Genomic DNA, 115,343 nt, shown 5'->3' on the forward strand with positions numbered 1-115,343 from the left:
TCACGCTGGTGTCCGAGGTCTCGGTGTCGTCGGTGCCGCCGGAGCGGGCCGGGTCGGCGGTGGGCATCTCGGAGACCAGCTTCGAACTCGGCAATGCGCTCGGCCTGGCGCTGCTCGGTTCGCTCGCGGCGCTGATCTTCCGGTCCGGGGGTGACTACGCGGCGACGCTCGGCGAGACCATTCAGCACGCGGGCGCGAACGCGGCGCTGGTCGAGGCGGCGCGCGAATCCTTCGTCGACGGCATGCACGTCGCGGTGGCCGTCGGCGCGACCGTGCTCACGGCGATGGCGCTGATCGCGCGCTTCGCCGCTCCGCGTCCGAGTTGAGCCGCGCGGCCGGGATCAGTGGCCGAAGACGGAGGTCACTATCTCGGCTGCCCAGCGGTTCATCGGCCGGACGACCGCGCCGTGCACCCAGCGGACCGGACGCACCACCAAGGCGAGCCAGACGACGGCCGAAGCGCCGAACACCGGGCGCAACACGTAGCGGTACAGCGCCCGGCACGGCAGCACGACGAGCACACCGACGACGAGGGTCGCCACGCGCCACCCGTAGCGCGCGGTCGCGCGCACCGCGTTCCAGAGCGGGCGCAGCACCCAACGCCACAACTGCGACAGCGGCCAGACGATGAGCCACTCGAGGGTGCGGTGGCATACCCACGCGACGGCATATGCGATCGGATACACGACCCAGCGCAGCAACCACGCCCCCACGGGACGAATCACCGTGCGCCACAGAAAAATTTCTACCGCGCGCCGCAGCGGTCGCAGCAGGTATTCCAGCAGCAGCGACAGCATCGGTGTGAGCACCGAGCCCCACAGCAGATGCTGCACCACCCAGCCCCACAGGAAATCCTTCGCGACTATCCACGCGGGCCGCAGCACCCAGTGCCAGATCAGCTCGGCTGCCGGAACCAGCAGGTAGCGTGCGACGAAGACGAGCGCCGCTCCGATCGCGCGACCGAGGAAGGCAATGCCCTCCCACAGCAGACGGATCGGAACCAGCACCACGATCGCGATCCCGCGCGCGATCCACTGTGCGATCGAGACCTGTGCGTCCGGCGTCGACACCTCGTTCCCCCTCGTCGAATGCACCGGGCGAAGCCGCGGTGAGAAAGTCTGTGCGCCGGCTACATTCGACCACGCGAACGCCGCCGGGCGCGTGAGTAGAAATGCTCGAGTGGCGCGTCGGCGCGCCTCCCACGAATCGAACGGCGTTCGTGATAATATTAAATGTCATGTTTTCGCATGACATCCCCCTCGCCGATGGCGCTTCAGCACCCGGCATCGAAGCGGTCCAGACTTTCCTCCGCCGCTACGACGACAGTGTTGCCGCCTCCGACTTCGATGCCCTGCCAGGCTATTTCGATCCGCAGATCCTGGTGGTCACGCCCACGACGAGCCGGTGCGTCACCCGCGCGGAATTCATCGCGGGCGCTCGCGCCCGTGCCCGCGGGCTCGCCGCTGCGCGCGCGACGCTGGCCGCCCAGTCCACCATCGCACTCGGCGGGCACTGCTGGCTCAGTTCGGCGCACTGGACGATGAGCATCGGCGACGCGCCCGCCCTCGACCTCTACAGCGATTTCCTGGTCCGGCGCGCCGACGGCGAGCTGAGTATCTCCGCCTACCTCACCCGCCAGGACCTGCCGCAACTCGTGCGGGACCGCTCCGGCGCGCACTGATGCGGCGAACTCGCCGGTGGGCACGGTGATCGACGCCTACAGTCGAAGTCGTGGACCACGCCCCGGCTTCGAACAACGCCAGGCCGATCGCCGAACGGGTGGCGACACGGCTGCTGTATCCCACGTCGCGTCCGCGCGAACAGGCGCTGCGCGCCGCGGTCGACGGAAAGAACGTGCTGGTCACCGGGGCATCGCACGGCATAGGCAAGGCCAGTGCGCGCAAGCTGGCCGGTGCGGGCGCGACCGTCGCGCTCGTCGCCCGCTCCGGCGGCGAACTCGAGCGGCTGGCCGCGGAGATCACCGCCGCGGGCGGCGTCGCGCACAGCTACCCGACCGATCTCACGGACATGGGCGCGGTCGAACGGCTCGGCCACCGCCTACTCGACGAGCACGGCCACCTCGACGTGGTGATCAACAACGCGGGCAAGTCGATCCGCCGCCCGATCGACGAGTCCTACGACCGCTTCCACGATTTCACCCGCACCATCGATGTCAACTACCTCGGTCCGGTGCGCTTGCTGCTCACGCTGCTGCCCGCCATGCGCGCCCGCGGACGAGGCCACCTCGTCAACGTATCCACGTGGGGCGTGCGCATGCCGCCCGCGCCGCGCTGGGCCGCCTACGGAGCGTCCAAATCCGCCTTCGACGTCTGGTTGCGCAGTGTCGCGGCCGAGGTGTCCGGCGACGGTGTCACCGCCACCTCGATCTACCTGCCGCTCGTGCACACCAGGATGAGCGCGCCCACCGACTTCAGCCGGGTCCCCGGCCTGACCGTGGCCGAGGCAGCCGACCTGGTCTGCCACGCGGTGACCGCGAAGCCGCGCGAAATCGCACCGTGGTGGTCGGCCCCCGTGCAGGCGTGGACCGACCTGACCCGCGGCCGCGCCCAGCGTTTCATGGAACGCGCCTTCCGCCGCTGACCGGAACATCCGGGAAACGACCACGACTTCCGCACGACACACCGGGACATAGGATCGACGGATGCGCGAATCCGCTCCGATCGCTCCGGCCGGTCTCACGACGGTGCTCGCGCTCGCCGACTCGCGGCTGCCGATCGGCGGGCACGTGCACTCCGGCGGGGTGGAAGAAGCCGTCGCCTCCGGCCTGGTCCGCGACGTCGCGACGGTGGAGCTGTATCTGCGCCGCCGCGTCCTGACCTCGGCGCTGGTGGCCGCGTCGCTCGCGGCGGCGGTGTGCGCGGGGGAACTGGAGCCGGCGCGGGCGGAGGCGGAAGCCGATGCGCGCACGCCCGCGCCAGCGGCGCGGGCGGCCTCCCGCGCCCAGGGGCGCGGTCTGGCGCGCCTGGCGAAACAGCTGTGGCCGGGACACGATTGGTCGCCGCTCGGCACGACACCGCATCTGTCCACGGTCTTCGGAATGGTCGGCCCGGCCGCCGCGGTGCAGCCCGGGGAGATCGCCGGTGTGGTGGTCTACACGACCCTCACCGGCGCCGCCACCGCGGCCCAGCGTCTGCTGGCCCTCGATCCCGCCGCGATCGCCGCGTGCACGGTCCGGCTGGCCGGCCTGTGCGACCGCGTCGCCGCCGAGGCCGTGACCGGCCTGGCCGCGATGTCCGACCCGCTGCAGGACGTGCTCGCCGAGCGCCACCGGCAGCGGGACATGCCCCTGTTCGCGAGCTGACGCCCCGGAAGAAGGAGACCGCGCCATGCCCCCGCATCTGATCGACGGTGAGCCGCACGACCACGGTCACGACCGGCCGAAACGGGCCCGCACGCCCGGGGAGGCCCTGCGCATCGGCATCGGCGGCCCGGTCGGTTCGGGCAAGACCGCGCTGGTGGCGGCGCTGTGCAGGCAGTTGCGCGACGAGCTGTCGCTGGCGGTGCTGACCAACGACATCTACACCACAGAGGACGCCGACTTCCTGCGCAGGCACGCGGTCCTGCCGGACGAGCGGATCGCCGCCGTGCAGACCGGCGGGTGTCCGCACACCGCCATCCGGGACGACATCACCGCCAACCTCGACGCCATCGATGATTTGGTCGCCGCCAATCCGCCGCTGGATCTGATCCTGGTGGAATCCGGCGGCGACAATCTGACCGCGACCTTCTCCTCGGGCCTGATCGACGTGCAGATCTTCGTGGTGGACGTGGCGGGCGGCGACAAGGTGCCGCGCAAAGGCGGTCCCGGCGTGACGTTCTCGGATCTGCTGGTGGTCAACAAGACGGATCTGGCTGCGCTGGTCGGCGCGGACCTGGGCGTGATGGAGCGCGACGCGGCGCGGGTGCGTGCGAACCGGCCGACGGTGCTCGTCTCGCTCACCGAGGACCCCGCGGCGACGCCCGTGCTGGCCTGGGTGCGCGAGCGATTGCGCGAGGTCGCCGAGCAGGACCGGGCGGGCGCCGGCGAATCCGCCGCCGCGCACTGAGTTCCGCCGGTGCGCACCGAGTTACGCATCGTCGCTCGTCCAGGGGTTCTTCCGGAGATCCACGCGAGCGGCGGGTTGTCGGCCCGCCGCACCGGCCCGCGCACGGTCCACCTCATCGGCACTGCCGCCACGCCGCTGGGCGGCGACGAACTCGACATCGTGATCGTGGTCGCGGCGGGCGCCGAACTGGTGGTGCGCTCGGTCGCGGCCACGCTGGCGCTACCCGGCCGGGCGACGCCGCTGTCGTCCGGGCGCTGGCAGCTGGAGGTCGGCAGCGGGGGAGTGCTGGATTTCGATCCCGAGCCGATGATCGTCGCGGGCGGCGCTCGGCACCAGACGGTCACCACAATCCGCCTGGATGCCGGAGCCCGGCTGCGGATGCGTGAGCGCGTTCAGCTCGGACGCACGGGCGAGGACGGCGGGCAGTGGCGAGGAGATCTGATCGCCGACGTCGACGACATGCCCCTACTGCGCCACCGGCTGGCGCTGGGCGCGGGCACGCCGGCCGATGACGCGCTGTCCGCGCCGCGTGCTTTGGAGAGCGAACTCGTCTACCCGGACGAATGCACGGCGGCGACTGCCGATTTGCGGGAGAGCCGGTTGCCGCTGGCAGCGGGCGGCAGTTTGTTCACCCGCACCGGATCGGTGCTGCGGGTGTCGGGCGTGGAACGCGCCGAGGTGAAGGGCTGATCAACGGCGATCGGAAGTGCCGCCGTGGTGCGCTCGCATCCGGGGCGGCCTGTCGGGACCGCTCCCGTGCCGTATGTGGGATTCGTTCCATTCAGGTGTAATTCGACCGAGGCTTGGAGAAAGAAAGGGTGGGAGCTCGACAGCGTCGTCGGGTTCCCACCCTTTCGGCTCGCCTCGCGGAAACGTCATCCGGTCAGCCGTTGGCCGTGTCCGCGGCCTCCGTTGCCGTCTCGGCCGGGGCCGGGGCGACCGGTTCCGGTGCGCTGAGCGCCCGCGGCGGCGCGCTGAGCGCGTGCACCGCTCCGAGTCCCGCGCCGATGCCCGCGCCGATGGCGGACAGCGGGGCGGCCATCAGCGCCGCACCGTAGGCGGCCCCGATCGGGCCTGCGGCCAGGCCGATCGGCGCGAACGGCAGACCGATGGCCAAGGCGAGACCGCCGCCGACGGCCGCACCGAACAGGGCGAACGGGCTGGCGAACACGAAGCCCGCCGCCGCGCCGATCGCGGCGGCGCCCATGGTCTGACCGGCGACGCGGTCGGATCGCGTGCGCTCCATCCCGATCGAATCGAAGAACGTCGCCATATTCGCTTCGGCCATCGCGGCGGTGTCGTTGATCTGGATCGCCTGCTCCCGGTAGAGCCACTCCGGCGCGTCGACCTGCACGTCGCCGAAGCGCAATTTGCCGGAAGGCGGCGCGATCGGCGGCACGGGGGCCACCGGGACCGGCGCGTGCAGCCCTACCAGCGGAGCCAGATACTGGTGATCGGGCAGTGGACGTGCCCATTGCAACGAACTCAGCACGTCGTCGGGGATCCGCAGACCCTCGTACGGGCGCACGTTCGGCGCCTCGGCCGCGGGCCACTGGGCCGGTTCGGAATCCGTCCTGGTCACCGGAACCGGTAGATCGGGCTCGGCGTTCGCCGTCCCGGTTCCCACCAGCGCCAGCACGAGAGGAACCGTCCCCACGGCGACCAGGGAGCCCAGTTTCGCCCGGTGCGGCCTGGGTGCTCGGTGCTTGCCTGTGCCCATAGATCACCTTTCATCCGAAGGAGACGTCGACGCCTCACATTCGGATCCGCTGGGCGACCTGGATTGGTCGAACGCGCGACGACGGCGCGATCAGCCCGCTTTCGCGTCGGTGTGCGCCTTGTCCACCGCGACCCTGCTGTTGGTGGACGCGCCGAGGGCGGCGGCGAGTTGTTCGGCGTCTTCGTCGTCGCCGTTGCTGATCGCCTCCAGGGCCAATCGGGCGAACACCCACTGCTCGGTGGCGGCCATCTGCCCGCGGCTGCGGCCGAGGAAGGTGACGAACCACTGGATCACGGTGACGATCCGGCTGCGGTAGCCGACCAGGTAGTACAGGTGCAGCGCCAGCCAGGCCAGCCACGCGATGAACCCGCCGAACTCCAGCTTGCCCACCTGGCACACGGCGCTGAACCGCGAGATCGTGGCCATGCTGCCCTTGTTGAAGTACTTGAACGGCTTGCGCTCCTGCGGCGTCTGGCCTTTCAGCCCGGCTTTGATCTGCCGGGCGGCATAGGTCGCGCCCTGGATGGCGCCCTGCGCCTGCCCCGGTACGTTCGGCACCGACATCAGGTCGCCGACCACGAAGACGTTCGGGTGGCCTTTGACGGTCAGGTCCGGCTCGACCACGACCCGGCCCGCGCGGTCGACCTCGGTGCCGTCGGACTGGTCGGCGATCAGCTTGCCCAGCGGGCTGGCCTGCACGCCCGCCGACCACACCTTGCACGCCGACTCGATGCGGCGGACCGTGCCGTCGGAGTCCTTCACCGTGACGCCGAACGCGTCGACATCGATCACCATGGCGTTGAGCTGGATCTCCACGCCCATCTTCTCCAGGCGCCGTTGGGCCTTGCCGCCGAGCTTGGGACCCATGGGGCCGAGCACCGCGCCCGCGCCCTCGATGAGCACGACCCTGGCGTCGCGCGGATCGATGTTGTGGAAGGTGCCCTCCAGCGTGCGGTCGGACAGCTCGGCGATCTGCCCGGCCAGCTCCACGCCGGTCGGGCCCGCGCCGACGATGACGAAGGTGAGCAACCGGTCGCGCTCCTCCTGGGTGGTCGCGAGTTCGGCCTGCTCGAAGGCGCCGAGAATGCGGCCGCGTAGCTCCAGCGCGTCGTCGATGGTCTTCATGCCCGGCGCGTAGGTGGCGAAGCGGTCGTTGCCGAAATAGGACTGCTGCGCGCCGGTCGCGACGATCAGGCTGTCGAACGGGGTGACCGTGTCCTGGTCGAGCAGGCGGGAGGTCACCGTGTTGGCGGTCAGGTCGATGTCGGTGACCTCACCGAGCAGCACCTGCGCGTTCTTCTGCTTGCGCAGCACCAGCCGGGTGGCCGGCGCGATCTCGCCGACCGAAAGGATGCCGGTGGCGACCTGGTAGAGCAGCGGCTGGAACAGATGGGTCGAGGTCTTCGAGATCAGCGTGACGTCGACATCGGCGCGCTTGAGGTGCTTGGTGCCGAACAGGCCGCCGAAGCCCGAGCCGATCACCACCACCCGGTGCCGGCCGTTCTCGACAGTCTGAGTGCTCATCGTCCTGCTCCTCGATGGACCTTGGGGGTCGTCCCCGGCGGCGATTCCTGACAGCTAAACCGTAGCCGCCGCGCCGGGCACCGTCACGGCGAGATCCCCGTTCCTGGCGTGTTGCGGTGCGAAGTCGCACCGCCGCCGGGCCGGGTAGGGGAGGATCGACCCGAGCGAACCGGCCGGGTGGACGAGGTCGGGAGCCTACGATGGTAACTGTCGCTCAGGGAGGATTGCCATGGTCGCCGGTGACCGTGCGATCGGCCGGAAGCCCAGCGTGCAGGCCGAATCGGAGAACATCGCGCTGATCGAGGTACCGCACGGCCATCTGATCGACCGGGCGCTGGGATTGCTGCCGGAACGGCGCCAGGTGCTGGCCACCCCGCCGCTGGGCAGCGGCACCGTCCCGGTGCGCGGCGATGCCGGGCTGCCCTACCTGGGCCGGGCGTTGCACTACATGCGCTGGGGCCCAGCGGAGATGATGGAGCGCTACCGCAGGTACGGACCCGTCTCGCTGAACACCTCGCTGGGCGTCGACCGGGTGCTGGTCGCGGGACCGGAGGCGCTCGAAGAAGTGCTCGGGCACCGGCGCCGCGACTTCGGCCAGGGCTGGGACTATTTCATCGGCCGGTTCTTCCGGCGCGGCCTGCTGCTGCTGGAATTCGACGAGCACAAATTCCACCGCAAGATCATGCAGCAGGCGTTCACCAGAGACCGGCTGGAAGCCCACTTGGCGGCGCTGACACCGGTGGTACGCGACACCATCGCACACTGGGTGCCGCCGGAGCGCGACGCCGAACGCACGGTGCGGCTGTATCCGACGATCAAGGAATTGACCCTCGAGATCGCGGGCGAGACGTTCATGGCCGCCGACGTCGGCCCCCGGCGCAGGCAACTGATCGACGCGTTCGTCGACTGCACGCACGCGGGGCTGGCGATCATCCGGCATCCGGTGCCTGGCGGCAACTGGCGCGCCGGGCTGCGCGGCAGGAGAGTGCTCGAGGACTACTTCACCGCGATGCTTCCGGACAAACGCCGCGTCGAGACGGCTGACTTCTTCTCCGGGTTGTGCCACGCGCGCAGCGAGGACGGCGGAGTCTTCGGGGACGCGGACGTGGTCAACCACATGATCTTCCTGATCATGGCGGCGCACGACACCACCACGACGACCGCGACGGCCGTCGCCTACTACCTGGGCAAGCACCCGGAGTGGCAACAGCGAGTGCGCGCCGAAGTGCTCGACATGGACGCCCGCCTCGGCGACGCCCCGCCCGCCATCGCGGACCTGGAAACGCTGCGCGACCTGGACCTGGTGGTCCGCGAAAGCCTGCGGCTGATGCCGCCGGTTCCCGGACTGTCGCGCCGTGCCGTGCGCGACACCGAGATCGCGGGCCACTACATTCCGGCCGGCGCCCCGGTGGACCTGGCCTACCAGGTGAACCACCTGCTGCCCGAACTGTGGACCCACCCAGAGCGCTTCGATCCGGAGCGATTCGGCGAACAGCGGCGCGAGGACAAATCGCACCGCCTCGCCTGGATGCCGTTCGGGGCGGGCGCGCACAAGTGCATCGGAATGCACTTCGGCACGTTCGAGGTGAAGACGGTGACCGCGGCACTGGTGCGTGAATACGAGTGGCGGATCCCCGAGAAATACCGCATGCCCTGGGGATTCACCACGATCCCCTTCCCCAGGGACGGTGCGCCGATGACGTTGCGCAGGCGCGCGGCCGCCTGAGCGGCCGTGCGGTCAGCGGCCCGCGAGCAGGATCTCCGCGAGCTTGGTGTCGGTCTCGGCGCCTTCGGTGTAGCCGCCCGCGTCACCCAGCGAACTCATGATGGCCAGGGTGTAGCGCTCGCCCGGTCCCGCGAAGCCCACCGAGTTGACCACCCAGCCGCCCTGCTCGGCCGACCAGCCGTTCTTCAGGCCGGGACGCATGCTCGCGCCCGCGCCCCAGACGCCCCAGTGCTGGTTGGAGTCCACCGCGCGCATCCGGTCGACGAGGTAGTTGCGGTCGTCGGGGTGCATGTGGTTGAGGACGTGGTCCATCAGGCGGTCGAGGTCGGCGGCGGTGCACTTCTGGAACGACCAGTCCGGGAACAGCGCGGTGTTGGTCGGCTGCGGGACCAGCGAGGTCATCCCGTTGGCGCGGAAGGCGTTGTTGAACGCCATCCGGTCGATGCCTGCGTACTTCGTCCACAGCAGGTCGGCGGCGCCGTCGTTCGAGGTCGCGAGCATTCCCTCCATCAGGCCGCGGTCCTCGGGCGTCAGGTTGATGGCGCCGACCCGCGCCCGGTTGAGCAGGTCCGCGGCGATCGCGAGCTTGATGGTGGAGGCGGTCCAGACCGCGTTCTCGGCGTTGGCGTTGGCGTAGACGCCGCCCGACACCCGGTCGCGCAGGACGTAGCCGGTGACACCGGGACGGCTGTTGAGGTAGGCGTCGGCCTTCGCGATGCGGCTGCTCAGATCGCAGTCGAAACCGGGCAGGCAGCCTTGGGTGTGCGCGAGCGGCGCCGCGCCCGCGATCGGGAGCGCGGTGGGCAGGCTCGGGGCGATGATCGCCGCGGCGGCGAGGACACAGGCGGAAGCGGCCACGCGGGGAACGGCCCGGGTGGCGGGGGACGGGTAACGCACGAGGGACCACGATCGCACATCACGAGTCCGGACGCACGTCTTGAGCTCGCATCCGGGGTGTGCTATGCCCGTTTCCGCCCCTTGCGCCGCAGCGGATTTCGCTCATCGCCCCCGGCCAGGCGGGTCAGCGGAAGGCCGCGCGCAGTTCCTCGACGGTGCGTCCGTTGAGCCGGTAGCAGTGCTCGAAGGCCTCGGTGTGGCGTTCCCGTGGCCAGGAATGCAGGACGACGGTGCGACCGTAGTGGCGCGAGTTGATCAGCTCCCAGCGGTCACCGATCCGGCGGACCGTGAATCCGCCTCTCGGGACCAGGGGAATCACCATCGCATCCATGAACGCGAACCAGCCTTTCGGTGCAGCTCTCTCGTTCCGCCCCGGTGCAAACTCTCCTCCCCGGTGCAGCACTGTCGCACATCGCCGTGACGGTTCCGGCGTGACACGGCGGAGTAATCCGTTCTGGTGTGGTCCATTTCACTGACCTCAGGATGGGGCGGTGCAGTTGCGCGTCGGTCGCTGCGCGTATAAACGTGCACGAAGTCCGAGGCAGGTGCTGCCGGACACCGGCGATCGAGAGGGCGCAGATGCCGCTGCACATCCACCGTGCCGAGCGCGCCGACGTCCTTGCCCGCGCGCTCGCCGGGGTGCTGGCGTCGCCGCAGGACGACCCGTTCGCCGCCGAGGTGGTCGCGGTGCCGGCGAAAGGCGTGGAGCGCTGGCTGGCCCAGACGCTGTCGGGGGTACTCGGCGCGGGCGGCGCGGCCGACGGCGTGTGCGCGAACATCGCCTTCCCCTCTCCCGCGGCGCTGGTCGCCGAGGCCCTGGCCGCGGCGAGCGGGGTGGCGCAGGCGGAGGATCCGTGGGCGCAGGAACGGGCGGTGTGGACGCTGCTGCGGGTGATCGACGCCTCGCTGTCCGAGCCGTGGTGCGCTGTACTCGCCAGGCATCTCGGCGCGCGGGACGCCGCGGGCGGCGAGCACCGCGCCGGACGGCGTTATGCGACCGCCGCTCAGCTCGCCGCGCTGTTCGACAGTTACGCCGCGCAGCGTCCCGCCCTGATCACCGAGTGGGCTGCGGGCCGGGACACCGACGGCGCGGGCGCCCCGATTCCCGACGACCTGCTCTGGCAGCCGATGCTGTGGCGTAGGCTGCGCGCCGAGATCGGGACGCCGAGCCCGGCCGAACGGCTCGACGCCGCCTGCGCGCGGCTGCGCGCACGGCCCGATCTGGTCGCGCTGCCGCCGCGGCTGTCGCTGTTCGGCGTGACCCGGCTGCCCAGCGACCAGCTCGCGGTGCTGTCGGCGCTGGCCGCTGGGCGCGAGGTTCACGTGTGGCTCGTGCATCCGAGTCCGGTCCTCTGGTCGGCTCTGAGCGAGCTGCCCGCTGCCCGGTCGCGCGCCGAGGATCGCAGCGCCACGGCGGTCGAGCATCCGCTCTCGGCGGGGCTGGCTCGCGACGTCCGGGAGTTGCAGCAGCGGTTGGCCGCGTCCGCCGCCGTCGGCTCCGACACCTACCATCCGCGCGCCGCGTCCGGCGACATCGCGACGGAGGACGATTCGCCCGCGACATTGCTGCGCGCGCTGCAACGCGGTATCCGGGACGACCGGTGGCCGCCCGCGCCGGGTGCGGCCCGCGCCGACGGCACCGTGCAGGTGCACGCGTGCCACGGCCCGGCGCGGCAGGTGGAGGTGCTGCGGGAATGCCTGCTGGGGTTGTTCGCGGCCGACGAGACGTTGCAGCCGCGTGACGTGCTGATCATGTGTCCGGAGGTGGAGGCGTACGCGCCGCTGGTGCGCGCGGCCTTCGGGCAGCGCACGCCGGGATCGCCGGAAGCGCAGAGCGATCCGGAGCACCCGGCGCATCTGCTGCGGGTGCGCCTTGCCGACCGGGGGCGCGGGGTGACCAATCCGCTGCTCGCGGTCATCGCGGTGCTGCTCGAGCTGGCCGACGGACGGGTGACGGTGACCCAGGTGCTCGATCTCGCCGCCGCCGAAACCGTCCGGCGCCGGTGCGGATTCGACGACGAGGACATCGAGCGACTGCGCGAGTGGGCGGCGGAATCCGGGGCCAGATGGGGCATCGGGCAGCGCCAGCGCCAAGCGTTCGGGCTCGCCGATTTCGCGCAGAACACGCTGAACAGCGCGGTGGACCGGATCCTGCTCGGGGTCACGGCGGGGGAGACCGCCGAGGACTGGCTGGATCTTGCGCTGCCTCTGGACGACGTGGACAGCAACGACGTCGATCTGGCCGGGCGTTTCGCGGAGTTCATCGATCGGCTCGCGGTGTGCCTGCGCGACCTGCGCGGCCCCCGGCCCGCGCACGAATGGGCGGCGGTGCTCGGCCGGGCACTGGATCTGCTGACCGACGTGCCCGAGGCGCAGGCGTGGGTGCGCACCGAGGCCAGGCAGGAACTCGCCGCCGCCACCGACCACGCGGGCGATGTGTCGTTGCGGCTGGCCGACGTCGGTGTGCTGCTGCGTTCGCGGCTGGCGGCGCGGCCGACGCGGGCCAACTTCCGCACCGGCGAGCTCACCGTCTGCACGATGGTGCCGATGCGGTCGGTGCCGCACCGCGTGGTGGTGCTGCTCGGGCTCGACGACGAGATGTTCCCGCGCGCGAGCGTCGCGGACGGAGACGATGTGCTCGCCCGCGAACCGCTGCTCGGCGAACGCGATCCGCGCAGCGAGGACCGGCAACTGCTGCTGGACGCGGTGCTCGCGGCCGGGGACACGCTGTTGGTCTTCCACACCGGCGCCGACCCGGTCAGCGGCGCACACCGCCCGCCCGCGATTCCGGTGGCCGAGTTGCTGGACGCGCTGCGGGCCCACGTCGGCGCCGAGGCGATGCGCGCGGTGGTGACGCGGCATCCGCTGCAATCCTTCGATCGCCGCAACTTCCGGGCCGAACATCCGTTCAGCTTCGACACCGTGGCCCTGGCCGGCGCGCACGCGGCCGACGGACCGGTGCGTCCGCGGCCCGCATTCCTGGCCGCGCCGCTGCCCGCCGCGCAGACGGCGGACGTCGCGCTGGCCGATCTGATCTCGTTCGCCGAGCACCCGGTGCGCGCGTTCCTGTGGCAGCGGCTCGGTCTGCGGGTCCCGGAGCACGACGAGGACATCGCCGACCGGCTGCCCATCGAACTCGACGGCCTGGCCAAGTGGGAGCTGGGCGAACGCCTGCTCGCGGCCCGCCTCACCGGCGCCGACCCGGCCGGGCTTCGGGCGGCGGAGTGGCGGCGCGGCACGCTGCCGCCGTTCGGATTCGGCGCCGCCGTGCTCGACGAGGTCGAACACACCGTGGACCGGTTGGTGCGCGCCGCGCAGGCGGACTACACGGGCCCGGCGCGCGCGGTGGACATCGCGGTCGACCTCGGGAACGGGCGGCGGCTCACCGGAACCGTGCCCGAGGTGCGCGGGGACACCCTGGTTCGCACCACCTTCTCCCGGCTGGCCCCCAAACACCGGATCGGGGCGTGGGTCTCGCTGCTGGCGCTGACCGTCACCGAGGACCGCCCATGGCGGGCGGTGAGCACCGGCCGCGGCCAGTTCGGGCGTCCCGCCTGGCGCTGCGAGCTCACCCCACCCGACGCGCCCGCCGCCATGGAGATCCTGCGCCAGCTGGTCGCGTTGCGCGACGCGGGTCTCACCGAACCGCTTCCCGTCGCGCCCACCGCCACCGCGGTCTACGCCGAACGCCGTTTCCGCGGCGCGAACACCGAGGACGCGATCGCGGCGGCGGAACGCGAATTCAACGGAGGGCCCAACGGCCCCGGGCCTTTCGGCGATCACACCGACCGCCATCTGCGCTACATCTGGGGTCCGGCGCCCCGGCTCGACGACCTCATGGCCGCGCCCGCCCCGGCGGGGGAACCCGGCGAGAGCACCCGCTTCGGCGCGCTGGCCCGGCGCATGTGGACGCCGTTGCTGGCCGCGGAAAGCCAGGGTCAGCCGTGATCGAGCGCGAGCAGGCCCGTTCGGAGCGCATCCGGGGTGGGTTCCGGTGCGAACGCGCGCGACACAGCGCCGCGGCGCGTGTCGGTCGCCGGGGCGCGACGGCGCGCGCGGCAGAATATCGGCTCGGACAGTCGCTTCGGGAGCACCGTCCGGCGTGGCCGGACACCCGGGCGACCGCGGAGCGCGGGACCACCGGCCGCACAGGAGGGAGGCACGCATGACCGTGCAGGAAACCTCCTTCCCTGCGGGCGCTTTCGACGCCGACGCGTTCGAACCGTACGGGCCGCTGCCCACCGGCACGACCGTGCTGGAGGCCAGCGCGGGCACCGGCAAGACGCACGCCATCGTCGGTCTGGCCGTGCGCTATGTCGCCGAGGCGGGGATCGAGGTGTCCCAATTGCTGCTGGTGACGTTCAGCCGCGCGGCGACGCAGGAACTGCGGGAGCGCACGCGGGACCGATTCGTCGCCGTCGCAGCCGGATTGGCCGATCCCGGCGCGGCCCGAGCGCACGCCGACGAACTGGTCCGCCATCTCGCGCAGGCCGACGAAGACGAGGTCCGGTCGCGGCGGCGACGGTTGCTGACCGCCCTGTCGGATTTCGACGCGGGCACCATCGCCACCACGCACAGCTTCTGCCAGCGCATGCTCGACGAACTCGGTCTCGCGGGCGAACACGACCCCGGCACCCGGCTGGTGGAAACCGTCGACGACCTGGTCGGCACCGTCGTCGACGATCTGTATCTGCACCGTTACGCGCGATCGCAACCGCCGTTCTCGGTGAAGGAGGCCCGCGCGCTCGCGCTGGCCGCGGTGCGCGACCGGCACGCGGCGCTGGCGCCCGACGGCGAGGCGGGCGAGCGGGTGGCGTTCGCGCAGGCCGTCCGCGCGGAGACCGAGCGCCGCAAGCGGCTGGCCGGGCTGCGCGACTTCGACGACCTGCTGGTGCTGCTGCACGACGTGCTCGCCGACCCGGAGCACGGCCCGCGCGCGTGCCTGCGGATCCGGGCGCGCTACCGCGTCGCGCTGGTGGACGAGTTCCAGGACACCGACCCGCTGCAATGGGACATCCTGCGCAGGTCGTTCCACGGGTATGCCACCTTGGTGCTGGTCGGCGATCCCAAACAGGCGATCTACGCCTTCCGCGGCGCGGAGGTGCTCAGTTACCTGGACGCGGTCGCGCACGCCGACGTCCGCAGAGAACTCACCACCAACTGGCGCAGCGACGCGGGGCTGCTCGCCGCGCTGGACCACCTGCACGGCGCGGCGGCCTTGGGGCACGAGCAGATCCGCGTCTATCCGGTCGCCCCGACCAGGCCGTGGTCGCGGTTGTCCGGACCCGGCGAACTCGTCACGCCGCTGCGGATCCGGTGCCTGCCGCGCACGGGAGCGGGGCCGCTGAACAAGTCCGGCTTCCCCGCCGTCGGCCGCATGCGGGCGAAGGTCGCCGACGATCTCGCCGCCGACATCGTGCGCCTGCTGGAATCCGGTGTTCTGCTGGACGGTAAAGCGGAAATGGTTGCCGCCGAGGGGGATTCGCTCCGAGTGAGCGACCCGGCGCGCAGGCAGATCGGGCCCGGCGACATCGCGGTGCTGGTGCGCACCCGCTCGCAGATCGACGTGGTGCGCGCCGCGCTGGATCGCGTCGGCGTCGCCTCCGTGCTCGCGGGCGGGGTCAGCGTCTTCGCGACCGAAAGCGCCACCGACTGGCTGTGGGTGCTGCGGGCGCTGGAACAGCCGCACCGCGGCGATCGGGTGCGGCTGGCCGCGTGCACACCGCTGCTCGGCGTGACCGCTGCCGAGATCGATAGCGGAGGAGCCGATCTGGTCGGCCGGGTCAGCGCCCAGTTGCGTGAGGCGGCGCGGCTGTTCGGCCGCGCGGGATTCGCGGCCGTGTTCGAGAAGATCGCGGCCGAAACCCGCTTGGCGCCGCGGCTGCTCGCCGTGGAGAACGGGGAGCGTCAGCTCACCGACCTGCGGCACCTCGCGCAGTTGCTCGACCAGGTCGCGCTCACCGAGGGACTGGGGCTGACCGCGCTGACCCGATGGCTGGCCGACCGGGTGCGCGATCCCGCCTCCGGCGCGGTCGCCGACCGCAGCCGCAGGCTCGACCGCGACGCCGCCGCCGTCCAGATCGCCACCGTCCACGCCAGCAAGGGACTCGAATTCCCGGTGGTGTACCTGCCGTTCGCGTGGGACAGCGCGAAGAATCCCTATCCGGCGACGTTGCTGTTCCACGCCGAGGACGGCGCGCGCGTGCTGGACGTGGGCGGCCCGGACGCGCCCGGCTACGCCGAACGCAAGGCGCGCGGCGAAGCCGAGGAGGCGGGCGAGGAACTGCGGCTGCTGTACGTCGCGCTGACCCGCGCCATGTGCCAGGTCGTCGCTTGGTGGGCGCCCGCGATCACCACCGCGGCTTCACCGCTGCACCGCATGGTCTTCGGGCGCTCCGATCGGGGCGCCGCCGTCGCCGCCCGAGCCGCGGTTCCCGCCGATGCCGTTGCCGCGCAATCCCTTTCGTCCTGGGCGCAGGAGGCGGGCGCGGCGATCTCGGTGACGGCGGTGGCCGGGACCGACGGTGTGGCGATCCGGCGGGCGCGCACGGCGCCCGCACCGGGAGCACTGGCCGCCGCACGTTTCGACCGGGTGCTGGACCAGCAGTGGCGGCGCACGTCGTACTCGGCGCTGACCGCCTCCGCGCACGGTCCGGCGGCGCCCGGATCCGACAGCGAGCCGGAGGACGCGCGCGGGCAGGGCGACGAGCCCGAGGGCACCTCCTCGATCGGCGCGGCGGAACCGGAGGCCGCTGGCGCGGCGTCGCTGATGAACGCGTTGCCCTATGGAGCGGAGTTCGGCACGTTGGTGCACGGCGTCCTGGAACGGATCGACACCGGTCGTCGCGATCTGGACGCCGAGGTGCGCGACCGGTGCCGCGATGCGGTGGCCGAGCTGATGGCGGAGCTGGATCCGGAATGCCTGGCCACCGCGCTGCTCGCGGTGCTGCGCACCCCGCTCGACGGTGGCTGTCTGGCCGATGTCGCCGCAGGCGACCGTCTCAGCGAACTCGAGTTCGAGTTGCCGCTGGCGGGCGGGGACCGCGTCGGCGCCACCGCGGCGACGCTGCGGCGCGTGGCGGAGTTGCTGCGCGAGCATCTTCCGGCGGACGACGACATGCTGCCCTACGCCGACCAGCTGGCGGCGCTGGAGGACATCCCGCTGCGCGGATACCTGACCGGCAGCATCGACGCCGTGCTCCGCGTCGCGGGCGGCGCGCATCCGCGCTTCGTCGTCGTGGACTACAAGACCAACCGGCTCGGCACCGGCGATCTCACCGTCGCGCACTACACCCGCGACCGGATGGCGGCGGAGATGCTGCGCTCCCACTATCCGCTGCAAGCGCTGCTGTATTCCGTCGCGCTGCACCGGTATCTGCGCTGGCGGCTGCCCGGCTACGACCCCGCTCGGCATCTCGGCGGGGTCCGGTACCTGTTCGTGCGCGGCATGATCGGACCGCGGACCCCCGCGGGTTGCGGCGTCTTCGACTGGCACCCGCCCGCCGATCTGGTGGTGGCGCTGTCGGCGCTGCTGGCGGGGGAGGCGGGGCGGTGACCTCGATCCAGGTGGCGCAGCGGGGAACCGGCCTGCTGCGCGTCTTCAACGAGGCCGGTGTGCTGTCGGCCGCGGACGTGCACGTGGCGCTGCGGCTGGGCAGGCTGGGCCGGGAATCGTCGGAGCCGGTGCTGTTCGCCGCGGCGCTGGCGGTGCGCGCGGTGCGCTCCGGATCGGTGTGCCTGGAACTGCACCGGATGCGGGAGATCGGCGTCGACGCCGACGAGACGTGGGACGCGGGCATCGATCCGGCGACGCTGCCGTGGCCCGACATCCCCGCCGTGGTCGCCGCGCTGCGGGTGAGCCCGCTGGTGCGCGGGGGACCTGCGGGTCCGTTGCGGCCGCTGCGCCTGGTCGAATCCCAGGGGGCGGGCGATTCCGGTCCGCTGCTCTACCTCGATCGGTACTACCGGCAGGAGCAGACGATCCGGCGGGTGCTCACCGAGCGATCCGCGCACCATCCGGTGGTCGATCCCGCGATCGTGCGCCGCGAACTGGACCGGTTGTTCGACGGGCCGTCGGCGACGGCGCCGGATCGCCAGCGTCTGGCCGCCGCGCTCGCCGCGACGCACTGGACCACCGTGGTCGCCGGTGGACCTGGCACCGGCAAGACCCACACCATCGCCAGGATCATCGCGTTGCTGGCCGCGCATCGCGAGGCGGAGCCGAAGCTGCCCGCGCTGCGCATCGCGCTGGCCGCGCCCACCGGGAAAGCGGCGGCACGCCTGCAGGAAGCCGTTCGCGAGCAAGCGGTTGCGCTGCGATTGCCGGAACTCACCGCCGCCACCCTGCACCGGTTGCTCGGCTGGCAGCGCGGTCGCAGCACCCGGTTCAAGTACCACGAGTTCAACCGGCTGCCCTACGACGTGATCGTGGTCGACGAGACCTCGATGGTCTCCTTGACCATGATGAGCAGGCTGCTGGCGGCGCTGCGCCCGGACACCCGCCTGGTGCTGGTGGGCGACCCGGACCAGCTCGCCTCGGTCGACGCGGGCGCGGTGCTCGCCGACCTGGTCGCCGGGCCCGTCGCCGCCACTCCGAATCCGGTGCTCGACGAGATCCTCGGCCCGGAGGCGACCGGCGAGCACGCCGAGGCGTTGACCGTGCTGGAGCGCACCCGCCTGCGGGGCGGCATCGTCCGGTTGACACGGGGCCGCAGGTTCGGCGGACGGATCGCCGAGCTGGCCGTCGCGGTGCGGGCGGGCGACGCCGACGCCGCGCTCGAGCTGTTGCGCGCGGGCGGTGACGAAGTGTCGCTGGGCGCGCCCGACGAGCTGACCGCGGTCCGCGCCGACGTGGTGGGGGCCGCGACCGCGGTCACCGCCGCCGCGCTCGACGGCGACGCGGCGGGCGCGCTGCACGCGCTGGAATCGCATCGCCTGCTGTGCGCGCACCGCCAGGGGCCGTTCGGTGTCGAGCGCTGGGACCGGATGGCCGCGGAATGGGCCGCCGTCGCGGGGGCGGGCCCCGATTCCCACCACGCGCCGTGGTACCCGGGACAACCGCTGCTGGTCACCGCGAACGATCACGAGGCGCGCATCTACAACGGCGACACCGGCGTCGTCGTGCGGATGCCCGACGGTTCGCTGCGCGCGGCGCTGCAACGCGGCAGCGAACCGTACCTGGTGCATCCGACGCAGTTCCCCGCCGTGGTGACCGTCTTCGCCATGACCATCCACCGCAGCCAGGGCAGCCAGTACGACACCGTCTCGGTCGTCCTGCCCGAGCCCGAATCCACCTTGCTCACCAGGGAATTGCTGTACACCGCGATCACCAGGGCGCGCCGCCACGTCCGCATCATCGGCACCGAGGAGTCCATCCGCGCCGGTATCGCGCGGCGGGTGCTGCGCGCCAGCGGGCTGTCGCGCCGGGAAGGACCGCGATGACCCTGCGCGGCGCCCGCCGCGTCTACCCTGGCGGTCCGCGCCGCCGCGCAGCCCCGGCCGCGTACGACGGGTCGTGTGCGCGGCCGAAAGCATCGGTCCGATGGGGACCCGCACGGTTCACCGACGACGTCGGGATCCGAGCGTGTCATGGTCGCGGTGCGGCGGTACGGCTGATGACACGGGGAATGTCGAGGGCAGCCAATTTGTCGGGGTTCCGGATGCCGTAGCCGTTGACGATCTTGTCGTCGGCGATTTCGAACACCAGCACCGCCTCCAGGTTGTCGCCGATATAACAGGCGAGTGCGGGCTGGCTGTTGCAGTTCACCGCATGAATCCGGACGTCAGGGTGTCGCCGCGCGTACCGGAAGACCGCCATGAGCACGGCGCCCACTCGCTCTGCGCCGACGAGGACCAGGTCTCGCAGCGCGGTCACCTTGCCGCCGCTGTCGGTGGTCCAGGTGATGTCCGGTGCGAGGATCGCCAGCAGGCCCTCCATGTCACCCGTGGTCGCGGCGGACATGAATCGTTCGGTGACCGCCGCGGTTCTCGTGGTGTCGACGGGACCGAACCGCTTGCGCCGCGCCTGGACGTGATTGCGGGCACGACGGGCCATCTGATGCACGGCGTCGACGGATTGACCCGTCGCCGCGACGATCTCGGCGTAGTCGAAGCCGAATACATCACGCAGAACGAATACCGCCCGCTCCGCGGGGGTGAGCGTTTCCAGCACCACCAGCATCCCCATCGATACCGACTCGGTGAGTACGACATCGGCGGAGGCGTCGCCGTCGGCGAGCAGTAGCGGTTCGGGCAACCACGGGCCGACGTACTCCTCGCGGCGACCGGCACTGACCCGCAACGCGTTGAGGGCCTGCCGGGTGACCAGTTGCGCCAGATACGACTTGGTGTCGCGGACAGTTGCCAGATCCACGTTCCTCCACCGCAGGTAGCTGTCCTGCAGCACATCGTCGGACTCGGTCGCGGAGCCGAGGATCTCGTACACGATGGTGAACAGCAGGGGTCGCAGATGCAGGAAACGCTCGGTGTGCTCGTCGACTCCGGTCACGGGTGCGACACCGCCTCCGGCTCGGTTCCCCGGATGTCCTTCCGCCTGCCGAGGCCCATGAAGGATGGGATGGCGCCCGGCTTGCGGGCCTCCTTGCGAATGGTTCCCACCGGACCCGCCAGACCCACCTTCTCCTTGATCAAGCCCGCCACACGCCCGCTGATGTGCAGATTCACCGGAGTGTCGTCGCGACGGCTGAACTGCATCGCACCGGCGCGGCTGCCCAACCCCACAGTGCTGGCCACGAAAGCCACATCCAGCACGGCGGGCTCGGCGCCCGCGATGCGGGCCAGCACGTTGTCCGCGGCTTGGGCGCCCAGAGGTTGTGCGGCGTAGCAGCTCATCCGCAGCGGGCGGCCCGAGGGGGCGGCCGCGTCACCCGCGGCGACGATTCGGTCGTCATCGATGCTGGTCAACGTCTCGTCGGTCAGCAGGCGGCCCAGCGCGTCGGTGCGCAGGCCACTACGTGAAGCCAGATCGGGCACACCGAACCCGGCGGCCCAGATCGTGACCGCGCTGGGCAGCGTACTGCCATCGGACAGCACCACGGCATCGCGCCGCACCTCGGCTACCCTCGCGTTCTCCAGCACATCGACTCCGTTCCCGGCCAGCCACTTCCCGACCGACCGCCGAGCCGGGTCCGAGAAGCTCGCCGCCAACCTACCTCCGCACACCAATGTGACGGTATGGCCTTGCTCGACCAGTTCGGCGGCCGTCTCGATTCCGGTGAGCCCAGCGCCGACGACGACGATCGGCTGATCCGCGGGCACTTTCCCGATCGCTTCGCGCAGCCGCTGCGCGTGCTCCCATTCGGCGATGGGATAGCCGTACTCCGCCGCACCGGGAATCGATGCCGGCATCGCCGCGGTACTACCGACCGCGTAAACGAGGTAGTCGTAGTCCAATTCACGACCGGAGCCCAGCTCCACGGTGCGGGTGGCCGTATCGATACGGAGAGCGCGGTCGACGACCAGCCGCACGCCCGCGCCGAGCAGTGTGTCGTAGCCGATGGCGGCCGCGTGGGTGCCGGCCACGAACTGATGCAGCCGCATCCGCTCGATGAACTCCGGCCGCGGGTTGACCAGCGTGATCTCGACGTCAGGACGCAGCCGCAGCCGATTGGCAGCTACGGAACCGGCGTATCCGCCGCCGAGAACGACAACCTTGGTGATGGCGTTGAAATCAGTCATGCCATCGAGACACGCGCCGGCGCTCAGATCCGACATGAAGTGGCGCAAGTCACATTCATCCACCTCGGCTTCGCTCGTCCGGCCCGGTACAGGCGAACGCGGCCAGCAGGGCAGCTCCTGAACCGGGCAGCCCTGCGATGTGCTGATGCCGGCTACCGCTCGAGTACAGCGTGCGCGCCCGGGCGGCGTTCCGAAGCGAAGCCGGCGCCCGGTTCGCGAAGTTCTCAGCGCAGAACCGATTCGAACAAAGGCCAGCTGTTGTGCAGGTCCTGCTGCCAGTAGCCCCAGGAGTGGGTGCCGCTGGCGCGCAGATCGAAGGTGGCGGGGACGCCGAGTTCCTGGAAGCGGTCGCGCAGGGCACGGGTGCAGCGGTCCGAGACGGCTTCGAGCATGCCGCCGATGGCCAGCTGGTCCACCAGCTTGGTGGCGTTGCCGTCGATCCCCGTGCTGTGCGGCTGGTCCAGCGGGCCGGCCTGCCCGTTGCCTGCGGCCACGTAGATCGTCGTGCCCCGCAGCCGATCGGCGTGCACGTAAGGATCGTTGGCCGTCCAGGCCGGATCACCCGGCGGTCCCCACATGTTCGACACCGTGCCGCCCTCGGCGGTCACGATCGTGGCCACCATGGCCTGCCCGGCGGGATCGCTGGTGCGCACGCAGCCGCTGTAGGAGCCGATGGCCTTGTACAAACCCGGTGCGGCCATGGCCAGCTGGAAGACCGAAGTGCCCGTCATCGAGACTCCGGCGATGGCGTTGGCGCCGCTTCCACCGAAGGTGGCGTCGATCTGCGAGGGCAGCTCACGGGTGAGGAACGTGGTCCAGCGCTGGCGGCCCAGGACCGGATCGTCGGCGCGCCAGTCGGTGAAATAGCTGCCCGCGCCACCGACCGGCACCACCACGGTCACCTGCTGGTCGGCGAAGAACCGGTCGATGTCGGTCCGGTCGGTCCAGCCGTCGCCGCCGGTGCCGCCGTCGATGCCGTTGAGCAGGTACAGCACCGGAGCGGGGCGGGACGGGTCCGGGCGGGGCAGCACGACGACCGACACCGGTGCGGCCATCGCGGGGGAGAAGACGGTCAATTCGACGGCGCGCCCGTGCGCACGGGTCATCGGGGCAGGCTCGGCGCTCGCGGGGCTGCCGGAGCACATCAGCATCGACAGCGCCAAGATGCCTGCGCGCCAGGCGGTTCCGCGCGAGCTGCGGCACGGTCGACGGGACGCCATGCGCTCGACGCTAGGTTTCGCCGCACCGGGACCGCAATGGCCGCACGCCCGATTTGGGAAATCCGGCAAATGGCCGCCGCAGGGAATTGGTATCGCACACAGAATCGCCGGAAAATCCGGCGACCTGTCCACCCGATGTTGTTGACTGCGAATTCGAGCCCTCCTACCCGGGGCCAGGAGTCGACATGCCCGCATATTCGCATCGAACAGGCGCGGTGATCGCCGCGGTCCTCATTTTGTCCTACGCGTTGATCGGCGCACAGCCGGTCCGTGCCGATCCACCGCAATCGGTCGCGGCGGCGGACGGCTCACGCATAGTGGAAACCCGGCTCGAATCCGACCGGCAATCCGAACTCGAGGTGTATTCGGCCGCGATGAACAGCACCACCCGGATTCATGTGCTGCGCGCGGCCGATCCGGACCTGCCCGCGCCGACCTTCTATCTGCTCAACGGCGCCGACGGCGGATCGGAGGGGAATTGGCTCGACGGCGCCGATCTGGTCGATTTCTTCCGTGACAAGCAGGTGAACGTGGTCATCCCGTTCGGCGGCGCGGGCAGCTATTTCACCGACTGGCGCAGCGACGACCCCGTCCTCGGCAGGCAGCGCTGGTCCACCTTCCTGACCAAGGAGCTGCCGCCGCTGATCGACGCCACGTTCAACGGCACCGGGACGAACGCCATCGCGGGCATCTCGATGGCGGGCACCTCGGTGTTCCAGCTGGCCATGGCGGCACCGGGTTTGTACAAGGCCATCGGTTCCTACAGCGGTTGCGTGCGCACCAGCGATCCCGCCGGTCAGGCGGTGGTTCAGGCGGTGGTCACCCAGCAGCGCGGCACGGTGTCGAACATGTGGGGGCCGCCGACCGACCCCGCGTGGCGCGCCAACGATCCCTACCTGCACGCCGAACGGCTGCGCGGCACCGCCATCTACGTCTCCACGGGAACCGGGCTGCCCGGACCGATCGACAACCTCGACGGCGCGCGTGGCGACTTCACGCAACTGCTCTACCAACTGGTGATCGGGGCGCCGCTGGAGGCGGTGGCGAACCTGTGCACGCACCAGTTGCAGGACCGGCTGCGCCAGTTGGGTGTCGCGGCGACCTTCGATTTCCGGCCGAACGGCACCCACTCCTGGGGCTATTGGCATCAGGATCTGCACAATTCGTGGCCGATGATGGAAGCGGCGCTGCGATGACCCGCAAAGAGGCCGCGGTGGCGCTCGGATCGTTCGGGGCCTGCCTGATCTCGGTGTTCATGCAGATGATCGACGTGACGATCGTCAACACCGCCCTGCCGGTCGTCACCGCCGAGTTGCGGGCGTCGCGGTCGGAGCAGCTGTGGGTGGTCGCCGGATACTCGCTGGCCTTCGCCTGCGTGCTGCTCACCGCCGCTCGCGTCGGCGCGATCGTCGGACGCAGGCGGATGTTCCTGTGGTCGGCGGTGGCCTTCACGGCGGCCTCGGTGTGGTGCGGGATGTCCACCGCCGCTACGGAACTGGTGCTCGCGCGGATCGTTCAGGGTGTGGCTGGCGCGGGCATGGCGGCACAGACCATCGCCATCATCACCGCGAGTTTCCGCCGCGAGCACCATCAGTACGCCTTCGCCGTGTACGGCGCCACAGCGGGTTTCGCCGGGATGCTCGGCCCGATCCTGGGCGGCGCGCTGATCACCGTGGACCCGTTCGGGCTCGGCTGGCACGCGATCTTCCTGATGAATCTGCCGCTGGGCGTGGTGGCGATCGCGCTGGCCGCGAGCTACCTGCGGCCGGGCCCGGCGACGGATCGGGAACCACTGGATCCGCGCGGCGCCGTGGTGGCCACCGCGGCGCTGTTCGGTCTGCTGTTCGCCTTGTCCGACAGCCAGCAGGCGGGCTGGCGCCCGGTGCACGGGGTGTACATCGCCGCCGCGGTGGTGCTGGGCGCGGTGTTCGTGGCACACGAGCGCGCGACGCGCCGCCGCGGCGGTCGGGCGCTGGTGCGGCTCGACCTGTTCGCCGACCGGGGCTTCGCCGTCGGATCGGCCCTGGTCGCGATCTTCTTCGGGCTGTTCACCGCGTTCGTGTTCACCGTATCGATCCTGTTGCAGGACGTGCTGCGGTTCTCCGCGCTGCGCACCGGCGTCGCGATGACGCCGTTCGCGCTCGGCGCGGGCGCGGGTGCGGTGCTGTCGCCGTTGCTGGTTCGGCGCTGGGGAAATCTGGCGCTGTCGGCAGGGATCGCGCTGTTCGGCGGATGCGTCGCGGTGGGAGTGGGCTACCTGTATGTGGGTGACGGCGCTGTCAACCTCCCGCTGGTACTTGGGCCGACGTTTCTCGCGGGGTTCGGCGTCGGCGTGTTCGGCGTGCCGCTGCAGCCGCTGATGCTGGCGGAGTTGGACGATCGGGCCATGGGCGAGGCCTCTGGCGTGCTCCCCACCATCGAGCAGATCGGCAATTCGGTCGGACTGGCGGTGCTCAGCGCGCTGTTCTTCCGCGCGCACACGCTCTCGGGCAGCATGGTCATGCTCGCGGCCATCGCCGCCGCGGCTTTCGGCCTCGCCGTGCTCACGCGGGCCTTGCCGGACCGCGCGCGGGCGGCTACGAGTCCGTTCAGCTGGTCGATCGCGGGCTGACCCCAGCTACGCGATTCCGCCCGGCGCCCCACCCGATCATCGCCCGATCGCGAAGTTCTCCTTCTCAGTGGTGCGTGGGCGCCGGCACTGCCGCCGAAGACGGCGCGATGCCCGCGCGCAGCGTCCATGGCTCGGCCGAACACAAAACCTCCGCCGAGGCTAGGCGCGCTCGGAGCCGTGGACGGCTTCGGTGCGGGTCTCCGGTTCGCTAGAGGTCCCGTCCGGCCCGCCGCGCTGGACGACGCGCCGCAGCCAGGAAGGCGCCCACCAGCAGGCGTCGCCGAGCAGGCGCATGGTGGCGGGCACCAGCAGCATGCGCAGGATCGTCGCGTCGATGAACAGCGCCGCGACCATGCCGTAGGCGATGTACTGCATCATGACCAGATCCGACCAGGCGAACGCCCCGGTGACCACCAGCAGGATCAGGGCGGCGGCGGTGATGATCCAGCCCGTGCGCGCGATGCCGGTGCGCACCGCCTCGGTGGTCGTCGCGCCCGCCGCCCGTGCCTCCACGATGCGGGCGAGCAGGAATATCTCGTAGTCGGTCGACAGCCCGTAGATCACGGCGACGATCAGCACCAGCACCAGCGCCATGATCGGCTGCGGGGTGAATTCCAGCAGGTCAGCGCCGTGGCCCTGGACGAAGATCCAGGTCAGGATGCCGAGTGTGGAGCCGAGCCCGAGCAGATTCAGCAGCGCGGCCTTGAGCGGCAGCACCAGGGAGCCGAAGGCGAGCACCATCAGCACGGTGGTGACGAGGAAGACCAGCGCGATCATCAGCGGCATCCGGCGCAGCAGCGCGTCGACGCTGTCGCGCTGGACCGCGGGCTGCCCGCCCACCAGCACGGTCGTTCCCTTCGGCACCGGCATGGAACGCAGATAGTCGATGGTCGCGTTCGCCTCGTGCGCGTCCCGCAGCACGGTCGAGGTGGTGAAGACGCTCGGATGCGCCGGTCCCTGCACCGCGCGCGGGAACGGCGCGATGAGTCCGGGAGCCAGGCCCGCCCGCGCGACCACCCCGTCGATATCGGCGGTGTTGTGGGTGATCAGCACGAGGTCGACCGGATTGATCTGCCGCAGCGGGAAGACCTGGTCGAAGTGCTGCTGCGCCGTGCGGGCCGGATGCCGCGGCGGCAGGAAACGCTCGGAGATACCGCCGAACGCGACGTCGCGCACCGGGGCGATGAGCAGCACCAGGATGGCCACCACCGGAACCGCCACGGCCAGCGGTCTTTTCATGACCCACCCGGCGACGCGGCCCCACGGATTGTCCGCCTCGCGGTCGCTCGCCCGCCGCGCGTGGAAGCGATTGAAACCCAGACGATCCACGCGGGGGCCGAGCACGGCCAGCATGGCGGGCAGCAAGGTGATCGAGATCAGCGCCGCGAGCGCCACCGTTACCATCGCGCCGAGGGCGAACGAGCGCAGAAAACCTTGTGGGAACAGCAGAATGGCGCCTGCGGCGACCACCACGATGGTCGCGGAGAACACCACGGTGCGCCCGGCGGTCGCGACCGTGCGCCGCACCGCCTGCGGCAGCTCGCGCCCGTCGGCCAGCTCCTCACGGAACCGGCTCACGATGAACAGGCCGTAGTCGATGGCCAAGCCGAGGCCGACCATCGAGACCACCGGCGAGACGAAGGAGTTCACCTCCATGACGGTGGTCATGGCGCGAATGACTCCCCACGCCCCCAGCACGGTGAGCCCGCCGACGATCAGCGGCAGCGCGGCCGCCACGACGCCGCCGAACAGGAAGAACAGCAGCACCGCCACGGCGGGCACGGCGAACAGCTCCATGCGGCGCTGGTCGTGGGCCATGGTGTCGTTGAGGGCGGCCGCGACCGGTTGCCCGCCCGCGACCTCCATCTCGATGCCAGGTATCCGGAACTGATCGGCGACCTTTCGATAGTTGCGCATGATCTCGGTGTCATCGCTGCCGCGTATGGCGACGGAGGCGAACGCGTACTCGCGGTCCTGGGAACCGAAGACATCCGGCAGGTGCAGCCCGGTGTCGGTGGGCCAGTAGGTCGCGTTGATCTTGGTGATCCGGTCAGGGAAGCGTTGCGGCAGGCTGTTCAAGTGGCCCACGACGGTGGCGGCGAAGGCGGGATCGTCGATCGTCCTGCCTGCCGGGGCGCGATACAGCAACAGCACATCGGCGATGTGATCGTGGCCGAACGCCTCGTCTTTGAGCCGGGCCGCCCGCGCCGATTCCGAGGTCGGATCGTTCCACCCGCTGACGCTGAGATGTTCGTCCAGCCCGAGGCCGTACCCGCCGAGCGCGAGCAGTGCGGCGACGACGACCCCGATGACGGTGAATCGCCGCCGGACGAGCATATCGGTCCAGTGCGTGAACTCGGCGAACAATGCCGCCTCCTAACCGATGACATCGTATTTCGGCGAGGGCCGGGAACAGGTGAAACCTAGCAATATCAACGCATTTCACCGGCTTGCGATCCAGAATTTCGAGATGCCACAACTCGATTCACCGGCCGGTTGTGAAGTCTCCCTGAGCCCGCGCCTGCCGGTGTGGCGGCCGTTACGCTGGGCCGGACGCCAGCTGCGCACAATCTAATTCGCCGATCGCCGGAAAAGAATGGCGGTCGAACTGGATCCGACCCGGAGGATGTGCATGTCGGATATTGCAATTGTCGGCATCGGCTGCAGGTTTGCGGGGGGAATCGACTCGCCCGACACCTTTTGGGAATTCGTCCTGGACAAACGGGACGGCGTGGTCGATATGCCGGCCGATCGCTGGGACTACCGCCGTTACTACGATCCGGAACCGAGGACGCCGGGGCGCAGCTACACCAAGCGCGCGGCGTTCATGACGATCGACCCGTGGGAATTCGACCCGGACTTCTTCGGCATCTCCGCCCGCGAGGCGACCGTGCTGGATCCGCAGCAGCGCCTGATGCTCGAGGTGACCTGGGAGGCGCTCGACGACGCCGGGATCGCGCGGCGCGCGGCGGGCGGATCGATCGGCGTCTACGTCGGCGGGTTCGTGGTGGACCAGTCGGTGATCGGCGTGGTCGGCCCGGCCCTGTTCCACACCGACATGCACACTCCGGCGAGCGCGTCCTACACCATGCTGTCCAACCGGATCGCCTACGCGCTCAACCTCGTCGGCCCCGCGCTCACGGTCGACACCGCGTGCTCGTCGTCGCTGGTCGCGTTTCATCTGGCCTGTCAGGCGCTGGAGAACGGCGACTGCGAGGTGGCGCTCGCGGGCGGGGTGAACGTGATGCTGCAACCGGAGACCTTCGTCCTGATGTGCAAGGGCGGCTTCCTGGCCGCGGACGGCCGCTGCAAGTCCTTCGACGCCTCGGCCGACGGCTACGGGCGCGGCGAGGGCGCGGGCATGGTGGCGCTGAAGAAGCTCGACGACGCCGTCCGCGACGGCGACCGGATCTACGCGGTGGTGAAGGCGACCGGCTCCAATCAGGACGGCCGCACCACCGCGATCACCGTCCCCAACGCCGATTCCCAGGAGGCGCTGGCCCGTTCGGTGTGCAACCGTGCCGGGCTCGCGCCGGAGGCGATCACCTATGTCGAGGCGCACGGCACCGGCACGCTGGTCGGGGATCCGGTCGAGTTGCGCGCGCTCGGCCGGGTGTTCGGCGCGCCGGCAGGGCGCACCCGTTCGCTGGGCGTCGGCTCCGTGAAGTCGACCCTCGGGCACACCGAGGCCGCGGCGGGTATCGCGAGCGTGATCAAGGCGGCGCTGGCCATCCGGCATCGCACCATCCCGCCGCAGGGTTGGCTGGACACACCGAACCCCGACATCCCGTTCGACGAGTTGGGCTTGCACGTGCAGCTCGAGGCGGAGGCGCTGCCGGACGACGCCGAGCCGATGACCGTCGCGGTCAACGGTTTCGGCTACGGCGGCACCAACGCCCACGCCATCCTGCAGGAGTTCCGGCAGGGCTCTACCCCGCCTGTCGCGCCGGCGAGGCATTTCGGCGTCCTGCCGATCTCGGCGCGCAGCACCGGCGCGGCGCGTGCGCTGGCCGGCCGGTTCGGGGATCTGATCGCCGCGGGCGCCGATCCGGAACGGCTGGCGGAGGCCGCCTGGACCCGCATGGCGCACCACCAGTACCGCACGGGCGTGCTCCTCGGCGACACCGCCGAGCTGGTGCGCGATCTGCGCTCGTTCGCCGCGGGCGAGGGCCGCGACGCCGCGCGCACGATCGTGGCGCGGACGGCCGAACCGGTGTTCGTGTTCTCTGGCATGGGCCCGCAGTGGTGGGGGATGGCGCGCGAATCGCTGAGCGGCGAGGGTGTTTTCGCCGACACCGCGAAGGCGGTCGACGCGGAGTTCCGTTCGGTCGCCGGGTGGTCGATCATCGAGGAGCTGCTGCGGCCCGAGCAGGAGTCACGGGTCACCAGCACCGAGGTGGCGCAGCCGGCCAACTTCCTCGTGCAGGTGGCGCTGGTGCGGGAGCTGGCCGAGTACGGCATCCGGCCCGCGGCCGTGGTCGGGCACAGCGTCGGCGAGGTGTCGGCGGCCTACGTGAGCGGCATGCTGTCGCTGCGCGACGCGGTGCTGGTGGCCTATCACCGGGCCCGGTTGCAGGCGACGACCGCCGGTTCGGGCGGCATGCTCGCGGTCGGGATGTCGCCGGAGCGGGCCCGCGAGCTCGTCGGCGACGACCAGCGGGTGGATGTCGCCGCGATCAACAGCGCGAGCTCGCTGACCTTGTCCGGTGATGCCGACCGCCTCGATGCGCTCGCCGAGAAGCTCACCGAGGACGGCGTTTTCGCGCGCAGGCTGCGCGTGGAGGTGCCGTACCACAGCCGGTTGATGGACCCCATCCTGGACGAGCTGCGCACGGCGCTGGCCGGGCTGACGCCTGCGGCGCCGACCGTGCCGCTGTACTCCTCGGTCACCGGCGAACCGGTGCTCGGCCCGGAGTGGGACGCCGAGTACTGGTGCGCGAACGTGCGCCAGCCCGTCCTGTTCGCCGACGCGGTCACGAAGCTGATCGGCGCGGACCACCGGGTCTTCCTGGAGGTCGGCCCGCACCCGGTGCTCTCGGGCAATATCCGCGAAGCGCTGCTCGGCGCGGACGTCAACGGCACGACGGTGCCGACGCTGGATCGCAAGCAGCCGGATTCGGTGAGCATCCGCCGCACCCTCATCGGCCTCTACGGCGCGGGCGTGCTCGACCTGGACGAGCTGTTCCCGGCGCGGCATCCCGCCACCCCGCACGTGCCGCTGCCGCGCTATCCGTGGCAGCGGACCCGGCTGCACGCGGCGCTGCCGCTGTTCGAGCAGGCCCGGCTCGGCACACCGGGCGCCTACGCCATGCTCGGCGATCCCGACGTGGAGGGCCGTCCGGACTGGCTGCTGCAGGTCGGCACCGAGCTGCTGCCGTGGCTGGCCGACCACGTCGTCAACGGCGTCAAGATCATGCCGGGCGCGGCGTACCTGGATGCCGCGCTGAGCGCGACGGCGTCCCGGCTCGGCGTGGAACGGGTCGCGCTGGAACAGGTGCGGTTCGTGGCCCCGCTGATCATGGGCGCGCCGGACGTGCCGCTGGTGGCGCTCACCGTCGAGGAGGCCAGCGGCCGGTTCCTGATCCGATCGCGCTCGGCGACCGGGACGGCCTGGACGGTGCACGCGTTCGGCCGCACGCTGACCGGCAGCCACAAGCCGACCAAGGTCACGGTGCCCACCCTGGACGTCGGTCTCGACGTCGACCCGGACATGTTCTACAGCGGCCTGGCCGCGGCGGGACTGCAGTACGGACCGGCTTTCCGCCGCGTCACCTCCGTGCGCGTCGGCGCGGACGCGGTGGTGGCCACCGTCGACGGCGCCATCGCCGCGGACTCCGGACATCTGGCCCACCCCGCGGTGGTCGATGCCGCGATGCAGTCCGCGGCCCTGCTGTTCGCCGACGCCAGGATCGACGAGGGCACGCTGGTGCCGGTCGGTGTCGCGGCGGTGCGGCTGGTCGCGCCGCTGCCCGAGCGGATCACCGTGGTCGCGCGGCGCGACCCACGGGCCAGGCTGCGCGCCGACGTGGACCTGCTCGACGACGAGCACAACCTCGTGATGCGTTTGAGCGGCCTGCAGATCGGCGCGCTGGCGCCGGGCCAGGATCCGCTGCACCGGATGGTCGACTTCTACTACACCGAGACGCTGGAACCGCGCGACGCCATCGATCCCGCCGCCCTGCCGCAGGATTCGGTGTCCACGGTGATCATCGCGCTGGGCAGCAGCTGCACGCGGGCGGGGCAACTGGCCGCCGCGCTCCCGGGCTCCCGGCTCTACGTGGCAGGCGTGGCGGGCCGCGAACTCGCCGCCGATCTGGCCGCGACACTGTCGGCCGCCAAGGCGGAGGGCGCCGACCGGCTGCACGTCTGCGTGGTCGCGGGCGGGGTCGAGGACGATGTGGCCGATCTGTGGACCCTGGAGCGGATCGCGGTGGCCCTCGACGAGTTCGTGCACCCGGAGACCACCGAACAGGGGCCGCAGAGCGTCTTCGGGGACGGGTGGTGCCATGCCACCCTGGTGACCGAACAGGCGTTCGCCCTGCCGGACAGCCCGGTCCCGCCGAACTCGAATCACGCCGCGCTGGCCGGTGCGCGCCGGGTGCTGCTGAACGAGCAGTCGGCGTTGCGCTGGCGGTTGATCGACGTCGAACCCGACACCGCGATCGGCGATCTGATCGGGGAGCTGGCGGTGCCCGGCGCCTTCTGGAACGACAACCTCGACGAGGTGGTGCTGCGCGCGGGCAAGCGCTGGGTCCCGATGGTGACCAAGCCGTTGCAGGAGCGCCTCGACGCCCTCGACACCGCCGAGCCGCTGACCGACCCGGAAGCCAACTTCGCACTGGAGATGCCCCGCACGCGCCTGCTGTCGGCGTTGGCGTGGCGGCAGTGCCCGCGGCCCGAACCGGGACCGGGCCAGATCGAGGTGCGGATGAAGATCATCGGCCTCAACTACAAGGACCCGCTCAAGGTCATCGGACTGCTCGGCGAGCGCGAACTGGCGCCGACCTATTTCGGCACCGTGCCCGGAATGGAGGGCGTCGGCGAGGTGGTGCGGGTCGGCGCCGCGATCACCGACGTCACCGTGGGGGATCTGGTCGCCGTCGCCGCCAAGGGCATGATGCAGCGCTACGTCGTCGTCGACCGGCAACTGGCCATCCCGCTGCCCGCCGACGCCGATCCGGCCTACTGCACCAGCACCATCGCCTTCGGCACCGCCGAGTACGCGCTGCTGGATCTGGCCCGGCTGGAACCGGGCGAGACGGTGCTGATCCACGGCGCGGCCGGCGGTGTCGGCACGGCCGCGATCCAGGTGGCCAAGGATCGCGGGGCGCGCATCATCGGCACCGCCAGCACCGACGAGCGCCGCGCCCACGTGCTCGCCCTCGGCGCCGATCACGCGATCGACTCGCGCTCGCTCAACTTCGTCGACGACGTGCTGGAGCTGACCGGAGGCAAGGGCGTCGAGGTGGTGCTCAGCAGCGCGCCGGGGGAGATCCTGCGCCAGAACTTCAACGCCGTCGCCGAATTCGGGCGCATCGTGGAGGTCGGCAAGGCCGACATCTACACCGGCGGCCTGTTGGAGATGGCGAACTTCGACAAGAACCTGGCGTACTTCTCGATGGATCTGGACCGCTTGGTCGCCGTCGACGCGCAGCGGCTGGCCCGTTTGCTGCAGCGGGTCTACGAGAAGGTGCTCGCGGGCACCTACCAGCCGCTGCCCTACAGGCTGTTCGAGACCGACGAGGTGGGCAGGGCCTTCGAGGAGACCATCCGCTCCACCGGCTTGGCCAGGATCGCGCTGCGCATGGATTCACCCACCCCTGCGGTGCGGCCGTACCTGCCGGAGATCGAGATCGACAGCGCCGCGACCTATCTCGTCACCGGCGGTTTCGGTGGGTTCGGGATGGCCATCGGGCGCTGGCTGGTGCTGCGCGGGGCGCGGCGGCTGGTTCTGCTCGGCCGCGGCGGCGCGAGCACGGAGGAGGCCCGCCGTCAGCTGGAGGCGTGGCGAACGGTAGGCGTGGAGGTGGTCGAGGAACGGGCCGACGTCACCGATCCGGAGGCGGTCGCCGCGATCGTCGCGCGGTCGCACAGCGCAGAGCACCCGCTGCGCGGAGTGTTCCACGCGGCGGGCGCGGTGGCCGACAATCGGCTGGCCGCCATGCAATTCGACGAGCTGGCACGGGTGTATCGCCCGAAGGTGCACGGTGCGAGGGTGCTGCATCGGGCCGTAGCCGACGCGGGCATCCGGTTGGACATGTTCGTGCTGTGCTCCTCGGGCGGCTCGATGTACGGCATCTACGGTCAGTACAACTACTGCGCGGCCAACGTGGCGGTGGAGTCGCTGGCCGAGGAATGGTCCCGGGCCGGCGAGCGTGCGCTGTGCGTCGGCTGGGGGCACCTGTCCGGCGCGACGGGCGGCATGGCCGCCGACGAGACGGCCCTGAAGTACCTCGATCTGGTCGGCTTCGACCCCATCGACATGGCCGACGCCACCGCCTATCTGGAGCAGACGCTGCGCTTGGGCGTGGCCCGCGCGGCGATCATCCCCACCGACTGGGCCAAGCTGACCGGCACCTTCCCACAGCTGACCCGCACCGGGCGCACGACCGCGCTCGCGCAGGCCTCCGCGAAGGACACCTCCGAACTGGCCCGGCTGCGGGCGGAGGTGGCCGCGATCGAAGAGGGCAAGCGCGGAGCCTTCGTCGCCCGCAAGATGGCCGAGGAACTCGCCGTCGTCATGGGCGTGCCGGTCGAGTCCATCGACATGACCGTTCCGGTGCCCGAACTCGGGCTGGATTCGCTGATGGCGGTGGAATTGGGGGCGCGGGTCACCAAGACGCTCGGCATCGACCTGATGTCGCTGCAGATGGGCCGGTCGTTCAGCCTCGAGCAGGCGGGTCCGAAGGTGGCGGAGCTGATTCTCGCCGCGGAGTCCGGTCAGGCACAGCCGGTCGCGGATCCGGCCCCGGCGTCTGCGTCGAACGGCGCAGCGCCCGAACCGGCTCGGGCGCTGCTGGCGGCCGGGGCCAAGCCGTGACCGGCCGCCGTCGTCGAAACGAGGAGTTCCCGTGGTCCGTTTCGGGCTGATCGATGAATGGGAGCCGGGGCCGGGCCGGCTGGTCAGCTGGGTGGCGTCACCGGAGTCGGTGGCGCGCGCCCGGCGGGCGCCGGTGCACCCGGCCCCGCCCTCGCACCAGCAGGAGCAGTATCTGCGCCTCGCCGATCGGCACGCCGACGCGGATTTCCGGTACTCGGGCCTGTGCCTGGTGACCGCGGAGATCCCGGCCGGCGGGCTGGACCGTGCCGCGATGACGCGGGCGGTCAACGCGTTCCTGCTGCGCCACGACACCTTCCGGACCTGGTTCCGGGTCGACGCCGCCGGTGCGATCGAACGGCACCTCGTGCCCGCCGGCGACGTCGATTTCGTGCCCGTCGACTACGGGCACGTGGACGAGGCCAGGGCCATCCGCGACCATGTGCAGAAGACCACGCCGGGGCCCTTCGACTGGGACTGCTTCACCTTCGGGGCGATCGAACGCGAGGACTCCACGACGGTCTACCTGGCGGTCGATCATCTGCACACCGACGGATTCGGCCAGTACCTGTCCGGGTTCGACCTCGCGCTGTTGTACCTGCGCGAGGTGTGGGAAGACGTCGGCATGCTGCAACCCGCGGCCAGCTATCTCGACTACTGCACCGCCGAGCGAGAGTACACCGGCCGGATGACGCTCGCCTCGCCCGGCGTGCAGAAGTGGCTGGAGCTGATTCGCGGAAACGACGGCGAACTGCCCTCTTTTCCTTTGAATCTGGGCAGGCGCACCGATGTCTACAACCGCAGCGCGCACCGCACGGTCACGCTGTTCGACGAGCACACCGCGCTGCGGTTCGAGCGGGTCTGCCGCGACAACGGCGCGGAGTTCGTCGGCGGCATCTTCGCCGCGGCGGCGCTGGCCGAGCGCGAGCTCGTCGACAGCGACTACTACTTCGGCATGACGCCCGTCAGCACCCGTAGCTCCGCGGCCGAACGAGCGTCCGTCGGCTGGTATGTGACGTTGCTTCCGGTGGCCTTCCCGCTCGGGTCTGCCACCTCTTTCGGCCGAGCCGCGGCCCTCGCGCAGCACGCTTACGAGAATGGCCTTCGCCTGGCCCCCACCTCGTTCCAGCGCGTGGTGGAACTGCTGCCCGCCGACTCCGATCTGGATCTGAAACCGGGCTGGTCCACGCCGATGATCTCCTACGTCGACGCCAGAGAACTGCTCGGCAACGAGTTCTTCGACCTGGCGTCGTGCGGGTTGTACGCCAATCGGGCCGCCTCCGAGCAGGTGCTGATCTGGATCAACCGGCTCGCGTCGGAGACCACGCTGAGCGTCATCTACCCGGACACGCCGGTGGCGCACGATTCCGTCGAGCGCTATGTGGCCACGCTGCGAGCGGTGTTCGCGGCGGCGGCCGGGAAGACACGGTGAGGAGGACCTGTGCACACGGCATTCCGGGATCCGGGGATCCCCGACGGAGAGAAATCCGTCTACACCGTCACCGTCGCCGACCGGCCGCCGAAGCTGAACCTGATCAGCGTGGTGTCGCACGACGGCGACGGCTACCGCTCGATGCTCGAGGTCGGTCTCGGGCACGCGAACTTCGCGATGACCGTCGAGCAGCGGTTCCAGCGCTCGGGGGACCGGTTGTCGGCCGAGCGCTACCGCGCCGAAACCCGCTCGGGCGCCGCGGTGGTCAGCCGGGAGGAAGCCAACTTCATCGGCACCACCCACCTTCAGTTCGGCGGCGGTATCGCGCCCTTCCCGGCCAACGTGATGCCGCTCGCCGGTGGCCTGACATTGCTGCGCGGCCTCGACTTCGCCGAGGGCGCCGAGGAGTGCGTCGATCTGTGGCTGGCCTTCTCTGTCCACGTCCCGCTCGGGGCGAAAGTGGAGCAGCGCACCGTCGTCGACGTACCGGCCGGGCGCATCACCAGCTGGCAGGTACGGCTACGGCCGCGGTTGTCCGGGTTGAACACGATGGTGGAGAAGGTGATCGGCGGATTCCTGCCGCCCGCGGTGGCCCACTTCGACGCGGACCCGCCGCACCGGCTGGCGCGGCTCAGCTTCCCGACCGGGCCGATGCCGTGGGATCCACGCGGGCTGATGGAACTGGTCGCGTAGCACCGCGGGGTCCGGAAGGCGGTGCACATGTCGGGCGATGCGGGAGGTGCGGCGGGGCGCGATGAACATGCCGCCCGGCCCGCACTGCGCGCGGGCCGGGCGGCTTCCTCGGTCAGCTGATCTGCGTGCCCGACCAGCCGAAGCTGAAGCTGTGGCCCTTCGAGGTGCACAACAGGGCGCCCCGGCCGCCTCCGGTGCAACTGGCGCCACCGTTGGTGAGGGTGCCCTCGATCGGCGGGCTGTCCGCGCGGCCGTGCGGGCCGGTGAGACCGAAGGTCGGATGGGCGGGCAGGAACGGCAGGTCGATCGCCAGATCGTAGACCGTGAATCCGAACAGGTTGGTGCCGTAGCGGCCCCGCAGGAGTTTTCGCCGCAACAGCCAGGCAGTGCCGGTGAGGGACCGAAAAGGCGCGGCGACGGGATCGGTTTGCTGCGGAGGCACCGTCCCACCGGCTTGTCCGCCGAGTGAACCTCGGGGTGATCCACATCACTGCCTGACGCTGTCAGGAATCCGGCAGCTGTCTCGTTCAGGGAACACGGGAACCAGACAGGAGCGAACCATGAAGCACCGCATCGTCGTCCTCGGGGCAGGCTACGCCGGAGCCTTCTCCGCCGGCTACCTGGCGCGTCGGCTCCACTCCGACGACTTCGAGATCACCGTGGTCAACGCCGAACCGGATTTCGTCGAACGGCTGCGCCTGCATCAGCTCGCCGCCGGGCATGATCTCCCGCACCGGCCGCTGGCGGAGGTGTTCGCAGGCACCGGCATCCGGTTACGGGTGGCGCGGGTGACCGGCGTCGACGTCGAGCACCGGACTGTCACGGTCGCCGACGGCGATGGCGTCGACCGGCTCGGCTACGACACCCTCCTCTACGCGCTCGGCAGCACCGTCGCCGATCACGGTGTTCCTGGCGTCGACGAACACGCCTTCCACGTGGCGGCGCGGCCGTCCGCGCTGCGGCTGCGCGCACGACTGGACGAGCTGCGCGGGGACGGCGAAGTGCTGGTGGTGGGCGGCAACCTGACCGCGATCGAAGCCGCCACCGAGATCGCCGAAGCCCGCCCCGGGCTCCGGGTCGCCGTCGCCACCAGCGGCGAACTGGGCGGCTGGCTGGGCGCCGAGGCCCGCCGCCACCTGCTGCGCGCCTTCGATCGGTTCGGTATCACGGTCCACGAGCACACCACCATCGAGCGCGTCGAGCAGGCGGCGGCGGTCGCGTCCGACGGCACTGCCCTCGCCTCCGACGCGACCGTGTGGGCCGCGGGGTTCGCCGTCCACCCGATCGCCGCCGCCAGCGGCCTCGAGGTGCTCCCCGACGGCCGGATCGAGGTCGACCGTCAGATGCGGTCGGTCTCCCACCCGGATGTGTACGTCGCCGGTGACAGCGTCTTCGTCATCGGCGACAACGGTCGCCCGTTGCCGATGTCCTGCGCTTCGGCGGGATACACCAGCATGCAGGCGACGGCCGCGATCATCGGGGACCGGACCGGGCGCGAGATCCCGACGACCGCGCTGTCGTATGTCGGCAACCACATCAGCCTCGGTCGCAAGGACGGGATCTTCCAGTTCGTGGACGGTGCGGCGCGATCGAAGTCGTGGGCGCTGCGTGGCCGGGCGGCCGCGCGCGTCAAGTCGGCGATCGTCGGGACCGCCGCCTGGAGCGTGAGCCACCCGACCTTCGGAAGGCCGAGTCGCCGTTACCGCTCGGCCACCGCCCGAGAGCGCTCCCTCGACGCGATCGCCGCATAGAGTCACGCTCATGGACACGGCCACCCTGGCGCGTTTCGAGGCCAGCCGGAATCGGCTGGCCGCACTCGCCTACCGTCTGCTCGGCTCGGCCGCCGACGCCGAGGACACGGTGCAGGACGCCTTCCTGCGGTGGCAGGCCGCCGACCGCGAGTACGTCGAAGTGCCGGAGGCGTGGCTGACCAAGATCGTCACCAACTTGGCGCTGGACCGGCTCCGGTCGGCGCGACTGCGGCGCGAACGCGCGGTCGGCGCCTGGATGCCCGAACCGCTCCTCGACGGCGACCCGATGCTTGGCCCGGCCGACACCGTCGAACAGCGCGAATCGGTGACCCTGGCGGTGCTGACGCTGATGGAGCGTCTCTCGCCGGTCGAACGGGCCGTCTACGTGCTGCGCGAGGCCTTCGACTACAGCCACGCCGAGATCGCCGGGATCCTCGGCATCAGCGAGTCCGCGAGTCAGCAACACACCCACCGAGCCCGGCGCCGAATCGCCGCCGCCCGCAACGGCGCGGACATCGACCATGCCTGCGCGCGCCGCATCGTCGAGGCGTTCGTCGACGCCGCCTCATCGGGCCGGACCGAACGGCTGGTCGCGCTGCTGACCGACGACGCCACCGGCATCTCCGACGGCGCCGGGCTGGGCCTGGCGGGGAAGCTGATCCGGTACGCGACCCCGGAGCGGATCGCAGGCGCGGTGCGAGCCGGCTTCAAACCGACGCCGGCCAAGCGCAGGCTCGCCGGTGGCACCCCGGCGATCCACGCCGCCGTGGTCAACGGCTGCCCGGCCATGGTCGCCACGCTCGGCGACCGTGTCGTGGGCCTGGTGGTGCTGGAAGTCCGCGACGACAAGATCGCAGGCGTGCGCGGCATCGCCGCCCCGGACCGACTCGGCCGCCTCACCGAGGAATGGCGGCGGCAGGAGCACGACGTCCCCTTGATCGAATCGTGGTGACCGGCGGTTCCCCTTCGGCGCGACCGTCCGCGATTTCTTGTACAACGGCTCCGCCAGCGCAGATGCCGGACGGCTCTGTCCCACGACGCGCCTCGGTGCACGATTCACCCAGAGAACCGCCGCGGAGTCGAGTAAGGCACTCACTCCGTAGGGCACCCGGCGCGTATTCCGGGAATGCAACCGTGACGCCGTGGCGAGCGAGCGCCAGCCGGCGGGGACGCCCGCGCAGCCGACCGGCGCACGGCAGACATGATGCCCGCGCGGATGGCGCTCAGCGCGCGGTCGGCGTGCGGTCGCGGATGCGGCCGACGGTGGCCGGGATGATGCGGCGGCGCGGCGACCACCAGTTGGCCGGGCCCATCAGTTGGACCAGCGCGGGCACCAACAGCATGCGGACCAGGGTGGCGTCCACGACGAGCGCGATGATCATGCCGAGGCCGAGGAAGCGCATGGGCGTGAGCGGGGAGAGGGTGAACGCCCCGGTGACGATCACCAGCAGGGTTGCCGCGGCGGTGATCACGCGCGCGGTCCTGACCGTGCCGAGGCGCACCGCCGCCGCCGTGTCGGCGCCCGCGTCGTGCGCTTCTACCATGCGCGACAGCAGAAACACCTCGTAGTCGGTGGACAGGCCGAAGACCACGGCGATGATCAGCACCAGCATGCCCGCCGCGATCGGGCCCGTGCTCACGCCGAACGCGCCGGCCAGATGCCCGCCGCAGAAGATCCAGGCCAGTACGCCGAAGGTCGCGGCGAGGCTGAGGAAGGCGAGGACGACCGCCTTGAGCGGCAACACGATCGAGCGGAACGCGGTGGACAAGAGCACCACCGTCGCGCCGACCATGACGAGGATCATCCACGGCATGGCGGCGACGATGGACCGCACGCTGTCCACGGTGGCCGCGGTGTCGCCGCCGATCCACAGCACGGTGCCGTCCGGGGGCGTCAGACCGCGCATGCAGCGCACCGAGTCGCTCGCCGCCTCGGTGCGATCGGTGTCGCGCAGAAACGCGTGGAAGACGACGAAATCCTCGGCGCGGCCCACCTGGACGACCTGCCGCACACCGTCGACCGTGCCGAGTGCCGCCGCGGCCGCGTCCACCGCGGCCGACTGCGGCGGCCCGTCCGTGCCGCGCAGCACGATGGTGGCTCCGCTGCCCGCCGCGGGGAATTGCCCGGTCAGCTCCTCGATGGTGACGCGCATGGGGTTGCCCGGCGGCAAGGCGTGATGGTCGATGTCGCCCAGCCGCAGCCCGGCCAGCGGCGCCGCGAAGACCAGCAGGACGGCGCCGACCAGCACCGTCACCAGACCGGGCCGCCGCAGCACACGGTCGACCAGGCCACCCCAGAACCGGTCGGTGCGATCGATCGCGCGCGCGGTGCCGATGCGCGCGCCGAACAGGGCCAGCAGTGCGGGCAGCACGGTGAGCGAGAGCCCGGCGGCCAGCGCCACCGCCGTGATCGCGCCGATGCCGAGCGAACGCAGCACCGCCTGCGGGAAGACGAACGTCCCCGCGAACGCGCAGACCAGCAGCAGCGCCGAGAACGCGATGGTGCGCCCTGCGGTCGCGTACGTGCGGATGATCGCGGAGCGCGCGTCGTGCCCGTCGGCGACCTCCTCGCGGAACCGCGTGACCAGGAACAGTCCGTAGTCGATCGCCATCCCGAGGCCGAGCAAGGAGGCGATGTTCATCGCGAACGTGCTGACCTCGGTGAGTTCGGCGAGCACGCGGATGGCGCCGCTCGCGCCGAGCACGGTCAGGCCGCCGACCACCACCGGGAAGGACGCGGCGATCAGACCGCCGAACACCAGCACCAGGATGAGCAGCGTCAGCGGCAGCGAGAGCGCTTCGGCCCGGACCAGATCGTGCTGGGACTGCGCGTTGATCTCCGTGGAGACCGCGCTGTAGCCGGACAGATCGGCCGGGACACCCGGAACGCGGAGCAGCGGTTCGATGTCCGGATACGCGGCGACGCGCTGGTTGGCGTCACCCGCGAGATAGACCACGGCCAGCGCGTGCCGGTCGTCGGCCGACCGCAGGAACTGTTTGCGCGCGAATCCGGCGTTCCAATAGGTTTCGATCGGCCGTTGCAGCATCGCCGGATCGATCCGCGCGAGCGCCTCCCGAACCCGGGGGCCGATGTCGTCGAGCGTCTGTCCCTCCGGAGCGGTGTAGCGCACGACCACGTCGGGGTTCTGCGGTCCGAAGTGCTCGCTGACGAGCTGATCCACGTGCGCGGACTCGCTGCCGGGATCGATGAACCCGGCAGCCGTGACCTTGTCCGACGCTCCGATGCCGAGCAGGCCGGACAGCAGCATCACCCCGGCGACGACGGCGAGCACCATCCGTGGCCGGGCGAGGACCACCCGGGCGACGGCGGTCATCCCACGGCCGCATCGTGCGGCGCGAGCTCGGCCTCGAGCCGCGCGGTGATCGTGTCGAGCAGCGCCTCCAGGCGGGGCTCGATGCCGGCGCCGTTGCGGCAGGAGACGGTCAGCTCCAGCTTCCCGCGCGATTCGACCATCGCGAACAGCAGCGGCATCGCGCCGCTGTGCTGCGGTAGCACCCGCATGGTCGTCGGTGTCCAGCCGGGCACCGCCATCTCGTCGAGATCGAAGGCGCCCAGGTGGGAGACGGTGGCCGACACCATGTTCCGATTCAGCCGAGCGCCCAGCCAGTTGCTGCCGCGCAGCACCGCGCGGATGACGGCGTCCGGAAACTTCGACAACTTGCCGTTGTCCAATTCGTTCAGTTCGCGTTTCTCCCGCAGCCCGCTGCGCATCCGCTCCCTGACCGTCTCCCAGTCTTCGCCGGGCGCCACGTCGAGGAACAGGGGAAGCGCCAGATTCGCGGTGGAGCGCAGGGCCGGATCGTGCCTGCGCAGATCGACCGGGATCATGAAGCGCGACTTCGCATCCGACTCCCCGGCCAGGATCGCCGCCACCCGCGCGACGATGCCCTTGCCGGTCGCCTCGATCGTGCGGTGGCGCAGCAGCCAGCGCGGGGCCGCCGGATCCTGGCGGCCGCGCCCCGACGGCGCCTTGAACGTGGGCAGCACCAGCGTCGGTCGGCCCGCAGCGCCTGTCCGCGCGACCAGTTCGGCGTCCGCGACCGGGTGCGGCGCGCCGACGGGACGCCGGCCACGCAAGGCGCGCAAGACGTCGTCGACCCACAGGCGCAGGCCCATGCCGTCCATCACGCCGTGGAAGGCGCGGAACAGCACGGTGGTCTGCGCGCCCGTGAGCAGCAGCACCTCGGTGGTGCGGTCAGGCGTGGGACCGATCGGGCTGTTCAGCACCGCGTCGTGCTCCAGGGCGTCGTAGTTCAGCGACCATCCCGGCACCACGCGCACGGTGGCGGCCAGACCGCTGTCCACCCAGTCGCGGCCGTCGCGCACCAAGCGCGCGCCGGGGGCGGCCGCCGACGCCAGGTCGACGGCGGCCTGCAAGGCGGCCGGGTCCAGGCTGCCGTCGCCGTGGACGGCGAGGTGCATCACGAACGGCGGAGTCACCTGCCGGGTGGAGAAATAGAGGCGTTCGGTGGGGGTGATCTTTCTGCGGAAGACGGGTGCGTTGCTCATGCTGGTCTCCGGTGCCGATGAAGTGCTCAGCGCAGACGGCGGGTGAGTTCCACCGCCCCGCCCTGGTCTTCCAGCCAGGCGAGGAAGGCGGTCAGCCCGCTGTCGCGGTCGACGACCGGCCGGTAGCCGAAATCGCGTGCCGCGGCGCTGGTGTCGTAGGTGGCGCTGCGGGTCAGCAGCGCGACGGCGTAGCGCGACAGCGGCGGCGACCAGCGGGTCGCGACGGCGGGAACGCGCCAGATCGTCTCGATGACGCGCACCGCCGCACCGATCACCTCGGGGTTGGGTTTCCTGGTCGGCGGCCGGTATCCGAGCTGGGCGGCCACCTGGCCGAGAAATCCCCAGACGTCGGTCTTCTCGGCGTCGGCGATGAAATACGCTTTGCCGCCCACCTCGTCCGACGCGGCCGCCAGCACACAGGCCTCGACGATGTTGTCGACGTGGCACAGCGAGGCGTACACGGTGCGGCCGAACGACAGGTCCGGCAGCGTTCCCGCGCCGGCTCGCCCGAGCATCCGCACGATGGGGCCCGACCGGTCGCCCGCACCCCAGATCGCGCGCGGGCGCAACGCGCAGGTGCGGAACCCGTCGGTGTCGGCGGCGAGCACCGCCCGCTCGGCCGCGGCCTTGGTCTCCGAGTACAGGTTCAGGTAGCGCCGCGGGTACGGCACCGATTCGTCGACGTCGAGCTGATCGCCGCCGTAGTAGTCCATCAGCGCGCTCGGGCTGGAGATGAACACGAACCGTGCGGCTCCGCCGCGCCGGGCGGCCTCCAGCAGCCGCTCGGTGGCCCTGACGTTCTCGTTCCAGAACTGTTCCCTGGTGCCGCGCTCGTCCACCCGGGCCGCGCTGTGGAAGACGATGTCGACGCCGCGGGTGGCCCGCTCGAGCGACGCGGGATCGGTCAGGTCACCGTAGACCAGCTGGATCTTGTCCAGGTCGGGGCCCAGATCGGACAGATCGCTGGTGCGACGCACCAGGATCGACACGTGGTGCTCGCCGTCGCGCACCAGCCTGCGCGCCAGCGCGCCGCCCAGAAAACCGGACGCGCCGGTCACCAGAACTTTGCTCATTGCCTTTCCTCCTTGCCGGGCTGGGTCCGCCACCAGGTCAGGCCGAAGATCTGCGTCAGGACCGCGGTCCGGAGCCTGCCGTGGCCGGAGCCGTCGGCGGCGCGCAAGGCCGCAGGGATCTGGGCCGCGTGCACGACGACGCTGAGGAACGCGTCGATCCACCAGACGGTGCGCAGGATCCGGCTGCCGGGGACCCGGCCGGTAGCCGCGGCGAGCGCGCCGCCCGCCAGATACAGCCATCCCAGGACGGGAACCGCCCGCAATACGGTCGTTTTCATGATCAGGTGTCCGTTCCCAGGCGCTCGGCCGCCCACACCGTGAGCTGTTCGCGCCCGATCTTGGCGTTGTGCCGGATGTCCACCGGGAACGACGGGTGAACCAGGAAGTCGGCGATCGTCCTGGTCGGTTCGAATCCCGCCCCGTGGGCCCGCAGCGCGGGCTCGACGACGGCAGGGTCCGCGCCGGGCTCCAGCTCGACGCAGAGCACCGGCCGCTGCGCGCCGCGCCGACCGATCCCGACCAGCGCCGTGCGGGCCACGCCCGCGACGGTATTGAAGATCTGCTCCACCTGGACGGTGAACATCGGTCCGCGCGCCGTGACCACGCGCTGGCTCTTGCGGCCGCAGAACCAGATCCGTCCTTGTTCGTCGATCCACGCCAGATCGCCGGTGCGGTGCCAGATCCGGTCGCCGTCGGCGATCTTGCCCAGCGCGTTCGCCTGCTCCGGCCAGTAGTACCTGGTGCTGACGTTCGGCCCGCTCACCACCAGTTCGCCGATGCCGCGCGTGTCCGCCAGCCCGCCCGCGAGTTCTTCGGCCCGGTCCCACGTGGGTATGGGGTCGTCGGTGATGGCGACGACGCGCGCCTGCACCTGGTAGGAGGGCCTGCCGATACAGGTGCCCGCGCCGCGGTGCGCCCGTTCGACCAAGCCGTCCAGCAGTTCCCGCGACTCGATGGTGGACATCGGCAGCGCCTCGGTGGACCCGTATCCCGCGACCACCTTCGCGTCCGCGCCGAGCACCGCGCGCAGCCCGGCGATGCACCAGTCCGGCACCGGCGCGCCACCGGAATAGACGCTCTCGAGCGAGTCGAGCGGAATCGGGTGGGCGCGCAGGTATTCCAGCAGCGGGATGAGCACGGCGGGGGAGGCGAACATGGTGCGCACCCCGAACCTCCGGATCGCGTCGGCCACGTGCGCCGGGTCGGTCGCCCCCACCTTGCTGGGGATCAGCGGTGGCAGCACGCACCGCGAGCCGAGCAGCAGATCCAGCACGCCGACCAGCGGAAGCGTGATCAAGGAGGCTTCCGGCGCCACCTCACCGCGCGCCAGGTGCACCTGCTCCACCATCGCGGCAAGGTTGCCGTGGGTCAGCTGCACGGCCTTCGCTGGGCCGGTGCTGCCGGTGGTGAACGCGATCACCAGCGGGTCGTCCTCGGTGGCCGGGCGGGCGGTGGGCAACGAGCCGGTGGGCGTGCGGCCCCAGTCGCGCAGCGTGTCGCCGCGCCAGAACCAGCGTCGGCCGACCGTCACCGTCGTGCGGACGGTGCGGAAGCCGCGCCGGAACAGCACGCGCAGCGCATGGGCCGGTGGGATACCGATGAACGCCTCGGCATCCACGGCGCGCAAGCAGCGCAACATCTTCCGCACACCCATGCCGGGGTCGATCACCACGGCCACCGCGCCGATCTTCAACAGCCCGAGCATGATCGCGTACAGCTCCGGGCTCGGCAGCACCAGCACGATGGTGCGCGTCCCGGTACCGACTCCCGACGCGGTGAGCCGCTGGGCGATCGTGTCCGACCACGCGTCCAGCTCGCGATAGGTCAGGTGCCGGTAGGCCGGCAGGCCATCGGGGCCGACCCCGTCCGCGTAGCGCACGGCCACGCGGGTGGGGTCGGTGCGGACGACCGCACGGAACCGATCGATGGCCTGCCAGTAGGTCCCCGTTGTCACGCAGGCGCCCCGGCGAGGACGGGCAGCCGGTAGAGCACCGCCGCTGCCGAAGGACCCGCGCCCGCGGCGACGAACAGCACCTGGCGGTACGGGGCCAGGGTGTCGTCCGCCACCGCCTGGTCGTAGGCCGCGGTCAGCGCCGCCGTGTGCGGGTCGCCGTCGCGCAGATCCGGTGTGCGGACCGAGCTTTCGTCGATGCCGAGGGCGGCGGCCAGCCTCTTCGGGAACTGCAGGCTCGGCGTCGAGGCGATCAGCGCGATCTCGTCGAGCGAGACGTGGTCGGACTCGGCGAGCGCCCGGCGCGCGACGTCGATCGCCACGTCCAGCAGACGCTCCTCGAAGCCGGGCTCGCGCTCCACCGTCATGGCGCCGCGCCCCGTATTGCCCATGGTCGTGACGTCGACGTAGGCCTCGATCGCGGGCGTACCCTCGCCCGCGGCGGTGTGCACCCGGCCGAAGCCGGTCGGCTCGTCGGTGTGCTCGAGCAGCAGGGCCGCGCCGCAGGTGGCGTACGGGAACCGTTCGTCACCGACGGAGCGCAACAGGGACGGATGGGTGTCGCCGGAGACGACGAGCACGTGCTCGGCGCTGCCGGTCTCCAGGACCGAGGTGGCCACCTGCACCGCGTTGAGCACACTCACCGCGCCGTTCATCAGGTCGAACGAGAACGTCCGCGGGTCGTCCTTGGCGTATTCCAGGCCGATGCCGGCCGCTTTCTGGATCAGCGCCGACACCGCGGGCTCGACGGTGTTCGAATCGCGGAAGATGCCCGCGTTGATCAGCAGGCCGACCTGGTCGGGACGGATACCGGCACGTTCGAGGCACCGCTTGGCCGCGCGCCCGTTGTGCTCGACGATGCTGTTGGTGTCCCCGCCCCGGCTGATCGCGGTGGACTTGATACGCACGCTCATGACCGGACCTCAGACCTTCAGCGACGAAATGGTGGTGGACAGGAACCCGGTGACGATGCCGGAAGCCGCGGGCACCAGCAGCAGCTTCGAGCCCGCGGGAATGTTCTGCTCGCTGAGCTGATCGTGCAGCACGATGAAATGCGAAGTGGTGGAAGTGTTTCCGTACTTCTCGATGACCCGCAGGTCCGGCGGCATCGGGCTGCCGAACTCGCGCTCGGCGATCGCGTTCATCCACGGGATGGCGGCGGCGCCGAACTGATGGTGGATGACATAGTCGAATTTCTCGTCGGCGAAGGTCTTGCCCTGCGCCTCGAGGAATTTCCGCTGCGTGTTGGTGCCGAGCAGGAAGCGATCCTCGTTGTGCATCCTGCGGTTGTCGGTGTACATCGCGATGCCCTGCGTCTTGCCGCTCGGCATGCCGAGGCACAACTGCGCATATTCCGCGGCGGTCATCATTTCGATGTAGTGGATGATGTCGTTTTCGTCGACCGCCTGGTCGAGGACGATCGCGCATCCGGAATCACCGACCGACAGCGAGGCGAACTGCGGATCGTATTTCTGCGAAATCTCGGCGACCGCGGTCTCGGCGATCGGAGTAATCGCCTCGCCGCTGACCACGAGGCCGTTGCGGACGGCGCCGGACCGGATCATCCGATCCAGGATGTACGTGCCGGTGAGCATTCCGGCGCAGGCATTCGTGATATCGAAGGTGATCGCGTTCTTCGCACCGATAAGGCGGCTTATCGAACCGGCGAAGGACGGCTCCATGTACATCCTGGTGGCGTGCTTGCTGCGCGTGATCGAGGCGGAGATGATCACGTCGATCTCCTCCGGCGCATACTGCGACCTGGACAAACAGTCTTCGACAGCCTTGGTGGCGAGCGTGAACGAGTCTTCGTGACTTTCCGGCCTGGTATCGCGGACCCGGCGTTCGCGGACGCCGGTGATTTTCTCCAGATCGAATGAAGGCGGTTCTTTCAGGCCGGAGAGCAGTTCAGCCGTTGTGACAACTCTGGAAGGCAGATAGGCGCCGATGGATTCGAAACGGGAATGGGGAGACACGAGCGCTCCTGAAATCGTGGGGAATTACGGTTCCGGATCGACTCTGATCGTCGGTGCGGTGAACACTACCCGACGGTAACAACGAATGGCTATATCGCCTTGAAGCGTTCCGTCTGAGACGGAAATCACTGCGGAGAGTATCTGTTTCGTGAGGTATCACCAACCGGTGACCGGCTGGCTATGGCGTTCGCAGTATTGCGATGTGAGTTGCCGTTTCGGTTTGTCGCGCTGTTTCGTGTCCGAAGGCGTGTGCGGCCCGCGGTGCGGGCGAATGTGTCGCCCCGTGAATGGCTACCGATCGGTTATTGCCGGATGGCGGTAATCGATGAGTGCTCGGCGGGCTGTCTCTCTCGCCGGATGTGAGTGACTTCACTGCGAAGCGCGCGCCGGGTGAGGGTGCGGCGGCCGGTGCGGACGGTGGGCCGATCGTCGCCGAACATCGTTGTGGCAGACAGCGATCGGCGCCATCGGCCGGCGCAAGGGCAGGCGCGCGACGGCGTGATTATGGCGCGATGCCGGTGAGGGAGAAGAACTCCTGGCGGGAGCGGGCATCGTCACGCAGCGTGCCGAGCATGGTGGAGGTGACCGTGGTCGTGCCGACGGCCTGCACGCCGCGCAGGGTCATGCAGGTGTGCTCGGCTTCGATGACGACCCCGACGCCTTTGGGGCTCAGATTCGACGCCAGCCAATCGGCGATCTGTTTGGTCAGCCGTTCCTGCACCTGGGGGCGGCAGGAGAAGTGCTCGACGATGCGGGCGAGCTTGGACAGCCCGAGGATGCGGTCGCCGGGCAGATAACCGACGTGGGCGACTCCGACGAACGGCAGCAGGTGGTGCTCGCACACCGACCGCAACGGAATGCGGCGGGCCAGCACGAGCTCGTCGTAGCCTTCGTCGTTGGGGAAGGTGGTCAGGTCGAACGGGCGGGGAGTGAACAGTTCGGCATAGGCGCGCGCCATCCGGCCCGGAGTGGCCCTGAGGTGTTCGTCGTCGAGGCCGACGCCGAGAGCGGAGAGGAACTCGCCCGCCGCGCGCTCGGCGGCGGCCAGGTCGATGGTGGCGCCGGAGTCGTGGACGACTCGTAACGGACGCACGGTGTGCTCGGCGAGCATCCCGCCCACCAAGCGTTCGGCCTGCTGCATGTCACTGGTCACGACGATCTCCTGTAGCGCTCATTACGACAAATATTATTGGTGAAATAGCTATCACCGGTCAAGTCCAGCACGTGAAGTCGTTGCCAGACCTGCTTCGGCCAGCACTATGAGTGTTATTGTGATCGGGTGACCAGCGATGCGGCGATCGGTGCCGTGGCCGCCTTGGATGACGAACTGCGGCGCGGGATGTACCGGTACATCCGTGGCGCCCGCCGTCCGGTGACCAGGGACGAGGCCGCCGAACAGGTCGGGATATCCCGTAAGCTCGCCGCGTTCCATCTGGACAAGCTCGTCGACGCCGGGCTGCTGCGGGCCCGCTACGAGCAGGTCGGGGGCGTCCGGCGGGTGGGGCGCGCGCCGAAGGTCTACGAGCCGGCCGACACCGACGTTCAGGTGAGCATCCCCGAACGGCGCCATCAGGTGCTGGCGGAGATACTCGCCGACGCCGTCCTCGCCGAGTCGGCCGGCGAGACGTCGCGCGAGGCGGCGATCCGGGTCGCGGGTGATCGCGGCGCCGAAGACGGACGGGCGCTACGTCGGCAACTCCGGCCGGGGCGCCTGGGCCCGGAACGCGCGCTGACCCTGCTGCGCTCGTCGCTCACCGATCAAGGGTTCGAACCCAGCCGGGAAGGTTCCGGCTGCCTGCGTCTGCGGAACTGCCCGTTCCACCCGCTGGCGGCCAAGGCCCCCCACCTGGTGTGCGGAATCAACCACGCCTATCTGCGCGGCTTTCTGGACGGTCTGGAAGCCGACAGCGTGACCGCGATCCTGGCGCCCGCGGCGGGTGAATGCTGCGTCGAACTCCGTTCGACCGCCAGCCGCGGGTGATTCGCCGACCGGAGTGACCGCGACGCGTGCACGGGCGCGCGGCGTCCGGAGCTAGGCTTCGGTGCTCAGCGAGGAGCGCGCGGTGGCGATCCGTTCCAGCACGTCGGAGGCGTGCGCGTCGAAACGCTCGCGGGAGACCAGGATCTCGCCGTCGAGCCAGGGGCGGTAGAGGTAGGCGAGCGCGCCGAAGATGGCGCTGGCGTTGAGCTCGTGATCGTGCTCGTCCGGCATCGGTCCTGTGTAGTCGCCCGCGCTGATGACCAGCGCGATCGGCGCGGTGAAAAGGCCGATGAGTTCGTAGGCGCGCGGCAGGAGCACGGGCGTCGCCTGCGACTCGACGAACATGATCCGGCCGCGGCGGCGGTCCTCCAGCAGGTAGTCGGTGAAGACGGCGACCATGTGGCGGAACATCGCGTCGCGTTCGACGGGCGCGTTGGGCAGTTCGTCCAGCAGCCGGTCGCGCGCGCCCAGTACCACGGTGTCCAGCACGGTGGTCAGCAGCGCGTCCAGGTTCGGGAAGCTCTCGTAGAAGTAGCGCTCCGTGAGGCCGGCCTGCCTGCAGACGCCGCGCATGGACGTCTCGGCCGCGCCCACGGTGGCCATCAGCTCCGTGCACGCCTCGATCAGCTGTTCCCGGCGTGCGGCGACGCGATCGGCGGGGGACTGCCCGCGCCAGCGGCGCATGCCGGGAATCGACCCGTCGGCTTCGTCCATGGCCGACATCCTCTCATAGCGTCCGAATTGACATCATGTGATGTTGACAGCATGTGATGTCACCAATACATTGCGAAGAACCGATCGATCACGAGGGGTGCGAGATGGGTTCTGCCGTATATGCCGACCAGGCGCACGCCATCAACGCGCGGGCCGTGGAGTTCGACTTCGCCACGGTGCCGATGCATTACATCCCCGGCGAGGCGATGGCCACCCACATCATCAACGTGATGCACCTGGTGCTCCCCGAAGGCGAGCGCGCGATGGCGCAGGCGCTGGCCGAGGCGTTGCCCCTGATCGACGACGAGCGGTTGCGCGAGGAAGTCCGCGGCTTCATCGGCCAGGAATCCATGCATGCCAGTTCGCACGAGAAGGCGCGCGAACAGCTGGAGCGGCTGGGTCTCGAGGTCGGCCCGATGGTCGAGCGGGTCACCTGGCTGGTCGACCGGATACTGGGCGACCACGGACTGTCCGGCCGGGCCAAGCGGGAGTGGCTGTGCGAGCGGCTCGCGCTGTTCGCGGGCATGGAGCACTACACCGCGGTCATCGGGGAATGGCTGCTCACCAACGACAAGCTCGAGGCCAAGGGCATGCACCCGGCGATGCTGGATCTGATCCGCTGGCACGGCGCCGAGGAGGTCGAGCACCGCAGCGTGGTCTACGACGCGTACATGCACGTCGACGGTGGCTACGCCCGCAAGGCGCGGCAGGCGCTGCTCGCCAGCGCGGGCTTGCTCGTCTTGTTCGTCATCTCCGGCGGCTATCTCTTCCATAAAGACCCGTCGAAGCACAAAGGCCGGTTCTGGCCGCTGCAATTGGCCAGCGCCTCGGTGCGCGGTGTGGTGCCGAGCTTCACGACGTTCTTCACCGAGATCCCGCGCTACCTGCGGCCGGGCTTCCATCCCTCGCAGCTGGGCCCGATGGACAACGCGCTGCGTTACCTCGCGCAGTCGCCCGCGGCACGGGCGGCGCGCGCGTGACCGCCGTCGAGCGGTTCCAGCCCGGACCGGCGCTGCGCCTGATCGGCTCGGCGGCCGACGCCTACAAACGATTGTTCGTCGAAAGCGACGCCGCGCGATTGCTGTCGCGCCCCGATCCGGTGCGCCGCAGCGGCTACGAATTCGAGGTGGTCGTCGACCGGATCGGCGCCGAGGCCGACGGGGTGGTGAGCCTGTGGCTGCGCCATCCCGACGGCGGCCCGCTGCCCGCGTGGACGCCGGGCGCGCACTTGGACGTCTTCCTGCCGTCCGGTCGCCAGCGGCAGTACTCGCTCACCAACGACCCCGCCGACCGGGGGTTCTACCGCATCGCGGTGCGCCTCATCGCCGACGGTGACGGCGGTTCCGCGGAGATCCACCGCGATCTGCGGGTTGGCGACCGACTGGGCGTGCGCGGCCCCCGCAATGCGTTCCCCTTCGTCGCGGCCCCGTGCTATCTGTTCGTCGCCGGCGGCATCGGGATCACGCCGATCCTGCCCATGGTCGCCGCGGCCGAGCGTGCGGGAGTGCCGTGGCGGTTGATGTACCTGGGCCGGTCCAGGACGCGCATGCCGTTCCTGTACGACCTGGCCCGCTACACCGGCGGCGATGTGGTGGTGCGGCCGGACGACGAGTTCGGCGTACCCGACGCGCGGATGATCTTCGAGCAGACGCCGCCAGGCGCCGCGGTGTACGTCTGCGGTCCGCCGCCGCTGGCCGAGGCCGCGCGCGGGGTGCTGGCGCTGCATGATCCGTCGGCATCGCTGCACACCGAGCGGTTCTCGCCGCTGCCGGTGCGCGACGGCGAGCCGTTCCGGATCAGACTGCGGCGCAGTGGGTTCGACGTGCAGGTCGCCGCCGACGAGTCGGCGCTCAGCGCGATCCGCCGCGTGCTGCCCGGCGTGGCCTACTCCTGCCAGCAGGGTTTCTGCGGCACGTGCAAGACCAGGGTGCTCGCGGGCGCGGTGGAGCACCGGGACCGGACGCTGCTCGACTCCGAGCGCGCGGACACGATGCTGACCTGCGTCTCCCGCGCGTGCGGCGGCGAACTCGAACTGGATCTGTGAGCCCGGCGGGCGACGTCGCCCGCGGTGGGAGGAGGACATGGCAGTGGCTGCGCAACCGGAGCACGTTCCGCTCGTGGTGATCGGAGCGGGGATAGCCGGGATCGGTCTCGCCGTCTCGCTGCGCGCGGCGGGCATCGACGATTTCGTGTTGCTCGAGCGCGCCGACGACCTCGGTGGCACCTGGCGGGCGAACACCTACCCGGGCTGCGCCTGTGACGTGCCCTCGCAGCTGTACTCGTACTCTTTCGCGCCCAACCCCGAGTGGTCGCGCACCTACGGCACGCAGCCGGAGATTCTCGCCTACCTGCGCTCGGTCGCGACGCGCCACGATGTGCTGCGGCACATGCGGTTCGGCGTCGAATTGCTCGAGGCGCGCTGGGACGAAGCGGTCACGCGCTGGCGGCTGCGCACCGGTCGCGGCGACCTGACCGCGGACGTCCTGGTCTCCGCCGTCGGGCCGTTCAGCGAGGCGCGGATCCCGCGGTTGCCGGGCGCGGAAACCTTCGCGGGAAAGCAATTCCATTCGCTGCACTGGGATCACGAGCACGATCTCACCGGCGAGCGGGTCGCGGTGATCGGCACGGGCGCGTCGGCCGTGCAGTTCATCCCGGAGATCCAGCCGGTGGTGGGTCAGCTGACCGTTTTCCAGCGTTCGGCGCCGTGGATCGTCTCCCGCCTGGATCGCCGCACGCTGCCCGCCGAACGCGCGCTGCTGCGGCGGGTGCCCGCGCTCGGCAGAGCGCTGCGCGGCCTGTATTACACGGGCATCGAAGGATTCGGCCTGGTCGGCTTCGTGGACAAGCGATTCCGGCATCCGTACGAGGCGCTGGGCAGGCTCCAGCTGCTGCGGCAGGTGCGCGATCCGGAACTGCGCCGCAAACTCACCCCCGATTACGTGATCGGGTGCAAGCGGGCGATCTTCTCCGATGCCTACTACCCGGCGCTGACCCGACCGAACGTCGAGGTGGTCACCGAAGGGATCCGGGAGATCCGCGCCGGTTCGATCGTCACCGCCGACGGCGTGCGGCGCCCCGTGGACACGATCATCTGGGGCACCGGATTCGGCGTTCCACCAGCGGTCTTCGATCGGGTGCACGGCATCGACGGCCGGTCCATCGGCCAGCGGTACCGGGAACGGCCGAGCAGCTACCTGGGCACGACCATGGCGGGCTTCCCGAACTTCTTCTGCACACTCGGTCCGTTCGGAGCGGCGGGCAATCAGTCCGCGATCTATATGATCGAAGCCCAGGTGCGCTATATCGTCGATGCCGTGACCACCATGCGTGCGCGGAACATCCAGCGGATCGCGGTGCGCGAGGAGGTGCAGCGAGCCTTCCTCGGCGAGGTGAACGAGCGCAGCCGCGACACCGCCTGGCTGACCGGCGGCTGCCGCAGCTACTACCAGACCGCCGAGGGCGGCAACGCGGGCCTGTACCCGAACTGGAGTTTCGAATATCGCAGGCGGACAAGTCGGTTCGATCCCGAGTCCTACCTGCTGCGGGCCGGGTGAGCGCCGTGATCGTCGACTTGCTGCGTCAGCTGGTGTCGCCGCCCGCCGAGCACCGCCTGGACGTCCGCGACCGGGTGGTGGTGATCACCGGGGCGGGCACCGGCATCGGCCGAGCGCTGGCCGAAAGACTCTACGCCTCGGGCGCTTCGGTGGCGCTGATCGATATCGACCAGGCCGCGGCGGCGGCCGTCGGCCGCTCGATGGGGGAGCGGGCGCTGGTCGTGCGCGCGGACGTCTCCGATCGAATCGGCATGCGCGAGGCCATCTCTCAGGTGCGCGAGCGGTTCGGCCGGATCGATGTCGTGGTGGCCAACGCCGGAGTGGTGCCGGAGCCGGCGACCATCAGGACGATGAACCCCGGCGACTTCGATCGGGTCATCGGCATCAACGTGACCGGGGTGTTCAACACCGTGCATCCGGCGCTGGACGACATCGTGGCCGCGAAAGGACATGTGGTGGTGGTCTCCTCCGCCGCGGCGTTCGCGCCCGGCATGGCCGGTTCGCCCTACATGGTGAGCAAGGCCGCCGTCGAGCAGTTCGGGCGGGCGCTGCGGGTGGAGCTGGCCGCGGTCGGCGCGACCGCCGGCGTGGCGTATTTCGGCATCGTCGACACCGCGATGACCCACGGCACCTTGGACGAGGACGAACTCGGCGCCGATCTGGGCGCGTTGCTGCCGTGGCCGCTCAACCTGCGCATCACCGTGCGCGACGCGGCGGAGTCCATCGCCGACGGCATCGCCCGTCGCGCGGCGCGCACCATCGCGCCGCCGCAATGGGAGCCCTACGCGTTGTTCCGCGGCGCGATCAACGTGGTGCTGGACAGCAGGCTGACCCGGGACCCGCGCGTGCACGACCTGATCCACCGGGTCGAACAGCGCGTCCTCGACAGCCGCCCGGTCACCCCGGTGCCGCGCTGACCGCGGGCCGGGCTACGGCTCGGCGGGGAAGATCGTCGGCAGCGTCAGCGCGTACTCCAGGTCGTCCCGCGTGCCGAGCGTCGTGAGCAGCACGCGGATCATCGTCAGCCGTGCCGCCGCCACGGTGTCGGCGTCCGGTTCGGCTCCCGGTGCGGTGCCCGCGGAGATCCGGTAGACCACGTACTCGCACAGGTGCAGCGCGGCGTCCAGGTCCAGCGGGCTCGGCACCGGGCGGCCGAGTCCGGCGAACGTCTCGCGCACCAACGCGCGGATGTCGTCGAGCGCGCGCTCCCGGTAGGCCGACACCGGGGAGCCCGGATCGTGCAGCTCGGCGAACAGCGGCCGCAGCATGGGGCCGTGCCCGCGCGCCCAGTCCAGGTAGGCGTCGATCAGCCGGATGCCGAGCTCGACCGGCTCGTCGGTGCCGGTCAGCGCCGCGCGAATGCCGCCGACCAACCCGTCGTTGGAACTGTCGAGCACCGCGAGCAGCGGCTCGTTCGCGTTGGCGAAGTAGCGGTAGAAGGTCGGCCGGGCCAGTCCGGCCTGCTCGATGATCTGCGCGACGCTCAACCCGCGAGAACCCGTGCGGGTGAACACTTCCGCCGTCGCCAGCACGATCCGGGCGCGCACCTCCTCGGCCTGTTCCGGGGTCTGCGGCGGCCGGCCGCGGCGGGCGGCCGCCGACTCAGCAGGCATGGTGCCACCTCACAACGCGGCCCCCTGGATATCTGTGCGCCACGACGAACAGCTTGACACGAGCTGTGACATAGACATTAATCTAACACCACTGTTCATTAAATAGGGCGCGCATGCGGCGCGGCCCACCGTCCGCGAGAGGGCCGACCATGACCACCGCCTCCCACCCGGCCACCGCCGACGCGCTGCCCTCCGCGCTGGTGCGGCCGTTGCTCGCGCACGCCGTCGCGGGCGGCGCGCCCGCGGTCGAAGTGTTCGCGCCCGCCACCGGCGCGAAGATCGCCGATCTGCCGCAGTCCTCCGCCGCCGACATCGAGACCGCGTTCGCCACGGCCCGCGAAGCGCAGCGTCAATGGGCGCTGCGTCCGGTGCGCGAACGCGTGGCGGTGCTGCGCCGGTTCCACGACATCGTGCTGGCCGAGCAGGACACCATCCTCGACATCGTGCAGACCGAGACGGGCAAGGCGCGCGCGCACGCTTTCGACGAGGTCGGCGACGTGGCGGTGAACGCCAGGTACTACGCCTCGGTGGCCGCACGGCTGCTGGCCACCCGCAAACCGCGCGGGGTGCTTCCCGTGCTCACCCAGGTCGACGTGCGGCACCGGCCCAAGGGCGTGGTCGCGGTGATCTCGCCGTGGAACTACCCGCTGGCCCTGGCCGTCTCCGACGCGCTGCCCGCCCTCGTCGCGGGCAACGCGGTGGTGGCGCGCCCGGACAACCAGACCGCGCTCACCGCGCTGTGGGCCATCGACGCCGCCGTGCGCGCCGGACTGCCGCGCGGGCTGTGGCAGGCGGTGCTCGGCCGGGGTTCGGTGATCGGCGGCGAGGTGATCGCCCGCGCCGACTACGTCGACTACACCGGCTCCAGCGCGACCGGACGGACCATCGCCCAGCAGGCGGGCGAGCGGCTGATCGGCTACTCGCTGGAACTCGGCGGCAAGAACCCGCTGCTGGTGCTCGCCGACGCGGACGTCTCGCGCGCCGCCAAGATCGCCATCCGCGCCTGCTTCGCCTCGGCCGGACAGCTGTGCGAGTCGATGGAACGGATCTACGTGCACGACAGCGTCTACGACCGCTTCGTCACCGAATTCGTCGCGCACGTCGAGGCCATCCGGCTCGGCGGCGGGCTGGACTACGACAGCGACATGGGGTCGCTGACCTTCCGGCGCCAGCTGGACACGGTGGTGGAGCACGTGAACGACGCGGTGGCCAAGGGCGCCACGGTGCTGGCGGGCGGCCGCGCGCGGCCGGACCTGGGGCCGTACTTCTACGAGCCCACCGTCCTGGCGGGCGTGCGGCCCGGCATGACGGTGCACCGCGAGGAGACCTTCGGTCCCGTGGTCTCGATCTACCGGGTGAGCAGCGACGACGAAGCCGTGGCGCAGGCCAACGACACCGCCTACGGCCTCAACGCCAGCGTCTGGACCAAGGACACCGCACGCGGCCGCGCGGTGGCGGCGCGGATCAACGCGGGCTCGGTGAACGTCAACGAGGGCTTCATCGCCGCGTGGGGCAGCGCCGACGCCCCCTCCGGCGGGCTCGGCATCTCCGGCACCGGGCGCAGGCACGGTCCGGAAGGCCTGCTCAAGTACATCGACACCCAGACCATCGCGGTGCAGCGGGTGCTGCCGATCGCACCGCTGCCCGGCATGTCCGAAGCGCTCTGGGCCAAGACCATGACGCTGTACTTCGGCGTCATGAAAGCGCTCCGGCAGAAATAACGCGCACAACTTACGAATCAGGAAGCAGTACGGATGAAACTGGACACGGTGGCGGGCAAGAGGGTCCTGGTCACGGGGGCCGCGATGGGCCTCGGCAAGCTGTTCGCCGAGCGCGCGGTGCGTGAGGGCGCCGCGGCGGTGGTGCTGTGGGACATCAACGAGGCCGCGCTGAAGGACACCGCCGCGGAACTGACCGGCCGCGGCAGCGCCGTGCACCACCACGTGGTCGACGTGGCCTCGGCCGACTCGATCGCCGAGGCGGCCGCGAGCGTGCGCTCGCAGGTCGGCGGCATCGACATCCTGGTCAACAACGCGGGCATCGTGCGCGGCAACAGCTACTTCTGGGAAACCGGCAACCGCGCCGACATCGACAAGACGATGGCGATCAACTCCCTCGGCCCGATGTATGTCACGCTCGAGTTCCTGCCCGCGATGGTCGCCGGGTCCACCGAAGCGCGGGTGCTCACCATCGCCTCCTCGGCGGGCCTGGTGTCCAACCCGCGCATGAGCGTCTACGCCGCGTCCAAGTGGGCGGCGCTCGGCTGGTCGGACTCCGTGCGCATCGAGCTGGAACAGGCCGGCCACGACCACGTGAAGGTCACCACGGTCTGCCCGACCTACATCAACACCGGAATGTTCGAAGGCGCCAAGGGATTCCTGTTCACGCCGATCCTGGAACAGGACAAGGTGGTCGACACCTCGTGGCGCGAGATGAAGAACGGCACCCCGCTGGTCGTGCTGCCGTGGACTTCGCGTCTGAACAAGGCCCTGTCCGGTCTGCTGCCGATCAAGCTGCGCGACCTGTTCCTGAACACGGTCGGGGTCTACCACTCGATGGACGAGTTCACCGGCCGCGAGAAGTAGCGCGCGGCAAGCCATGATCGGGACGGTCCGACGCCCTCGTCAGCGGGGACGGGTGCCGATGACCACGGTCGCGTAGTGCTCCTCGGATTCGGCGACCCGGCCCGCGAGGCCGTGCCGCGCCAGGATGGACAGGGCCGGCGGCGCCTGCTGCTCGCTGGTCTCCACGAGCAGATGTCCGCCCGGCGACAGCCACGCGGCGGCCTCGGCCGCGACCCGGCGGAAGACGTCCAAGCCGTCCGGACCGCCGTCGAGAGCGGTGCGCGGCTCGTGCTCACGAGCCTCCGGCGGCATCCGCGCGATCATCGCCGAGGGAACGTAGGGCGTGTTGCAGAGCAGGATGTCGATGCAGCCGCGCAATTCCTCCGGCAAGGGTTCGAAGAGGTCCCCTTCGTAGACCGGCGCGCCCAGCGGGGTGAGGTTGCGGCGGGCGCACTCGACCGCGACCGGATCGATGTCTGCGGCGGCCAGGGTGATCGGGCGGCCCTCGTCGGCGACGGTCCGCGCCACCGCGAGGCCCAGCGCGCCGGAACCGCAGCACAGATCGACCACCACCGGATGACCCGTGCGGTCGCGCAGCAACGCGACCGCGCGGTCGACGAGGAACGCGGTGCGCTGCCGCGGCACGAAGACGCCGGGGGAGACCGCGACCCGCAGCCCGTGGAACTCGGCCCAGCCGAGCACGTGCTCGAGCGGGCTGCCGGTGACGCGCTGGGTGACGAGCAATTCGAGATCCGCGCCGGTCTCCGCGGCGGCGGCCGTGAGCAGCCGCGCCTCGTCCTCGGCGAACACGCAGCCCGCCGCCCGGAGCCGGGCCACCACATCGGTACTTCCCGCTGACGTCACCGGGCCATCGTGCCGCGCGCACAGGCGATGGCGCCAACGGATTTCCCCGGTGATGGGGACCGGCGCCGCGGACGCGGGTCGCGATCGGCCCGGCGTCAGCGTGCCGTGTCGAGCTGGAAGGTGCGGGTGGCGTCGAGATAGATGCCGCGCTGGCCCGCTCGGCCCGGCGGCGGCAGCTGCGAGACCAGCTGTTCCAGCGAGGTCGTCGCCCCGACGACCCTGGTGCCCGCGACGATGAAATCGGCCACCGCACGGCGGATGTGGTTGGGCGAGGTGACCACGATCGCGCTCGTCGCACCGACGTCACGCAGCAGCTTCGTGCTGAACAGGGCGTTCTGCACGGTCGAGCCCGCGCGGCTCTCCACGTGGATACGGGTGGGCGGCACGCCGTGGCCCACCAGCCAGTCGCGCATGGCCTCGGCCTCGGTGACGCCGTTCTGCGGATTACCGCCGGTGACGACGATCGGCGACAGCGGCGCCGCGACCGACTGCAACCACGCCGCGATGAGCCGGTTCACCAGTTCCGGACGCAGCGCCCCGTCCGGGAGCAGGCCGTAGCCGAGCACGACGATGCCGGTCTGTGGTCCCGCCAGCGCGGGCAGCGGGTTCGGCAGGGTGCCCACCGCGGCGCGGATGGCGCCGAGCACGTTGTCGGTGCCCTGCGCCAAGCCGGGGTCGACCGCGTGCAGCCGAGCCATGGCGTCCACCAGCGCGGGCAGGTCACCCGCGTAGTCCGACCAGATCGCCTGCAGGGCGAGCGCTTCGGCGTCCGCCGGGTCGGCGCCGATCAGGTTGCGCAGGTCGGCGCGGCCCGCGGCGTCGTCGCCGTTGGCGAAGTGGCGCTGGGCGGAGTTGTACAGCGCGTCCGTTTCCGGCGCGGCGTGCGCGGGGACCGCGGCGAGCCCGGTGAGCGAGAACGCGGCGAACGACGCCGCGACGAGAAGTTTCCAATGCCTCGAGATCATCACTACAGTCGTCACCTTTCCGCTCTGGAACGGGATGGCACGTGCTAGCAGTTAGCTGGGGCAAGCACGGATTACCATACGGCCGAATTTCCCGACCATGCCGCACATTGCGAACGGGTCCTGCGATGCCGTCACGGCGACGCGCGCTCGGCGCAATCGCGGGTCGTGAAAGTCGCAGTCGGTGGTTTTCGGAGCGGTGCCGGTCGCCGACTCACTGTCGCTCGGTAGCGCGAAGAACTCCGAAGCGGCGCCAGGCGAACTGCCGCCGTAACTCCCGTCCGTGTCGCTCTGCCCGGCATGGCGAGCCGGTCGGGAAGGGCGCCGGGGCGGACGTAAGTCCGAGGCGGGCTCGCCGGTGCCACCGGGACGGTGGACGAGAGTCGTCGGGATGCCGGGTCCGGTCGCGTTCGCTGCGCCGCCCGTTCAGCGTGCGATTGCCTCCTGTCAGCGCGGCTCGACGTGGACTGGTGCGGTATTCGTCCGCCCGCGCCCGTTAGGCTGTGTCAACGTGGATACCGTTTCGCTGTCCGGCAAGGAACTCGCCGCCGCCATCAACGCCGACACCAAGGCTCGTGCCGCCGCGCGCACCGAGGGGGGCGCCGCCCCGCGCCTCGCTCTGGTCGTGGCGAACGACGACCCGGCCAGCGCCTGGTATGTGAACTCGCTGCGCAAAGCGGCCGAACGGCTCGGCATCGCTTGCGACACGGTCGATCTCGGCCAGGATGCCGACGTGGCCGCGATCCGGGCCGAACTCGACGCGCGGAGTGCGGATCCGGCGACCCACGCGATCATGCTGCAGACCCCCTTGCCGAAGGGCGTCACCCTCGACGACGTGAGTTCCGCGATCGTCGCGTCCAAGGACGTCGACGGCGTCAGCCCGTTGTCGCTCGGCCTGCTGGCGGCGGGGCTGGACGGCTTCGTCCCCGCCACCTCCGAGGCCGTGGTGGAACTGCTCGAACACCATCGGGTCCCGCTGGCGGGCCGCCACGTCGCGGTGGTCGGCCGCTCCAACATCGTCGGAAAGCCGCTGGCCCAGCTGCTGCTGGCGAAGGACGCGACCGTCACCGTGTGCCACTCTCGCACCGCCGACCTCGCCGCCGTCACCGCCACCGCCGACATCGTCGTCGCCGCGGCGGGCCGCATCGGCCTGATCTCCGGCAAGCACGTCCGGGAGGGCGCGGTGGTCATCGACGTCGGCACCAACGAGGCTGCCGACGGCAAGATCGTCGGCGATGTCGACGCCGACTCGCTGCGCGGCAAGGCCGCGGGGCTCAGCCCCGTCCCCGGCGGCGTCGGCCCGGTCACCACGGCCCTGCTCATGCGTCACGTGGTCACCGCCGCCGAATCCGACTGAGCGACCGCGTTCCGGGCGAACTCGGCCCGAGCCGCCTCACCCCCGGGCGATGGCGCTGATGAGTGTGCGCTCGCCGTCCTTGGTGGTGGTGACGATCTGCGGGTTGTAGGTGACCGGCTGCTGCCCGGGGCGGTGCTCGGTGACCACCACGATGTACTGGCCCGCGAAAGCGGCGGGACTGATCGCGACACAGTGGGTGGTGCCCGCGGGAATGCTGTCGATGCCGCGCTGAATCGCGTCGGCTGCTTGGACGGCGGCGTCCGCGGTGGTGGTGGCGCGGACCTGCTCGCCGGACCGGTCCACGTAATAGGCGTGCTGGAAGGCGAAAATCACCGCGGGACCGGAGTCGAAACCGCCCACGCCGTTGCCCTGGATCCGGTTGCCCACTCGCTCGGCGGGGCATTGCGCGGCGGGCGCCGCGGGGGCGGTGTTCGGCGCGGACGGAGCTGGTGCGGCGGCTGGGGTATCGGGCCCGCCGGTCCCGACCAGCAGATAGGCCACGAGGGCCAGCGCGGCGATGCCGAGCGTGGCGAGCAGCGGCAGCGCCCATCGCCACGCGCTACGCGGCGCGGGTGAGCGGTCGATCAGTCCCGAGAATTGGTCCTCGTACAGGTCCGGTTCGGCTTCCTGCGGCCCCCTGGGTTCGGGCGGCTGCGCGGGCGGCCGATCCACCCACGCGGCCCACTCGCCGCGGTAGTCCTCGCCGGACGGCGCCTGCAGCGGCCGTTCGGCATCGTAGGGATTCCCCCGGTCGTAACCGGGTCGTGCGCTCATCTCCGGTCGATCCATCGCCCCGCCCTTCATCAGGTCCCCGTCAGATTAACCGCATCGTCACGAGCCGGGAACGCCCTGCCGCGTTCACAATTGAGCCGCCCGCACCTCGGAGGGTACCGTCCGGTACGCCGATCCGGCGCACCTGCGCCGCGTGATCGGGCCCGGCTCCCGGGATCGCGCCGACCGCGACCGACGCGGGCCCGCCGTGCCGGCAGTACGAGCGTCGTCGCACGGCGGGCATTGCGGGATTGCGGGCATCACCCCAGCAGATCCAGCCATTCGTGCTCGGGAAAGTGGCCGGTCACGTAGGTACGCACCGTCGCGCGCTGTGCCGAGGTCAGGTGCGGCCAGGTCCGCTCGAGATCCGCGCGGTCCTTCGGCCTGCCCTGCTTGGCTTTGAAGATCAGCACCAGTTCCGGGTTGAGGTACCGGATGCCGTCGTCGGCGATCCAGGTCACCTCGTCGAGCGGTGCGACCATGGCGCGATCGCGCCGGTTGACCCATGCCCCGTCCTGTCCCGGATTCAGCAGGAGGTCGATCAGCCACGGCGACCGGGCGTTCGCGCGCAGCCACACCTGATCGGCGTTCTCGGCCACCTCGGGGAAGCGCTCGTCGACGGGGCGGATGCCGTCCGGGCCCGCGGACCAGATGTGCAGGCGGCCGCGTGCGGCGGTGCGCAGAGCGGGCAGGTCGGCGCGGAACATCGCCACGTCGATGTCGCTGTGTTGCCGCCGGGTGCCGGTGCAGGCGTCGATCGCCCAGCCGCCCGCGATCCACCACGGAGCAGCGATGTCGCCGAGGATCTCGCCGACATCGCCGGGCATGACGGACGCCCAAGGGCCCCAGAGATCCTGGAACTCGGCTTCTTTCGCGTCACGCGGCGGTGGAATCGGAAACTCGCGCAATGGTGCCCCTCCCGTCGGATACGTCGTCCGACGCTACCCGGAGGAGGACACGGCTCACCAGTGGGTGACGACGGGGTCGCCCACGCCGATCGTGTGATAGACCCATTCCGCGTCGTCGGGAGCGAGGTTGATGCAGCCGTGGCTGACGTTCGCGTACCCCTGCTGGTCCACCGACCACGGGGCCGAGTGGATGAAAACCCCACCCCACGTGAGCCGTTCGGCGAATTCACCGTTGATGATGTAGCCCTCCGGCGAACTCAGCGGAATGCCGATGGTGCGGGAGTCGAACACGACGGACCGAAACTTCTCCAGCACCGGCCAAGTGCCCGTCGGCGTTTCGTATCCCGGCTTGCCCATCGAGGCGGGCATCGTCCGGACGACCGTGCCGCCGACGGTGAGCGTGAACGTGTGCGCCGACATGTCCGCCTCACCGAAAACGCCTGCGTTGGTGCGGAACTCCGTGCGCACGCCGCCGACCGAGACGAGAATGCTCGCTTCGGCGGGCAGGAACCCGGTCGGCGTCCACGTCACTTCGCGGTCGTCGGTCCACGTGAAGGTGCCCGGCAGCGGCCGGGTGGTCGCGATGTCGATGGACTGTTCCGTCCGTGCGCGATCCGTGACGGGTGCGGCGAAACGAATGGTCACCGGATGGGCCACGCCCACCACCTGGCCGTTCGATGGTCCGATCGCCGCCACCGCGGGCGTCGACGGCTTTCCGATCATCGTCGCTGCCGCCGCGCCCGACCCGAACGCGGCCAGCGCCACGATCACGGTCGCGAGGAACAGGTATCGAATGGCGCTCCTCATGGCGTCCACCCCTTCGAGCTGGTGTGGTAGGCAAGGATCAGTCTAGGCCCCCATGATCAACTCGGCCACGGATGGAACTGGTCCGCGGTCCGGTTGTGATCGGGGGCACGCCCACCATTGGCCGCTTACCCGGCCGAGCCGGGTCGAAACGGGTGCTTTTCCGAGCCGGCGCCGGTCAGCGTGATCCGCCGGATGTCACCGGTTCCGGCACGGCCGCCGCTCGCGCGTCGAAATCCGCTCGGGCGGCGAGGATCCGGTCCTGGTGCTCGACGGCCCACACGCCCATGGCGTGGGTGATCGCACCGATGCTCGCGCCCATCTCGGTGAGCGAGTACTCCACCCGGGGCGGCACCGTGGGGTAGACCGCGCGGCGCACGAGGCCCTCGCGCTCCAGGTCGCGCAGCGTTCGGGTGAGCATCTTCTGGGTGATGCCGTCCAAGCGGCGGCGCAATTCGTTGAAGCGGATCGGCCCGTCGTGGCCACGCAGCACGCCGAGCACCAGCATCACCCACTTGTCGGCGAGCACGGTCAGCACTTCCCGCGCGGGGCAGTGGTGGAGGTAGTTGTCGACCAGGTTGCCGGCCGCGGGCCGGTCGCAGACAGTATCCATTGGGTACCTCGGTATCGAAAAGGTGCCTTCTTTCCGAAAGGTACCATCGGTCGCCAGAATCGGTGCATGCTCGCAATCACGCAATACGCGTTCGGTGGCCCGGAAGTGCTCCAAGTGGTCGAGGTGGACCGGCCGCGGCCCGGACCGGGGGAGGTACTGGTGCGGGTCGCCGCGACCAGCGTGAACGCCGCCGACTGGAAAGTGCGCGCCGGATTGGTCGGGAAGCTCGGTGATCCACCGCTGACGCTGGGACTCGACGTGTCGGGTGTCGTAGCCGAACTCGGATCCGGCGTGGACCGGTTCGCGATCGGTGATCCGGTGTACGGCATGGTGTTCGGCGGCGCGAACGCGGAATACGTGGTGGCGCAGGCGCATACGTTGGCGCCGAAGCCGGGGAACGTCGACCTGGTGCAGGCCGCCGCACTGCCGACGGCGGCGCTGACCGCGTGGCAGGCGCTGGCCGCGCTCGGCGCCGGACAGCGCCTGCTGGTGCACGCGGCGGCGGGCGGCGTCGGGCACCTGGCGGTACAGATAGCCCGCCACCGCGGCGCGTACGTGATCGGCACCGCGCGCGCGGCCAACCACGAGTACCTGCGCGGACTCGGCGCGGACGAGGTGATCGACTACACCGCGGTGGATTTCGCCGCCGCCGTGCGCGAGGTGGACATCGTGCTCGACCTGGTCGGCGGTGCGTACGGCGCCCGCTCGCTGCCGGTGCTCCGGCCCGACGGCAGGTTGATCGACACCCAGGGCTCGGACGCGGAGGGCGACCCGCGTTACGAGCGGTTCTATGTCGAACCGTCCGGGGTGTCGCTGCGCGAGATCACCACGATGGTCGAGCGCGGTCATCTGCGCGCGACCATCGACCAGGTGCTGCCGCTGGCGGACGCCGCGAAGGCGCACGAACTCAGCGAGTCGGGGCGGGTGCGCGGAAAGATCGTGCTGGTCGCTTGGGACCCGCCTGCCTGACGGCGCGGGCCCGGGACAATTCCGGTGCGGACGTCAGCTGCGCACGGCGTGCAGGACGTCGGCGTGCAGGGCATCCGCCCGGGCGGTGAGCTCGTCGATCCGCACCAGGACCGCGGCGAAACGGTCGCCCTCGGCGGCGGGCAGCGATGCCACGTTGATCTCGATATTGAGCTGCGAGGAGGTCGCGGCGGCGCGGCAGGCGTCGGCGGCCGCGCCGATGTCGGTGACGACGTTCGGGTTCCCGATCGGCAACAGCTCCGCCGCCAGCGACAGCACCTCGTCCGCCTCGTCGACGACGGCGGCGGGCACCCGGGCGGCCTCGATCAGCGCGGCGTTGATCGCCGCGGTGCGGGCGGCGAGCTCCTCCGCGGTGTCCTTGGGCAGCTTGTAGGCGGCGCCGACGGCGGTGAACGCGGCGGCGTCGGCGTCGGCCAGCGCGAGCGCGCGCTCGCGGGCAGCGTCGGCGGCCTCGATGATCCGGTCGACCACCGGCCGGTTCTCGGCGTCCTTGGCGCGCGTGGTGTAGCGCGCGACCATCGCGACGAGCGCGGCGGCCTGGGCGGCGTGCAGCGCGGCCACCGCGCCGCCGCCCGGCGCGGGAATCTTGGCGGCCAGATCGCTCAGGTACTGCGCCAAGGCGGCCCCGCCGAAGGACGACGCAGTTTCCGTGGACGACGAGCTGGTCTGCGACACGAGGGTGTTGCCTTTCGTTTACGGCGAGGATGGTCTACGAGGTAGACGCTACCCCGTGGCGCCGGTCGCTCGGTGGTGACCACGCCTTGCCGGGCCTTCCCCCGTGGCCGGTGCGCGGCCGGGACGTACCCGCCGTTATGTTGAGTGCCATGCGGATCGGATTGAGCATCAACTACTCGGGGGGCTTCAAAGAGGCGGCGGCCGAAGTCGCCGACCTCGAGCGGGCGGGCCTGGACATCGTGTTCGTGCCCGAGGCGTACTCGTTCGACGCGGTGAGCGCGCTCGGCTACCTGGCCGCCAAGACCACGCGCCTGCAGCTGGCCTCCGGCATCCTGCAGCTCTACACGCGCACCCCGAGCCTGACCGCCATGACCGCGGCGGGCCTGGACTTCGTCTCCGACGGACGCTACGTGCTCGGCCTCGGCGCATCGGGTCCGCAGGTGATCGAGGGCTTCCACGGCGTGCCCTACGACGCGCCGATCGGCCGCACCAGGGAACTGGTGGAGATCTGCCGGAAGGTGTGGCGCCGTGAGCGCCTGGAATACCAGGGCAAGTACTACCAGATCCCGCTGCCCGCGGGACAGGGCACCGGCCTGGGCAAGCCGCTCAAGCTGATCAACCACCCGGTGCGCGAACGCATCCCGGTGCTGTTGGCCGCGCTCGGGCCGAAGAACGTGGAACTGGCCGCCGAGATCGCCGAGGGCTGGCAGCCGATCTTCTTCCTGCCGGAGAAGGCGAAGGATGTGTGGGCCGACTCGCTCACCGCGGGTCTGGCCAAGCGCGACCCGGCCTTGGGCGAGCTGGACGTGTACGCGGGCCCGGCCCTGGCCATCGGGGACAACGTCGAGCCGCTGCTGGAGTTCGTGAAGCCGCATCTGGCGCTCTACATCGGCGGCATGGGCGCCAAGGGCAAGAACTTCTACCACACCCTGGCCACCAAGTACGGCTACGGAGCCGAGGCCGACCGCATCCAGGAGCTGTACCTGGCGGGGGAGAAGGAGGCCGCGACCAAGGCGGTTCCCGACCAGCTGGTCCGGGACATCTCGCTGGTCGGCCCGGCCGGATACGTCAAGGAGCGGGTCGCCGCGTTCAAGGAAGCGGGCGTCACGGTTCTGAACGTGGTCCCGATGGCGGCCACCGCCGCCGAGCGCGTCAAGCTCATCGAACAGCTGCGCGAACTGGTCTGAAAAGGGCGCTGCCGCCGTCGACGGGTGCGACGGCGGCAGCGGTGCGAGTCAGCTCTGCCGCAGCGACGCCAGCGCGGCGTCCAGGGTCGAATGCAGCGCGAACACCTGGTCCAGGCTGGTCATCTTCAGCTGTCTGCTGGTGGCGGGCCCCTCGGCGACGACGGCGATCGCGGTGGTCGAGCCCGCGCGCTGGTGGGCGGCCACGAGCGTGGCCATACCCGCCGAGGCGAGGAAGCTGACCTCGGTCAGGTCGATGATGAGGGCCGCGGGCTTGCCGCTGAGGATGGCATCGATCGCGTTCTCCAGCGCAGGCGCCGTCGCCAGATCGACCTCGCCGGCCACCGTCAGCACCGTCGCGCCGTCGCGGGCCGCGACCGTGGTGGTCATCGTGTCCGCGAGGGGATACGCGTCTCCGGAAGTATTGGTCACAACATCACAACACACAAATCGCGGCAGATTCGCAACCTTTGAGTGTTCATAGAGCTAACCATACCCGTCTCGCCGCCCGCCCTGCCGCGAAGACCATCGGAGGGACGTGGTCTCAGACCCGCACGTCGTCAGAGATCGGCGCCTCGGACCTGCTGCTGATGGCGGCCATCGAGCAGGGCAGCGCCGATCCGGAGATCGCGGCCGAGGTGAGGGGCGCGTTCGCCGAACTCGACCGCTGTACCGCGGTGCAGGGGCGCGATGGGACGGTGCCGACAGCGACATCGCTGGGGCTTCGATGGCGTGCACGGGCCGACGAGGCGATCGCCGACTTCCGGCCGAAACGACCGGCCGGACCGTACCGACGACAGAAGGAGAATGACCACCCACTGACGCTGCGGGAATTCCGCGCCCGCCTCGTCGAACGGCTGTGACACCTGCCGTGGATACCGCCGAGACCCCAAGTGGCGAATCTCGCGCACCGGTGTCCGCTCCGAGTCAGCGATGATCAGCGGATCGCCGAAGTAAATCTCGGTCCGGATGGCTCGTGTCAGCAATCTTCGAGGAAACTTCTGTGGCATGGTGTCGGCTGTGCGGACAATCCTGATCACGGGGGCGACATCGGGTATCGGGCTGGAGTCGGCTCAGCAGCTGGCGGCGCGGGGGAATCGGCTCGTCTTGGTCGGGCGGAATCCGGAGAAGCTCGCTGCCGCCGCGCAGCTGGTCCAGGGCGCTGGGGCGGCGGGAGTCGACACGCTGGAGTGCGATTTCGCGTCGCAGGCTTCGGTGCGGCAGCTGGCGAAGCAGGTTCTGTCCGGATACGACCGGCTGGACGTGCTGGCCAACAACGCGGGCGGCTACCACAAGACCCGGACCGAGACCGTGGACGGCATCGAGGCCACGTTCGCGGTCAACCATCTCGGTGGCTTCCTGCTCACCGAACTGCTGACGGAGCTGATGGTGCGCAGCGCCCCGTCGCGCATCGTGTTCACCTCGTCGGTCCTGCAATACGGCGCCACCATGGATTTCGCGGATCTGGGTTTCCGGCAGGGATATTCGGGGGAGAAGGCATACAGCCGCTCCAAGCTGGCGAACGTCCTCTACACCCGGGCGCTGGCGCGGCGCCTGGAGGGAACCGGCGTCACGGTGAACGCCTTCCACCCCGGTGCGGTGGCGACCGGGATCTGGGACGCGATGCCCTGGTTCGGGCAGCCCTTCGTGGCGCTCGCCAAACGATTGTTCATGATCTCCGCCGCCGAGGGCGGACGAGCGCTGAGCTACCTGGCCACCGATCCGGAAGTCGCCGCCGTCAGCGGCTGCTACTTCCAGAACAGCCGCGTCAAGGCTCCGTCGCGTCTGGCGCAGGACGACGCGCTCGGGCAACAGCTGTGTGAAGTCAGCGCGGCCCTGGTCGGACTCACCGGGTAGGGGCACCCACGACCAGCGACACGTTGTCGCGAAGCACCACGACCATCGATGCCGACTGAAGCGGAAAGCAGGGGAGCATGCTTCGTACTCGTTTCGAGTCGATCGGCGCGTACACGCCGGCGACCGTCCGCTCCACCGAAGACCTGATCGCCCAGCTGGCCGTGCCGCGATCGCTGGATCTGGAGCGCATCACCGGGATCAAGAACCGGCGTGTCTACGACTCGGATCCGGACCGGTACGAATCGTCGTTCGAGCTGGCGTTGCACGCGATCGAGGACTGCCTGTGGCATTCCGGCTACCGGGCCGACGAACTGGACGTCGTCATCTCGGCCTCCATCACGCGTACCCGCGGCGCGGGAATCTTCTGTTACGCACCGTCCTTCGCGCTCATGCTCGGCAACGCCATCGGCGCGAACGCGGCCAGGCACTTCGATGTGTCGAACGCGTGCGCCGGGATGATCACCGGCGTGCTGGTGCTCGATCGCATGATCAAAGCCGGTGCGGTGCGCAACGGGCTGGTGGTCAGCGGGGAGCAGATCACGCCGATCGCCGAGACGGCGCTGCGCGAGATCAGCAAACCCTACGACCCGCAATTCGCGGCGCTGACGGTCGGGGACGCGGCGGTCGCGGTGGTGCTCGACGACCGTGGCGACGATGACGACGAACTGCACTACGTCGAGCTGATGACCGCCGCCGACGGCGCCGAGCACTGCATCGGCATGCCCAGCGACCGCACCGGCGGAATCGCGATGTACACCGACAACCGCGCCATGCAGAACGAAGCCCGTTACCGCCAGGGCATCGACCGCATGGCCGACTTCCTCGCCGAGACCGGACGCACCTGGGAAAGCGAGAAATACGACTACTGGATTCATCATCAATTCAGCGCGCCCGCCATCGAGTACATCTCGGATCTGACCGAACGACATTTCGGCACGCCGATGCCGCAGGCCCTCAACGTGCTGCACGACTACGGCAACACCGCTTCGACCTCCCACTTCCTGGTCTTGCACGAACATCTCGCGCGCAAGAAGATCCCGCGGGGATCCAAAATCCTCATGATCCCCGCGGCATCCGGAATCGTCTCCGGATATCTCGCCGCGACGATCTCCCGCTTGGCGGCGTGAGCATGGCGACGACGATCGTCTCGGCCGCGACGAACCGCGACCTCGACACCGGCAGCTACCTCGACCTGGCCACCCGCGCGGCGCTGGCCTGCGTGCAGCGTTCGGATGTCGGCCTGCACGAGATCGGGATGCTGGTCAACGCGGGCGTCTTCCGGGACAGCAACATCTCCGAGCCCGCGGTGTCGGCCCTCATCCAGAAGCGGATCGGTCTGGGCCTTACCTACGCGGCCGGGCGCGTCCCGGTGCTGTCCTTCGACCTGATGCACGGCGCCTGCGGCCTGCTGCACGCCATCGCGGCCGCCGACACGTTCCTGGCCACCGGCACGGTGCGGTACGCGTTGCTCGTGGCGGGCGACGCCCATCCCTCGACCGAGCGCCACGTCGCGGATTTCCCCTACAGCGCCAGCGGAGCCGCGCTGCTGCTCGGAACCTCGCCCACCGCGGGCGGATTCGGGCGGCTGCACACGCGTGACACCACCGGCCCGGTGGGCCCGATCGCCTTCGTGCCGCTGAACGACGTCGGCGCCGACGGCCGCGTCGCCATGTGCGTCCGTGCCGGCGCGGAGGACCGGGTGGACTCGGCGGCCACGGTGGTGCGCGCCTGCCTGGACGGCGAAGGGCTCGGCCGCGAGCACTTCGCCGCAGGACACGCGCTGCTGCTGGCTCCCGACCAGGCCGCCGACTTCCGCGCCCGGCTGGCGGGCTCGCTCGCCATCCCGGCGCGGTCGGTCGTCGGCTTCGACGCAGGCATCGGAGATCCCTACACCGCCGGGCCGGTGCACGCCTACCTCCACGCACGGCGAACCGGCCTGCTCGACACCGCCCGCACGGTGGTGTTCCTCGCCGTGGACGGAGCATCGGCAGCCTGTCTGGCCTACCGTCCGCGGTCGGTGTCGTCCGCGCGAGCCGGGACATCGACAGGCTCCGGCGCCGCGTTCGCTCGGCAGTAGCACGCGCGCGCGGACAGCTGCCAGTGTCCGAGCCGTGGATATCCGAGCAGCCGAGACGGGCTCAGCGATCCCCGAGGCCGGGCGTCGGTGCGGCCCTCGCGCCGGCCGACAGCAGCTTCTCGGCCAGCGCGCGGCTGCGTCGGGCGAGTTCCGGCGGGTCGAGTATCTCGAAGTCGTGCCCCAGCAACAGCATGTGCACGAGCACGAGGTCGAGGCTGTCGTCGGCTCCGCTGCGGACCTCGCAACACTCGCTGCCACGCGGTAGCACGACTGCCGCCGACGCCGGTATCTGCGCGCGGACGGTGTCGGCGCAGGCGTGCACCAGGAAGCGGGCCTGTAGCGCGTAGACCCGGCTCGCCACGCCTTCTTGCACGTAGGCCGCGGCCTCCGGCGTCGCGCGCGGGCGGAAGCGCCAGGTCCGCGCGGCCACATCGGTCATCCGGTCGACGCGGAAACTGCGCCAGTCCGCGCGATCGAGGTCGAAGGCCAGCAGGTACCAGCGCCGGTCGGAGGCGACCAAACGGTAGGGCTCGACCCGCCGCCGGCGCACCCGGTCCCCTGCGGGGTAGTCGAAACCGGCTTCGACCTCGTCGCGGCAGGCTCTGGCCAGGGTCATCAGCACGTCGGGTTCGACCGGTGCGTGGCCGCCGCCGAAGGACTCCACCGAGCCGGAGAGCGCGTGCACTTCGTGCCGCAACCGGGTGGGCAGCACCCGGTCGAGCTTGGCCAGCGCCCGCAGCGCGGCGTCACCCGCGCCCGCGACCGTGGCGCCCGCGCCGCCCAGCAGCGAGACCGCGGTGACGATCGCCTCCTCGTCGTCGAGCAGCAGCGGCGGCAGTTCCTGCCCCCGGCCGAGCCGGTAGCCGCCGCCGACTCCGTGGCAGGCGTGCACCGGATAGCCCAGCGCGCGCAGCCGCTCGACATCGCGCCGTACCGTGCGCGGCGTGACGCCCAGCCGCTCGGCCAGCTCGGGCCCGGTCCAGACCTGGCGTTGCTGCAGTAGCCCGAGCAGCGTGAGCACGCGCTCGGTCGTGCCCCGCTCGGCACCGTTCGCGGCCTCCATGCCGCTCAGCCTGCCAGAAACAGCGGACCGATTCTGTCCGCTAGGGGTGTCAGGGTTGCGGCATGGACGCAGACGCTCTCGATTGGAACCGCACGTTGCGCGAGCAGTGGGAAGTGCACTGGAACCAGCAACTCCGCGACCGGCTCGACGGCCTCACCGACGAGGAGTACTTCTGGTCGCCGGTACCGGACGCTTGGAGCGTGCGGCCGCGCGGCAGTTCGACGGCGCCCGTGCAGGCCGGCGCGGGGGATTTCACGATCGACTATGCCTTCCCTCACCCGGTCCCCGCGCCGTTCACCACCATCGCCTGGCGGCTCGGTCATGTCATCGTCGGCGTGCTCGCCGTGCGCAACGCGGCCCACTTCGGCGCGCCCGCGGCCTCGTACGAGACATGGGAATACGCGGGCGACGCGGCCACCGCGCTCGACCAGCTCGAAGCCCAGCTCGACCTCTGGCTGACGGGAGTGCGTGGTCTCGGCGACGAAGGGCTCCGGGTCCCGCTCGGCCCGAAGGAACCCTTTCCCGACGCTCCCATGGCCGATCTGGTGCTGCACATCCACCGCGAGCTGATCCACCACCTGTCGGAGGTCTGCCTGCTGCGCGACCTCTACCTGCACACCGGCGCAGGCAGGAAACCGATCACCACGACCGGCCCCGCATAGCCGAGCGCCGAGGGCCGAGCCGCGCGGTTTCGGGCGCGCAGCCTCGGGTAGAGCGGCTTCGGGGAGACAACCGTGGCTGGAAGGAGGCCATGATGAGCACCGGCAACGCGCTACCGCTGACCGACTACGACCAGCTGACCACCGGATCGATCGAACACCGGGTCCGCTCGCTCGAACTCGACCAGGTGCGGCGACTGCTCGAACACGAGCGTGCCACCGCGCATCGGCCCCGGGTCGTCGAGATCCTCTCGGCGCGCATCGCCCAACTCGAGGCGGGTGCGCAGCCGTCGGGCGGTGATCCGAGCAACGCGCCACCGGTCACCGGCGAGAAGGGCGGCTCGTCGGCAGACCCCGCCCGGTCCCCTGAGGACAACACTCCGCTGCGCCACGGCGTCGCCGGGCAGACACCCGCGCGCGGGAAGCCCTGACCGGCGGCTTCGCCGACTCCGGCGGTCAGCGGTGCGCCGCGCTGATCTGGGCCGCGACGATGCGGACCAGATCGCCGAGTGCGATCTCCACGTCGGTGAGATGCAGGCCCCAGGTCGCGTCCGGGACGGCGTACAGCTCGGGGCTGCCCGGCTCCGGTGTCGCCAGCAACGCTGTCGCTTCGCCGTCGCGCACGCACTGGAGCCGGTACCGCTCGGCGGGGACCAGCCACGGCGTCGGCGCGGCGACGGCGGACGGTCCGTGGCGAAGCGCGAGTTCGGCGCCGAGTGGGCTGGGTACGGGGCTGGTTCTGAGCACGGTGGACGCGATGCGGGCATCGTTGTCGCGCAACGATGCCGGGTTGGTGCAGGCGATCTCGTAGTCCGGGCCGTACGGACGCGGCAGCGGCTCCGGCGTCGTGGGGTTGCGGCCGAATCGGCTGTCCGGGGGCGGCGTCGCGCCGAAGGTCTGCCAGGCCAGGACGCACCGGGTCTGCTGCTCGCCGCGGCACAGCGGCAGGTACCGGAAGTCGCCGCCGACGTCACCGTTCTTCGGTACCACCACATTGCCGCCCAGCAGGATCGCCGACAGGATCCGGTCGCGCACCGCCTGCTGGGGTTCGATCTCCTCCCGGAGCAACTGGCGCAGCATGCGCGCCCCCTGCGAATGCCCGAGAAGCACGATGGGCCTGGTCTTTTCGCGCTCCGCGAGGAACTGCCGCCACGCCCGCAGAACATCCTCGTACGCGATGCGCGCCATCGCGGCGCGCTCGTCGGGGGAGTAGGACCGCTCCCGCGCCAGCGCGGCGAGGGTGCGCTGCCGGTACACCGGCGCGAAAACCTGACAGACCTGGGAGAACCGGGCCGCCTGCTGCTCGGCGACCGCCCGTACCTCCGGGGTCACCGCGGTGTCGGAGTTGGGTGTCGGCTCCGCGGACACGGTCGGGTACACGTAGAAGCAGTCCACCCCGGAGTCCACCGAAGGCGCCGGGTCATCGCGCGCGTCGGGTTGCCCCGCCTGCCGCACCGTGGTCGCCGCGTCGCCCCGGCACGGATCGTCCGCTCGATCCGGCCTGCACAGCCACACGACACCGGTGTCACCGGCTGGGTCCGCCGCTGCGCCGGCCGACGATCCCGCCAGCAACCCGACTCCGCACACGACGGACGCGACCACCCGCCGCCACCGACCGACCCGCATCCTGTCCACCTCGCTCTTCCGCGCCCGACTGCTGCGGCAGACCTCGCCGCACCGAGTCCGTTCGGGCGCTTCGACGGCGTCAGCCTACTGCGGACGGCTCTGCGGACGGTTCAGTTCCGCAGGGACAGGCGGCCACCCGCGTTGCGGAAACGCGCTCGGCCGTCCCGGATGTCGTGGTAGGAGACCAGCAGCAGCCGCAGGTATCCGTCGAACGTCTCGAGCGGGTATCCGGCGGGCGCGAAAAGGCCCGGCCGGATCGGCACACAGCGCTGCGGAGGGGCCGTGCGGACCAGGATCTTGTCCGCCGCACCCGGCGCGGCCAAGGCGAACCGCGGCAGGTACCGCGTCACCGGAGCGTCGAGATCAAGCAGTTCCCGCTCGACCTGCTGGAGGACCAGCATGGTGGTCAGCACCTTCGTCACCGAGCCGAAAAGGAACCCGGTGTCCGCACGCATCGGCGCGCCCGTGGCGGTGTTCGCGACGCCGTGGGCGACGATGATCTGAGCGCCGGCGTGGTGGACGCCGGCGACGAGTCCGGGCACCCCGTTGGACGCGCAGTAGGCGGCGGCCTGCTCGCGGATCGCGGCTTCGACGATGTGCAGTGCGTTGTCGTTCATGCGATCACCGTCCAACCTTGCCCCTGGGGAAAGGTCAAGCCCGGCAGGCGGAGTCCTGCCCTCGGTTCGGCTCGCGGGGGTGGGAGGGAGGGTTCGCGGTGCGGGACGAACCCAGCGCCGCGACACCTGTCGTCGAGCATGGCATCGCGACTCACTACTCCCGAACAATCGAGAATTTGCATCAACATGATGGGTGCTGATCTGCGATCGAACAGACCAATAACCTGCTCATTCGGGAAAATTCTGTTCGAATCTCTCGGTAACCCTTCCGTATGCGCGAGAATATCGACTAACATACGGCGCGGGTCCTGTCGCGCAGGTCCGTGCGGTCGGACACCTCCCCTCCAGTGGTGTCCCGGTTCGCACGCGGCGACGTGGATCGAAGCGAAAGGATGCATCGACGCATGCTCAAGAAGCTGGACCGAATACTCGGCTACGAGATGAAGGTCTCGGAGTTCCTCGGCACTCTCATCATCATCGGCGTTCCCTATGGTCTGGCCGGGGTGATCTGGACGCTCACGCACACCGGTCATCTGCGCGATATGCACGGCATCGATCTGCTGATGTCGTTTCTGGGATCGATCGTGTGCTGGCCCGTGCTGACCTTCTCGAATGTGTGTATGACCTGATGATGGCTTTGGTGTGGCTCATCGACGTTCTCGTGATCGTGGTCAAGATCCTCGGTGGGCGGATGAAGGTCAATCCCGTGCTCCGCTTCGGGCTGTGGGTGGCCGTGCTCAGTTCCTTCCTGGCCGGGTGCGCGGCGCTCGTCGCGCTCGCGGTGTTGTTGCAGCGTTGGCTGGAAGCCCTCTCCTAGCGGCCCCGCCTGCGGGTCGCCGCTCGACGGGGGCGAAGAATAGCTGATTACTTACCACCGGGGTGCGACGTTCGGTGGAATGATATGCGTGCTTGTGTGCCATATCTGTGCAGTTCAAAGCGGTATCCCAGGCTGTGTCGCCGTCTGCGCGCACTGATTCGGGATACCGATTTCGGTGGAATAGTCAATCACTTGTAACTTGTCTGCCCGCTGTGAGGTGTGCAACACTTCACACGCTCCGCGCCATCGAAGGGGCGGCCGCCGGGCGCGGTGGACGAGAAATCGGAAAGGAACGGCGACCGGTGACTGCCTCGCTGCGAACGCCAGCCGACAAGCGACCTCCGGGCGAGCTCGGGAAGATGATCGACAGCGCCTCGGGCTTGTGGCGGCGCCACCCCCAGCGGTCGCTGGAGACCCTGGGCAGGCAGGTCACTCTGGGCAGGGAAGCCGTTGTCCAGCTGTTCGTTTCGCTGGTGCGGGGGCGGTTCCCGTACCGGGAATTCATCAAACAGTGCGCCTTCATGGCCAACGTGTCGGCGGCGCCGACCGTGTTCGTCGCCATCCCGATCGCCGTCGTGGTCTCCATCCAGGTCGGCGCGCTCGTGAATCAAGTCGGCGCCACGACGTTCATCGGCGCGGTCGCGGGATTGGGCATCATCCGCCAGGGCGCGCCGCTGGTGTCGGCCTTGATGGTCGCCGGTGCGGTGGGCTCGGCGATCTGTGCCGATCTGGGCTCGCGAACCATCCGCGAGGAGATCGACGCGATGATGGTGATGGGCGTCGACCCGGTGCGCCGCCTGGTCGCGCCACGGCTCGCGGCCGCAGTGCTGGTGAGCGTCCTGCTGTGCGGATTCGTGGTGTTCGTCGGATTCGCGACCGCCTACATGTTCAACGTGTACGCCCAATCCGGGACGCCGGGCTCGTTCATCAGCTCGTTCGCGTCCTTCGCGGTGGCCGACGATCTGATCATCGCCCTGGTCAAGGCCGCGATCTTCGGGGTGCTCACCGCGGTCATCGCCTGCGACATCGGCCTGCACGCGCACGGCGGCCCGGGCGGCGTCGCGAACGCGGTGAACTCGGCCGTGGTCAGCTCGGCGCTGATGCTGTTCGCCACCAACATCATCCTCACTCAGCTGTACAACACGCTGTTCCCGGCGAAAGTGGTGTGAGCATGGCGAGCAGTTACACACCTCCGGCGCTGCGGCCGCTGCACACCGTCGGGAAAGCCGCGCTGGCGCCCGTGCACGCCAATCAGCGGGTGGGCCACCAGGCCATCACGTTCTTCCAAGCGCTCATCGCCATCCCGTTCGTGCTGAAGCACTATCGCCGTGAGGTCGCGCGGCTGACGGCCGACGTCGGCTGGGGCAACGGCTCGCTCATCGTGGGCGGCGGCACGATCGGCGTGGTCGTCATCCTGTGCGCGTTCGGCGGCATCATCGTCGGCATGGAGTCGTTCACGGCTCTGAATCTGCTGACGATGTCCCCGCTGACCGGAGCGATCTCCGGGTTCGCCACCACCCGCGAACTCGCGCCGATCCTGGCGACCTTGGCGTTCGCCATCCAGGCGGGCTGCCGGTTCACCGCGCAGCTGGGCTCCATGCGGATCTCCGAGGAGATCGACGCGCTGGAATCCATCGCCATCCGCCCGCTGCCGTATCTGATCAGCACCCGCATGATCGCCTCGACCCTGACCATCATCCCGCTCTACAGCATCGGTCTGGCCACCGCGTACCTGGCCACCAAGATCACGGTGCTCTTCCTGGGCGGCACGGCGGCAGGCACCTACGATCACTACTTCTTCCAGTTCCTGATCGGCCCGGACGTCTTCTTCTCACTGCTCAAGGTAGTGGTGTTCGTGCTGCTGTCGACGTTCATCCAGTGCTACTACGGCTACGTCGCCACCGGTGGCCCGGAAGGCGTCGGGGTGGCGGCCGGGCGCGCCATCAAGATGGTGATCGTCGTGATGGTGTTCGCCAATCTCTTTCTCACGTTGACGATCTGGGGCATCGATCCCGGATTCCGGATCTCGGGGTAAGGCCGACGATGATTCTCGACCCCAGTGGTCGCGGACCGACCGCGAAGCAGTTGACCCTCGCCGGGTTGGCGGTGCTGACGACGGTCGCGGTCCTGCTGTATCTGCTCGCGCTGCGCTACACCGGCTACTTCGAGGACAAAGTCCCGGTGACCGTGGTGCTCACCAGCACCGGCGACGGCTTGCCCGGCCGGGCCGACGTCAAATTCCGCGGCATGGTCGTCGGCCGGGTCGCCGCGGTGGACGTGGTGGCGAGAGGCGCCAGCCAGCAGGCGCGGGTGGATCTCAAACCCGGTGTCGCCGAGACGATCCCGGTGAACGTGACCGCCCGGGTCATCCCGAACAACCTGTTCGGCGTCACGGCGATCGAATTCGTCGACAACGGCCCGGAAACGAGGACGTTGCGCGCCGGTGCCACCATCCAGGAGGACACCAGCAGCGAGACGGTGGCGTTGCAGACGACGTTGAACGTGCTGCGCAACGTGCTCGAGAAGATCCAGCCCGAGAAACTGGGCCGGGTGCTGGCCACGCTCGCGGCGGCGCTGGATCCCTCGGCGCGCGTGCCCGGCTCGACGGTGGAGCGCCTGGACAACTGGTTGACCGAGATACGGGCGACGCCGGGCATCGACGCGCTGCTCGGCGATCTCGGACGGGCATCCATCGCGTTGAGCCAGTCGGCTCCCGAGCTGGTCGGGGTGCTCTCGGAGTCGGTGACCACCGCGCGAACGCTGGCCGAACGACGGTCGAAGCTCATCGACCTGCTGGCCACCGGCAACGCGACGGTCGACTCGGTCAACGCGCTGTTCGCCCGCAACCCCGACGCGGGCAAGTTCCTGGTCTCCGGCCTGGACGATCTGTTCGGCGGCTTGGCCAAGGATCCCGAGGCCATTCCGTACACCGCCGCGAACCTCAACGTGGCGCTGCAACGGCTGGCGACCACGTTCCACTTCGGCCCTTCCAAACAGATGGTGTGGAAGATGGATGTCTCGTTCACGCCGTTCCAGCAGTACACCGCGAAGGACTGCCCGCACTACGGCGACCAGTACGGCCCCCGCTGCGGCGGGGCCACGGTGCCGGAGGTGGCGCCGGAGCAGAACTACCCGCCGCAGCTGATGCCGAAGTGGCTCGACGCCGCGGGACCCGCACCCGTGCCGGTCGCGCCCGCGCCGCTGGGCGCCATGGGGCTGGTGCTGCCGGGCCTCCCGGCGATACCGGGTCTCCCGTTCATCCCCGGTCTGCCGTCCATCCCGGGTCTTTCGCCGGCGCCCGCCCCCGCGGCGCCCGCCGAGCCGGCACCCGAGAGTCCGGGCGCCACGGCGCAGCCGATCGCGTTGCGCGGACCCGACGCCGTCGCGGCGATCGTCGGAGCGCGCCCGACCGTGGCGCAGTATCTGCTGCTGAGCCCGGTGCTCGCGGGCGGATCGATCACCGTGCACGAGGCAGGCCGAGGAGGGCCCCGCTGATGAGGTCAGGCAAGGCGCTGGCGGGATTCAGCCTGTTCGCGGTGGTGGCGATCGCGCTCACCGTGACCATCTGGTCCACGTTGCAGCGGTCGGTCTCGGGGGACACCGAGCGCTATTCGGCGGTCTTCTCCGATGTGCTCGGTCTGCGCGTCGGCGACGACGTGCGCATGGCGGGCGTGCGGGTCGGCCGCGTGGACAAGATCGATTTCACCGACGGCTACCGCGCCGAGGTCGAATTCCGCATCGATGCGCGCCAGCATCTCACCACCACGACGAAGGCGCTGGTGCGGTACCAGAACCTCATCGGACAGCGGTATATCGCCCTGGCGCCGGGCAAGGAAGCGGGCGCCGTCGTCGCGGCGGGCGCGCGGATCCCGCTGGAGCGCACCGAGCCGTCGTTCGACGTGTCCGCGCTGTTGTCCGGGTTCGAGCCGCTGTTCAGCGTGCTGCAACCCGATCAGGTCAATTCCCTGTCCGAGACGTTGATCCAGGCCCTGCAGGGCAATCAGGTGTCGCTCAGCAGCCTCATCACCCAGGCGGCCGATCTGGCCGGCACTTTCGGGCAGCGGGACAAGATCCTCGGGGAGGTCCTGACCAATCTCAGCTCGGTGATCAGCGGCCTGGCCAATCGCAGCGGCGAACTGGAGACCCTGCTCACCCAGGCGAGGGCTCTGGTCGAGGCGCTCTACTCCCAAGGCGAGAGCCTCAAGCATTCGGTGGACACCGTCGCGCACACGACCGACTCGCTGACCCAGCTCATCATGCAGGTCAAGCCGGGCTTGGCGAAGGCGCAGAACGACGCCACCACCGGTGTCGCGTTGCTGCTGCTCAACGGCGCGTCCCTGGACCGGGCGGCAGTCGAACTGCCCGCCGTGCTCAACGGCGTCGCGCGCTTCACCAGCAACGGCGCCTACGGAAACGCCTACCTGTGCGGCCTCGACGTGTCCCTGTGGGGCGTGGTGTTGCCGCCGGGCCTGTTCTCGCAGGTGGGCGGCAACTCGCATTCGGAGGTGTGCCGATGATCAAGCGCGTTCCGTGGCCGGGCTTCCTGCGCAACAGGTATCTGCGGCTCGGCCTCATCGCCGCCGCGACGGTGGCCGCTCTGCTGATCGGATCGAGTGTCCTGACCCAGGCCCGGCTGGGCGACAAGACGATCCACGCCGAATTCGCCCAAGCCGCGGGTTTGCGTCCCGGCGCGACAGTGGACGTGTCCGGCATCGAAGTGGGCGCGGTGCGCGCGGTGCGGCTCGAAGGCGCGAAGGTCGTGGTGGATCTGAAGGTGCGCCGCGATCTGCGTCTGGGCCCCGACGCGCGTGCGGCCATCAAGATGTCGACGATCCTCGGCCGACTGCACGTGGATCTGGTGCCCGGAGACGGAAAGGGCCTGCCGGGCAACCGCATCCGCATCGAGAACACGTCGGTGCCGTACAACCTGAGCAAGGTCATCCAGGACCCGAAGTACAAGAACTCCTTCGAACGCATCGAACGTCTCGATCCGCAGAAACTCCGTCAGGCGCTGGACCTGGTCGATCAGCAGATGGGGGATTCCCCGCAGCTGGCGGTGCAGGCGCTCGACAGCATCGGCGCGCTCGCCAAGGTCGTCACCGACCGCCGCGACGAAGTGGACGCGCTGCTCAAGAGCATGGATCAGGTGTCCCAGCTCGTCTCCGACAACCAGAACAGCGTGCTGTTGTTGCTGACCCGCGGCGAGGCGATCGGCAACGCCGTCCAGAAACGCCAGCAGTTGCTGAAACAGTTGCTCGACAACGTCGCGGCTCTGTCGCGGTTGCTGCAGGAAATGGGTCTGGAGAACAACGGTCAGCTCGCGCCGCTGATCCACGACCTGAACACCATGTCGGAGGGATTGGTCAAGAACCGCGAGAATCTGGACCGGCTCTACGAGAACATGCCGATCGCCTTGCGGCAGTTCAACAACGCCGTCGGCAACGGACCCTACGGCGACGTCTGGGCGCCGTGGTTCTTCCCGGACAACTGGCTGTGCTTCGCTCGAGCCGTACAGGGGTGCAATTGATGAGAACACGACGATTCGCACAGCTCGGCGTGCTGATCGTGGCCGCGCTGCTGACCGCGAGCTGCGGGCTCGTACCGGACAGCCTGACCTCGCTGCCGAGGGAGTATCTCGGCGAGCGCATCCGCATCAGCGCCGATTTCGAGAACGTCGCCGGACTGTACGCGGGCAACGAGGTCGCGGTGCTGGGCGTGCCGGTCGGCCGGGTCGACACCGTGACGGCCAAGGGCAGCTACGTCCAGGTCACCATGAGCTTGGAGAAGGGCACCGAGGTTCCGGCCGACGCCATCGCCGCCCTGGTGTCGCCGCAGCTGATCACCAACCGCCACGTCGAACTCGCGCCCGCCTACAGCGGAGACGGGCCGCTGCTCACCGACGGGACGCACATCCCGCTGGCCAGGACGCGGACACCGGTCGAACTCGACCGCATCCTGCAGAACTTCGACCAGCTCGGAGCCGCGCTCAAAGGCGACGACCGCGACGGGCCGATGGCAAGCCGCGTCCTGTTCCCGCTCCTGGACGGCAACGGCGACAGACTGCGCGCGACCTTGGACGCGCTGTCCTCGGCGTTCGAGGTCACCTTCGCCAACAAGGACCAGATCTCGAACACGATCATCAAACTCAACGAGATCACGCAGATCATCGCCCAGAACGACCAGACCGTGCGTGATTTCAGCGGCCGCCTCACCGAACTGGTGCAGCTGATGGGTGACCAGGCGCCCGGCCTGCAGGCGGTGCTGCGGCAACTGGACCAGTTCGTCACCAACACCTCCACGCTGGTGGGTGAGAACTCCGATCAGCTCGCGGGTGCGCTGGAGCGGTTCACGACCATCACCGAACAGATGCGGGCCAACGCCCGCGGCCTCACCGAGATCGTCGACGTCGGGCCGTTGCTGTTCGAGAACCTGTCCAACGCGGTCAGCCGGGAACACCAAGCGCTGCGCCTGCACGCGCTGACCGACAAGGTCCTGCTCGACAACGAGGTGGTGTCGCAGTTCTGTGAGCGCATCCAAATGCGTCTCGATGGCTGCCGCACCGGGAAGGTCCAGGACTTCGGACCCGACTTCGGCCTCACCGCGGCACTACTGGGGATTTCGAAATGATCGGAACGAACCCGCTTCGACGCACCGCGGTGGCGGCCGCGCTGGTCGCGGCGATGGCCACCGCCACCGGCTGCGGCGTGACGGTGGCGAACCTGCCGATGCCCAAACCCGGCATCGGCGCCCCCGGATACACCATTCGCGCGGCCTTCCGCGACGCGCTCAATCTGCCCGATCACGCGCACGTGAAGATCGGCGGAACCGATATCGGCGTCGTCACCGCGATCAGCACGACCAACTTCATCGCGGAGGTGGAAATGCTGATCAGGGAGGACATCCAGTTGCCGAGGGGCACCACCGCGGAGCTGCGCCAGGCGACCCCGCTCGGCGACATCTTCGTGGCGATGACCTTGCCCGCGACCACCTCCGGCGGCGAGAACCTGCGCGCAGGCGACGTCATCGGCACCGATCACACGTCGGCCGCCGCGTCCGTCGAGCAGCTGATGATGTCGGTCTCGATGCTCATCAACGGCGGCGGCATCAACCAGGCCGCCAAGATCACCTCCGAGATGGACTCGATGTTCGCAGGCCGCGCACCGCAGCTGGCGCACCTGCTCAGCGAACTGACCAATGTCATCGCCGCGCTGAACCAGCGCACCGGCGACATCGACAGCGTCCTGACCGGGCTCAACGTGCTCACCGGTGAATTGGCCAGGCGCAAGGCCGAGTTGGGCGACGCCGCGGACACCTTCCCCGGGCTGCTGGCAATGCTCGCCGAGAACAACCAGTCCATCGTCGACCTGCTGGACAAGGTCTCGACCACGATGACCGCGCTCGGCGATTTCACCGAGACGACCGGTCCGCAGGCGGTGAGCCTGTTCGACAGCATCCAGCGGTTGATGGCCGGGTTCACCCAGATGGGCGACGACCTGGGCGGAACGCTGGACGGGCTGCACACCATCTATCCCTCGCTGATGGCCAGCCTGGACGGACCAGCTCTCGCCGTCGCGGCGACGGTGTCCTACCTCAGCGTCGGCGCCCTGACCGATCCCAGCGGCAGCAGGCTGCCCGAGATCGGCGACGTGCCCGCGTTCATCGGCAGCTTGGCACAGGTGATCGAGAAGGTGATCGGCCGGGTCACCAGTCCGCCGCAGCAACCTCAGCAGCAGGGAGGAGAGCGATGAATCCCCCCTTGTGGCGATGGCTGGTGCGCCGTCGCGTCGCGGTCGCGAACTTCGGATTGATCGTGGTGCTCGTTCTCGGCGCGGCCTATCTCGGCGCCGAAGTCCTGCGGTTGGATCCGCTGCGCGACGACTACACGGTGACCGTGGAGTTGCAGTCGTCCGGCGGCTTGGCGGCGGGCAACGACGTCACCTTTCGCGGCACCAGGGTCGGCAAGGTCCGCGAGGTGAAGGTGGCGGGCAGCGGCGTCGCGGCCGTGGCCCAGATCGACGCAGCGGCGAAGATTCCGGTGGGCGGCACTGTCGCCGTCGGCCGGCTGTCGGCGGCGGGCGAGCAGTACCTGGACTTCCGCCCGGATTCCGACACCGGCCCGTACCTCACCGACGGGGCGCTGGTGGAACGTTCCCAGACGACGGTCCCGGTGACCGTGCAGTCGGTGCTGACCAATCTCAGCGGTTTCATCGGCGGGCTCAACCCGGACCGGTTGAACGTCATCATCGACGAACTCGACAAGGCGCTGGCCGGTGGCCCCGACCAGTTGCGCAACATGGTGTCCGGCATCAGCCGCGCGATGGCGGGGCTGTCGGATCTGCTGCCGCAGACCCGGCAGCTGATCGAGAACCTCGAGGTGATCGCCGAGACCACCTCGCATGCGCAGCCGGACCTCGCGACACTCACGCGCACGGGCGGCGTGCTGTTCGAGCAGCTGACCGCGGCGGACCTGGAAGTGCGCCACCTCTTGGACGAGGGGCCCGCCCAGCTCGGCACCCTCGGCGGCTTCGTGTCGCGCACCCAGGACCCCATCACGAATCTGGTGACGAACTTCGTCGCGATCACCAAGGCGGCCAAGCTGCGCGCTCCGGCGATCGCGGCGCTGTTCCCCGCGTTGCGGGTCGGTTCGGAGGCGCTGGGCATACCCGCCCACGACAACGCCTTCTACACCCTTGTCGACATCTGGCCGCGCCCCACCTGCGAATACGACACCATCCCCGTGGTGCCCACCGACAAGATGACCGACACCAGGGTCCGGCTCTACAACTACTGCGTCACCAACGATCCGGCCTTGCAGGTGCGTGGTTCGGCGAACGCGCCACGACCCGCCGTTCCGGACAACGGGGCCACCATGCCCCCGGGCGTCCGTGGCGACGAACTGTCCCGCCCGGTGCCCGGCAACTAGGAGATTCCGATGAAGAGTGAAGACGTCGACCACGTCGCCGAAACCGAGTCGCCCGCAGCGCAACTGGACGAGAAGGTCGTCGCGCCGGAAAAAGCCGGCGTCGGTGCCACGACGCAGGCCGCGGACGGCGGCACGGATCCCGCCGAGCGGGGCGCGGCGGACTCCGGTGGCCGGTGGCGCAGGCTGCGCCGTCTGCCCATCCGGCGTCCCGGTCCGATCGTGGTGCGCTCGGCGGCGGCCGTCCTCGTGGGTGTGTCGGTGGCCTCGGCCGGTTACTGGTACGTCCAGAGCCGCAACAGCGAGAATCTGCTGGCCGCGCAGGAGGACGCCCGCGCAGCGGCCTGCCGCTACGCGCCCATCCTGGCCAACTACGACTCGAAGAATCTCGACCCCTACTTCGCCGCGGTCAGCGACGGCGCCACCGGTGACTGGAAGAAGCAGTTCGAATCCACCAGCACGGAACTGCGTACGGTACTCGGCGAAGGCCAGGTCACCTCGGCCACGCGCGATGTGCAGTGCGCGATTCGCGCCGGTGACGAGCACTCCGCCGAAGCGATCGTGGTCATCGGCCAGACCATCACCAGTCTGGGCACCAAGGGCAAGCCTGCGCCGGGTCAGTTGTCGATGGTGATGCGCTTGGAGAAGGTGGGGGACCGGTGGCTGGTGAACAAGGTCAACTCGCCGTTGGCGTTACCCACCCAACCCTGACGCGGGTGTCGTGAAGAGCGCCAGATCCGGATCGGCCGAGCCCGGTCCGGAACGGGTGGTGCGCCGGCGCCCGCGCAACCGGCGGGCGCAGATCGCGGCCACGTCCGCGGCCGCGTTCGGCGCCCTCGGCTATCACGGCGTGAGCATGGAGGAGATCGCGGCGAAGGTCGGGATCAGCTCCGCGGCGCTGTATCGCCACTATCCCAGCAAGTATTCGCTGTTCCGCGCGGAGCTGTTGCGCTTGGGCCAGGTGACCGTGGACGCGGTGATACTTCCCGCGCAGGCCGAGAGCTGGAGTGCCGAGGCTCGATTGCGATACGTCATCGATGCCCTGATCGCCCAGGCCGTCACCAATCGTCCCACGGTGACCCTGGCGCGCTGGGAAGGCCGCTATCTGGACGACGAGGACGGCAAGACCCTCACCGATCAGTTCGCGACCTCGATCGCCGCGCTGCGCCGGCTGATCGGTGCGGTGCGCCCGGGGCTGAGCAAGCGTGACGAATTCGTCCGCGCGGTGGCGATACTCAGCATCGTCAGCAGCATCGGTGATCACCACGCCGCCCTTCCCACGAAATCCCTCTCGGCCCTGCTGGCCTCCGCTTGCTGGACGGCAGTGCATGCCGCGCTGCCCGCCTTCGCCGAGGTCTCCACCGAGCCGCGGCCGACGGACCCGCCGACGCCTTTCAAGCATCAATTGTTGCTGGTGAAAGCCGTGCAACTGTTCCATGAGCGCGGATATCCGAACGTCAGCGTCGAGGACATCGCCGCCGCGGCGGACCTGACCGCCGCGTCCGCGGTCTACCGCTACTACCGCAGCAAGAGCGACCTGTTGACCGCCGCTTTCCGGCGCGCCGCCGACCGGGTGGCCGACGCCATCGGCCCAGCCATCGCGTCCTCGGCCACTCCCTTCGAGGCGCTGACCGAATTGATCACGCTCTACGTCGCGGGCTCCTTCGCCGAGCGGGAGCTGACGTTCGTCTACTACACGGAGTTCTCGCATGTCCCGGCCGAGGACCGGGTCGTGTTGCGCAACATCCAGCGTCTGTCGGTGGCGGAATGGGGCAGATTGCTGGTCGCCGTCCGTCCCGAGCTGTCCGAAGCGCAAGCGCGCATTCTCGTGCACGCCGCCTTCGGTCTGGTCGTCGACCTCGGCAGGGCGCTGGGGGACGGCAGCCGCGGCTGTCCGGAGGACGCCGTGGCGCGACTGATGCAGGTCACCCTGTTCGATACGGCGATACAGCCACCCGGTGTGCGGAAATAACGCTCCGGCACGATGATCGACGTCCGTAAGGAATCGGGAGACACATATCAGTGCATAAGACGCTAAACATACACGTAAAGTCCTTTTACATTGCGTCGCTCCTAGATTTGAGTCTAGAATGATCAGTAACATACTGGAGATCGGCCGCTCCAGGGCATCGGACACGGAGAGTCCGATGCGCGCCGATGTTCTCGCGGAGCAACGGCCGACAGGGGAACGCGCCGAGCCTGGCTGGTGTCCGGCGGCGTCGTGTCGACGTCGGCGCGGCCGTCTCGCCTGGTCACGCGACGTGTGAACGCAGATGGAAGGACATCCCGATGACCGCAGTCGCTCCTCACTCCGAGCGCGATCACAGTGGGCCGCTGACGAAGGATCGCACCCGCATCGGTATCAGCGTCACGCATCGGCCGTACACCAAGCGGCCGATCAAACTCACCGACGCGCTGGATTTCTGGTCCTTCGCCGGCGCCGCGGCGAACGTCGTCATGCAGATGGCCCGGCCCGGCGTCGGCTACGGCGTGGCCGAAAGCAAGGTGGAATCCGGATCGCTGATGAAGCACCCGTGGAAACGGGCGCGCACGACGACGCAATATCTCGCGGTCGCCATCCTCGGCACCGACGAAGAGCGCGCGGCATATCGCGAAGCGGTGAATGTGGCCCATCGGCAGGTGCATTCGGCGCCAGGAGCCGCCGTGAAGTACAACGCCTTCGACCGCAACCTCCAACTGTGGGTCGCCGCTTGCCTTTACATCGGCTTCGAGGACACCTACCAGCTGCTGCACGGGAGAATGAACGACGAGCAGGCCGAAGCCTTCTACGCCTCGTCCTCGACCCTCGGCACCACCTTGCAGGTCACCGAGGATATGTGGCCCGCCACCCGCGCGGAATTCGACGAGTATTGGAACACCGCGTGCGAGCAGGTCGTGCTGGACGACTACGTCCGCGGTTACCTCGAGAGCCTGCTGAATCTGCGGATGATCCACTGGTATCTGCGGCTGCCTTTCCGGAACCTGCTGCGATTCCTCACCATCGGATTCTTGGCGCCGATTTTCCGAGAACAGCTCCGGGTGGAGTGGACCGCCGCCGACCAGCGGCGTTTCGAGAACCTGTTCGTTTTCGTTTCCTTCGTCAACCGGTTCATTCCGCGCTTCGTCCGGCACGGCGGGTCGCATGCGCTGATGTCCGATCTGCGCCGGCGAATCCGCAAGCAGAAGAACCTCATATGAGAACCCGGGTTTGGTGATACCGCGGGTGAGCCGGTACATTTGTCTGGTCAAACTACCGAGCGATCGGTGAATAGGCGCGAATACCCCCGAGCGAGCCCCGAACCGATGCAGACCGGTCCGGGGCTCGGTTGGTTCGTGTGCCCATTTCCGTCACTCCGGCTGGAACGCGGCCGTGCGGTCGTCGGCGAGAAAGTCGCCGAGCAACGACACCGGTTCTTTCGGCGCGTCCAGTGGGACGCAGTGCCCGCACCCGGCGCACCGCGCCTCGAGGTTCCCGCGGTGAGGAACCAGTCGATATACGCCGCCTCGTTTCCGGCGAGATCCGGCCGAGCCGTCCGGATCGGACGCGTTCGGGTCATCGGGGGCCCGAGGCGGGGCGCTCGTGCGCGGTGAGCAGCAAGTGGTCGAAGCGGGTGCGGGTCTGCACATCCGCACCGCCGAAATCGAGCAGCGCGGCCACCAGCTCCTCGGCCAGCACGCGCAGTTTCCGGTTCGTCTCCTGCGACCGCCAGATGAGCACTCGGAACGCCTGATCGGCCGAAATCCCGTACACCAGCATCAAGGCGCCCTTCGCCTGCTCGATCACTTCGCGGGCGGCGACCATTTCCGGCAGCGTGGCGTCGATGATCTCCTGGCGCTGCTCGTCGACGGTGTCGGTGACGTCGATGTAGTACCCCGTCGTGCCGACCACCGCGCCGGTGGCGTCGCGCATCTGATCGCCGACGACCAGCACATGGTGCATGACGCCCGCGGCATCGACGATGCGGTGGCGGCCGCTGAACGGCAGGCCGGTCCGCACCGCCATCGCCAAGGTGTCGGCGACCTCGGCCCGGTCGTCCGGATGTTTGTGTGCCAGGAGCAATTCCGTAGTCGGCGTCACATCGCCCGGCGCGTACCCGTGCAAAGCCGCGACCTCGTCCGACCATTCCCAGCGTTGATCGGCGAACCAGAACTGGAAACTTCCCGTTCTTTTGGAGACCGGGACCGTGGGCGCGGCCCCGGATGGAGCGTTGTCTATCACTCGGTTCTGCATTCCCCGCCGTGTCGCCGGTATGCGCCCCCACCTGGCGTGAACCGCCTCACGAAGACTGGCGCGACGCGCGAGGGAGGCGGTCGCAGCCGCGGGAACTCTCGCTCGGCGACGAGTTCGCAAGGGTGTGACGCGGTCGTGTCCGGCGCGGGCTTCAGCCTCGATGACGCGGGTATCCGCCGCCCTGTGGCGGATACTTTGCGACGGGCGGTCAGCACGCCCCTGCTGTACTTCTTCATCCTCGGTGACATCCTGGGCGCGGGCGTCTACGTGCTGGTCGGGAACATCGCGCGGGAATCCGGCGGTGCGATCTGGTTGCCGCTGCTGGTGGCGCTGACCCTGGCCTGCCTCACCGCGGGCTCCTACGCCGAGCTGGCGACGAAGTACCCCAGAGCGGGCGGGTCGGCGCACTACGCGGGCCGCGCGCTCGGGCCGGCCGCTGGATCGCTCGTGGGCTTCTGCATGCTGGCGGCCGGCGTCGTGTCGGTGGCCGCGCTGAGCAGGGCGTTCGCCGCGGACTACCTGCGCGCCCTGGTGACGCTGCCGACCGCGCTGGTCGTGGTGGTGTTCCTCGGCGCGTTGGCGTTGCTCAACGTGTACGGCATCAAGGAGTCGCTCGGCGCCAACGTGGCCGCGACCCTGGTCGAACTCGGCGGGCTGGTCCTGGTGATCGGGCTTGGTGCGTGGGTGGTCGTCCGGGGCGACGCCGAACCGGCCCGGCTCGCCGAGGTGGGGACCGCGAAGCACGGCGTGGTCGGCGCGACCCTCGCGGGCGCGGTGCTGGCCTTCTACTCCTTCGTCGGGTTCGAGACCTCGGTGAATCTGGCGGAGGAGGTCGCCGACCCGCGCCGGTCCTATCCGCGTGCGCTCTTCGGGGCGCTGCTCACCGCCGGTGGCGTGTACCTGCTGATCGGGTTCGCGGCCGGTGCGGTGGTCCCCACCGACCGGCTGGCGAATTCCAGCGGTCCGCTGCTGGAGGTGGTGCGCGTGGCCGGTGGCGTTCCGGACGAGCTGTTCGCCGTGGTCGCCCTGGTGGCCGTCGCGAACGGGGCGCTGCTGACCGGCATCATGTCCTCGCGGCTGGCCTACGGCATGGCGCGTGAGGGGCTGCTGCCGCGGGCGCTGGGCCGGATCCTGCCGGGCCGCAGGACGCCGTGGGTGGCGATCGCGGTGACAGCGGCGGCGTCGCTGGCGCTCGCGCTGACCGGGGAGGTGGCCTCTCTCGCCGAGACGTTGGTGTTGTTGCTGCTGGTCGTCTTCACGGCGGTCAACATCTCGGTGTTGCTCCTGCGGCGCGATCCCGACGGGGCCGAGCATTTTCGCGTGCCGCTCGGCGTGCCGTGGCTCGGTCTGATTTCCTGCCTGTTCCTGTTCACCCGGATCGACGGGGAGGTGTGGTTGCGGGGTTGCCTCCTCGTCGGCATCGGAGTGCTGTTCGCCGTCGTGAACGCGATCCGTGCCCGCCGGTCCGCCGCCGCCGGTCGCGGCGCCTTCGCGGCCCGGCGCGGCGCGTGACGATTCGCTTTCCATCGCGCGACGACACGACGATGTCGTTGCACCGGGTCGAGCCTGGTGGTACACGGAATCTGCGACAGCGTCCCGGCGCCGATCGCAGTACGCCAGATCGGATCGACATCCCGCAGTCCACCCCTGTCCCGGAGGTTCCACGCGATGGCATATCCCGTGCACGGCGGCTCCTCGCTCGGTCGAAGACTCCACGGCTACACCCCGCGGCGGCACAGCCGACCCCAGGCGGCGCATCGCGTCCTCGACGTGCCGGATCGGCCCAGCGAATGGCATCCGGGGATGCTGTGGTGGGATGCGAAAACGGTGCGGGTGACCTACCCGCGGCCGGAGGCGACGGGGCGCTGGAATACCGTCCCGCACTTGGTGTTACCGCTCGACCGCGGGCGTCTGGCCATTCGGATCTCGTCGCACTCGCGCGAGGCTCGGCACTTGGCCCGCGAGCACCGGGTCATCGTGCAGGCCGGAGACTGGCGAGGGGAGCCGGCCCTGGGGTCTCGGCAGCATCAGGGCACGGCCGAGCTGGTTCGCACGGGGCCGCTGATGGACCATGTGCGAACCGGCATGCTGACCAAATACGGACGATGGCTCGGCTTGGCGCACCTAAGCCACCGGCTGGCCATGGGCGCGGCTCCCTATGGCGACCTCGTGGTCGTCGTCACCGTGCGTGAGAGATCCCGCTCGGGCGCCTGACGTCATCCGTGACGATTTCCGCCGCCCATCGGTGCTGCCGTCGATCACCCTGCGGCGCATCGCTGCCGAGGGCGATTCCGGCGGACTGGACACATGCACGGAGCGCTGTCCATACCATGGGGTCGTCGTGTCGCGGAGGACGTGGCGCACCGATGACCGACGGAGGTCGAAGTGAAGGTCCATTTGCAGGTCACGGGAGCGCCACGGCAGGTCGCGGCCGACGCGCGCGCGTCGGCGAAGACGGGGGCCGACGGCCTGTTCACCTTCGAGGGGCCGCACGACGTGTTCTTCCCGCTCGTCGTCGCGGCCGGTGCGACGTCCATGGAACTGATGACGAATGTGGCGATCGCCGGGCCGCGCAGCCCGATGCATCTGGCGCACGCGGCCTACGATCTGCGGGTCTACAGCGAGGGGCGCTTCCGCCTCGGGCTGGGCTCGCAGATCCGCGCCCATATCGAGAAGCGCTACGGCAGCAGTTGGGGCGAGCCCGCGGAGCGCACCGCGGAGAGCGTGGCGGCGGTGAAGGCGATCCTTGCCGCGTGGGAGGGTCAGGGGCCGTTGAACTTTCGCGGCAAGTACTACACGCACACCCTGATGCCGCCCACCTTCGATCCGGGACCGAACCCGTTCGGGCCGCCGCCGGTGCTGATGGGCGCGCTCGGACCGGTGATGACCCGCAAGGCCGCGCAGGTCGCCGACGGACTGCTGGTGATGCCGTTCAACAGCGAGCGTCACTTCACCGAGCGCACGCTGCCCGCCGTCGCCGAGGGCCTGCGCCGGGCCGGGCGGAGCGCGGCGGAGTTCCCGGTGATCGCCCAGGTCATGGTCGCGATGGGGCGCACCGAGCAAAGGCTGGCCGCCGCGATGGGCGGGGTGGGCTCGTTGATCGCCTTCTACGGGTCCACGCCCGCGTATCGTCCCGTCCTCGAAGTCGAGGGATGGGCGGCGCTGCACCCGAAGCTCAACGCGCTGTCCAAGACCGGCGGTTTCGGCGAGATGCGCGCATCGGTCACCGACGAGATGGTGCGCACGATCGGGGTGGCGGGCACGCCGGAAGAATGCGCCGCGCAGATCCGGACCCGCTTCGGCGCGGGAATCGAGGAGGTGTGCTGTTACTTCCCCGGGTACACACCGGATGCGGCGGACGTCGCCGACTTGGTCGCCGCGTTGCATGGGAGCACAGCCGAGGCGCGTGCGCCGGTCGGCGCGGCCCAGAGCCGACAGCGAAGGTAGCAACAACAGATGAGCCGGGTCATCCGTTGGGCGCACGGTGCGCGAAAGAATGGTGACCCGGGCGACGTCGCCTTGACCGCACCAATGCCTGTTCCACCCCATGCCCGCGGCTACGAGGACTTCGGCGGCTCGGTCGGCCGCACCACGGCCGATTCGACACCGCATTGGCGCGGGCACCCAGCAGAAACCGCGCAATACCGAGCCGAGGCGGTGGAACGCGAGGCGGAATTCGTCGCCGAATGAGCGCACCGGGCCGGTCGGCGCGGCGGTTCGGGAAGGTGGGTGCTTTCGGAGGGGATCGAGCGCACCCACCCTCGCGCCTCGGCGACAGCTGAGCAGCGGGCACAGCCGGCGCGGGCAGCGTCGGGACTCACCGACGGAGACGAATGCGAAAACCCCCGGAAACCCCGACCCGTGACCGACCTTAACGCCGTAGGCCCGGCGATGACAGGGAAAACGCGTTCCTGAAATGTTTTTCAGGTCACTTCAGGCTGCCTTAAGCCGGCTCCTGCGAAGGTGATCTTCGTCTTCGAGATCACCACTCTGGCAGGAGGTTTCACCATGAAGTCCACTGTTGGCCGTGCATTCCGCGGTCGGCGCGCGCTGCTCACGGCGGCCGTGGTCGCCGGGCTGCTCGTCGGCGGGCCCGTGGCGCTGTACGCCGCCACCGGTTCGCACTCGCCCGACCGGCACGCCGTCGCCGCGTACCTCTCCGACCACGAGTGGGCGCTCACCGCGGCGCCCACGATCAGCAGGGAGCAAGCCGTGAACAAGGCGCGCGAAGCCCTGCCCGGCGGCACCGTGGTCTCCGCGGAACTCGACGCGGAGGGGGCGACGGCGGTGTGGGAGGTCGAACTCAGGACGCCCGACGGCATCGAGCACGAGGTGACGGTCGACGCGAACAGCGGGGCCGTACTGGGCACGGTGAAGCAGGACTGACGGACATGGTTCTGCGCAAGATCGCCACGATATCCACCCTCACCGTCGCCCTGGCCTGCGGCTCGGCCGGAAACGCCGTCGCCGTACCGGGGGAAGCCGGTGGGCAGGTGGTCAACTACACCGCCACCACCTCGGCCGAGAGCGTGGTCGTCCGGATCGACTCGGGCTCGTTGCGGGCCGAGAACGGGGTGTTCGCGGTCGCGGCCGACGACGGCACCGTCCTCGCGGGCACGCCGCTGGAATTCCGCGTCGACGACTTCGTTTTCCCGATCGCGGCCGACATCGGCGACCGGACCGCCACGCTGACACCGTTGTTCGACGTCGAGCACGCGCAGTACCGCCCGGTCGCCCTTCCCTTCGAGGACTCGGCGCGCTGGCGGACCCCGTACGAGCGTGAGGTCGCGGCGTTCACCCGGCTGAAGGACACCATCGCCACGGGCGCCGCGATCGGCACCGTGGCGGGTGGTCTCGGCGGCGGCCTGGTCGGCTGCGTGCTCGGCGGCATCGCGGGCGCGACCGTCGCGGCCGCGACGATCGTCGGCATGTTCGGCCCGTTCATCCCGGCCGCCGCCGTCGGCTGTCTGGGCGGCATCCTGGCCGTCGGCGCTCTGGGCACACTCGCCGGTCAGCTCTTCGTCACCGCGCCGATCGCCGTCGCCGCCCTGGTGCAGTACTTCACCACGGTCAATCAGCCTTTCGTCCCGCCGGCCCCGTAGGCTCCGGCCGGACGGATCGGCACCCGACACGTGCCGCGCCAGGTCGTCCTGCCGGGACCTGGCGCCTGGCACTGTTTCGTCCGCCCAGGACAGGGCAGCTATCTGATGTGAGCATGCGATTGCGCCGTAGCCGACCGTACGACGGCGGACTGCAACGCGTCCGGCGCGGACGCGGATTCGGGTATCGCACGGTGGACGGCGAACCCGTGGACGACGAGACGCTGGAACGCGTTCGCGGGTTGGCGATTCCGCCGGCTTGGCGGAAGGTGTGGATCTGCCCGCACGTGAACGGTCACATCCAAGCCGTCGGCATCGATGCCGCGGGTCGGCGCCAGTACCTCTATCACGAGCAGTGGCGCAAGGAGCGCGACGAGGAGAAGTTCGACCGGGTCCTGGCGCTGGCCGCGCGTCTGCCGCAGGTCCGCGCGCAGGTCGGGGAGGACCTCACCCTGCGCGGGCTGACGCGGCGGCGAGTGGAGGCGGTGGCCATCGATCTGGTGGATCGCGGGGTGTTCCGGGTCGGGGGCGAGGAGTACGCGGAGGAGAACGGCACCCGTGGAGTCGCGACGCTGCTGCGCGAGCAGGTCCGGGTGTCAGGGGAGCAGATGCGTTTCGACTACGTCGCCAAGGGCGGCATCCGGCGACGAGTGAGCGTGCGAGACCCACTGCTTGCCAAGGCCGTTCGATCCCTGCTGCGCAGCAGGGCGGACTCCGACCGGCTCTTGGTGTACCGGGACGGCGACCGCTACGGCGAACTGCGCGCCGACGACATCAACGCCCGCTTCCAGGAGTTGGCCGCCTGCGAGTGCAGCGTCAAAGACCTGCGTACCTGGCAGGCGACCGTCCTCGCCGCGGCCACGTTCGCGGCGATCGAACGGCCGTCGAACCACCGGGCGCGCAGGCGTGCGGTGCGGGAGGTCATGGACGAGGTCGCCGCCGCGCTCGGCAACACCCCTGCCGTGGCCCAGGCGTCCTACGTCGATCCGCGGGTGGTCACCGCCTTCGAGAACGGCACGACGGTCGCCGCGGCGCTGCGCCGCGCGCGCCGGGCCGGATCCCCGGACGCGGAGCGGGCGGTCATCGACAGCGCGGTCATCCGCATGCTTCGCCGGACAAGGTGATACCTGCGCGTCGGGGCACGAACCGGTCCTCATCACCGCTCGTCGAGCGAGGGCAGCACGGTCTCGCGCAGGATCAGCAGAACGGCCGCGGCGACGGGAATGGCCAGCAAAGCCCCGATGATTCCCAGCAGCGCGCCACCGAGCAGCACCGCCACCACGGTCACCAGCGCGGGCACGTGCACCGCGCGGCCGATGATGCGCGGCACCAGCACGTAGTCCTCGACCAAGCGCAACGCGATGAAGAACACGACGGTCGCGATCGCGACCGGCAGGGAGACGGTCAACGCGACCAGCGCGACGATCACCCCGGCCAGCGTCGAACCGACGATCGGGATCAGGTCGAGCACGGCCACCAGCACGGCCAGCAGCAGCGGGTAGGGCACGTCGAAGAAGAGCAGCCAGATGCCGGTCAGCACGGCGGTGATCAGCGAGATGACCAGGTTGCCCAGAATGTAGCCGCCGACCTTGGCGAAGATCTCGTCGCCGATCAGGATCGCGCGCGGGCGCCGGGAGCGGGGGAAGAGCCGGTAGACCGAAGCGCGCACCCGGGTGAAGTTCGCCATGAAGTAGGCGGTCAGCACCGCGACGATGACCGTGCTGCTGACGATGGAGAACACCGCGCGCCCGGCGTCCAGTACCCCGGTGGTCAACCCGGATGAATCCGATTCGAGCGTGTGCCGCAGCCGGTCTTGCAGGTGGAAGCGCTGGTCGAGGCTGCCGATGTAGGGATAGCGGTCGGCGAGATGCGTGACGTAGTCGGGGGCGTTGTGCGCGAGCGCTTCACCCTGCGTGAGCAACGGTGGTATCGCCGCGGCGAGGAATCCGGCGAACAGGCCGAGCCCGACCAGGTAGACGGTCGTCACCGCGGCCCAGCGCGGGAACCGGGGCCGCACCAGCCGCGACACCAGCGGCTCCATGCCGATGGCCAGGAACAACGCCACCACGATCAGGATCAGTGTCTGGCCTGCGGCGAGCACGGTGCGAATGGCGGCGTAGGTCACCGCGACGCCGGCGGCTCCGGTCATCCCGACCATGAACGGCGAGCGCCGATCGAAGGGGCGTCCCGGTCGGCCCAAGGGGAATTCCGCACTGCGCGCACGGGCGGCTTCGGCCTCGGCGGAGATGATCGGACCGGCTTCGTCGGTGCCATGGGGTTGGGCGATGTCGCCGCTGTGTCCGGCGTCCGCGGCATCACGGGCGGGCTGTCGCGCGCCGGCGGTGTCTCTTTCGGACATGCGTTCGGTCCGATCGGTGGGTGAGCTGGTCCGGTATGGCAGTGCGCGGCTTACCCGCTGCTCGGCCGCCCAAACCCGGACCAGGGGCGGGCTACCCTGCCGCCGAGCCGAGATGCCGCTTCGGACGCGGACTCGGACGCCGGCGTCGGTGCGTGCGCACGTCGTCGGAGGCCGCGTCCCGGTGCTATCGACTCGCTCGATCGGTAAGGCTGATCCACGCGTTCCCAACACCGGCGAACACCCTGCACATCCGAAGCGACCCGCGAAATCCGCGCCGGATGCCGGTGTCTTGCGGCCAGGGACGGAATCGAGCTGCCGAAACACAGGCTGCGCAGTCGGTTTCCGCATTCTCGGATCTCCTCGTCCTTCGGATTCAGCAACGTCGCAGCCATCTTCGGCCGATACTGGTGAAGTAGCCCGTGCACACCTCGCGGTGATCCTCACGAGCCGATCTATCAGCGACGCTCCAGAATCGACGGGATCCGGCGATGCCCAAGATCAAGAACCTGAACCCCCTTCCGATGGCCGACATCGGCGGCTCGGATCTGTTCATTCCCTTCCGCATGCCGAGCGGTGAGATCGGATACCTGCTCGGCGATACCTTCTCCGGCACCGAACCCGCGGTGGGCGGGCCCAACTGGCGTGCGCCGATGCTGTTGCGCAGCGGCACCCACGACATGTCCGCACCGATCGAATTCCGGTCGGCGGCGCGGAACGCCCGGCAACTATGGGACTACGTGCACGACAATCCGGAGTACTCCACGGTGCTGCCCTGCGACGCCCTCACGATCGGCGGCCGGATCTATCTGTGGGTGATGGTCACCCAAGGCTTGGCGAACGAGCGATGGTGCGAGATCCGCTATTCCGACGACAACGGCGACAGCTGGACCGACACCGGCGTCCGGTGGTCGACCAGCGCCTACGGCGGAAAACGCACGATGATCTCCTGGGAACGCGGTGGCGACGGCTACGTCTACGTCATCTCCACCGGCGGGCTGGCCAGGAACAAGAACATGCTGCTGTGGCGGGTACGCGAGAGCCATGCCGCGCTCGTCGACCCGGCGGCCTGGCAAGGATGGGGCTGGAACGGGCAGGACTGGGGCTGGGGCCGCGATCCCGGCGGCGATCCGCGCTTCGGCATCCTGGCCGACGGCACGAAGCTCGGCGAGATCGGATTGCGCCGCATCCAGGGCAATTGGGTGATGTCGGGGTTCGATGCCGGGGCCTACGGAGCCTTCGTGAAGGTCGCCGCGAGAATCACCGACAACTGGCGCACAGCCTGGACCTATCGGCCGGTGAAAGGGTCGTTCTGGGCGCCGGGTGGTCCGGATATCGTGCCGCGCCTGTACGGGTGTTATGTCCACCCCGACAGCAGGTTCGACGGCGCGTTCTGCATGATCGTCAGCGAATGGGCGGAATCGGGGAATCCCTATCGGGGCATGCAGTACCGGATCTACGGAGTCCGGCCCGCCGCTGCGATCACCGCAGGGCGAGTGGTCAGACGCGGCGGTTCGTTCCGCGCAACGGATTGGCGACGGGGAAGGTGATCGCGGGCAGGGTCACCGACATCCGCACGGTCGTGCCCGATTCCGAGTGGTCGATGTCGAGTTCCTCGGTCAGCGCGCGCATCATGTCGATACCGCGGCCGCGATACCCGGGATCGGAGGCCCGCGGCTTCCAGTCGCCGGTGTCGGTGACCACGATGACGACGGTGTCGATATCGCAGGTGGCGGACATCCGCACCCGCCCGTTGTCGTCGTTGCGGTAGGCGTGCTCGATGCTGTTGCTGCACGCCTCGTTGGCCGCGGCGACCAGATCGGCGGCCAGGTCGTGCGGCACCGCCGCGGCGGCCAGCCAGCCCTTGAGCGTGCGGCGCAGCACCGCGAGTTCGTCCGCGCGCGCGGGCACGTCCAGCCGCAGCGGCGCGGGCGGCTGGCGGTAGACCACCATGGCGACGTCGTCGTCGTAGCCGGCGGACGGCCGCAGGCGCGACAGCACCGCGTCGGCCACTTCGCGCGGCAGCCGCCCCGAGGTGTCGGCGAGCACCGCGGCGATCTTGGCGAACCCGTCGTCGATGTCGACGCCGCGCTGCTCGACCAGACCGTCGGTGAACAGCACCAAGGTCGAGCCCGGTGTCAGCGCCGTGGTGGCCTCCGGTCGGCGCGGCGTATCGAAGGTCGCCAGCGGCACCGAGCGCCCGCCTTCCAGTAGACGGCCGGTCCTGGCGACGTCGGCCAGGATCGGCGGCATGTGCCCGGCGCTGCTGTAGCGCACCAGACCGCGCACCGGGTCGAGCACGGCGGCGCAGACGGTGGTGCACATGGCGCCGGGGATGCGCGCGGCGACGGTGTCGAGTTCGGCGAGCAGCTGCGCCGGGCCCGCGCCGCGCAGCAGCAGCGCACGGGCCGCGGTCCGCAACTGGCCCATCACGACCGCGGCCGACAACCCACGGCCGACGCAGTCGCCGACCACCACGCCGATGGTGCCGTCGCGCAGCGGCACCACGTCGTACCAGTCGCCGCCGATCTCCAGCGGCGGCAGCGCGGGCTCGTAGTGCACCGAGAAACGCGGCGGCAGATCGATCGGGCCGAGCATGGCGCGCTGCAGGGTCAGCGAGGTGGCGCGAGCCTGGTCGAAGTTGCGCGCCCGTTGCACGGCGAGGCTGAGGTGACCGATCAGCAAGGAGAACAGCGTCCAGTCCGCGGCGCTGATCGCCCGTGGCGCCGCGAACCGCAACCACACCGCCGCGTCGCCGGTCTCGCCGAGCGGAGCGACGATGCCCTCGGAACTCTCGGCTCCGTCGGGAAGCGCCAGCAGGCTGCGCGGCGGCCTGCGTCTGGCGCGCTCCAGCAGGGCGCGCGAGGCGTCGTCCAGCGACGCGGCGCCGTTGTGCGAAGTGCTGTCGGCGCCGGTGCCCGAGACGTACACCTCCGGCACCGCGTTGCGGCTGGGCCACACGGCAACCACCGCGGTTTCCGCGCCCACCGTGCGGCGCAGCTCGTCGAGACCGACGGCGAGCACTTCGACCACGCTGGTGGCCGCCCCGACGGCGGTGGCGAGCCGGGAGGCCGCCTGGTCGCGCGCCTGCGCGTCGTGTTCGGCGGTGATGTCGCGGAGGGTTCCGACGAAGATCCGCTCGTTTCCCTCGGGCTTGATCAGGGCGCTGGTGCTCACGGCGAGCCACACGTTGCGCCCGTCGCGGTGGCGGATCGGGATGACGAAGCGCTGTGCCTCGGTACCGAGATCGGGATAGCGCGGACCCTCCGGACTCGACCACGGATGCGGCAGCGGATAGGGGACACCCGCCGCTCCGTAGCCGGTCAAGGCGCCGAAAGCGGTGTTGACCTCGATGATGGTGCCCTGCGCGTCGGCGACGAAGAAGCCGTCCTGCAGCGACTCCACCAGCGCGGTGCGGAACGCGTCGCGTCCGGCGAGATCGTCGGCGCGGGAACGCTGCTGCTCGTAGCGGCGGGTGCCGTCGAGATAGCCTCGGGTGGCGATGTCCAGCGGGACGAGCGTCTGCAACAGGAATTCCAGCGCCGTCTCCGGCAGGCGTGCCGCGGGTTCGCCGCCCTCGGCTGCCGCCTCCTTCTGCTGCCGTTCCTCCGCGTCCTGGACCACGCGGAAGTGGTTCTCCGTGAGGTCGAGCAGGCTGATGCCTTCGACCAGGGCGCGCCTGCCCAGCTCGTATCCCTCGGCCAGACCGGCCTGGGTGGGCGAATCCATGTGCCGCCGTAGCGCATCGGCGTAGTCGTCCAGGAAGTCGGCCAGCAGGGCGCTCATCTGGCCGCCCCTCCCGCGCCACGGTGCCGCGCGGCGAGCACGAGCGCGTCGTCGGTGTCCTTGGCGTGCCGGGCCAGCATATCGGCGGTGATGTCGGCGGTGGACTTGGAAAGGTCAATGGCGGAAGCCGATTCGGTGACGATGCCGTCGGTGGACATCAGCAGCAGATCACCGGGACGGACCGCGACCGACTGCGGCTGCAGGTTGGCCGGAAGGCGGTAACCGACGATGCCAGCGGTCAGCAGGACGGTGGCGTGCACCCGCAGGCTGCCCGCCGGACCCGCGGTCAGCACCTGGGATTCGACATTGCCGACGCCGAGCCAGCGCACCGTGTCGCCTTCGTCGAACAGCGCCAGCGAGATCGCCGCCCCCCGGGTGTCGGCCATCGCCCGATGGCACAGCACCATCAGCACGTCCAGCGGTTCGGCGCGGTTCTCCGACAGCACCCGCGCGGCGCGATCGGCCGCGTCCGCCGCGGCGGCGCCGTGCCCGAGCCCGTCGAGGACCGCGAACAGGACGGTGCCGCCACCGGCGTCGAGGACGACGCCGCGGTCACCGGAGACCTGTTGACCGGGCAGTGCGCGTCCGGCCACCGCCCACTCGATCCGGCCGATGAACCCGTCCTCATGCACCGTTCGGTACCCACTTCCACATCTCCACCAGCGTGCCGCGACCCGGCGCAGAATCCACGGTCAGCCGGTCCATCAACCGCCGGGCGCCGGGCAGACCCAGCCCGAGCCCGCGTCCGGTGGAGTAGCCGTCCTCCAGTGCCCTGGCGATATCGATGATGCCGGGCCCCTGATCCTCGGCCTGCACCACCAGGGCTTGACGACCCTCCCGGTCGTCGACGAGCAGACGGATCTCGCCGCTGCCCGCGTAACTGGTGATGTTGCGGGCGATCTCGGAGATCGCCGTGGAGATCATCGTGCGGTCGGTCAGGGTGAATCCGAGTTTCGCTGCCAGTTCGCGTCCGGCTTGACGTGCGGTCACGATGTCCCCGGACACCCTGACCGCGATCACCACGTTCTCAGCGGCCACTGTCACGACCGTCTCGCTGGCGACGGGCTGGGATCTTGCGGTCCAACCAGGCGAGCCCCTCTTCCAGATCGAGGGCGGTGTGCATGTCCTCGAAGGTGAGACCGAGCTGCACCATGGCGAACGCGACTTCCGGTTGCAGACCGACGATCACCGTTTCGGCGCCGCGCAGCTGCGTCATGTGCGCGATGGTACGCAACGATCTCGCGGCGAACGAATCCATCACGTCGATCGCGGTGACATCGACGATGATGCCGTGCGCCCGGTATTTGCTGACCTGTTTCATCAGGTCGTCCTGCAGACGCTCGGTGTCGGCATCGGTCAGCGCGGACTGCACCGAGGCGATGAGATACGTCCCTTGTTTGAGAATCGGAACCGGCATGGGCGCGCCTGATCAGCGGCCGTCGCGTTCGGTAACCCGTTCGGTGACGCGGGAAACCTCGTAGCCCAACAGTCGTTCCGCTTCCTCGATACCGCCCTGCAGATCGCCGACCGCGTTCATCTTCGACAGATCCAAGCCGATGGTGACCAGGGTGAGGGCGATCTCCGAGGACAAACCGGTGATGATCACGTTCGCGCCCATCAGACCCGACGCGTCGACGGTCTGCACCAGGTGGTTGGCCACGGTGGAGTCGATCTGCGGCACACCGGTGATGTCGATGACGACGACCTTCGCGCGGTTGGCCCGGATGGCGCGCAGCAGCTGCTCGGTGAGCTGGCGGGCGCGCTGGCTGTCGAGCACGCCGATGATGGGCAGGATCAACAGCTGCTCACGCACCTGCAGCACCGGCGTGGACAGCTCGCGGATGGCTTCCTGCTGCTGGCGGATGACGCGCTCGCGCTCCTGCACGAACGACACGGTCACGGTGTTGGCGATGCGGTTGGCCGCCGGTTCGTAGGCGTCGAGCACCTTGTTGAGCAGCTCGAAGTCCGACTGATACTTCTCGAAGAGGCTGCGGGCGAGCACGTCGCGCAGCAACAGCACGATGCCGATGACCTCGTCGGTCTCGACGCCTCTCGGGATGATGCGTTCGGACAGGTCGCGGGCGTAGGCCTGCAGCGCTTCGACGCTACCGGTCTCGAGCACGTCGACGTAGCCGTCGTAGATCGAGGTGGCCTCGGAGAAGATCTCCTCCGGGGTCATCGCGGTGAGCAGCTGGGCGTCGGCGATGCGGCGCGCCCACTCCTCACGCAGCGCGGTGCGGTTCTGGCGCAGATGCTCGACGAGTTGCGGAAGCAATTGGTCGATCGGTCCCGCGGTCAGGGAATCCGCCGAAAGGCTCATGGACACCTCGGACATGGACTCCTGCCCCTTTCGACGGTTCAGTCGGGATCTGTGCGTTCGGCGCGTGCCGATTCCGAGCCTAGTCATACCCCACCCGACTCGCCGCCGAAACCTGCCGGTTGTTCGCCTGAAGTTCGAGTGCGGGAATACCTCACGGCACCGTAGCGAACCCGCGTTCCAGCGCTGCGAGCGCCTCCTCCAAATACACCGTGAGGTCCGCGTCCGCGCGGGCCAGCCAGGCGTCGAACGCGGCGCGCGCCGCCGCAAGCGTGGTCCGGCCGACCGCGAGCGGGATGAGCCCGTCCTCCGGTTCGCCGAGCCGGCCCGCCGCGAACGCGCTCACGGCGCGCTCCCAGGCGTCGTAGTGCGCGCCCGCGGTGGCGGCCAGCGCGGGAACGGTCGCCACCAGCTGCATGCGGGTGCGCAATTCCGGCACGTCCTCGGCGCGATACTTGTTGGCCTCCACCACGACTCGGCGCACCGCGGTCATCATCGGAACGTCGTCGGGGACGGTCGCGAACGCGGCGCGCAGCGCGGCGACCTCGTCGTCGAACTGCGCCCACAGCACCTCCGCCTTGGTGGGGAAGTACCGGAAGAAGGTGCGTCCGCTGATGCCCGCCGCGGCGGCGATCTGCTCGACGGTGGTCTCGTCGAAGCCCTGCTCGCTGAACAGTCGCATGGCGATCAGTTCGAGTTCGCGTTTGGTCGTGCCGCGTGGGCGGCCGCGCGTGGCCCGGTTCTCCAGCATTGTTCGATTGTGCTCGGCCGCCGCGACTCTTGATTTTGTCAGTGACTGACGATAATGTCGCCGCATGTTGACGGATCTCACCTGGCCCGACGCGGGCGCGCGCGCCGAAGCGGGTGCGATCCTGGCCGTCGCGGTCGGCGCGACCGAGCAGCACGGCCCGCATCTGCCGCTGTCCACCGACACCGACGTGGCCGCGGCGTTGTGCGCCCGGCTGGCCGCGGCGCGCGCGGACGTGCTCGTCGCACCGGCGATCCCGTACGGCGCCAGCGGCGAGCACGCGGGTTTTCCCGGCACGCTGTCGATCGGGCAGGCGGCGCTGGAACTGCTGGTGGTCGAGCTGTGCCGCTCGGCGACCGAGACCTTCGAACGGATCCTGCTGGTCAACTGGCACGGCGGCAACATCGAACCGCTGCGGCGGGCGACGGATCTGCTGCGCGCCGAATCCCGCGACGTGCGCCTGTACCTGCCGCGCTTCGACGGCGACCCGCACGCGGGCCGGTCGGAGACGGCGCTGCAACTGGCCCTCGCGCCGGAGCGCGTGCGCGGTGACCGCGCCGCGGCCGGGGACACCCGTCCGCTGGCCGAACTGCTGCCGCTGTTGCGCAGCGGCGGGGTGCGCGCGGTCAGCGCCAACGGCGTGCTCGGCGACCCGGCCGGCGCGACCGCCGCCGAGGGCGCCGCCCTGCTCGATCACCTGAGCGCCGACCTGCTCGACCGAACCCGGCTGTGGTGGCCGGAGAACTCCCCGGAAAGGACCGGAACATGAATCCGTGGTTCGAGACCGTCGCCGAAGCGCAGCGGCGGGCGAAGAAGCGCCTGCCGAAGTCGGTGTACGGCGCGCTGATCGCGGGCTCCGAGCGCGGCCAGACCATCGAGGACAATCAGCGGGCCTTCACCGAACTGGGTTTCGCGCCGCACGTGGCGGGTCCGATCGGAGAGCGCGACCAGTCCACGACGGTACTGGGACAGCAGCTTTCGATGCCGGTGCTGATCTCGCCGACGGGTGTGCAGGCGGTGCATCCCGACGGCGAGGTCGCCGTCGCCCGCGCGGCCGCGGCGCGGGGCATCGCGATGGGCCTGAGCTCGTTCGCCAGCAAGCCGATCGAAGAGGTGATCGCGGCCAACCCGGCGACGTTCTTCCAGTTGTACTGGTGCGGCGGCAAGGACGAGATCCTGCGGCGAATGGACCGGGCGAAGCGGGCGGGCGCGGTCGGGCTGATCCTGACGCTGGACTGGTCCTTCTCGCACGGGCGGGACTGGGGCAGCCCGGTCATCCCGGAGAAGCTGGATCTGCGCACGATGCTGAAGTTCGCCCCGCAGACCCTGGCGCGTCCCCGCTGGCTGGCGACCTATGTGCGGTCGGGCAGCATCCCGGATCTGACCGCGCCCAACATGGCCATCGGCGACGCACCCGCACCCGGCTTCTTCGGCGCCTACGGCGAATGGATGGGCACGCCGGCGCCGGATTGGGCGGACGTGCGCTGGATCTGCGAGCAGTGGGAAGGGCCGGTGCTGCTCAAGGGCGTGATGCGGGTCGACGACGCGCTGCGGGCGGTGGACGCGGGCGTGGCGGCGATCTCGGTGTCCAACCATGGCGGCAACAATCTCGACGGCACGCCGGCCGCGATCCGGGCGTTGCCGGTGCTGGCGGACGCGGTGGGCTCGCAGGTCGAGGTGTTGCTCGACGGCGGCATCCGGCGCGGCAGCGACGTGGTGAAAGCCGTGGCGCTGGGTGCGCGCGCGGTGCTGATCGGGCGCGCCTATCTGTGGGGCCTGGCCGCGAACGGGCAGGCGGGTGTGGAGAACGTGCTCGACATCCTGCGCGGCGGCATAGATTCTGCGCTGCTCGGCCTGCGTAAGACGCGCGTCACCGACCTGGACCGTTCGGACGTGGTGGTGCCACCGGGCTTCGAGCGAGCGCTCGGGTTGCCCGAAAACGCCGCCGCGGCAAGCGATCCCGTCGATCACACGGCCACGCACGCCTGAGTTCAGTGCTCGGCCGCCGCGCGCCGGTGGTGCGCCAGCAAGGTGTCGTAGATGTCGGCCAAGGCGGCCAGCTGCTGGCGATCGAGGATGTCGATCATGTGCCTGCGCACGCTCTGCACGTGCGCGGGCGCGGCGTCGGTGAGCACGTCGGCGCCGCGCGGGGTGAGTTTGGCGGCGGTGCGGCGGGCGTCGTCGGGGATGGGTTCGCGCACGACCAGTTCGCGTTTCTCCATCCGGGTGATCTGGTGCGACAGCCTGCTCTGCGACCACTCGAGCTTCGCCGCGAGGTCGGCGAAGGTCAGCCGGTGGTCCGGCGACTCGGCCAGATAGGCCAGCACCGAGTATTCGACGTAGGTGAGGTTGGACTCCCTGGTGGAATCCCGCCCGACCGCCGCGGCGATGAGGTCGCGGGTGCGCACGAAGCCCAGCCAGGCGCGCATCTCGACGTCGTCGAGCCAATGGGGATCGGTCACGACAGCGCTCCAAACTCCGACTTGTACCGGAACGTCACGCGCCGCGAGGTGCGGCGCGGGAACGGTCCGCGCGCGGCCGGACTCGGACGTCCGGGCGCTTTCTCACCAGACGAGAGGTAGCATCACCGGGGTTGAACGTGCAACCTTTGCTGGCCAACTGTCCGAGATAGGGTTGCCTAACCAGTAGGGCGTTCGCGCCGGTGGCTAGGCTCGCTGTGCTCGTGACCAGCCCGGCCGTTCGCGGTGTTCGGGCCCGTTCGAAGGAGTGCGACTGGTGACCGCGCCGGAGTTCCGTTATTCAGACCTGCTGCCCATCGGCGCGGACGACACCCCCTACCGTTTGCTCACGACCGAGGGCGTCAGCGCGTTCGAGCACAACGGGCGCACCTTCCTGCAGGTCGAACCGGAGGCGCTGCGGCTGCTCACCGAAACGGCGATGCACGACATCAGTCACTTCCTGCGTCCTGCGCATCTCGGCCAGTTGCGCAAGATCATCGACGATCCCGAGTCCAGCGGCAACGACCGCTTCGTCGCGCTCGACCTGCTCAAGAACGTCAACATCTCCGCGGGCGGCATCCTGCCGATGTGCCAGGACACCGGCACCGCGATCGTGATGGGCAAGAAGTCCGAGGGCGTGCTGACCGGCGCCGACGACGCGGAATGGATCAGCAGGGGCGTGTTCGACGCCTACACCAAGCTGAATCTGCGGTACTCGCAGCTCGCGCCGATCACCATGTGGGAGGAGAAGAACACCGGCTCCAACCTCCCCGCGCAGGTCGAGCTGTACTCCACCGCGGGCGATCCGGCCAACCCCGCCTACAAGTTCCTGTTCATGGCCAAGGGCGGCGGCTCGGCGAACAAGTCGTTTCTGTACCAGGAGACCAAGGCCATCTTGAATCCCACGCGGATGCTGGAGTTCTTGGACGAGAAGATCCGCTCGCTCGGCACCGCGGCCTGCCCGCCGTACCACCTCGCGGTCGTCATCGGCGGCACCAGCGCCGAGTTCGCCTTGAAGACGGCGAAATACGCTTCCGCGCACTACCTGGACAATCTGCCCACCGAGGGCTCGTTGTCGGCGCACGCCTTCCGCGATCTGGAACTGGAGGAGGAGGTCTTCAAGCTGACCCAGTCCTTCGGCATCGGCGCGCAGTTCGGCGGCAAGTACTTCTGCCACGACGTGCGGGTCGTGCGCCTGCCCCGGCACGGCGCCAGCTGCCCGGTGGCCATCGCCGTGTCCTGCTCGGCGGACCGGCAGGCGCTGGCCAAGATCACCGCCGAAGGCGTGTTCCTCGAGCAGCTCGAGCGCGAGCCCGCGCAGTACCTGCCCGAGCAGACCGACGCCATCCTCGGCGGCGACGTGGTGCGCATCGACCTGAACCGGCCGATGGACGAGATCCGTGCCGAATTGTCCAAATACCCGGTGAAGACCAGGCTTTCGCTGACCGGTCCGCTGGTCGTCGCCCGTGACATCGCGCACGCCAAGATCAAGGAGCGGCTGGACGCGGGCGAGCCGATGCCGGACTATCTGCGCGACATGGCAGTCTACTACGCGGGCCCGGCCAAGACGCCGGAGGGTTACGCGTCCGGTTCCTTCGGGCCGACCACCGCGGGCCGGATGGACTCCTACGTCGACCAGTTCCAGGCGGCGGGCGGTTCGTTCGTCATGCTCGCCAAGGGCAACCGCTCCGCGCAGGTCACCAAGGCGTGCAAGGAGCACGGCGGCTTCTACCTCGGTTCCATCGGCGGGCCCGCCGCCCGGCTGGCCCTGGACTGCATCAAGTCGGTCGAGGTGCTCGAGTACCCCGAACTGGGCATGGAAGCCGTCTGGAAGATCGAGGTCGAGGACTTCCCCGCGTTCATCGTCGTCGACGACAAGGGCAACGACTTCTTTGCCGAAACGCAGAAGCCGATCGCGCTGCGCGTGCGCACCCGCTCCAAAGAGCGCGTCTGAGCCGGCCTCCTGGCCTGCCGCGGCAGGCCAGGACATGACGATGTCACCCCGATCACCGGGGCGGCGGCGCCGTCGCAGCGGGCACGCTTAGCGGAGAACATCGTTGATCCGGCACCGATGCAGGTCGAGGAGAGCTATGAGCACGTCCAGACCAGTACCGACGGCGTTGTGTATCACCGAGTCGGCCGCCTCCCGGTTGGCCGATCGCGCTGCCCGCGAGGGAACCAGCTGTACCGCGTTGCTCGATCGCCTGATCCAGGAAGGCGTCGACCAGCTCGACCACCCCGGAATCGTCTTCCGCGGTCCGCTGCACGACCGGCGGGCCGCGCTGACGGCCGGTCCCGAGGTCTGGGAAGTCGTTGCGCGCCTGCGGGAGTTGGACGGCCCGGTGGAGCGCCGCATCGCCGTGCTGAGCGCGAAGGCGGATCTGCACGCGAGCAAGATCAGGGTGGCGCTCGCGTACGCCCGGGCGCACGACGGGGAAATCCTGGAGCGAATCGCGCGGAACAGGGAAGCGGCGGAGTGGATTCGCCGAGCAGGCGTACCGATGACCTCGCCTCGGCCGCGTCCGAGCGCGCTGGGAGGTCCGCCCGGGATGTGATCGGAGGACCGTGCCGTGTGGTGCGGCCGGTCTTCACATGACTGGGGAGCGAATGTGAAATTCCCGACATCTGTGGATGATCCACCCCACCTGCGGGCGGCTGGCGGCACGAGCGCCGGCCGCCCGCAGTGCGTTCTGAGACTTCGGATCGTTCGCCGTGCGGCGGGCGGGGGAGATTCGCGCAGTGCGTCCGTTTGCCGAGTCCCGGAAAGGTACGACATACAGACCGAAAGGGACGCATCGCTACGCGAAAGCTCTTCGCGGCGATTCGATCTCATCGCGTCGGCAAGCTTCGATCCGGCGCAAATCGCTCAAAAGCCGCTTATCGACGGCTGATTCAGGATTGATGACAGACCGTGTGTTGCTGTGATCCACAGCACGTGCACAGATTGTGGACATCATTCGTTCCAGGCAGAGCGAAATGTTTGCTGTCCAAGGGCAATTGAGGGCATAACGGACATATCAGATTGGCATTATCCCAAGTTGTGGAGTTTTCTGTGGAATTCGCTCGCGGTTGTCCACATGGCGCCGATCGGTGCAGCGGCTGTCGTGTGGACGTCGCGCCCGCTGCAAGCCATGGCCCGTTGTCGTCGCTGCCCATCGGTGTTCGCCGATTCGGGCGTGGACAACGGGGTGACGTTCGACACCGGACGCGGGGGAGTGATCGGAGCAAAGGCGAACCGAAGGGCCTCGGCGCGCACTGCCGCGGACTCGTGAAGGACACGATCGCCGCATTCACTCGACAGTCCCGCGCGTCCGTGTTGCCGAGCCGGGCACACGTGCGGCGACGACTTGTGCGACCAGTGTGAGTCACCGGTGAAGTCATGCGTCGACACCGTAGGAACACCTCCGCCGCCCATGTGGGATCGGGGCATACCCGGCATACGTGATCGCAGGCGATAGCATCGGCGCATGGTGCTTGGGAATGCTGGGCGGAGCCGGATCGCGGTGGGACTATCGGTAGCGGCGCTTCCTGCGCTGATCACGGCTGGTATCTCGGCGGGGGAGGCGCGGGCCGATACGACCGTCATCGAGCGGCGCGAGTCGGTCGGCTCGGCGACCGGGACGGAGGGGCTCGATCCCGCGCTGGCGCTGGCGTACACCTTGGCCGAACGCGAGGCGCACGCGCAGGGAGTGCCGCTGTCCATCACGTCCGGATACCGGACGCCCGCCGAGCAGCAGGCGCTGTGGGAGGACGGTGTGGCGACCTACGGGCCGGACAACGCGCGTCGCTGGGTGCTGCCGCCGGAGGAGTCCACGCACGTGTCCGGCGACGCCATCGACGTCGGTCCACAGCAGGGCGCGAACTGGCTCGAGGCGAACGGCTACCGCTGGGGGCTGTGCCGATCGTTCGAGAACGAATGGTGGCACTTCGAACTGCAAACCGTGCCTGGCACAGCGTGCCCGCCCATGCTGCCCGACGCCAGCGTGCGGTGACCGGGCCGGTTCGGTAAGAACGCAATCGGCAGCCCGGTGCGGATGCGAGCGCGCCGATCGCTGCTCCCGCTGGGCCAGCCGTGGGGGCGATGAGGCCGCCATGACGGCCCGGCCCGGCGCGACGTGCCGGAGTGTGCCGGTGAGCTACCCGCCCCAGACAACTGCTAGGTCACCGGTGTGAGTTCCAGCGCGCCTTCGATCGTGGTGGGCAGCCTGCGGCGATCGGGGGAGCCGAGCGCGGTGGTCAGATCGGTGCCGTCGTGTTCGGCGAGCAGGTCGCCGCTGTCCCACACCAGCAGGGTCGCGCTGACGGTGTTCTCCGCCGCGGAGTGCGCCAGGTCGTAGTGTGCGCAGGCCGGGACATGCGGGTAGGTGATCCACAGGTCGTAGCCGGTCATGAACAGGTCGAGGTCGAATTGCACGCTCAGGCCGAGCAATTCGCTGCGGCCGTTGTCGTCGACACCGGCGAACGCCTCGTCCAGCGCCAGCAGGCGCGGGGCCTGCGGATCGGCCGAATCGAGCATGACGTGCGCCGCGGCGAACAGCGGCAGGTGCAGCGACACCGACTGCTCACCGCCGGACAGCGCGCTGTGCCTGGCCACGGTGAGCTTGTCCTCGCTGCCGTCGGCGGAGATCAAGGTGAACGAGAACACCCGCCAGGTGCGGTAGTCCAGGGTCGTGGCAAGGATCTCGGGGTAGGAGCGCTCCGGGTGCGCGGCCCGTGCCGCCCTGATCTCGGCGGCGAAATGCGCACGGATCGCCGCCAGATCCTCCGCCGTCAGCGCCGAGGCATCCCGGTCGAGCAGCTTGCACATCGCCCGCGCCGCGTCGGACAGGCTGTCGGCGAGCACCCAGTGCACGCCGATGGTGTTGCCCGACGACATCCGCCGCTGCTTCATCTCCGCGCCCATCCTGGCGATGAGATCGCGTGCGTCGCTGGTGCGTTCGTGGATCTGCTGGGCCAGGCCGGTGAGCAGGGCGTCTTCGAGGATGCGCCGCTCGGCGTCGGTGAGCAGCAGTTCCTGATCGCGGCGCGCGGCGTCGATGCGCGCGGCGAAGTCGGCCAGTGCGGAGACCCCGTGCTCGTCGTGCACCTGGACGACGGTCAAGCCGTCGGCGGCGTCCCACTGCAGCCGGTAGTCGCGGCCCGACCCGGCCAACGCCGCGTCGAACTCCTGCAACGCCGCCGTCACCGCTGTGCGCGTGGACTTGCGGGTCGCCTCGCTCGCGCGCACCGCTGCGGTGGCCGCGCTGAGGTTGCCGAACAGCGCGGCGACTTCGTCGGGCAGCACCACCGGTGTCGCCTCCGGCCCTGCCGTCGCGATCCGGTACAGCAGTTGCTCGGGCGTCGACCACGCGGCGTCGCTGCTCGGCCAGCGTCCGTCGGCGGGGGCGCCGAGCAGCGTCAGCAGATCCGGCTGGGCGTACGGCGCGAGGGCTCGCACCTCGGCCAGCACCTCGGTGAGCGCGGTGGCCAGCGACTCGTGCGCGGTGCGGTAGGCGGCCTCGGCGTCGCCGACCGCCTCGATGGCCTGGTTGGCGGCCTTGCGCGCGGCCTTCTGCTCGGCCTTGGTCGCCTCGATCCGCTGCCGGGCCTGCTCCAACTCCCGGTCGATGTCGGCGGCGCCCGCGCCGAGCGCCTCGCGCAGGGTCTCGAGCTTGCGCAGCTGCTCCTCGTATCCGGTGCGCGCGGCCTCGGCCTCCTCCGCGAACGCCTCGGCCAGGTCGGCGGCCTCGGTCAAGCGGTCGTCGGCCTCGCGTTCGCGCTCCCGTTCGCGTTCGTGGTCGCCGCGCAGCCGCAGCAATCCCGTGCCCGTGTTCTCGAAATGCCGGATGGCCGCGGCCAGCGCGTCGATCTCCCTGGCGGTGCGCGGTGTGCGGTGTGCGGTGGCGGCCGCGCGCAGTTTCTTCTCCGCGGCCGACACTTCCGCGACCGCCTGGTCGAGATCGCGCTCGGCCTGGGTGGCGGCCTCCGCGCGCGATCGCAGCACGCCCGCGGCCTCCGACACCGCGCGCAATGCGGCGGTCACCGCGGTCGGGCGCGCGAGCGCCTTGGCGGCGGCGGAGATTCGGGCCAGTTCGGCGTCGGCGGCGGCCTCCTGCTGTTCGGCGGCGGCGCGGTCCTGCTCGGCGGCCGCCACAGCCGCGGTCAACTCGGCCGAGCGGATCTCGCGGCGCCTGGCGCGCGCGGTGGCGCCGATGAACTCGGCGTCGGTCTTGCGGTGGCGGCCGATCTGCACGCCCTGCCGGAACGCCCCGTTCACTCCGATCGCCACCACACCGCTGGGCTCGCCCGCGCCCTCGTGCAGAGCGATGGAAGCGAGCACACCGGCCACGACCTGCCGTGGCACCGCCAGCGTGTCCGAATCGTCTTCCACGACCAGTACGTCGGCGAGCGTGCGACCGGTCGGGCGTTCCGATTCGGGCAGCGGGACCAGGAACTGATCGGATTCGTAGTCCGGCGGCAGCTCGCCTTCCGGGCAGACCCAGGCGTCCAGCAGATTCGCGGCCTGCAACGCGGCCTCGATGCCTGCCGCGGTCTCGGGTGGCACCTCCTCGGCGAAGCGCACCAGCCGCCACAGTGCCGCGCCGGGCCGGTCACCGGTCCGGCCGCAGCGGCCCGCGAAGGCCGGCGGCGCGTCGTCCCGCCGGGCCGCGACTCGCTCGAGTTCGGCGGTCAGTTCCTCGATGCGCGCGGTGGCCGCGGCCACCGCCGCGCGAGCCTCTCGGCGGCGGGTGCGGATCTCCTCGAGCAGGGGTTCGGTGCGTTCGGCCAGCACCTCGGCCACCGTGGGGGCATCCGAACCGGCCTCGGCCAGCGCCGAATTCAGCGCTTCCAACAGTCCGGTGCGTACGGGGGTGTAGATCGCGCGGTGCTCGTCCCACCAAGCCCGCAACGCGGCCGCCGCCTCGGAGCGGGCCAAGGCGACCGCCGCTTCGGCGTGGGCGACCTCCGCCGCGGCGGCGTCCCGCAGTTCCCGCGCGCGCTCGGCCAGCCGCTCGGCCCTGGTGCGTTCGGCGGCGGCCGTGTCCACCGCGCCCACCGCCTTGCGCACGGCGCGCACGTCGGCGTCGCGCTCCTCGGCGTGCCCGCGCACCGCCGCGGTGAGCTGCTCGGCCCGCGCCGACTCCGGCAGCGGCGTCCACGCGATCCCCGCTTCCTCGGCGGCGGCGCGCAGGTCGTCCTCGCCGCGGGCGAGCGCGGCGGCGGCGGTGCGCAGCGCGGTGCGCGCGCGCTCGGCCTCCTGGGTCCGCTGGTCGAGGGTCTGGCGGGACTTGAGCGCCTTGTCGGCGTGCACACCGGCCGAGGTCTCCAGCCGTCGCACCGCGTCGGCGAGATCCTCGAGCTGCTGTTTGCCCTCGTAGGCGCTGGAACGTTGGAGGTTCTCCCGATCGGCGATGGCCTGCTCGTAGGCTCGGTCGGCGTCCTCGGCTCTCGCCTCCGCCGCGGCGCGCTCGGTCTCCCTGCGCTCGCGCAGCGCTGTGGCGGCGAACAGCGCGGTGCTCGCGTGGGTCACCGCGTCGAGCCGGGCCCGCACCTGGTCGACGTCCGTCTTGGCTTGCACCGCAAGGTATTTGCGATACACCTCGACGAACGCCCTGGTCGCCGTGTCGGCGTGCACGAGACCCTCCAGGGTGCGGCCGACCTCCTCCATATCGCTGAACGAGCGGGCGGCGTCGAGGATCAATTGCTCGTCGAGCGGGCGCAGGCCGTCGGTGAGCGCCTGCGACAGGCCGCGCGGGTCCAGGTTCTTGGCCAGCTGCGGGCGGCGCAGCGTGAGGATCAGATTGATCAGCTGGTCGTAGCGTTGCGCTCCGAGGCCGAACATGCGCGCGTCGATCGCGTTGCGATAGTCCACCGGCCGGTCGACGATCGAGTCGGAGCCGATCTGCTCGGCCAACTGCTTGCGGGTGAACGGGCGATCGTCCGGGCCGATCAGGGAGAAGTCGATCCCCACCCGGCCGTCGGCGACGAAATACCAGCGGGTCACCTTGTCCGAGGATCGGGTGGCGCGCATGCCGATGCCGACGGTGACCGCCTCGGGATCCTCCCAGCGACCGCGCGCGAACTCCATCCAGACATAGGAGTAGGCCGAGTCCTGCTTGCGGTAGAGCAGGTTCGACTTCATCGTGCGTTCCTCGCCGGCGAACGGGTTCAGCCTGCGCGGCTCGATCCGTCCGTCCAGGACGAACGGGAACAGCACCTCCAGAGCCTTGGTCTTGCCCGATCCGTTCGGCCCGCGCAGCACCAATCTGCCGTCCGCGAAACAGAACTCCTGGTCGCGGTAGTCCCACAGGTTGACGATCCCGGCGCGGGTCGGGGTGAACCGCACTCCGCCGTGAATGAGCGACATTCGTCAGTTCCCTTCCGTCCCGGCGCCGCCGGGCCCGTAGGTGTCGGCCGCGGTGACGAACAGTTCCGCGGCCCGCTTGGTGCGGACGGTGACGACCGCGCCACGGTAGCGGGCCAGTGCGGGCAGCACGAGCAGTCCGTCCTCGACCACCCGGACCAGCCGCAGCCGTTGCAGCAGCGCCACCACCTCGGTGGTGAGGCGCGCAACGTCGGCCTGCCATTGCGCGGCGAAGGTCGTGCCGTAGCGATCGGCCAGCGCCCGCACCGTCTCGTCCAGCCATGCCTGATCGATCAGGGGATAGCCGGATGCGACAGCCGGATCCGGCTGCTCCGGGGCGTCGGTCGCCGGGTCGGGTTCGGAGCGGGTCGAATCCGGCTCGGCGAGCGGCGCGAACAGCGTGGATTCGGGGATGGCTTCGTCGAGCTGGCCGGCGAGCGCGGCATCCGTCTCCGGGACGGCGCGGCGGCGCGGCACCGGGTGATCGATGTCGAGCACGCGGTCGGCGATCTCGCCGGCCAGCAGCAAGGCGACCTGCGCGAGCGTCCCGGTCCCCGGAAAGCGGACGTCCGACAGCCGTCCCGAGGTGTCGATCAGCGCCACGCCCTCCGCGCGGCGTTCGGCGCGCAGCCCGGTGAACAGCTCGACTTCCGCGACTACCCGCTCCTGAGCGAGCACCGGACGCTCCTCGGGCGCGAGATCGTCGGCGTACACCACCGGCTGCTCGACCAGCGCCCTGCGCACCCGCCGCGCGATCTCGGCGGTGGTCGTCGCGTGCGCGGAAGCTCCGGCGACCATGGGCTCTTCGGTGAGCAACCCGCGCACACCGTGCAGATGTTGCAGCGCGCGGGGCGGCCGGAACAGCGCGAAGACCACCGGCCGGTCGATGTCGTAGAGCGCCTCGCCCGCC

Annotated in this window: 101 protein-coding genes (2 of these 101 running past the window's edge); 59 read left to right on the forward strand and 42 right to left on the reverse strand. The window is 70.0% G+C overall.

Going from position 1 to position 115,343, the window contains the following annotated elements:
- Positions 1 to 326 carry the 3' end of an MFS transporter gene (locus tag U3653_RS14050; protein WP_195080158.1) on the forward strand. It extends 1,147 nt beyond the left edge of the window, so 326 of the gene's 1,473 nt are visible here — the last part of the coding sequence; its start codon lies beyond the left edge, outside the window; the stop codon is at positions 324 to 326.
- Between the two features lie 15 nt (positions 327 to 341).
- Here U3653_RS14050 and U3653_RS14055 read toward each other — a convergent pair whose 3' ends face one another.
- Complete coding sequence (locus tag U3653_RS14055; RefSeq protein WP_195080157.1) at positions 342 to 1,070, reverse strand: hypothetical protein; 729 nt, start codon at positions 1,068 to 1,070, stop codon at positions 342 to 344.
- Positions 1,071 to 1,237: 167 nt separating this feature from the next.
- Here U3653_RS14055 and U3653_RS14060 point away from each other — a divergent pair, with 167 nt between their 5' ends.
- The 5 genes from U3653_RS14060 (at position 1,238) to U3653_RS14080 (ending at position 4,757) form a co-directional block, all read left to right on the forward strand.
- Positions 1,238 to 1,681 (forward strand): DUF4440 domain-containing protein, encoded by a 444-nt coding sequence (locus tag U3653_RS14060; protein ID WP_195080156.1) that lies wholly within the window; start codon positions 1,238 to 1,240, stop codon positions 1,679 to 1,681.
- A gap of 50 nt (positions 1,682 to 1,731) precedes the next feature.
- Positions 1,732 to 2,601: an SDR family NAD(P)-dependent oxidoreductase gene (locus U3653_RS14065; protein ID WP_435406565.1), complete on the forward strand. Its 870-nt coding sequence runs from the start codon at positions 1,732 to 1,734 to the stop codon at positions 2,599 to 2,601.
- 61 nt (positions 2,602 to 2,662) lie between these two features.
- The gene (locus U3653_RS14070; protein ID WP_195080155.1) at positions 2,663 to 3,322 is read left to right on the forward strand and encodes an urease accessory protein UreF; all 660 of its coding nucleotides are present in this window, start codon (positions 2,663 to 2,665) and stop codon (positions 3,320 to 3,322) included.
- Between the two features lie 25 nt (positions 3,323 to 3,347).
- Positions 3,348 to 4,067, forward strand: coding sequence for an urease accessory protein UreG (gene ureG / locus U3653_RS14075; protein WP_195080154.1), 720 nt, complete (start codon positions 3,348 to 3,350; stop codon positions 4,065 to 4,067).
- A gap of 9 nt (positions 4,068 to 4,076) precedes the next feature.
- Positions 4,077 to 4,757, forward strand: coding sequence for an urease accessory protein UreD (locus U3653_RS14080; protein ID WP_195080153.1), 681 nt, complete (start codon positions 4,077 to 4,079; stop codon positions 4,755 to 4,757).
- 193 nt (positions 4,758 to 4,950) lie between these two features.
- Here U3653_RS14080 and U3653_RS14085 read toward each other — a convergent pair whose 3' ends face one another.
- Together U3653_RS14085 and U3653_RS14090 are read right to left on the reverse strand one after the other, a co-directional pair.
- The gene (locus U3653_RS14085) at positions 4,951 to 5,787 is read right to left on the reverse strand and encodes a hypothetical protein (RefSeq protein WP_323123987.1); all 837 of its coding nucleotides are present in this window, start codon (positions 5,785 to 5,787) and stop codon (positions 4,951 to 4,953) included.
- Between the two features lie 90 nt (positions 5,788 to 5,877).
- Positions 5,878 to 7,311: an NAD(P)/FAD-dependent oxidoreductase gene (locus U3653_RS14090; RefSeq protein ID WP_195080152.1), complete on the reverse strand. Its 1,434-nt coding sequence runs from the start codon at positions 7,309 to 7,311 to the stop codon at positions 5,878 to 5,880.
- Positions 7,312 to 7,540: 229 nt separating this feature from the next.
- On the opposite strand from U3653_RS14090, the gene U3653_RS14095 reads away from it, so the two are divergent.
- Positions 7,541 to 9,037, forward strand: coding sequence for a cytochrome P450 (locus U3653_RS14095; RefSeq protein WP_195080151.1), 1,497 nt, complete (start codon positions 7,541 to 7,543; stop codon positions 9,035 to 9,037).
- 12 nt (positions 9,038 to 9,049) lie between these two features.
- On the opposite strand, the gene U3653_RS14100 is transcribed toward U3653_RS14095, so the two are convergent.
- Both U3653_RS14100 and U3653_RS14105 read right to left on the reverse strand, forming a co-directional pair.
- On the reverse strand, positions 9,050 to 9,934 hold the full coding sequence (locus U3653_RS14100) for a serine hydrolase (protein WP_323123988.1): 885 nt from the start codon (positions 9,932 to 9,934) through the stop codon (positions 9,050 to 9,052).
- A gap of 124 nt (positions 9,935 to 10,058) precedes the next feature.
- Entirely contained in the window at positions 10,059 to 10,256 is a 198-nt protein-coding gene (locus U3653_RS14105; protein WP_228827007.1) for a hypothetical protein, read from the reverse strand.
- A gap of 257 nt (positions 10,257 to 10,513) precedes the next feature.
- Between U3653_RS14105 and recC the strand changes: the two genes are divergently transcribed.
- The 3 genes from recC (at position 10,514) to recD (ending at position 19,375) form a co-directional block, all read left to right on the forward strand.
- Positions 10,514 to 13,882, forward strand: a complete 3,369-nt coding sequence (gene recC, locus U3653_RS14110) for an exodeoxyribonuclease V subunit gamma (RefSeq protein ID WP_195080150.1) — start codon at positions 10,514 to 10,516, stop codon at positions 13,880 to 13,882.
- A 217-nt stretch (positions 13,883 to 14,099) separates the two neighbouring features.
- A complete protein-coding gene (locus U3653_RS14115) occupies positions 14,100 to 17,489 on the forward strand; it encodes a UvrD-helicase domain-containing protein (protein ID WP_195080149.1) in 3,390 nt (1,129 codons plus the stop codon).
- Positions 17,486 to 19,375 carry an exodeoxyribonuclease V subunit alpha gene (gene recD / locus U3653_RS14120; RefSeq protein ID WP_195080148.1) on the forward strand — a complete coding sequence of 630 codons (1,890 nt, stop codon included), beginning with the start codon at positions 17,486 to 17,488 and terminating at the stop codon, positions 19,373 to 19,375. Before U3653_RS14115 ends, recD begins: the two co-directional genes overlap by 4 nt.
- Positions 19,376 to 19,520: 145 nt before the next feature.
- On the opposite strand, the gene sigJ is transcribed toward recD, so the two are convergent.
- The 3 genes from sigJ to U3653_RS14135 form a co-directional block, all read right to left on the reverse strand.
- Positions 19,521 to 20,441, reverse strand: a complete 921-nt coding sequence (gene sigJ, locus U3653_RS14125; protein ID WP_195080147.1) for an RNA polymerase sigma factor SigJ — start codon at positions 20,439 to 20,441, stop codon at positions 19,521 to 19,523.
- The gene (locus U3653_RS14130) at positions 20,438 to 21,631 is read right to left on the reverse strand and encodes an NAD(P)/FAD-dependent oxidoreductase (protein WP_195080146.1); all 1,194 of its coding nucleotides are present in this window, start codon (positions 21,629 to 21,631) and stop codon (positions 20,438 to 20,440) included. The genes sigJ and U3653_RS14130 overlap by 4 nt, the downstream gene beginning before the upstream one ends.
- 224 nt (positions 21,632 to 21,855) lie before the next feature.
- The gene (locus U3653_RS14135; RefSeq protein ID WP_195080145.1) at positions 21,856 to 22,851 is read right to left on the reverse strand and encodes an alpha/beta hydrolase; all 996 of its coding nucleotides are present in this window, start codon (positions 22,849 to 22,851) and stop codon (positions 21,856 to 21,858) included.
- A 185-nt stretch (positions 22,852 to 23,036) separates the two neighbouring features.
- Between U3653_RS14135 and U3653_RS14140 the strand changes: the two genes are divergently transcribed.
- On the forward strand, positions 23,037 to 24,047 hold the full coding sequence (locus U3653_RS14140) for an alpha/beta hydrolase (protein WP_195080144.1): 1,011 nt from the start codon (positions 23,037 to 23,039) through the stop codon (positions 24,045 to 24,047).
- Positions 24,044 to 25,462, forward strand: coding sequence for an MFS transporter (locus tag U3653_RS14145; RefSeq protein WP_195080143.1), 1,419 nt, complete (start codon positions 24,044 to 24,046; stop codon positions 25,460 to 25,462). The genes U3653_RS14140 and U3653_RS14145 overlap by 4 nt, the downstream gene beginning before the upstream one ends.
- A gap of 159 nt (positions 25,463 to 25,621) precedes the next feature.
- Here U3653_RS14145 and U3653_RS14150 read toward each other — a convergent pair whose 3' ends face one another.
- Positions 25,622 to 27,829 carry an MMPL family transporter gene (locus U3653_RS14150; RefSeq protein ID WP_195080142.1) on the reverse strand — a complete coding sequence of 736 codons (2,208 nt, stop codon included), beginning with the start codon at positions 27,827 to 27,829 and terminating at the stop codon, positions 25,622 to 25,624.
- Positions 27,830 to 28,094: 265 nt separating this feature from the next.
- Here U3653_RS14150 and U3653_RS14155 point away from each other — a divergent pair, with 265 nt between their 5' ends.
- From U3653_RS14155 to U3653_RS14165, 3 genes are read left to right on the forward strand one after another with little or no spacing between them, the layout of a single operon-like run.
- Positions 28,095 to 34,502 carry a type I polyketide synthase gene (locus tag U3653_RS14155; protein WP_195080141.1) on the forward strand — a complete coding sequence of 2,136 codons (6,408 nt, stop codon included), beginning with the start codon at positions 28,095 to 28,097 and terminating at the stop codon, positions 34,500 to 34,502.
- A 31-nt stretch (positions 34,503 to 34,533) separates the two neighbouring features.
- Positions 34,534 to 35,931, forward strand: a complete 1,398-nt coding sequence (locus U3653_RS14160; protein ID WP_195080140.1) for a condensation domain-containing protein — start codon at positions 34,534 to 34,536, stop codon at positions 35,929 to 35,931.
- Between the two features lie 9 nt (positions 35,932 to 35,940).
- Complete coding sequence (locus U3653_RS14165; protein WP_195080139.1) at positions 35,941 to 36,624, forward strand: hypothetical protein; 684 nt, start codon at positions 35,941 to 35,943, stop codon at positions 36,622 to 36,624.
- Between the two features lie 112 nt (positions 36,625 to 36,736).
- Here the strand turns inward: U3653_RS14165 and U3653_RS14170 are convergent, their stop codons facing one another.
- On the reverse strand, positions 36,737 to 37,066 hold the full coding sequence (locus tag U3653_RS14170) for a hypothetical protein (protein WP_195080138.1): 330 nt from the start codon (positions 37,064 to 37,066) through the stop codon (positions 36,737 to 36,739).
- A 118-nt stretch (positions 37,067 to 37,184) separates the two neighbouring features.
- On the opposite strand from U3653_RS14170, the gene U3653_RS14175 reads away from it, so the two are divergent.
- Both U3653_RS14175 and U3653_RS14180 read left to right on the forward strand, forming a co-directional pair.
- Positions 37,185 to 38,375 (forward strand): NAD(P)/FAD-dependent oxidoreductase, encoded by a 1,191-nt coding sequence (locus tag U3653_RS14175; RefSeq protein ID WP_195080137.1) that lies wholly within the window; start codon positions 37,185 to 37,187, stop codon positions 38,373 to 38,375.
- Between the two features lie 10 nt (positions 38,376 to 38,385).
- Positions 38,386 to 39,327, forward strand: a complete 942-nt coding sequence (locus U3653_RS14180) for a sigma-70 family RNA polymerase sigma factor (protein WP_195080136.1) — start codon at positions 38,386 to 38,388, stop codon at positions 39,325 to 39,327.
- Positions 39,328 to 39,598: 271 nt separating this feature from the next.
- Here the strand turns inward: U3653_RS14180 and U3653_RS14185 are convergent, their stop codons facing one another.
- From U3653_RS14185 to folE, 8 genes are all read right to left on the reverse strand, one after another.
- Positions 39,599 to 41,710, reverse strand: coding sequence for an MMPL family transporter (locus U3653_RS14185; protein ID WP_195080135.1), 2,112 nt, complete (start codon positions 41,708 to 41,710; stop codon positions 39,599 to 39,601).
- Positions 41,707 to 42,906, reverse strand: coding sequence for a peptide synthetase (locus U3653_RS14190; RefSeq protein ID WP_195080134.1), 1,200 nt, complete (start codon positions 42,904 to 42,906; stop codon positions 41,707 to 41,709). Before U3653_RS14190 ends, U3653_RS14185 begins: the two co-directional genes overlap by 4 nt.
- A 26-nt stretch (positions 42,907 to 42,932) precedes the next feature.
- Complete coding sequence (locus U3653_RS14195; RefSeq protein WP_195080133.1) at positions 42,933 to 43,979, reverse strand: NAD-dependent epimerase/dehydratase family protein; 1,047 nt, start codon at positions 43,977 to 43,979, stop codon at positions 42,933 to 42,935.
- Positions 43,976 to 44,257 carry a hypothetical protein gene (locus U3653_RS14200; RefSeq protein WP_195080132.1) on the reverse strand — a complete coding sequence of 94 codons (282 nt, stop codon included), beginning with the start codon at positions 44,255 to 44,257 and terminating at the stop codon, positions 43,976 to 43,978. Before U3653_RS14200 ends, U3653_RS14195 begins: the two co-directional genes overlap by 4 nt.
- Positions 44,258 to 44,259: 2 nt before the next feature.
- Entirely contained in the window at positions 44,260 to 45,933 is a 1,674-nt protein-coding gene (locus tag U3653_RS14205) for a fatty acid CoA ligase family protein (protein WP_195080131.1), read from the reverse strand.
- Positions 45,930 to 46,844, reverse strand: a complete 915-nt coding sequence (locus tag U3653_RS14210) for a hypothetical protein (RefSeq protein ID WP_195080130.1) — start codon at positions 46,842 to 46,844, stop codon at positions 45,930 to 45,932. The genes U3653_RS14205 and U3653_RS14210 overlap by 4 nt, the downstream gene beginning before the upstream one ends.
- A gap of 9 nt (positions 46,845 to 46,853) precedes the next feature.
- Positions 46,854 to 47,663 carry a 3-oxoacyl-ACP synthase III family protein gene (locus U3653_RS14215; RefSeq protein WP_435406566.1) on the reverse strand — a complete coding sequence of 270 codons (810 nt, stop codon included), beginning with the start codon at positions 47,661 to 47,663 and terminating at the stop codon, positions 46,854 to 46,856.
- A 745-nt stretch (positions 47,664 to 48,408) separates the two neighbouring features.
- Positions 48,409 to 49,017, reverse strand: a complete 609-nt coding sequence (gene folE / locus U3653_RS14220; protein ID WP_195080307.1) for a GTP cyclohydrolase I FolE — start codon at positions 49,015 to 49,017, stop codon at positions 48,409 to 48,411.
- A 168-nt stretch (positions 49,018 to 49,185) separates the two neighbouring features.
- Here folE and U3653_RS14225 point away from each other — a divergent pair, with 168 nt between their 5' ends.
- Entirely contained in the window at positions 49,186 to 49,887 is a 702-nt protein-coding gene (locus U3653_RS14225; protein WP_195080128.1) for a helix-turn-helix transcriptional regulator, read from the forward strand.
- A gap of 51 nt (positions 49,888 to 49,938) precedes the next feature.
- On the opposite strand, the gene U3653_RS14230 is transcribed toward U3653_RS14225, so the two are convergent.
- Positions 49,939 to 50,601: a TetR/AcrR family transcriptional regulator gene (locus U3653_RS14230; RefSeq protein WP_323123990.1), complete on the reverse strand. Its 663-nt coding sequence runs from the start codon at positions 50,599 to 50,601 to the stop codon at positions 49,939 to 49,941.
- A 104-nt stretch (positions 50,602 to 50,705) separates the two neighbouring features.
- Between U3653_RS14230 and U3653_RS14235 the strand changes: the two genes are divergently transcribed.
- Genes U3653_RS14235 through U3653_RS14250 form a run of 4 tightly spaced genes read left to right on the forward strand, consistent with a single transcriptional unit; the run spans position 50,706 to position 55,072 of the window.
- A complete protein-coding gene (locus U3653_RS14235; RefSeq protein WP_195080126.1) occupies positions 50,706 to 51,581 on the forward strand; it encodes a metal-dependent hydrolase in 876 nt (291 codons plus the stop codon).
- Positions 51,578 to 52,645 carry a PDR/VanB family oxidoreductase gene (locus tag U3653_RS14240; protein WP_195080125.1) on the forward strand — a complete coding sequence of 356 codons (1,068 nt, stop codon included), beginning with the start codon at positions 51,578 to 51,580 and terminating at the stop codon, positions 52,643 to 52,645. Before U3653_RS14235 ends, U3653_RS14240 begins: the two co-directional genes overlap by 4 nt.
- A gap of 37 nt (positions 52,646 to 52,682) precedes the next feature.
- A complete protein-coding gene (locus U3653_RS14245; RefSeq protein ID WP_195080124.1) occupies positions 52,683 to 54,155 on the forward strand; it encodes a flavin-containing monooxygenase in 1,473 nt (490 codons plus the stop codon).
- Positions 54,156 to 54,163: 8 nt separating this feature from the next.
- Positions 54,164 to 55,072 (forward strand): short-chain dehydrogenase/reductase, encoded by a 909-nt coding sequence (locus tag U3653_RS14250; RefSeq protein WP_397069142.1) that lies wholly within the window; start codon positions 54,164 to 54,166, stop codon positions 55,070 to 55,072.
- A 12-nt stretch (positions 55,073 to 55,084) separates the two neighbouring features.
- Here the strand turns inward: U3653_RS14250 and U3653_RS14255 are convergent, their stop codons facing one another.
- Positions 55,085 to 55,768 carry a TetR/AcrR family transcriptional regulator gene (locus U3653_RS14255; protein WP_195080123.1) on the reverse strand — a complete coding sequence of 228 codons (684 nt, stop codon included), beginning with the start codon at positions 55,766 to 55,768 and terminating at the stop codon, positions 55,085 to 55,087.
- A 149-nt stretch (positions 55,769 to 55,917) separates the two neighbouring features.
- On the opposite strand from U3653_RS14255, the gene U3653_RS14260 reads away from it, so the two are divergent.
- Together U3653_RS14260 and U3653_RS14265 are read left to right on the forward strand one after the other, a co-directional pair.
- On the forward strand, positions 55,918 to 57,489 hold the full coding sequence (locus U3653_RS14260; RefSeq protein WP_195080122.1) for a succinic semialdehyde dehydrogenase: 1,572 nt from the start codon (positions 55,918 to 55,920) through the stop codon (positions 57,487 to 57,489).
- 33 nt (positions 57,490 to 57,522) lie between these two features.
- Positions 57,523 to 58,353 (forward strand): SDR family NAD(P)-dependent oxidoreductase, encoded by an 831-nt coding sequence (locus U3653_RS14265; RefSeq protein WP_195080121.1) that lies wholly within the window; start codon positions 57,523 to 57,525, stop codon positions 58,351 to 58,353.
- A 39-nt stretch (positions 58,354 to 58,392) separates the two neighbouring features.
- Here U3653_RS14265 and U3653_RS14270 read toward each other — a convergent pair whose 3' ends face one another.
- Both U3653_RS14270 and U3653_RS14275 read right to left on the reverse strand, forming a co-directional pair.
- Positions 58,393 to 59,196: a putative protein N(5)-glutamine methyltransferase gene (locus tag U3653_RS14270; RefSeq protein WP_323123992.1), complete on the reverse strand. Its 804-nt coding sequence runs from the start codon at positions 59,194 to 59,196 to the stop codon at positions 58,393 to 58,395.
- 95 nt (positions 59,197 to 59,291) lie between these two features.
- Positions 59,292 to 60,161, reverse strand: a complete 870-nt coding sequence (locus U3653_RS14275) for a YdcF family protein (protein WP_195080120.1) — start codon at positions 60,159 to 60,161, stop codon at positions 59,292 to 59,294.
- Between the two features lie 508 nt (positions 60,162 to 60,669).
- Between U3653_RS14275 and U3653_RS14280 the strand changes: the two genes are divergently transcribed.
- A complete protein-coding gene (locus tag U3653_RS14280) occupies positions 60,670 to 61,515 on the forward strand; it encodes a bifunctional 5,10-methylenetetrahydrofolate dehydrogenase/5,10-methenyltetrahydrofolate cyclohydrolase (protein ID WP_195080119.1) in 846 nt (281 codons plus the stop codon).
- A 36-nt stretch (positions 61,516 to 61,551) separates the two neighbouring features.
- On the opposite strand, the gene U3653_RS14285 is transcribed toward U3653_RS14280, so the two are convergent.
- The 4 genes from U3653_RS14285 to U3653_RS14300 all read right to left on the reverse strand — a co-directional run bounded on the left by U3653_RS14285 (position 61,552) and on the right by U3653_RS14300 (position 64,611).
- A complete protein-coding gene (locus tag U3653_RS14285; RefSeq protein WP_195080118.1) occupies positions 61,552 to 62,289 on the reverse strand; it encodes a DUF8176 domain-containing protein in 738 nt (245 codons plus the stop codon).
- A 257-nt stretch (positions 62,290 to 62,546) separates the two neighbouring features.
- Complete coding sequence (locus U3653_RS14290; RefSeq protein ID WP_195080117.1) at positions 62,547 to 63,113, reverse strand: nucleotidyltransferase domain-containing protein; 567 nt, start codon at positions 63,111 to 63,113, stop codon at positions 62,547 to 62,549.
- 135 nt (positions 63,114 to 63,248) lie between these two features.
- Positions 63,249 to 64,001, reverse strand: a complete 753-nt coding sequence (locus U3653_RS14295; RefSeq protein ID WP_195080116.1) for a L,D-transpeptidase — start codon at positions 63,999 to 64,001, stop codon at positions 63,249 to 63,251.
- 175 nt (positions 64,002 to 64,176) lie between these two features.
- The gene (locus U3653_RS14300) at positions 64,177 to 64,611 is read right to left on the reverse strand and encodes a winged helix-turn-helix transcriptional regulator (protein ID WP_195080115.1); all 435 of its coding nucleotides are present in this window, start codon (positions 64,609 to 64,611) and stop codon (positions 64,177 to 64,179) included.
- A 66-nt stretch (positions 64,612 to 64,677) separates the two neighbouring features.
- On the opposite strand from U3653_RS14300, the gene U3653_RS14305 reads away from it, so the two are divergent.
- Complete coding sequence (locus tag U3653_RS14305; RefSeq protein WP_195080114.1) at positions 64,678 to 65,580, forward strand: NADP-dependent oxidoreductase; 903 nt, start codon at positions 64,678 to 64,680, stop codon at positions 65,578 to 65,580.
- A 33-nt stretch (positions 65,581 to 65,613) separates the two neighbouring features.
- Here U3653_RS14305 and U3653_RS14310 read toward each other — a convergent pair whose 3' ends face one another.
- Entirely contained in the window at positions 65,614 to 66,273 is a 660-nt protein-coding gene (locus U3653_RS14310; protein ID WP_195080113.1) for a cyclodeaminase/cyclohydrolase family protein, read from the reverse strand.
- Positions 66,274 to 66,422: 149 nt separating this feature from the next.
- Here U3653_RS14310 and U3653_RS14315 point away from each other — a divergent pair, with 149 nt between their 5' ends.
- Complete coding sequence (locus U3653_RS14315) at positions 66,423 to 67,460, forward strand: LLM class F420-dependent oxidoreductase (protein ID WP_195080112.1); 1,038 nt, start codon at positions 66,423 to 66,425, stop codon at positions 67,458 to 67,460.
- Positions 67,461 to 67,508: 48 nt separating this feature from the next.
- On the opposite strand, the gene U3653_RS14320 is transcribed toward U3653_RS14315, so the two are convergent.
- Entirely contained in the window at positions 67,509 to 67,847 is a 339-nt protein-coding gene (locus tag U3653_RS14320) for an STAS domain-containing protein (RefSeq protein ID WP_195043116.1), read from the reverse strand.
- 200 nt (positions 67,848 to 68,047) lie between these two features.
- On the opposite strand from U3653_RS14320, the gene U3653_RS14325 reads away from it, so the two are divergent.
- The 4 genes from U3653_RS14325 (at position 68,048) to U3653_RS14340 (ending at position 71,391) form a co-directional block, all read left to right on the forward strand.
- Positions 68,048 to 68,320 carry a hypothetical protein gene (locus U3653_RS14325; RefSeq protein WP_195080111.1) on the forward strand — a complete coding sequence of 91 codons (273 nt, stop codon included), beginning with the start codon at positions 68,048 to 68,050 and terminating at the stop codon, positions 68,318 to 68,320.
- Positions 68,321 to 68,477: 157 nt separating this feature from the next.
- A complete protein-coding gene (locus U3653_RS14330) occupies positions 68,478 to 69,314 on the forward strand; it encodes an SDR family oxidoreductase (RefSeq protein ID WP_195080110.1) in 837 nt (278 codons plus the stop codon).
- Positions 69,315 to 69,391: 77 nt separating this feature from the next.
- Positions 69,392 to 70,441 (forward strand): 3-oxoacyl-ACP synthase III family protein, encoded by a 1,050-nt coding sequence (locus U3653_RS14335; RefSeq protein ID WP_195080109.1) that lies wholly within the window; start codon positions 69,392 to 69,394, stop codon positions 70,439 to 70,441.
- Entirely contained in the window at positions 70,438 to 71,391 is a 954-nt protein-coding gene (locus tag U3653_RS14340) for a hypothetical protein (RefSeq protein WP_195080108.1), read from the forward strand. The genes U3653_RS14335 and U3653_RS14340 overlap by 4 nt, the downstream gene beginning before the upstream one ends.
- Positions 71,392 to 71,452: 61 nt before the next feature.
- Here the strand turns inward: U3653_RS14340 and U3653_RS14345 are convergent, their stop codons facing one another.
- Positions 71,453 to 72,454: a helix-turn-helix transcriptional regulator gene (locus U3653_RS14345; RefSeq protein ID WP_195080107.1), complete on the reverse strand. Its 1,002-nt coding sequence runs from the start codon at positions 72,452 to 72,454 to the stop codon at positions 71,453 to 71,455.
- A 62-nt stretch (positions 72,455 to 72,516) separates the two neighbouring features.
- Here U3653_RS14345 and U3653_RS14350 point away from each other — a divergent pair, with 62 nt between their 5' ends.
- A complete protein-coding gene (locus U3653_RS14350) occupies positions 72,517 to 73,116 on the forward strand; it encodes a DinB family protein (protein WP_195080106.1) in 600 nt (199 codons plus the stop codon).
- A gap of 92 nt (positions 73,117 to 73,208) precedes the next feature.
- Entirely contained in the window at positions 73,209 to 73,544 is a 336-nt protein-coding gene (locus U3653_RS14355) for a DUF8129 domain-containing protein (protein ID WP_195080105.1), read from the forward strand.
- Between the two features lie 25 nt (positions 73,545 to 73,569).
- Here U3653_RS14355 and U3653_RS14360 read toward each other — a convergent pair whose 3' ends face one another.
- Both U3653_RS14360 and U3653_RS14365 read right to left on the reverse strand, forming a co-directional pair.
- On the reverse strand, positions 73,570 to 74,739 hold the full coding sequence (locus U3653_RS14360; RefSeq protein WP_195080104.1) for a DUF3089 domain-containing protein: 1,170 nt from the start codon (positions 74,737 to 74,739) through the stop codon (positions 73,570 to 73,572).
- A gap of 110 nt (positions 74,740 to 74,849) precedes the next feature.
- Positions 74,850 to 75,356: a serine hydrolase domain-containing protein gene (locus U3653_RS14365; RefSeq protein ID WP_195080103.1), complete on the reverse strand. Its 507-nt coding sequence runs from the start codon at positions 75,354 to 75,356 to the stop codon at positions 74,850 to 74,852.
- A gap of 404 nt (positions 75,357 to 75,760) precedes the next feature.
- Between U3653_RS14365 and U3653_RS14370 the strand changes: the two genes are divergently transcribed.
- The 13 genes from U3653_RS14370 to U3653_RS14430 all read left to right on the forward strand — a co-directional run bounded on the left by U3653_RS14370 (position 75,761) and on the right by U3653_RS14430 (position 88,291).
- Complete coding sequence (locus U3653_RS14370) at positions 75,761 to 75,985, forward strand: hypothetical protein (RefSeq protein WP_195080102.1); 225 nt, start codon at positions 75,761 to 75,763, stop codon at positions 75,983 to 75,985.
- Positions 75,986 to 75,987: 2 nt separating this feature from the next.
- The gene (locus U3653_RS14375) at positions 75,988 to 76,173 is read left to right on the forward strand and encodes a hypothetical protein (protein ID WP_397068577.1); all 186 of its coding nucleotides are present in this window, start codon (positions 75,988 to 75,990) and stop codon (positions 76,171 to 76,173) included.
- A gap of 359 nt (positions 76,174 to 76,532) precedes the next feature.
- Positions 76,533 to 77,342: an MlaE family ABC transporter permease gene (locus tag U3653_RS14380; protein WP_195080304.1), complete on the forward strand. Its 810-nt coding sequence runs from the start codon at positions 76,533 to 76,535 to the stop codon at positions 77,340 to 77,342.
- Between the two features lie 2 nt (positions 77,343 to 77,344).
- On the forward strand, positions 77,345 to 78,208 hold the full coding sequence (locus U3653_RS14385; protein ID WP_195080100.1) for an ABC transporter permease: 864 nt from the start codon (positions 77,345 to 77,347) through the stop codon (positions 78,206 to 78,208).
- Between the two features lie 8 nt (positions 78,209 to 78,216).
- Entirely contained in the window at positions 78,217 to 79,668 is a 1,452-nt protein-coding gene (locus tag U3653_RS14390; protein WP_195080099.1) for an MlaD family protein, read from the forward strand.
- Complete coding sequence (locus U3653_RS14395) at positions 79,668 to 80,690, forward strand: MlaD family protein (RefSeq protein WP_195080098.1); 1,023 nt, start codon at positions 79,668 to 79,670, stop codon at positions 80,688 to 80,690. The genes U3653_RS14390 and U3653_RS14395 overlap by 1 nt, the downstream gene beginning before the upstream one ends.
- Positions 80,687 to 81,700 (forward strand): MlaD family protein, encoded by a 1,014-nt coding sequence (locus U3653_RS14400; protein WP_195080097.1) that lies wholly within the window; start codon positions 80,687 to 80,689, stop codon positions 81,698 to 81,700. Before U3653_RS14395 ends, U3653_RS14400 begins: the two co-directional genes overlap by 4 nt.
- Entirely contained in the window at positions 81,700 to 82,800 is a 1,101-nt protein-coding gene (locus U3653_RS14405; protein WP_195080096.1) for an MCE family protein, read from the forward strand. Before U3653_RS14400 ends, U3653_RS14405 begins: the two co-directional genes overlap by 1 nt.
- A complete protein-coding gene (locus U3653_RS14410; RefSeq protein WP_195080095.1) occupies positions 82,797 to 83,921 on the forward strand; it encodes an MCE family protein in 1,125 nt (374 codons plus the stop codon). The genes U3653_RS14405 and U3653_RS14410 overlap by 4 nt, the downstream gene beginning before the upstream one ends.
- Positions 83,918 to 85,096 (forward strand): MCE family protein, encoded by a 1,179-nt coding sequence (locus tag U3653_RS14415; RefSeq protein WP_195080094.1) that lies wholly within the window; start codon positions 83,918 to 83,920, stop codon positions 85,094 to 85,096. Before U3653_RS14410 ends, U3653_RS14415 begins: the two co-directional genes overlap by 4 nt.
- Before the next feature lie 9 nt (positions 85,097 to 85,105).
- Entirely contained in the window at positions 85,106 to 85,804 is a 699-nt protein-coding gene (locus U3653_RS14420) for a hypothetical protein (RefSeq protein ID WP_195080093.1), read from the forward strand.
- 10 nt (positions 85,805 to 85,814) lie between these two features.
- Positions 85,815 to 87,065 carry a TetR/AcrR family transcriptional regulator gene (locus tag U3653_RS14425; RefSeq protein ID WP_195080092.1) on the forward strand — a complete coding sequence of 417 codons (1,251 nt, stop codon included), beginning with the start codon at positions 85,815 to 85,817 and terminating at the stop codon, positions 87,063 to 87,065.
- A 317-nt stretch (positions 87,066 to 87,382) separates the two neighbouring features.
- The gene (locus U3653_RS14430) at positions 87,383 to 88,291 is read left to right on the forward strand and encodes an oxygenase MpaB family protein (RefSeq protein ID WP_195080091.1); all 909 of its coding nucleotides are present in this window, start codon (positions 87,383 to 87,385) and stop codon (positions 88,289 to 88,291) included.
- 355 nt (positions 88,292 to 88,646) lie between these two features.
- On the opposite strand, the gene U3653_RS14435 is transcribed toward U3653_RS14430, so the two are convergent.
- Positions 88,647 to 89,312: a PAS and ANTAR domain-containing protein gene (locus tag U3653_RS14435; RefSeq protein WP_323123994.1), complete on the reverse strand. Its 666-nt coding sequence runs from the start codon at positions 89,310 to 89,312 to the stop codon at positions 88,647 to 88,649.
- Positions 89,313 to 89,459: 147 nt separating this feature from the next.
- Here U3653_RS14435 and U3653_RS14440 point away from each other — a divergent pair, with 147 nt between their 5' ends.
- The 7 genes from U3653_RS14440 (at position 89,460) to U3653_RS14470 (ending at position 95,547) form a co-directional block, all read left to right on the forward strand.
- Positions 89,460 to 90,836, forward strand: a complete 1,377-nt coding sequence (locus U3653_RS14440) for an APC family permease (RefSeq protein ID WP_324722380.1) — start codon at positions 89,460 to 89,462, stop codon at positions 90,834 to 90,836.
- A 156-nt stretch (positions 90,837 to 90,992) separates the two neighbouring features.
- On the forward strand, positions 90,993 to 91,538 hold the full coding sequence (locus U3653_RS14445; protein ID WP_195080088.1) for a hypothetical protein: 546 nt from the start codon (positions 90,993 to 90,995) through the stop codon (positions 91,536 to 91,538).
- Positions 91,539 to 91,709: 171 nt separating this feature from the next.
- Positions 91,710 to 92,771, forward strand: a complete 1,062-nt coding sequence (locus U3653_RS14450) for a TIGR03617 family F420-dependent LLM class oxidoreductase (RefSeq protein ID WP_195080087.1) — start codon at positions 91,710 to 91,712, stop codon at positions 92,769 to 92,771.
- Between the two features lie 84 nt (positions 92,772 to 92,855).
- Positions 92,856 to 93,014, forward strand: a complete 159-nt coding sequence (locus tag U3653_RS14455; RefSeq protein ID WP_195080086.1) for a hypothetical protein — start codon at positions 92,856 to 92,858, stop codon at positions 93,012 to 93,014.
- 318 nt (positions 93,015 to 93,332) lie between these two features.
- Positions 93,333 to 93,710, forward strand: a complete 378-nt coding sequence (locus tag U3653_RS14460) for a PepSY domain-containing protein (RefSeq protein ID WP_195080085.1) — start codon at positions 93,333 to 93,335, stop codon at positions 93,708 to 93,710.
- Positions 93,711 to 93,715: 5 nt separating this feature from the next.
- A complete protein-coding gene (locus U3653_RS14465; RefSeq protein ID WP_195080084.1) occupies positions 93,716 to 94,426 on the forward strand; it encodes a DUF8020 domain-containing protein in 711 nt (236 codons plus the stop codon).
- Between the two features lie 113 nt (positions 94,427 to 94,539).
- A complete protein-coding gene (locus U3653_RS14470; protein ID WP_195080083.1) occupies positions 94,540 to 95,547 on the forward strand; it encodes a DNA topoisomerase IB in 1,008 nt (335 codons plus the stop codon).
- 32 nt (positions 95,548 to 95,579) lie between these two features.
- On the opposite strand, the gene U3653_RS14475 is transcribed toward U3653_RS14470, so the two are convergent.
- Positions 95,580 to 96,782: an AI-2E family transporter gene (locus U3653_RS14475; protein WP_195080082.1), complete on the reverse strand. Its 1,203-nt coding sequence runs from the start codon at positions 96,780 to 96,782 to the stop codon at positions 95,580 to 95,582.
- Positions 96,783 to 97,270: 488 nt separating this feature from the next.
- Here U3653_RS14475 and U3653_RS14480 point away from each other — a divergent pair, with 488 nt between their 5' ends.
- Entirely contained in the window at positions 97,271 to 98,329 is a 1,059-nt protein-coding gene (locus U3653_RS14480) for a DUF4185 domain-containing protein (protein ID WP_195080081.1), read from the forward strand.
- Here U3653_RS14480 and U3653_RS14485 read toward each other — a convergent pair.
- The 6 genes from U3653_RS14485 to mftR all read right to left on the reverse strand — a co-directional run bounded on the left by U3653_RS14485 (position 98,280) and on the right by mftR (position 103,633).
- Positions 98,280 to 100,565, reverse strand: coding sequence for a SpoIIE family protein phosphatase (locus U3653_RS14485; protein WP_195080080.1), 2,286 nt, complete (start codon positions 100,563 to 100,565; stop codon positions 98,280 to 98,282). The genes U3653_RS14480 and U3653_RS14485 overlap by 50 nt on opposite strands.
- Positions 100,562 to 101,197 (reverse strand): SpoIIE family protein phosphatase, encoded by a 636-nt coding sequence (locus tag U3653_RS14490; RefSeq protein ID WP_195080079.1) that lies wholly within the window; start codon positions 101,195 to 101,197, stop codon positions 100,562 to 100,564. The genes U3653_RS14485 and U3653_RS14490 overlap by 4 nt, the downstream gene beginning before the upstream one ends.
- A complete protein-coding gene (locus U3653_RS14495; protein ID WP_051020806.1) occupies positions 101,190 to 101,603 on the reverse strand; it encodes an ATP-binding protein in 414 nt (137 codons plus the stop codon). Before U3653_RS14495 ends, U3653_RS14490 begins: the two co-directional genes overlap by 8 nt.
- The gene (locus U3653_RS14500) at positions 101,593 to 101,982 is read right to left on the reverse strand and encodes an STAS domain-containing protein (protein ID WP_039798459.1); all 390 of its coding nucleotides are present in this window, start codon (positions 101,980 to 101,982) and stop codon (positions 101,593 to 101,595) included. Before U3653_RS14500 ends, U3653_RS14495 begins: the two co-directional genes overlap by 11 nt.
- A gap of 12 nt (positions 101,983 to 101,994) precedes the next feature.
- Positions 101,995 to 102,900 (reverse strand): STAS domain-containing protein, encoded by a 906-nt coding sequence (locus tag U3653_RS14505; RefSeq protein WP_039798458.1) that lies wholly within the window; start codon positions 102,898 to 102,900, stop codon positions 101,995 to 101,997.
- 136 nt (positions 102,901 to 103,036) lie between these two features.
- Positions 103,037 to 103,633, reverse strand: coding sequence for a mycofactocin system transcriptional regulator MftR (gene mftR / locus U3653_RS14510; RefSeq protein WP_195080078.1), 597 nt, complete (start codon positions 103,631 to 103,633; stop codon positions 103,037 to 103,039).
- A gap of 64 nt (positions 103,634 to 103,697) precedes the next feature.
- Between mftR and mftE the strand changes: the two genes are divergently transcribed.
- Positions 103,698 to 104,399, forward strand: a complete 702-nt coding sequence (mftE, locus tag U3653_RS14515) for a mycofactocin biosynthesis peptidyl-dipeptidase MftE (RefSeq protein WP_195080077.1) — start codon at positions 103,698 to 103,700, stop codon at positions 104,397 to 104,399.
- Complete coding sequence (gene mftD / locus U3653_RS14520) at positions 104,396 to 105,619, forward strand: pre-mycofactocin synthase MftD (protein ID WP_195080076.1); 1,224 nt, start codon at positions 104,396 to 104,398, stop codon at positions 105,617 to 105,619. Before mftE ends, mftD begins: the two co-directional genes overlap by 4 nt.
- 2 nt (positions 105,620 to 105,621) lie before the next feature.
- On the opposite strand, the gene U3653_RS14525 is transcribed toward mftD, so the two are convergent.
- Positions 105,622 to 106,092, reverse strand: coding sequence for a MarR family winged helix-turn-helix transcriptional regulator (locus tag U3653_RS14525; RefSeq protein ID WP_195080075.1), 471 nt, complete (start codon positions 106,090 to 106,092; stop codon positions 105,622 to 105,624).
- A 274-nt stretch (positions 106,093 to 106,366) separates the two neighbouring features.
- Between U3653_RS14525 and U3653_RS14530 the strand changes: the two genes are divergently transcribed.
- The 3 genes from U3653_RS14530 (at position 106,367) to U3653_RS14540 (ending at position 110,081) form a co-directional block, all read left to right on the forward strand.
- Positions 106,367 to 108,043 carry a fumarate hydratase gene (locus tag U3653_RS14530; RefSeq protein WP_195080074.1) on the forward strand — a complete coding sequence of 559 codons (1,677 nt, stop codon included), beginning with the start codon at positions 106,367 to 106,369 and terminating at the stop codon, positions 108,041 to 108,043.
- 136 nt (positions 108,044 to 108,179) lie between these two features.
- Positions 108,180 to 108,644 carry a hypothetical protein gene (locus U3653_RS14535; RefSeq protein ID WP_323123995.1) on the forward strand — a complete coding sequence of 155 codons (465 nt, stop codon included), beginning with the start codon at positions 108,180 to 108,182 and terminating at the stop codon, positions 108,642 to 108,644.
- A 948-nt stretch (positions 108,645 to 109,592) separates the two neighbouring features.
- Positions 109,593 to 110,081: a M15 family metallopeptidase gene (locus U3653_RS14540; protein WP_323123996.1), complete on the forward strand. Its 489-nt coding sequence runs from the start codon at positions 109,593 to 109,595 to the stop codon at positions 110,079 to 110,081.
- Positions 110,082 to 110,245: 164 nt separating this feature from the next.
- On the opposite strand, the gene U3653_RS14545 is transcribed toward U3653_RS14540, so the two are convergent.
- Both U3653_RS14545 and U3653_RS14550 read right to left on the reverse strand, forming a co-directional pair.
- Positions 110,246 to 114,436 carry a TIGR02680 family protein gene (locus tag U3653_RS14545; RefSeq protein ID WP_195080072.1) on the reverse strand — a complete coding sequence of 1,397 codons (4,191 nt, stop codon included), beginning with the start codon at positions 114,434 to 114,436 and terminating at the stop codon, positions 110,246 to 110,248.
- A gap of 3 nt (positions 114,437 to 114,439) precedes the next feature.
- Positions 114,440 to 115,343, reverse strand: the 3' portion of a protein-coding gene (locus U3653_RS14550) for a TIGR02678 family protein (protein WP_195080071.1). 512 nt of this gene lie beyond the right edge of the window; 904 of the gene's 1,416 nt are visible here — the last part of the coding sequence; the start codon falls outside the window, past its right edge; its stop codon occupies positions 114,440 to 114,442.

It is taken from the genome of Nocardia implantans, assembly GCF_035544775.1.
In the GTDB taxonomy this organism is placed as follows: domain Bacteria; phylum Actinomycetota; class Actinomycetes; order Mycobacteriales; family Mycobacteriaceae; genus Nocardia; species Nocardia implantans.

Coding starts and splice junctions, on each gene's coding strand:
- U3653_RS14060 (WP_195080156.1), top strand. CDS start 1,238: ATGTTTTCGCATGACATCCCCCTCGCCGATGGCGCTTCAGCACCCGGC.
- U3653_RS14070 (WP_195080155.1), top strand. CDS start 2,663: ATGCGCGAATCCGCTCCGATCGCTCCGGCCGGTCTCACGACGGTGCTC.
- ureG (WP_195080154.1), top strand. CDS start 3,348: ATGCCCCCGCATCTGATCGACGGTGAGCCGCACGACCACGGTCACGAC.
- U3653_RS14085 (WP_323123987.1), bottom strand. CDS start 5,787: ATGGGCACAGGCAAGCACCGAGCACCCAGGCCGCACCGGGCGAAACTG.
- U3653_RS14090 (WP_195080152.1), bottom strand. CDS start 7,311: ATGAGCACTCAGACTGTCGAGAACGGCCGGCACCGGGTGGTGGTGATC.
- U3653_RS14095 (WP_195080151.1), top strand. CDS start 7,541: ATGGTCGCCGGTGACCGTGCGATCGGCCGGAAGCCCAGCGTGCAGGCC.
- U3653_RS14105 (WP_228827007.1), bottom strand. CDS start 10,256: ATGGTGATTCCCCTGGTCCCGAGAGGCGGATTCACGGTCCGCCGGATC.
- recC (WP_195080150.1), top strand. CDS start 10,514: ATGCCGCTGCACATCCACCGTGCCGAGCGCGCCGACGTCCTTGCCCGC.
- U3653_RS14115 (WP_195080149.1), top strand. CDS start 14,100: ATGACCGTGCAGGAAACCTCCTTCCCTGCGGGCGCTTTCGACGCCGAC.
- U3653_RS14130 (WP_195080146.1), bottom strand. CDS start 21,631: ATGACTGATTTCAACGCCATCACCAAGGTTGTCGTTCTCGGCGGCGGA.
- U3653_RS14135 (WP_195080145.1), bottom strand. CDS start 22,851: ATGGCGTCCCGTCGACCGTGCCGCAGCTCGCGCGGAACCGCCTGGCGC.
- U3653_RS14140 (WP_195080144.1), top strand. CDS start 23,037: ATGCCCGCATATTCGCATCGAACAGGCGCGGTGATCGCCGCGGTCCTC.
- U3653_RS14145 (WP_195080143.1), top strand. CDS start 24,044: ATGACCCGCAAAGAGGCCGCGGTGGCGCTCGGATCGTTCGGGGCCTGC.
- U3653_RS14155 (WP_195080141.1), top strand. CDS start 28,095: ATGTCGGATATTGCAATTGTCGGCATCGGCTGCAGGTTTGCGGGGGGA.
- U3653_RS14175 (WP_195080137.1), top strand. CDS start 37,185: ATGAAGCACCGCATCGTCGTCCTCGGGGCAGGCTACGCCGGAGCCTTC.
- U3653_RS14180 (WP_195080136.1), top strand. CDS start 38,386: ATGGACACGGCCACCCTGGCGCGTTTCGAGGCCAGCCGGAATCGGCTG.
- U3653_RS14185 (WP_195080135.1), bottom strand. CDS start 41,710: ATGACCGCCGTCGCCCGGGTGGTCCTCGCCCGGCCACGGATGGTGCTC.
- U3653_RS14190 (WP_195080134.1), bottom strand. CDS start 42,906: ATGAGCAACGCACCCGTCTTCCGCAGAAAGATCACCCCCACCGAACGC.
- U3653_RS14195 (WP_195080133.1), bottom strand. CDS start 43,979: ATGAGCAAAGTTCTGGTGACCGGCGCGTCCGGTTTTCTGGGCGGCGCG.
- U3653_RS14200 (WP_195080132.1), bottom strand. CDS start 44,257: ATGAAAACGACCGTATTGCGGGCGGTTCCCGTCCTGGGATGGCTGTAT.
- U3653_RS14210 (WP_195080130.1), bottom strand. CDS start 46,844: ATGAGCGTGCGTATCAAGTCCACCGCGATCAGCCGGGGCGGGGACACC.
- folE (WP_195080307.1), bottom strand. CDS start 49,017: ATGCTCGCCGAGCACACCGTGCGTCCGTTACGAGTCGTCCACGACTCC.
- U3653_RS14230 (WP_323123990.1), bottom strand. CDS start 50,601: ATGGACGAAGCCGACGGGTCGATTCCCGGCATGCGCCGCTGGCGCGGG.
- U3653_RS14235 (WP_195080126.1), top strand. CDS start 50,706: ATGGGTTCTGCCGTATATGCCGACCAGGCGCACGCCATCAACGCGCGG.
- U3653_RS14245 (WP_195080124.1), top strand. CDS start 52,683: ATGGCAGTGGCTGCGCAACCGGAGCACGTTCCGCTCGTGGTGATCGGA.
- U3653_RS14255 (WP_195080123.1), bottom strand. CDS start 55,768: ATGCCTGCTGAGTCGGCGGCCGCCCGCCGCGGCCGGCCGCCGCAGACC.
- U3653_RS14260 (WP_195080122.1), top strand. CDS start 55,918: ATGACCACCGCCTCCCACCCGGCCACCGCCGACGCGCTGCCCTCCGCG.
- U3653_RS14265 (WP_195080121.1), top strand. CDS start 57,523: ATGAAACTGGACACGGTGGCGGGCAAGAGGGTCCTGGTCACGGGGGCC.
- U3653_RS14275 (WP_195080120.1), bottom strand. CDS start 60,161: ATGATCTCGAGGCATTGGAAACTTCTCGTCGCGGCGTCGTTCGCCGCG.
- U3653_RS14285 (WP_195080118.1), bottom strand. CDS start 62,289: ATGAGCGCACGACCCGGTTACGACCGGGGGAATCCCTACGATGCCGAA.
- U3653_RS14290 (WP_195080117.1), bottom strand. CDS start 63,113: ATGCCCGGCGATGTCGGCGAGATCCTCGGCGACATCGCTGCTCCGTGG.
- U3653_RS14295 (WP_195080116.1), bottom strand. CDS start 64,001: ATGAGGAGCGCCATTCGATACCTGTTCCTCGCGACCGTGATCGTGGCG.
- U3653_RS14300 (WP_195080115.1), bottom strand. CDS start 64,611: ATGGATACTGTCTGCGACCGGCCCGCGGCCGGCAACCTGGTCGACAAC.
- U3653_RS14305 (WP_195080114.1), top strand. CDS start 64,678: ATGCTCGCAATCACGCAATACGCGTTCGGTGGCCCGGAAGTGCTCCAA.
- U3653_RS14315 (WP_195080112.1), top strand. CDS start 66,423: ATGCGGATCGGATTGAGCATCAACTACTCGGGGGGCTTCAAAGAGGCG.
- U3653_RS14320 (WP_195043116.1), bottom strand. CDS start 67,847: ATGACCACCACGGTCGCGGCCCGCGACGGCGCGACGGTGCTGACGGTG.
- U3653_RS14325 (WP_195080111.1), top strand. CDS start 68,048: ATGGCGGCCATCGAGCAGGGCAGCGCCGATCCGGAGATCGCGGCCGAG.
- U3653_RS14335 (WP_195080109.1), top strand. CDS start 69,392: ATGCTTCGTACTCGTTTCGAGTCGATCGGCGCGTACACGCCGGCGACC.
- U3653_RS14345 (WP_195080107.1), bottom strand. CDS start 72,454: ATGGAGGCCGCGAACGGTGCCGAGCGGGGCACGACCGAGCGCGTGCTC.
- U3653_RS14350 (WP_195080106.1), top strand. CDS start 72,517: ATGGACGCAGACGCTCTCGATTGGAACCGCACGTTGCGCGAGCAGTGG.
- U3653_RS14355 (WP_195080105.1), top strand. CDS start 73,209: ATGAGCACCGGCAACGCGCTACCGCTGACCGACTACGACCAGCTGACC.
- U3653_RS14360 (WP_195080104.1), bottom strand. CDS start 74,739: ATGCGGGTCGGTCGGTGGCGGCGGGTGGTCGCGTCCGTCGTGTGCGGA.
- U3653_RS14365 (WP_195080103.1), bottom strand. CDS start 75,356: ATGAACGACAACGCACTGCACATCGTCGAAGCCGCGATCCGCGAGCAG.
- U3653_RS14370 (WP_195080102.1), top strand. CDS start 75,761: ATGCTCAAGAAGCTGGACCGAATACTCGGCTACGAGATGAAGGTCTCG.
- U3653_RS14375 (WP_397068577.1), top strand. CDS start 75,988: ATGGCTTTGGTGTGGCTCATCGACGTTCTCGTGATCGTGGTCAAGATC.
- U3653_RS14380 (WP_195080304.1), top strand. CDS start 76,533: ATGATCGACAGCGCCTCGGGCTTGTGGCGGCGCCACCCCCAGCGGTCG.
- U3653_RS14385 (WP_195080100.1), top strand. CDS start 77,345: ATGGCGAGCAGTTACACACCTCCGGCGCTGCGGCCGCTGCACACCGTC.
- U3653_RS14390 (WP_195080099.1), top strand. CDS start 78,217: ATGATTCTCGACCCCAGTGGTCGCGGACCGACCGCGAAGCAGTTGACC.
- U3653_RS14395 (WP_195080098.1), top strand. CDS start 79,668: ATGAGGTCAGGCAAGGCGCTGGCGGGATTCAGCCTGTTCGCGGTGGTG.
- U3653_RS14400 (WP_195080097.1), top strand. CDS start 80,687: ATGATCAAGCGCGTTCCGTGGCCGGGCTTCCTGCGCAACAGGTATCTG.
- U3653_RS14405 (WP_195080096.1), top strand. CDS start 81,700: ATGAGAACACGACGATTCGCACAGCTCGGCGTGCTGATCGTGGCCGCG.
- U3653_RS14410 (WP_195080095.1), top strand. CDS start 82,797: ATGATCGGAACGAACCCGCTTCGACGCACCGCGGTGGCGGCCGCGCTG.
- U3653_RS14415 (WP_195080094.1), top strand. CDS start 83,918: ATGAATCCCCCCTTGTGGCGATGGCTGGTGCGCCGTCGCGTCGCGGTC.
- U3653_RS14420 (WP_195080093.1), top strand. CDS start 85,106: ATGAAGAGTGAAGACGTCGACCACGTCGCCGAAACCGAGTCGCCCGCA.
- U3653_RS14430 (WP_195080091.1), top strand. CDS start 87,383: ATGACCGCAGTCGCTCCTCACTCCGAGCGCGATCACAGTGGGCCGCTG.
- U3653_RS14445 (WP_195080088.1), top strand. CDS start 90,993: ATGGCATATCCCGTGCACGGCGGCTCCTCGCTCGGTCGAAGACTCCAC.
- U3653_RS14455 (WP_195080086.1), top strand. CDS start 92,856: ATGCCTGTTCCACCCCATGCCCGCGGCTACGAGGACTTCGGCGGCTCG.
- U3653_RS14460 (WP_195080085.1), top strand. CDS start 93,333: ATGAAGTCCACTGTTGGCCGTGCATTCCGCGGTCGGCGCGCGCTGCTC.
- U3653_RS14465 (WP_195080084.1), top strand. CDS start 93,716: ATGGTTCTGCGCAAGATCGCCACGATATCCACCCTCACCGTCGCCCTG.
- U3653_RS14470 (WP_195080083.1), top strand. CDS start 94,540: ATGCGATTGCGCCGTAGCCGACCGTACGACGGCGGACTGCAACGCGTC.
- U3653_RS14475 (WP_195080082.1), bottom strand. CDS start 96,782: ATGTCCGAAAGAGACACCGCCGGCGCGCGACAGCCCGCCCGTGATGCC.
- U3653_RS14480 (WP_195080081.1), top strand. CDS start 97,271: ATGCCCAAGATCAAGAACCTGAACCCCCTTCCGATGGCCGACATCGGC.
- U3653_RS14485 (WP_195080080.1), bottom strand. CDS start 100,565: ATGAGCGCCCTGCTGGCCGACTTCCTGGACGACTACGCCGATGCGCTA.
- U3653_RS14500 (WP_039798459.1), bottom strand. CDS start 101,982: ATGCCGGTTCCGATTCTCAAACAAGGGACGTATCTCATCGCCTCGGTG.
- U3653_RS14505 (WP_039798458.1), bottom strand. CDS start 102,900: ATGTCCGAGGTGTCCATGAGCCTTTCGGCGGATTCCCTGACCGCGGGA.
- mftR (WP_195080078.1), bottom strand. CDS start 103,633: ATGCTGGAGAACCGGGCCACGCGCGGCCGCCCACGCGGCACGACCAAA.
- mftE (WP_195080077.1), top strand. CDS start 103,698: ATGTTGACGGATCTCACCTGGCCCGACGCGGGCGCGCGCGCCGAAGCG.
- mftD (WP_195080076.1), top strand. CDS start 104,396: ATGAATCCGTGGTTCGAGACCGTCGCCGAAGCGCAGCGGCGGGCGAAG.
- U3653_RS14535 (WP_323123995.1), top strand. CDS start 108,180: ATGAGCACGTCCAGACCAGTACCGACGGCGTTGTGTATCACCGAGTCG.
- U3653_RS14545 (WP_195080072.1), bottom strand. CDS start 114,436: ATGTCGCTCATTCACGGCGGAGTGCGGTTCACCCCGACCCGCGCCGGG.